General features: G+C 71.3%; 101 protein-coding genes and 5 pseudogenes (2 of these 106 running past the window's edge). 41 read left to right on the top strand and 65 right to left on the bottom strand.

All coding sequences use genetic code 11. The features are described 5' to 3' along the window. Together cydC and A3CQ_RS0108835 are read left to right on the top strand one after the other, a co-directional pair. Positions 1-1,284 carry the 3' portion of a thiol reductant ABC exporter subunit CydC gene (gene cydC, locus A3CQ_RS0108830; RefSeq protein ID WP_020510566.1) on the top strand. Its footprint begins 2,124 nt before the window's first position, so the window shows 1,284 of its 3,408 coding nt (coding positions 2,125-3,408); the start codon falls outside the window, past its left edge; its stop codon occupies positions 1,282-1,284. A 3-nt stretch (positions 1,285-1,287) separates the two neighbouring features. Next, positions 1,288-1,611, top strand: a complete 324-nt coding sequence (locus A3CQ_RS0108835) for a nuclear transport factor 2 family protein (RefSeq protein WP_020510567.1) — start codon at positions 1,288-1,290, stop codon at positions 1,609-1,611. An 18-nt stretch (positions 1,612-1,629) separates the two neighbouring features. On the opposite strand, the gene A3CQ_RS57185 is transcribed toward A3CQ_RS0108835, so the two are convergent. From A3CQ_RS57185 to A3CQ_RS0108855, 4 genes are all read right to left on the bottom strand, one after another. After that, positions 1,630-2,136: a glycosyltransferase gene (locus A3CQ_RS57185; protein WP_020510568.1), complete on the bottom strand. Its 507-nt coding sequence runs from the start codon at positions 2,134-2,136 to the stop codon at positions 1,630-1,632. After that, positions 2,136-2,531 carry a glycosyltransferase gene (locus A3CQ_RS52030; RefSeq protein ID WP_020510569.1) on the bottom strand — a complete coding sequence of 132 codons (396 nt, stop codon included), beginning with the start codon at positions 2,529-2,531 and terminating at the stop codon, positions 2,136-2,138. The genes A3CQ_RS57185 and A3CQ_RS52030 overlap by 1 nt, the downstream gene beginning before the upstream one ends. A gap of 68 nt (positions 2,532-2,599) precedes the next feature. Then, positions 2,600-4,684 carry a prolyl oligopeptidase family serine peptidase gene (locus A3CQ_RS0108850; protein ID WP_020510570.1) on the bottom strand — a complete coding sequence of 695 codons (2,085 nt, stop codon included), beginning with the start codon at positions 4,682-4,684 and terminating at the stop codon, positions 2,600-2,602. Positions 4,685-4,705: 21 nt separating this feature from the next. Then, entirely contained in the window at positions 4,706-5,887 is a 1,182-nt protein-coding gene (locus tag A3CQ_RS0108855; protein WP_020510571.1) for a thiolase family protein, read from the bottom strand. 93 nt (positions 5,888-5,980) lie between these two features. Between A3CQ_RS0108855 and A3CQ_RS0108860 the strand changes: the two genes are divergently transcribed. Beyond that, positions 5,981-6,538, top strand: coding sequence for a TetR/AcrR family transcriptional regulator (locus A3CQ_RS0108860; protein WP_020510572.1), 558 nt, complete (start codon positions 5,981-5,983; stop codon positions 6,536-6,538). Positions 6,539-6,541: 3 nt separating this feature from the next. Here A3CQ_RS0108860 and surE read toward each other — a convergent pair whose 3' ends face one another. The 3 genes from surE to A3CQ_RS0108875 form a co-directional block, all read right to left on the bottom strand. Continuing rightward, the gene (surE, locus tag A3CQ_RS52035; RefSeq protein WP_020510573.1) at positions 6,542-7,303 is read right to left on the bottom strand and encodes a 5'/3'-nucleotidase SurE; all 762 of its coding nucleotides are present in this window, start codon (positions 7,301-7,303) and stop codon (positions 6,542-6,544) included. Beyond that, positions 7,303-8,976, bottom strand: a complete 1,674-nt coding sequence (locus A3CQ_RS0108870) for a putative bifunctional diguanylate cyclase/phosphodiesterase (RefSeq protein WP_157295523.1) — start codon at positions 8,974-8,976, stop codon at positions 7,303-7,305. Before A3CQ_RS0108870 ends, surE begins: the two co-directional genes overlap by 1 nt. 403 nt (positions 8,977-9,379) lie before the next feature. Then, a complete protein-coding gene (locus tag A3CQ_RS0108875; protein ID WP_020510575.1) occupies positions 9,380-9,571 on the bottom strand; it encodes a twin-arginine translocation signal domain-containing protein in 192 nt (63 codons plus the stop codon). A 123-nt stretch (positions 9,572-9,694) separates the two neighbouring features. Here A3CQ_RS0108875 and A3CQ_RS0108880 point away from each other — a divergent pair, with 123 nt between their 5' ends. Then, positions 9,695-10,318 (top strand): CG0192-related protein, encoded by a 624-nt coding sequence (locus A3CQ_RS0108880; protein WP_020510576.1) that lies wholly within the window; start codon positions 9,695-9,697, stop codon positions 10,316-10,318. Between the two features lie 4 nt (positions 10,319-10,322). Here the strand turns inward: A3CQ_RS0108880 and A3CQ_RS0108885 are convergent, their stop codons facing one another. Beyond that, positions 10,323-10,988, bottom strand: coding sequence for an NAD(P)-dependent oxidoreductase (locus tag A3CQ_RS0108885; protein ID WP_020510577.1), 666 nt, complete (start codon positions 10,986-10,988; stop codon positions 10,323-10,325). Between the two features lie 86 nt (positions 10,989-11,074). On the opposite strand from A3CQ_RS0108885, the gene A3CQ_RS0108890 reads away from it, so the two are divergent. After that, positions 11,075-11,524: a MarR family transcriptional regulator gene (locus tag A3CQ_RS0108890; protein WP_020510578.1), complete on the top strand. Its 450-nt coding sequence runs from the start codon at positions 11,075-11,077 to the stop codon at positions 11,522-11,524. A gap of 61 nt (positions 11,525-11,585) precedes the next feature. Further along, positions 11,586-12,428, top strand: a complete 843-nt coding sequence (folP, locus tag A3CQ_RS0108895) for a dihydropteroate synthase (RefSeq protein WP_020510579.1) — start codon at positions 11,586-11,588, stop codon at positions 12,426-12,428. Between the two features lie 80 nt (positions 12,429-12,508). Here folP and A3CQ_RS0108900 read toward each other — a convergent pair whose 3' ends face one another. Beyond that, complete coding sequence (locus tag A3CQ_RS0108900) at positions 12,509-12,721, bottom strand: hypothetical protein (protein WP_020510580.1); 213 nt, start codon at positions 12,719-12,721, stop codon at positions 12,509-12,511. Positions 12,722-12,753: 32 nt separating this feature from the next. Further along, positions 12,754-13,314: a TetR/AcrR family transcriptional regulator gene (locus A3CQ_RS0108905; protein WP_020510581.1), complete on the bottom strand. Its 561-nt coding sequence runs from the start codon at positions 13,312-13,314 to the stop codon at positions 12,754-12,756. Between the two features lie 74 nt (positions 13,315-13,388). On the opposite strand from A3CQ_RS0108905, the gene A3CQ_RS0108910 reads away from it, so the two are divergent. Further along, positions 13,389-14,795 carry a DHA2 family efflux MFS transporter permease subunit gene (locus A3CQ_RS0108910; protein WP_020510582.1) on the top strand — a complete coding sequence of 469 codons (1,407 nt, stop codon included), beginning with the start codon at positions 13,389-13,391 and terminating at the stop codon, positions 14,793-14,795. A 146-nt stretch (positions 14,796-14,941) separates the two neighbouring features. Here the strand turns inward: A3CQ_RS0108910 and A3CQ_RS0108915 are convergent, their stop codons facing one another. Further along, entirely contained in the window at positions 14,942-15,742 is an 801-nt protein-coding gene (locus A3CQ_RS0108915) for a sulfite exporter TauE/SafE family protein (protein ID WP_084698976.1), read from the bottom strand. Positions 15,743-15,912: 170 nt separating this feature from the next. Here A3CQ_RS0108915 and A3CQ_RS52040 point away from each other — a divergent pair, with 170 nt between their 5' ends. From A3CQ_RS52040 to A3CQ_RS52045, 4 genes are read left to right on the top strand one after another with little or no spacing between them, the layout of a single operon-like run. Next, positions 15,913-16,584: a maleylpyruvate isomerase family mycothiol-dependent enzyme gene (locus tag A3CQ_RS52040; protein ID WP_245577126.1), complete on the top strand. Its 672-nt coding sequence runs from the start codon at positions 15,913-15,915 to the stop codon at positions 16,582-16,584. A gap of 9 nt (positions 16,585-16,593) precedes the next feature. Then, on the top strand, positions 16,594-16,902 hold the full coding sequence (locus A3CQ_RS60580) for a hypothetical protein (protein WP_157295526.1): 309 nt from the start codon (positions 16,594-16,596) through the stop codon (positions 16,900-16,902). A 50-nt stretch (positions 16,903-16,952) separates the two neighbouring features. Then, on the top strand, positions 16,953-18,983 hold the full coding sequence (locus A3CQ_RS0108930; RefSeq protein ID WP_040431887.1) for a bifunctional polysaccharide deacetylase/glycosyltransferase family 2 protein: 2,031 nt from the start codon (positions 16,953-16,955) through the stop codon (positions 18,981-18,983). Positions 18,984-18,993: 10 nt separating this feature from the next. Continuing rightward, complete coding sequence (locus A3CQ_RS52045; RefSeq protein WP_040431888.1) at positions 18,994-20,340, top strand: serine/threonine-protein kinase; 1,347 nt, start codon at positions 18,994-18,996, stop codon at positions 20,338-20,340. Between the two features lies 1 nt (position 20,341). Here A3CQ_RS52045 and A3CQ_RS0108940 read toward each other — a convergent pair whose 3' ends face one another. Next, positions 20,342-22,168: a LamG domain-containing protein gene (locus A3CQ_RS0108940; RefSeq protein WP_020510588.1), complete on the bottom strand. Its 1,827-nt coding sequence runs from the start codon at positions 22,166-22,168 to the stop codon at positions 20,342-20,344. A gap of 198 nt (positions 22,169-22,366) precedes the next feature. Between A3CQ_RS0108940 and A3CQ_RS0108945 the strand changes: the two genes are divergently transcribed. Beyond that, positions 22,367-22,813: a hypothetical protein gene (locus A3CQ_RS0108945; RefSeq protein WP_020510589.1), complete on the top strand. Its 447-nt coding sequence runs from the start codon at positions 22,367-22,369 to the stop codon at positions 22,811-22,813. Here A3CQ_RS0108945 and A3CQ_RS0108950 read toward each other — a convergent pair. Beyond that, positions 22,810-23,067, bottom strand: a pseudogene (locus A3CQ_RS0108950) (SDR family NAD(P)-dependent oxidoreductase); the annotation flags it as partial. The gene A3CQ_RS0108945 and the pseudogene A3CQ_RS0108950 sit on opposite strands and share 4 nt — an antisense overlap. Positions 23,068-23,303: 236 nt before the next feature. On the opposite strand from A3CQ_RS0108950, the gene A3CQ_RS0108960 reads away from it, so the two are divergent. Further along, the gene (locus A3CQ_RS0108960) at positions 23,304-23,759 is read left to right on the top strand and encodes a hypothetical protein (protein ID WP_020510591.1); all 456 of its coding nucleotides are present in this window, start codon (positions 23,304-23,306) and stop codon (positions 23,757-23,759) included. Here A3CQ_RS0108960 and A3CQ_RS52050 read toward each other — a convergent pair. After that, a complete protein-coding gene (locus A3CQ_RS52050) occupies positions 23,746-24,645 on the bottom strand; it encodes a DMT family transporter (protein WP_084698979.1) in 900 nt (299 codons plus the stop codon). The two genes, A3CQ_RS0108960 and A3CQ_RS52050, sit on opposite strands and share 14 nt — an antisense overlap. On the opposite strand from A3CQ_RS52050, the pseudogene A3CQ_RS64205 reads away from it, so the two are divergent. Further along, a pseudogene (locus A3CQ_RS64205) lies at positions 24,644-24,784 on the top strand (GntR family transcriptional regulator); the annotation flags it as partial. The gene A3CQ_RS52050 and the pseudogene A3CQ_RS64205 sit on opposite strands and share 2 nt — an antisense overlap. A 259-nt stretch (positions 24,785-25,043) precedes the next feature. Beyond that, positions 25,044-25,952: an aminotransferase-like domain-containing protein gene (locus tag A3CQ_RS52055; protein ID WP_370657606.1), complete on the top strand. Its 909-nt coding sequence runs from the start codon at positions 25,044-25,046 to the stop codon at positions 25,950-25,952. Between the two features lie 7 nt (positions 25,953-25,959). On the opposite strand, the gene A3CQ_RS0108975 is transcribed toward A3CQ_RS52055, so the two are convergent. Together A3CQ_RS0108975 and A3CQ_RS0108980 are read right to left on the bottom strand one after the other, a co-directional pair. Next, positions 25,960-26,460 carry a cupin domain-containing protein gene (locus A3CQ_RS0108975; protein ID WP_040432045.1) on the bottom strand — a complete coding sequence of 167 codons (501 nt, stop codon included), beginning with the start codon at positions 26,458-26,460 and terminating at the stop codon, positions 25,960-25,962. Continuing rightward, positions 26,457-27,341, bottom strand: coding sequence for an NmrA/HSCARG family protein (locus A3CQ_RS0108980; RefSeq protein WP_051115188.1), 885 nt, complete (start codon positions 27,339-27,341; stop codon positions 26,457-26,459). Before A3CQ_RS0108980 ends, A3CQ_RS0108975 begins: the two co-directional genes overlap by 4 nt. Before the next feature lie 82 nt (positions 27,342-27,423). Between A3CQ_RS0108980 and A3CQ_RS58840 the strand changes: the two are divergent. Next, a pseudogene (locus A3CQ_RS58840) lies at positions 27,424-28,218 on the top strand (helix-turn-helix transcriptional regulator); the annotation flags it as partial. A gap of 42 nt (positions 28,219-28,260) precedes the next feature. Here the strand turns inward: A3CQ_RS58840 and A3CQ_RS62615 are convergent. Genes A3CQ_RS62615 through A3CQ_RS0109005 form a run of 3 tightly spaced genes read right to left on the bottom strand, consistent with a single transcriptional unit; the run spans position 28,261 to position 32,247 of the window. Beyond that, positions 28,261-29,742 (bottom strand): GntP family permease, encoded by a 1,482-nt coding sequence (locus A3CQ_RS62615; RefSeq protein ID WP_020510598.1) that lies wholly within the window; start codon positions 29,740-29,742, stop codon positions 28,261-28,263. 29 nt (positions 29,743-29,771) lie between these two features. After that, a complete protein-coding gene (locus A3CQ_RS0109000) occupies positions 29,772-31,541 on the bottom strand; it encodes a hypothetical protein (RefSeq protein ID WP_157295532.1) in 1,770 nt (589 codons plus the stop codon). Positions 31,542-31,575: 34 nt separating this feature from the next. Next, the gene (locus A3CQ_RS0109005; protein ID WP_020510600.1) at positions 31,576-32,247 is read right to left on the bottom strand and encodes an SDR family oxidoreductase; all 672 of its coding nucleotides are present in this window, start codon (positions 32,245-32,247) and stop codon (positions 31,576-31,578) included. Between the two features lie 72 nt (positions 32,248-32,319). On the opposite strand from A3CQ_RS0109005, the gene A3CQ_RS0109010 reads away from it, so the two are divergent. Further along, on the top strand, positions 32,320-32,859 hold the full coding sequence (locus A3CQ_RS0109010) for a TetR/AcrR family transcriptional regulator (protein WP_020510601.1): 540 nt from the start codon (positions 32,320-32,322) through the stop codon (positions 32,857-32,859). Positions 32,860-32,862: 3 nt separating this feature from the next. On the opposite strand, the gene A3CQ_RS0109015 is transcribed toward A3CQ_RS0109010, so the two are convergent. Then, positions 32,863-33,468, bottom strand: coding sequence for a TetR family transcriptional regulator (locus tag A3CQ_RS0109015; RefSeq protein WP_020510602.1), 606 nt, complete (start codon positions 33,466-33,468; stop codon positions 32,863-32,865). After that, positions 33,465-34,976 (bottom strand): MFS transporter, encoded by a 1,512-nt coding sequence (locus tag A3CQ_RS0109020; protein ID WP_020510603.1) that lies wholly within the window; start codon positions 34,974-34,976, stop codon positions 33,465-33,467. The genes A3CQ_RS0109015 and A3CQ_RS0109020 overlap by 4 nt, the downstream gene beginning before the upstream one ends. Before the next feature lie 53 nt (positions 34,977-35,029). Here A3CQ_RS0109020 and A3CQ_RS0109025 point away from each other — a divergent pair, with 53 nt between their 5' ends. The 3 genes from A3CQ_RS0109025 to A3CQ_RS57190 all read left to right on the top strand — a co-directional run bounded on the left by A3CQ_RS0109025 (position 35,030) and on the right by A3CQ_RS57190 (position 37,361). Then, positions 35,030-35,917: an amidohydrolase family protein gene (locus tag A3CQ_RS0109025; protein ID WP_020510604.1), complete on the top strand. Its 888-nt coding sequence runs from the start codon at positions 35,030-35,032 to the stop codon at positions 35,915-35,917. A 74-nt stretch (positions 35,918-35,991) separates the two neighbouring features. Continuing rightward, on the top strand, positions 35,992-36,147 hold the full coding sequence (locus A3CQ_RS61620; protein ID WP_020510605.1) for a hypothetical protein: 156 nt from the start codon (positions 35,992-35,994) through the stop codon (positions 36,145-36,147). Beyond that, positions 36,144-37,361 (top strand): PfkB family carbohydrate kinase, encoded by a 1,218-nt coding sequence (locus A3CQ_RS57190; RefSeq protein ID WP_020510606.1) that lies wholly within the window; start codon positions 36,144-36,146, stop codon positions 37,359-37,361. Before A3CQ_RS61620 ends, A3CQ_RS57190 begins: the two co-directional genes overlap by 4 nt. On the opposite strand, the gene htpG is transcribed toward A3CQ_RS57190, so the two are convergent. Beyond that, positions 37,358-39,211: a molecular chaperone HtpG gene (gene htpG, locus A3CQ_RS0109040; protein WP_026205479.1), complete on the bottom strand. Its 1,854-nt coding sequence runs from the start codon at positions 39,209-39,211 to the stop codon at positions 37,358-37,360. The genes A3CQ_RS57190 and htpG overlap by 4 nt on opposite strands. Before the next feature lie 602 nt (positions 39,212-39,813). Beyond that, positions 39,814-40,758, bottom strand: coding sequence for a helix-turn-helix domain-containing protein (locus tag A3CQ_RS0109045; protein WP_020510608.1), 945 nt, complete (start codon positions 40,756-40,758; stop codon positions 39,814-39,816). A 70-nt stretch (positions 40,759-40,828) separates the two neighbouring features. On the opposite strand from A3CQ_RS0109045, the gene A3CQ_RS52070 reads away from it, so the two are divergent. Then, positions 40,829-42,013 carry a saccharopine dehydrogenase NADP-binding domain-containing protein gene (locus A3CQ_RS52070; RefSeq protein ID WP_026205481.1) on the top strand — a complete coding sequence of 395 codons (1,185 nt, stop codon included), beginning with the start codon at positions 40,829-40,831 and terminating at the stop codon, positions 42,011-42,013. A 46-nt stretch (positions 42,014-42,059) separates the two neighbouring features. Here the strand turns inward: A3CQ_RS52070 and A3CQ_RS0109055 are convergent, their stop codons facing one another. From A3CQ_RS0109055 to A3CQ_RS0109065, 3 genes are all read right to left on the bottom strand, one after another. Continuing rightward, positions 42,060-42,353, bottom strand: coding sequence for a hypothetical protein (locus A3CQ_RS0109055; protein WP_157295534.1), 294 nt, complete (start codon positions 42,351-42,353; stop codon positions 42,060-42,062). 146 nt (positions 42,354-42,499) lie between these two features. Continuing rightward, positions 42,500-43,510, bottom strand: coding sequence for a hypothetical protein (locus tag A3CQ_RS0109060; protein ID WP_020510611.1), 1,011 nt, complete (start codon positions 43,508-43,510; stop codon positions 42,500-42,502). A 107-nt stretch (positions 43,511-43,617) separates the two neighbouring features. Then, positions 43,618-44,523 (bottom strand): RNA polymerase subunit sigma-70, encoded by a 906-nt coding sequence (locus tag A3CQ_RS0109065; RefSeq protein WP_020510612.1) that lies wholly within the window; start codon positions 44,521-44,523, stop codon positions 43,618-43,620. A gap of 90 nt (positions 44,524-44,613) precedes the next feature. Between A3CQ_RS0109065 and A3CQ_RS0109070 the strand changes: the two genes are divergently transcribed. Beyond that, positions 44,614-45,117 (top strand): GNAT family N-acetyltransferase, encoded by a 504-nt coding sequence (locus tag A3CQ_RS0109070; protein WP_020510613.1) that lies wholly within the window; start codon positions 44,614-44,616, stop codon positions 45,115-45,117. Here the strand turns inward: A3CQ_RS0109070 and A3CQ_RS64000 are convergent. The 4 genes and pseudogenes from A3CQ_RS64000 to A3CQ_RS52075 form a co-directional block, all read right to left on the bottom strand. Continuing rightward, positions 45,074-46,307: pseudogene (locus A3CQ_RS64000) on the bottom strand (serine hydrolase domain-containing protein). The gene A3CQ_RS0109070 and the pseudogene A3CQ_RS64000 overlap by 44 nt on opposite strands. 11 nt (positions 46,308-46,318) lie before the next feature. Further along, positions 46,319-47,551, bottom strand: coding sequence for an RNA polymerase sigma factor (locus A3CQ_RS0109085; protein ID WP_020510615.1), 1,233 nt, complete (start codon positions 47,549-47,551; stop codon positions 46,319-46,321). Further along, positions 47,548-47,880 (bottom strand): YciI family protein, encoded by a 333-nt coding sequence (locus A3CQ_RS0109090; protein WP_020510616.1) that lies wholly within the window; start codon positions 47,878-47,880, stop codon positions 47,548-47,550. The genes A3CQ_RS0109085 and A3CQ_RS0109090 overlap by 4 nt, the downstream gene beginning before the upstream one ends. Before the next feature lie 64 nt (positions 47,881-47,944). Then, positions 47,945-48,316 (bottom strand): nuclear transport factor 2 family protein, encoded by a 372-nt coding sequence (locus A3CQ_RS52075; protein ID WP_020510617.1) that lies wholly within the window; start codon positions 48,314-48,316, stop codon positions 47,945-47,947. Between the two features lie 84 nt (positions 48,317-48,400). On the opposite strand from A3CQ_RS52075, the gene A3CQ_RS0109100 reads away from it, so the two are divergent. Further along, a complete protein-coding gene (locus A3CQ_RS0109100; protein WP_020510618.1) occupies positions 48,401-48,958 on the top strand; it encodes a TetR/AcrR family transcriptional regulator in 558 nt (185 codons plus the stop codon). Then, positions 48,955-49,275, top strand: coding sequence for a hypothetical protein (locus A3CQ_RS0109105; protein WP_020510619.1), 321 nt, complete (start codon positions 48,955-48,957; stop codon positions 49,273-49,275). Before A3CQ_RS0109100 ends, A3CQ_RS0109105 begins: the two co-directional genes overlap by 4 nt. Here A3CQ_RS0109105 and A3CQ_RS0109110 read toward each other — a convergent pair. The 9 genes from A3CQ_RS0109110 to A3CQ_RS0109145 form a co-directional block, all read right to left on the bottom strand. After that, the gene (locus A3CQ_RS0109110; RefSeq protein ID WP_020510620.1) at positions 49,272-50,231 is read right to left on the bottom strand and encodes a discoidin domain-containing protein; all 960 of its coding nucleotides are present in this window, start codon (positions 50,229-50,231) and stop codon (positions 49,272-49,274) included. The two genes, A3CQ_RS0109105 and A3CQ_RS0109110, sit on opposite strands and share 4 nt — an antisense overlap. Before the next feature lie 153 nt (positions 50,232-50,384). Beyond that, a complete protein-coding gene (locus A3CQ_RS62620) occupies positions 50,385-50,828 on the bottom strand; it encodes a hypothetical protein (RefSeq protein ID WP_020510621.1) in 444 nt (147 codons plus the stop codon). Next, the gene (locus A3CQ_RS52080; protein WP_084698985.1) at positions 50,777-51,586 is read right to left on the bottom strand and encodes a hypothetical protein; all 810 of its coding nucleotides are present in this window, start codon (positions 51,584-51,586) and stop codon (positions 50,777-50,779) included. The genes A3CQ_RS62620 and A3CQ_RS52080 overlap by 52 nt, the downstream gene beginning before the upstream one ends. Beyond that, entirely contained in the window at positions 51,583-51,918 is a 336-nt protein-coding gene (locus A3CQ_RS52085; RefSeq protein ID WP_020510622.1) for a hypothetical protein, read from the bottom strand. The genes A3CQ_RS52080 and A3CQ_RS52085 overlap by 4 nt, the downstream gene beginning before the upstream one ends. A gap of 32 nt (positions 51,919-51,950) precedes the next feature. Continuing rightward, a complete protein-coding gene (locus tag A3CQ_RS0109125; protein ID WP_020510623.1) occupies positions 51,951-52,847 on the bottom strand; it encodes a hypothetical protein in 897 nt (298 codons plus the stop codon). Next, the gene (locus A3CQ_RS0109130) at positions 52,844-53,950 is read right to left on the bottom strand and encodes a hypothetical protein (protein ID WP_020510624.1); all 1,107 of its coding nucleotides are present in this window, start codon (positions 53,948-53,950) and stop codon (positions 52,844-52,846) included. Before A3CQ_RS0109130 ends, A3CQ_RS0109125 begins: the two co-directional genes overlap by 4 nt. A 71-nt stretch (positions 53,951-54,021) precedes the next feature. After that, entirely contained in the window at positions 54,022-55,758 is a 1,737-nt protein-coding gene (locus A3CQ_RS0109135; protein ID WP_020510625.1) for a DUF2207 family protein, read from the bottom strand. A 2-nt stretch (positions 55,759-55,760) separates the two neighbouring features. Beyond that, positions 55,761-56,336: a LemA family protein gene (locus A3CQ_RS0109140; RefSeq protein ID WP_020510626.1), complete on the bottom strand. Its 576-nt coding sequence runs from the start codon at positions 56,334-56,336 to the stop codon at positions 55,761-55,763. 35 nt (positions 56,337-56,371) lie between these two features. Then, complete coding sequence (locus A3CQ_RS0109145) at positions 56,372-57,424, bottom strand: LacI family DNA-binding transcriptional regulator (protein ID WP_040432060.1); 1,053 nt, start codon at positions 57,422-57,424, stop codon at positions 56,372-56,374. A 294-nt stretch (positions 57,425-57,718) separates the two neighbouring features. Between A3CQ_RS0109145 and A3CQ_RS0109150 the strand changes: the two genes are divergently transcribed. Further along, positions 57,719-59,053: an extracellular solute-binding protein gene (locus tag A3CQ_RS0109150; protein WP_020510628.1), complete on the top strand. Its 1,335-nt coding sequence runs from the start codon at positions 57,719-57,721 to the stop codon at positions 59,051-59,053. Positions 59,054-59,315: 262 nt separating this feature from the next. Then, a complete protein-coding gene (locus tag A3CQ_RS0109155; RefSeq protein WP_020510629.1) occupies positions 59,316-60,260 on the top strand; it encodes a carbohydrate ABC transporter permease in 945 nt (314 codons plus the stop codon). 114 nt (positions 60,261-60,374) lie between these two features. On the opposite strand, the pseudogene A3CQ_RS64005 reads toward A3CQ_RS0109155, so the two are convergent. After that, a pseudogene (locus A3CQ_RS64005) lies at positions 60,375-60,458 on the bottom strand (hypothetical protein); the annotation flags it as partial. A gap of 190 nt (positions 60,459-60,648) precedes the next feature. Between A3CQ_RS64005 and A3CQ_RS0109160 the strand changes: the two are divergent. Both A3CQ_RS0109160 and arfA read left to right on the top strand, forming a co-directional pair. Further along, positions 60,649-61,491 (top strand): carbohydrate ABC transporter permease, encoded by an 843-nt coding sequence (locus A3CQ_RS0109160; protein ID WP_020510630.1) that lies wholly within the window; start codon positions 60,649-60,651, stop codon positions 61,489-61,491. A 94-nt stretch (positions 61,492-61,585) separates the two neighbouring features. Continuing rightward, the gene (arfA, locus tag A3CQ_RS0109165) at positions 61,586-63,097 is read left to right on the top strand and encodes an arabinosylfuranosidase ArfA (protein WP_020510631.1); all 1,512 of its coding nucleotides are present in this window, start codon (positions 61,586-61,588) and stop codon (positions 63,095-63,097) included. 258 nt (positions 63,098-63,355) lie between these two features. On the opposite strand, the gene A3CQ_RS0109170 is transcribed toward arfA, so the two are convergent. Further along, the gene (locus tag A3CQ_RS0109170; protein ID WP_020510632.1) at positions 63,356-64,381 is read right to left on the bottom strand and encodes a DUF2278 family protein; all 1,026 of its coding nucleotides are present in this window, start codon (positions 64,379-64,381) and stop codon (positions 63,356-63,358) included. 393 nt (positions 64,382-64,774) lie between these two features. On the opposite strand from A3CQ_RS0109170, the gene A3CQ_RS0109175 reads away from it, so the two are divergent. Further along, positions 64,775-65,620, top strand: a complete 846-nt coding sequence (locus tag A3CQ_RS0109175; RefSeq protein ID WP_020510633.1) for a hypothetical protein — start codon at positions 64,775-64,777, stop codon at positions 65,618-65,620. 91 nt (positions 65,621-65,711) lie between these two features. Here the strand turns inward: A3CQ_RS0109175 and araA are convergent, their stop codons facing one another. From araA to A3CQ_RS0109195, 4 genes are all read right to left on the bottom strand, one after another. Then, positions 65,712-67,202, bottom strand: a complete 1,491-nt coding sequence (gene araA, locus A3CQ_RS0109180; protein ID WP_020510634.1) for an L-arabinose isomerase — start codon at positions 67,200-67,202, stop codon at positions 65,712-65,714. Next, positions 67,199-67,864: an L-ribulose-5-phosphate 4-epimerase gene (locus A3CQ_RS0109185; protein WP_020510635.1), complete on the bottom strand. Its 666-nt coding sequence runs from the start codon at positions 67,862-67,864 to the stop codon at positions 67,199-67,201. The genes araA and A3CQ_RS0109185 overlap by 4 nt, the downstream gene beginning before the upstream one ends. Next, entirely contained in the window at positions 67,861-69,492 is a 1,632-nt protein-coding gene (araB, locus tag A3CQ_RS0109190) for a ribulokinase (RefSeq protein ID WP_020510636.1), read from the bottom strand. Before araB ends, A3CQ_RS0109185 begins: the two co-directional genes overlap by 4 nt. 511 nt (positions 69,493-70,003) lie before the next feature. Next, positions 70,004-70,582 (bottom strand): TetR/AcrR family transcriptional regulator, encoded by a 579-nt coding sequence (locus tag A3CQ_RS0109195; RefSeq protein ID WP_157295542.1) that lies wholly within the window; start codon positions 70,580-70,582, stop codon positions 70,004-70,006. Between the two features lie 155 nt (positions 70,583-70,737). Between A3CQ_RS0109195 and A3CQ_RS0109200 the strand changes: the two genes are divergently transcribed. Then, positions 70,738-72,912, top strand: coding sequence for an MMPL family transporter (locus A3CQ_RS0109200; RefSeq protein ID WP_020510638.1), 2,175 nt, complete (start codon positions 70,738-70,740; stop codon positions 72,910-72,912). Between the two features lie 91 nt (positions 72,913-73,003). Here the strand turns inward: A3CQ_RS0109200 and A3CQ_RS0109205 are convergent, their stop codons facing one another. From A3CQ_RS0109205 to A3CQ_RS57195, 4 genes are read right to left on the bottom strand one after another with little or no spacing between them, the layout of a single operon-like run. After that, positions 73,004-73,411, bottom strand: a complete 408-nt coding sequence (locus A3CQ_RS0109205) for a nitroreductase family deazaflavin-dependent oxidoreductase (RefSeq protein ID WP_020510639.1) — start codon at positions 73,409-73,411, stop codon at positions 73,004-73,006. After that, a complete protein-coding gene (locus A3CQ_RS0109210) occupies positions 73,395-74,222 on the bottom strand; it encodes a hypothetical protein (RefSeq protein ID WP_020510640.1) in 828 nt (275 codons plus the stop codon). The genes A3CQ_RS0109205 and A3CQ_RS0109210 overlap by 17 nt, the downstream gene beginning before the upstream one ends. 5 nt (positions 74,223-74,227) lie before the next feature. Next, the gene (locus A3CQ_RS0109215; protein WP_020510641.1) at positions 74,228-76,114 is read right to left on the bottom strand and encodes a CotH kinase family protein; all 1,887 of its coding nucleotides are present in this window, start codon (positions 76,112-76,114) and stop codon (positions 74,228-74,230) included. 59 nt (positions 76,115-76,173) lie between these two features. Next, positions 76,174-76,809 carry a TetR/AcrR family transcriptional regulator gene (locus A3CQ_RS57195; protein WP_020510642.1) on the bottom strand — a complete coding sequence of 212 codons (636 nt, stop codon included), beginning with the start codon at positions 76,807-76,809 and terminating at the stop codon, positions 76,174-76,176. Positions 76,810-76,867: 58 nt separating this feature from the next. Between A3CQ_RS57195 and A3CQ_RS52095 the strand changes: the two genes are divergently transcribed. Beyond that, positions 76,868-78,274, top strand: coding sequence for an NAD(P)/FAD-dependent oxidoreductase (locus A3CQ_RS52095; RefSeq protein WP_020510643.1), 1,407 nt, complete (start codon positions 76,868-76,870; stop codon positions 78,272-78,274). On the opposite strand, the gene A3CQ_RS0109230 is transcribed toward A3CQ_RS52095, so the two are convergent. Beyond that, positions 78,233-78,895, bottom strand: a complete 663-nt coding sequence (locus A3CQ_RS0109230) for a TetR/AcrR family transcriptional regulator (protein ID WP_245577128.1) — start codon at positions 78,893-78,895, stop codon at positions 78,233-78,235. The two genes, A3CQ_RS52095 and A3CQ_RS0109230, sit on opposite strands and share 42 nt — an antisense overlap. Positions 78,896-79,004: 109 nt before the next feature. Here A3CQ_RS0109230 and A3CQ_RS52100 point away from each other — a divergent pair, with 109 nt between their 5' ends. Both A3CQ_RS52100 and A3CQ_RS57200 read left to right on the top strand, forming a co-directional pair. Beyond that, positions 79,005-80,444, top strand: a complete 1,440-nt coding sequence (locus A3CQ_RS52100) for an MFS transporter (RefSeq protein WP_040431893.1) — start codon at positions 79,005-79,007, stop codon at positions 80,442-80,444. A 61-nt stretch (positions 80,445-80,505) separates the two neighbouring features. Beyond that, positions 80,506-82,635: a HelD family protein gene (locus A3CQ_RS57200; protein WP_020510646.1), complete on the top strand. Its 2,130-nt coding sequence runs from the start codon at positions 80,506-80,508 to the stop codon at positions 82,633-82,635. On the opposite strand, the gene ptsP is transcribed toward A3CQ_RS57200, so the two are convergent. From ptsP to A3CQ_RS0109300, 11 genes are all read right to left on the bottom strand, one after another. Beyond that, the gene (ptsP, locus tag A3CQ_RS0109245; protein WP_020510647.1) at positions 82,523-84,964 is read right to left on the bottom strand and encodes a phosphoenolpyruvate--protein phosphotransferase; all 2,442 of its coding nucleotides are present in this window, start codon (positions 84,962-84,964) and stop codon (positions 82,523-82,525) included. The two genes, A3CQ_RS57200 and ptsP, sit on opposite strands and share 113 nt — an antisense overlap. Before the next feature lie 5 nt (positions 84,965-84,969). Then, complete coding sequence (gene dhaL / locus A3CQ_RS0109250) at positions 84,970-85,605, bottom strand: dihydroxyacetone kinase subunit DhaL (protein ID WP_157295545.1); 636 nt, start codon at positions 85,603-85,605, stop codon at positions 84,970-84,972. A gap of 5 nt (positions 85,606-85,610) precedes the next feature. After that, positions 85,611-86,600, bottom strand: a complete 990-nt coding sequence (dhaK, locus tag A3CQ_RS0109255) for a dihydroxyacetone kinase subunit DhaK (RefSeq protein WP_020510649.1) — start codon at positions 86,598-86,600, stop codon at positions 85,611-85,613. Then, complete coding sequence (locus A3CQ_RS0109260) at positions 86,597-87,244, bottom strand: DUF2238 domain-containing protein (RefSeq protein WP_020510650.1); 648 nt, start codon at positions 87,242-87,244, stop codon at positions 86,597-86,599. The genes dhaK and A3CQ_RS0109260 overlap by 4 nt, the downstream gene beginning before the upstream one ends. A 59-nt stretch (positions 87,245-87,303) precedes the next feature. Beyond that, positions 87,304-88,416, bottom strand: a complete 1,113-nt coding sequence (locus tag A3CQ_RS52110) for an acyltransferase family protein (protein ID WP_020510651.1) — start codon at positions 88,414-88,416, stop codon at positions 87,304-87,306. After that, positions 88,413-91,274, bottom strand: coding sequence for a stealth family protein (locus tag A3CQ_RS0109270; protein ID WP_020510652.1), 2,862 nt, complete (start codon positions 91,272-91,274; stop codon positions 88,413-88,415). Before A3CQ_RS0109270 ends, A3CQ_RS52110 begins: the two co-directional genes overlap by 4 nt. After that, the gene (locus A3CQ_RS0109275; protein ID WP_020510653.1) at positions 91,271-92,287 is read right to left on the bottom strand and encodes a hypothetical protein; all 1,017 of its coding nucleotides are present in this window, start codon (positions 92,285-92,287) and stop codon (positions 91,271-91,273) included. Before A3CQ_RS0109275 ends, A3CQ_RS0109270 begins: the two co-directional genes overlap by 4 nt. 12 nt (positions 92,288-92,299) lie before the next feature. Then, positions 92,300-94,339, bottom strand: coding sequence for a PIG-L family deacetylase (locus A3CQ_RS61625; protein WP_169516265.1), 2,040 nt, complete (start codon positions 94,337-94,339; stop codon positions 92,300-92,302). 37 nt (positions 94,340-94,376) lie between these two features. Next, positions 94,377-96,170 (bottom strand): stealth family protein, encoded by a 1,794-nt coding sequence (locus tag A3CQ_RS0109285; RefSeq protein ID WP_020510655.1) that lies wholly within the window; start codon positions 96,168-96,170, stop codon positions 94,377-94,379. A 262-nt stretch (positions 96,171-96,432) separates the two neighbouring features. Next, complete coding sequence (locus tag A3CQ_RS57205) at positions 96,433-97,554, bottom strand: restriction endonuclease subunit S (protein ID WP_020510656.1); 1,122 nt, start codon at positions 97,552-97,554, stop codon at positions 96,433-96,435. Further along, entirely contained in the window at positions 97,547-98,905 is a 1,359-nt protein-coding gene (locus A3CQ_RS0109300) for a type I restriction-modification system subunit M (RefSeq protein ID WP_245577130.1), read from the bottom strand. Before A3CQ_RS0109300 ends, A3CQ_RS57205 begins: the two co-directional genes overlap by 8 nt. Before the next feature lie 142 nt (positions 98,906-99,047). Here A3CQ_RS0109300 and A3CQ_RS0109305 point away from each other — a divergent pair, with 142 nt between their 5' ends. Further along, complete coding sequence (locus tag A3CQ_RS0109305; protein ID WP_020510658.1) at positions 99,048-99,530, top strand: flavodoxin family protein; 483 nt, start codon at positions 99,048-99,050, stop codon at positions 99,528-99,530. Between the two features lie 46 nt (positions 99,531-99,576). Here A3CQ_RS0109305 and A3CQ_RS0109310 read toward each other — a convergent pair whose 3' ends face one another. From A3CQ_RS0109310 to A3CQ_RS0109325, 4 genes are all read right to left on the bottom strand, one after another. Beyond that, entirely contained in the window at positions 99,577-100,974 is a 1,398-nt protein-coding gene (locus A3CQ_RS0109310) for a glycoside hydrolase family 6 protein (protein WP_051115190.1), read from the bottom strand. A gap of 70 nt (positions 100,975-101,044) precedes the next feature. Beyond that, positions 101,045-103,444: an Eco57I restriction-modification methylase domain-containing protein gene (locus A3CQ_RS52130; RefSeq protein ID WP_157295548.1), complete on the bottom strand. Its 2,400-nt coding sequence runs from the start codon at positions 103,442-103,444 to the stop codon at positions 101,045-101,047. 66 nt (positions 103,445-103,510) lie between these two features. Then, positions 103,511-103,762 (bottom strand): hypothetical protein, encoded by a 252-nt coding sequence (locus A3CQ_RS0109320; protein WP_026205488.1) that lies wholly within the window; start codon positions 103,760-103,762, stop codon positions 103,511-103,513. Positions 103,763-103,828: 66 nt separating this feature from the next. Next, positions 103,829-104,782 (bottom strand): Acg family FMN-binding oxidoreductase, encoded by a 954-nt coding sequence (locus A3CQ_RS0109325; RefSeq protein WP_020510662.1) that lies wholly within the window; start codon positions 104,780-104,782, stop codon positions 103,829-103,831. 168 nt (positions 104,783-104,950) lie between these two features. Here A3CQ_RS0109325 and A3CQ_RS0109330 point away from each other — a divergent pair, with 168 nt between their 5' ends. The 7 genes from A3CQ_RS0109330 to A3CQ_RS0109360 form a co-directional block, all read left to right on the top strand. After that, positions 104,951-106,243, top strand: coding sequence for an enolase C-terminal domain-like protein (locus tag A3CQ_RS0109330; RefSeq protein WP_020510663.1), 1,293 nt, complete (start codon positions 104,951-104,953; stop codon positions 106,241-106,243). Between the two features lie 92 nt (positions 106,244-106,335). Then, positions 106,336-107,370: a sugar ABC transporter substrate-binding protein gene (locus tag A3CQ_RS0109335; protein ID WP_020510664.1), complete on the top strand. Its 1,035-nt coding sequence runs from the start codon at positions 106,336-106,338 to the stop codon at positions 107,368-107,370. Next, positions 107,367-108,878, top strand: coding sequence for a sugar ABC transporter ATP-binding protein (locus A3CQ_RS52135; protein ID WP_020510665.1), 1,512 nt, complete (start codon positions 107,367-107,369; stop codon positions 108,876-108,878). The genes A3CQ_RS0109335 and A3CQ_RS52135 overlap by 4 nt, the downstream gene beginning before the upstream one ends. After that, the gene (locus A3CQ_RS0109345) at positions 108,875-109,885 is read left to right on the top strand and encodes an ABC transporter permease (RefSeq protein ID WP_020510666.1); all 1,011 of its coding nucleotides are present in this window, start codon (positions 108,875-108,877) and stop codon (positions 109,883-109,885) included. The genes A3CQ_RS52135 and A3CQ_RS0109345 overlap by 4 nt, the downstream gene beginning before the upstream one ends. Position 109,886: 1 nt before the next feature. Continuing rightward, entirely contained in the window at positions 109,887-110,198 is a 312-nt protein-coding gene (locus tag A3CQ_RS0109350) for an L-rhamnose mutarotase (protein WP_020510667.1), read from the top strand. Continuing rightward, positions 110,195-111,172, top strand: a complete 978-nt coding sequence (locus A3CQ_RS52140) for an aldo/keto reductase (protein WP_020510668.1) — start codon at positions 110,195-110,197, stop codon at positions 111,170-111,172. The genes A3CQ_RS0109350 and A3CQ_RS52140 overlap by 4 nt, the downstream gene beginning before the upstream one ends. Further along, a protein-coding gene (locus A3CQ_RS0109360; RefSeq protein ID WP_026205489.1) for an amidohydrolase family protein crosses the window boundary here: on the top strand, positions 111,169-111,906 show its 5' portion. It continues 102 nt past the right edge of the window; 738 of the gene's 840 nt are visible here — the first part of the coding sequence; it begins with the start codon at positions 111,169-111,171; its stop codon lies beyond the right edge, outside the window. Before A3CQ_RS52140 ends, A3CQ_RS0109360 begins: the two co-directional genes overlap by 4 nt.

Genomic DNA, 111,906 nt, shown 5'->3' on the forward strand with positions numbered 1-111,906 from the left:
GCGGCCGTGACCCTAGCCGTGGCGACACCGATCGCCGTGGCGACAGCTCCATCCCTGACGATCCCCCTGGCGGCCGGCCTGCTGGTAGCCGCCGTCATCGCCCCCGCGCTGGCCGCCCGCCAGACCACCCGCGAGGACGAGGCCACCGCCACGGCCCGAGCCCGCCTGCACGACGCGATGGTGGAAACGGTCGACGGCATGGAGGAGCTGACCACCGAGAACCCCGTACCGGAAAAACGCAGCCGAACCCTGGCCCACCTGGAGTCCCGCGCCGCGCGCACGGCCGGCCTCGCCGCCGCGACCGCCCACCTGGGCTGGGGAATCGCCGCAACCGGCGCCGCCTGGGTCCTGACCCAGGCGGCCGCCCTCTCCCCCGAGTGGACCGCCGTCCTCCTCCTGGCCGTGGTAGCCCTGGGCGAAACCGTCCTACCCCTCCCCGACGCCGCCACGGCCCGCCGCCGCGACGCCGGAGCCGCCACCCGCCTCGCCGACCTGACCGCCACCCCACCCTCCGCGACGTTCCCGTCCACCGCCGCCTCCGTGCCGGCAGACCAAAACGACATTTCGCGATTCAAGTCGTGTCGGGCGATCGGTGCGATTGCCGTGCGGGGACTGGCCGCCGGCTGGGACGGCACCCGCCAGCCCGTGCTGCGCGACTTCGACCTCGACCTCAGGCCCGGCGACCGGATCGCGGTGGTCGGTCGCTCCGGCTCCGGCAAGTCCACCCTCGGCGCCGTGCTGGCCCGGCTGCTCGACCCGCGCGCCGGCACGATCACCGCCGACGGCCGCGACCTTCGCGCCCGGCCCGAGTCCGAGATCCGCGGCCGGATAGTCCTGGTCGGCGACGAGACCGGCCACGTCTTCGCGTCCACGGTGCGCGAGAATCTCCGGCTGGCGCACCCCACCGCCACCGACGCCGACCTGATGGCCGCCCTTCACCGGGTCCGCCTCGACGGATGGCTGGCCACCCTGCCCGACGGCCTCGACACCTGGCTGGGCACCGGCGGCACCACCATGTCGGGCGGCCAGGCCCGCCGCCTGGCCACGGCCCGCGCGCTGCTCGCCGACCCCGACCTGCTGATCCTCGACGAACCGACCGAGGGCCTCGACACCGACCTGGCCGAATCCCTGATGGCCGACCTCCTCGACGCGACCACGGGCCGCACCGTCCTGCTCCTCACCCACCGCCCGGAGGGGCTGAACCACGTCGACCGCGTGATCGAGCTGGGAGCGACCCCCGTCCCCGCGTCGGCATCGGCATCCTCGGTGGGCTCTAGCCTGTAGGCCATGACAGAGCCGGCGCGGGCGCACGTCGAGCGGTTCAATGCCGCCGTGCTCAGTGGGGACTGGGACGAGTTCGTCGCGACGCTCGATCCCGGGGCGGTGATGCGGTTCGCCGGGGTGCTCGCCGGGCCCTACATCGGCCGCGAGGCGATCGCCGCGGCCTACGCCGCCGGCCCGCCCACCGACACGATGGCGATTCGCTCGGTCGAGATCGACGGCGGTATCGAGGTCGTCCGGTTCGCGTGGTCGCGCGGCGGGACGGGCACACTCACCATTCGCCGCGGTGCGGGCGGGATCACCGAACTGGCCGTCGCGTTCGACGAGTGAGCGGTCGGTCCGTGCCGATCATGCCGAGGGGCGGCGGCACAGGCGGGCGGCGATTTCGTCGAGGATGGCGATCAGGTCGTCCGCCGGTGCCACCGAGGCCAGCGGGCGCGTCGCCAGCATCGAGGCCGCCACGCCGGTGTGCCCGGCCACCGCGGACGGCAGCCGCTGCACGTCCCAGACCGCGTGCACCCGCCCGGTCCGCTCCTCGAGCCGCAGGTAGTCCTCCTGTTGGGTGGAGTCCGTCTCGCCGAGCCGTCGCTGCCGGGCCACGACGATCGGCACCCCACCGAGCCGCTGCACCAGCCGCACCGTACTTGCGGCGTGGGTGATGACGATGTCGGCTTCGGCCAGTCGCCGCTGCATTTCGTCGTACGGCACATACCGCTCGTGCGGGCACGGCGGAACCACTGACGACGCACCCGTCTGGACGAACACGTCGTGATAGGCGCACAGCGGGGCGACGGCGGTGACCAGCCGGTTGAACGGCCACGGCCCCATCCCGACGGTGACCAGCAGGGTGGCCATCAGTAGAGCTCGCCGACGAACACGCCGGGCCGGGACTGCCGCTGCACCAGCACCTCGCGCGCCAGCCGTGCGACCCGGGCGCGCGGGCCCGTACGGGTGAGCGACTCCACCCAGATGGTCGGCACCCGCAGCAGCCGGGCCGCCAGGAAGAACGGCGTCGCCATCCGCTCGCCGGCCGACACGACCAGGTCGGGCCGCTGGCGGCGTAGCAGGCGAAGTGCACGCCACACCCCGATCGACGACCGCTCCCAGGTCACCGGCAACCCCTGCAGCGCGACGGTCGTGTCCGCGGCCCGCACGGCCACCCACGACGTGTCGTGCCGCTGCCACCAGGGGCGCAGCGCGAGCAGGTCCAGCAGCACACCGCCGCTGCCGGTCACCAGAAGCAACCGCATGAGCGCAGACGCTAGACCGCGCGCGTCACCCTGTGGATCCACTGTGGAGAGGGCAGGGCTCCGGCCGATCAGGCGATGTGCAAAGCGTCCTTGATGAAGATCAGTTCGGGAGTCAGAAGGTCCACGCCCGGTGGCATGTGGCTGCCGCCGGGCAGCGGCAGCACGGTGTGCGGGCGTCCAGCGGCCAGCAGTGCCGCGGACAGCCGCAGCGTGTGGACCGGATAGACGTTGTCGTCGCGCAGCCCGTGGATCAGCATGAGCGGCCGGGACAGGCGCGGCGCGTCCCCGATCAGCGAACCGTTCTCGTAAGGTATGGGATCCGTACGAGGGTCGCCGAGGAACCGCTCCTCCCAGTGAGTGTCGTAGAGCAACAGGTCGGTCACGGGCGCACCGGCGACCGCCGCGTGGAACACATCGGGCCGGCGCAGCACGGCCAGCGCCGCGAGGTAGCCGCCGGCCGACCAGCCCCGGATCGCCACCCGGGTCAGGTCCAGCGCCGGGTGGAGGGCGGCCACCCCGTACAGCGCATCGATCTGGTCTTCGAGCAGGAACGTCGACCGGTCGCCGTGGATCGTGCGCTCCCAGCGCGGCCCACGACCCGGGGTGCCCCGCCCGTCCGCGATGATCACGGCGAACCCCTGGTCGGCGAACCACTGCGACGCGTAGTAGGGGTCCCGATCGGCGACCGCCCGCTGCCCGGCCGGGCCGCCGTAGGGATCCATCAGCACCGGCAGCGACTCACCCTGCCACCCCGTCGGGAAGAGCACGGCCGTCCGCAACGCACGCTCACCGATCTGAAGCAGATTCACCAGGGGTACGACGGGAGAAGTGGCCGACAGATCCTTGACCGTACGACCGCCGGCCGTCACCCCGCCACCCGGGACACCGCCGGCCGTGACACCGTTCACCGTGACCGCGTGCCCGTCCAGCGTCGCACTGTTGATCACCGTGGTCCCGCTCGTACGGATCCCGGAATGTATGCCCGGCGTATCGGTGACCCGGGAGAGGCCGTCGGCGGGCGACCAGGTCCACAGGTGTCGCTCGGTCGGCTCGTCGCTGGCCGCGAACAGCACGGTCTCTCCGTCGACGCCGTGCACCTCGAAGACCTGAAGTCCGGCCGGCGTGACCGGTTTGCCGTCGACGGTCAGGTGCCGCGTGTCTTCGAGGTCGGCCGTGGCGATGAGCGCGCCCGCCGAGGTGCGCACCGGCACGCCCGGGACGATCTGCGTCCAGGCCGGGTCGCGCGTCTCGGCGAGCGTGCTGACCTGCCCGTTCTCCGGATCGACCGCGACCGTCCGCAACACGGTCTGCGGCCGGTTCTGCAGCACGGCCAGCAGCCCGTGCTGGTCCCACACCACGTCGACCAGGTACTCGTAGTCGTCCCAGCCGAAGTCGACCTCCACCCGCTCCCCGCCGACGCCGTATACCCAGAGCGTGACCAGCGCGTTGTCCGTGCCCGCGGCTGGATAGCGGTGGGCGGTCGGCGGTGCCTCCGGCTGAGTCGGGTCGCTGAGGTACCAGGTGCCCACTGGCCCGTTGTCGACCCGCGCCACGGCCAGCCGATCGCCGCCCGGCGACCACCAGTAACCCCGCTGACGCTCCATTGATTCGGCCGCCACATGTTCCGCCAGCCCATAAGTTATGGCGTCCCCCTCCGGCGTGGCGAGCGCCCGATCGCCGCCGCCGTCCGTGCCGATCAGCCGTAGCTCGCCGTCGTGCACATACGCGACGAACGCGCCGTCCGGGCTGATCGAAGCGTCGGTGAGCGGCGTCCGGGCCGGCAGCGGGGTGACCGTCCCGGTCCGCATGCCGACCAGGTGCAACTCCTCCCCCACCGTGCACGCGATGACCCGCACGTCCTGGTCGAAGCCGTAGGCCACGATCCCGGCCCCCTGATCACGCGCCCGCTCCCGCCGAGCCCGCTCCTGAGCCGAGAGGGCGGGCGCGGTGCTTGCCAGCTCGAAGGGGTCGCACAGGAGGCGTTCGGCGCCGGTTTCCAGGTCCAGCTGCCACAGGCAGCGGACCGGGTCCTCCGGTCCGCGGGACCGCAGGAAGAAGACGCGGCGGCCGTCAGGGGTGACGGTCAGGCGCTGGGGGCGGCCCAGGCGGAAGCGCTGGGTGCTGGCCAGCAGGCTCGGATACGAGGCGGACATGCTCGCCAGTCTCTATCAAACTCACCATTTCTCGATGACCGTCGCGTTGGCCGTGCCGCCCGCCTCGCACATGGTTTGGAGTCCGTAACGTCCGCCGGTGCGCTCGAGAACGCCGAGCAGCGTCGTGGCCAGGCGGGCTCCGCTCGCGCCGAGCGGGTGGCCGATCGCGATGGCGCCGCCGTCCACGTTGACCTTCGCGGGGTCGGCGCCGGTCTCGGCCTGCCAGGCGAGCACGACCGACGCGAAGGCCTCGTTGACCTCGAACGCATCGATGTCGCCGAGCGTGAGGCCCGCCCGGGACAGGACCTTGGCGGTGGCCGGGATTATCCCCGTGAGCATGTAGATCGGGTCGTCGCCGACCACGGTCGCGGTGTGGATGCGGGCGCGCGGGCGCCATCCGTGCTTGCGGGCGTTCTCGCTGGTGGTGATCAGCAGCGCGGCCGAGCCGTCGTTGACCGGGCTGGAGTTGCCGGCCGTGACCTTCCAGTCGAGCGGCCCGAAGCGTTGCTCCCAGCGCGGGTCCTCGAACGCCGTCCGCAGTCCGGCCAGGATCTCGGCCGTCGTGCCGGGCCGGATCGTCTCGTCGGTGGCGAGGTCGTTCAGCGGGGTTGTCTGGCCGTCGAAATATCCGTGTTTCCAAGCCTCGGTGGCGCGCTGGTGGCTCGTCGCGGAGAACTCGTCGAGCTGGGAGCGGGAAAGGTTCCACTTGCGGGCGATGAGCTCGGCACTGATCCCCTGCGGGATCAACTCGCCGCCGTAACGTCGCGAGATGGCCGGGCCGCCGACGTCGGCACGGCGGCCGTCGACACGCGCGGACGAGCCGATCGGCACCCGGGACATGGACTCCACGCCAGAGGCGATCACCAGGTCGTACGCGCCGGCGACCACGCCCTGGGCGGCGAAGCTGAGTGCCTGCTGGCTGCTGCCGCACTGCCGGTCGACGGTCACCCCCGGCACCGACTCGGGGAACCCGGCGGCCAGCACGGCCAGCCGCGTCGTGTTGGTGCTCTGCTCACCCACCTGCCCGACCGCGCCGCCGATCACGTCGTCGATCTCGGCCGGGTCGAGGCCCGGGTTGCGCTCGACCAGGGCGCGGAGCACGTGAGCGTGCAGGTCGACGGGGTGGACGTCGTGGTAGGCGCCGTTCGGCTTGCCCTTGGCGATCGGGGTGCGGACCGCGTCGACGATGACGGCGTCTCGCATGGTTTGCCTCCTCGGGTTGGCTGACATTCGGCGGACCGATCGGTCCGATAATATGCGCCTGACGGACCGATCGGTCCGTTAGACTTGTCACTCGTGGCACGAGCGGAAGATCCCGAGGGACGCGAGCGGATCCTGGCGGCGGCGACCGCGCTGTTCTACGTGAACGGCGTGCGGGCGGTCGGCATGGCCGAGGTGATCGCGGCGGCCGAGTGCGGGAAGAACATGCTGTACCGGCATTTCCCCAGCAAGGCGGCCCTGGTCGCGGCCTACCTGCGGCGGGTGAGGGCCGAGCGAGAGAAGGCCACGGCCGGCGCGCTCGCCGCGGCCGGCCGGCAAGAGGGCGGCGTGGACGCGTCTCTGGTCGCGCTGGTCGGCGAGGTCGCGGCCTGGGTGGAGCGCGGCGACTTCCGGGGGTGTGCGTTCCGGAACTACCTCACGGAGTACCCGGGCGGGGACGACGAGCCGGGCCAGGTGGCTCGCGCTTATCTCCGGGACACCCGGCGGCAGGTCGACGACCTCGTTCTCGCCCTCGGGGCGCCGTCGGTTCTCGGGGATCGGGTGTGGCTGCTGATCGACGCGCTCTATGCCGGGACCGGCACGCCACCCCGGGTGGCCGTGGACTGGGCGCGGGAACTCGTGGAGCGCGGCTGACGGTCAGTCGTGGGGAGCGCGGTCGGACGGTGGCCGGCGCTGGTGCGGCACCGCGGCCTCGGACGCCTCCGCCGGCGGGCGCACCGGCGTCAGCGTGGCATATCCCTCGGCGAGCAGGGCCAGGTCGCTGCCGGGAGCCGGTTCTTCCCTGCTCCTCAGGAAGTCGGTGTGCACGAAGTCGTCGCCCGACTCGAGGAGGGCTATCTGGACTCGGCCGAAGGCCGCGAGCGTCGCCGGGCGGACCACAGGCGCCGACGGGCGGTTGGGGACGTTCAGGTTGAGGGCGACGCCGGGTGCGGCGCCGGCCGCCCGGCCGATCAGCGAGACCGCGGTCGCCGCGGCGGTTGCCCAGTGGAAATTCGGGCCGTCGGCGGCCAGGTAGTCCAGCGACACCGCCATCGCCGGGCGGCCGCGGGCCACGGCGGTCAGGGCGGCGCCGACCGTGCCCGAGTGCAGCACCGCCCGGCCCGCGTTCGCCCCCGGGTTGATGCCGGACAGGACCAGATCGGGTACGTCGCCGAAGACGCCCAGCGTCGCCAGCACCACGATGAACGCGGGGGCGGCCGGAACGGCGTACCCGAAAGGGGTTTGTTCTATCAGCACCCGGCCCTCGGTCGTCACCGCCTGCAGGGACGCGCTCATGCCGCTGTACTCGGTCGACGGCGCGGCCACCACCACCTCGTGGCCCGCCTCGCGGACCGCCGTCGCCAGCGCCTCCAGGCCGGGTGAGGCTATGCCGTCGTCGTTGGTGATCAGGATGCGCATCAGGCGGCTCGCCGGACCGTTTCGAAGGAGGGGGCGGGGCGGCCGAAATGGTAGCCCTGCAGGACGTCGAAGCCGGTCTCGCGGAGGATGTCGGCCGTCTGCTGGTCCTCCACGCCCTCGGCGACCAGCGTCAGCCGCAGGCCGCGGGCCATGGCCGCGACCGCCTCGACGATGGCCCGCTCGCGCGGGTCGTGGATGCGGTGCACGAAGGACCGGTCCAGCTTCAGCTCGTCCAGGGGCAGCTGGGTGAGCAGCGCCAGCGACGTGTACCCGGTGCCGAAGTCGTCCATCGCGATGCGGACGCCCAGCTCGCGGATCGCGCGCAGGCGGTCGGCGCTGCGCTCGGGGCGGGTCATCACGGCGCTCTCGGTGATCTCGACCTTGAGCGAGGACGCGGGCAGGTCGTACTCGGCGAGCAGGCCGGCGATGACGCCGACGATGCGGTCCTGGGCCAGGACCGGCGCCGGCAGGTTGACCGCCACCGGCACGCACCAGCCGTCGCGGTGCCAGCGGGCCGCCTGGCGTACGGCGTCGGTGAGGATGCGGTCGGTCAGCGCGGTGATGACCTCGGAGCGCTCGGCCTCGGCCAGGAACGCGGCCGGCGCGAGCAGGCCGTGCCGGGGATGGTTCCAGCGGACCAGGGCCTCGAGCGAGGTGACCTGGCCGGTGACCGCGTCGACCAGCGGCTGGTAGTGCAGGACCAGCTCGCCCTGGTCGATCGCGGCGCGCAGCTCGGCCTGCAGGCGCAGGTCGGTGGTCGTCTCGGCGGCCAGCTCGGGGCGCCACAGCTCGACGGTCGTGCGGTGCCGCTTCGCCGCGTACATCGCCGTGTCGGCGCCGGCCAGCAGCTCGCCGAGGTCGCGGCGGCCGGGACGGGTGCGGGCGACGCCGACCGACGCCTCGACGGTGATCGGCACGCCGGCCACCGTGAACGGGCCCTGGATGTCGTGCAGCAGGCGGCGGCCGAGCTTTTCCAGGTACTCGTCGGAGTCGTCGGCCAGGTCGTCGAGCAGCACCACGAACTCGTCGCCGCCGAAGCGGAAGACCGCCTCCTCGAAGGAACCGGACAGGACCGCGGCGACCTGGCGGAGCAGTTCGTCGCCGCGGCTGTGGCCGAGTTCGTCGTTGATCTCCTTGAACCGGTCGAGGTCGACCAGCAGGAGCGCGACCGGGCGGTCGTCGCGGGCCAGCATCGCGCCGGCGACCTCGGTGAGGCGGCGGCGGTTGCCGAGGCCGGTGAGGATGTCCTGCTGGGCGAGGGTCTCGTAGCTGCGGCTCAGGTGCTCGACGAGCGGGCCGACCGCGGCGATGCCGAGCCGGCCGTCGTCGAAGCTGACCACGACCGGCAGCGATTTCGTGCCGGACGGGCGGTTGAGCACGGCGCGGGCCGCGTCGTCCCAGGCGGTGGCGGCCGGCATGACCAGGGCCGGTCCGCGCAGGATGGCCCGGGCCGGGCGGCGGAACAGCAACGCCCGGCCGTAGCCGAGCCGTCCGGCCAGGACGGTCTCGAGATAAGGGCGATCCAGCACGTACGTCGTGCCGTCCGCGACCGCCACCAGGCCGAGGCACTCGGGGTCGGCCCGGATCAGCGCCTCGATCTCGCCGACGCCGGTCTCCGCGTCGATCACGGTCACCGGGGTGGCGAGGTCGCCCAGCACAGGCGCATGCGGCATCCGCGGCACCACCCTCCCCGTCCGGCAGTCCCAAGTTGATCGGCACAGGTCAGTTGGCCGCCAAGACTACGTCAGGTTCGCGGATGATCTCGACGCGCCGACCAAGAATTCACGTTCCCGCGACCCGCCCGAGAAAGATCGGGTTGGTCAGCGCGACCATGGCGTCCACCCTGCGTACCTCGGCGCGGACGTACCGTGAGTTCCGTGGCGGCCGCCCGATAGCGCCAGTCGATCCAGGTACCGGCCGGCAGCCCCAGCGCGGTGTAGTGACCCGTCGCGGGTGGTGATCCCCTCGCCGTCGATGATGAGCCCCGGTACCAGGCCCGGCCCCGCCCGGCGGCCCGTCGCGGCGCGCGCTTCGGCTGGAACGGCGCGCCATCCGGCCCGAAGGCGAGCGTCACGGTCACCGTCCAGTTGAGGCCCGGTTGACCCCGGACGGGATCTCGAGCGGGATGTACACCCAGTCGGGGGCGCCGTACGCGATGCTCCCGCTGAGCGTGCGGGTCACGGTCTCGCCCGGTGCGGCCTGCGTGAATCCGACCACGCCGACGGCCGCCGAGCCCTTCAGGAATTGGCGTCTATCGAGCTGCGTCATTGGCTTACCCTCGACCAGATCCATGGCGGACAGCTGACCGGCGGGCGACGACCAGGCGAATGTGCGAGGTAACACGGCCGGGCCGCCCCCGGGAGATCGGAACGGATCGCCTAGAGTCCGCCCATGGCGACTATCCACCAGGCCACGCTCACTCCTACGAAGCTCGAACTGCTGGAGGCCTGGCTGCCCGGGCGCCACTGGTACCCCGCCGACTCCGCGAAGGGGCTCGAACGGATCGCGGCCTGCCGGTTCGACGATCCGGCGGGCGAGGTCGGGGTGGAGATGGTGGTGGTGCGCGCGGGGTCGGACGGGCCGCTCGTGCACGTGCCGATGACCTACCGCGGCGCGCCGCTCGACGGCGGGGAGTTGTTCCTGGTGGGCACGCTGTCGCACTCGGTGCTGGGCGAGCGCTGGGTCTACGACGCGGTCGGCGACCCGGTCTTCGTCGAGGCGCTGACGGTGGCGATCCGGACCGGCGGTCGCGAGGCGCCGGAGTTCGTGGAGACGCCGGACGGGCCGAAACAGCGTGACCCGGGGATGACCGTGCGCGGCACCGGCATGGCCGACACGTCGGCGCCGATCGGCCGGCTGGTGCGGGTCGAGGACGGGGACCCGGCCGTGGTGGTGGCCGAGGCCGCCCGTCTCGACGTGCGCCGCGTCCTCCGGCGGGAGCCGTCCGAGGGACGGCTGGCGCTGATCGCGGAGTGGGAGGGTCAGCAGCCGACGGTCCTCGCGGACCTCTACTGAGCTGCTATTTCGCTATCCCCACGGTGTGGCCGATGGTCTCGGGCCGGGTCAGGCAGGCCAGCATGTGGTGCGCCACGTCGGCGCGGGAGACCGAGAAGCCACCGCGTATGTTGCGGTCGAGCGCGGTCCGGTACTGGCCGGTCAGCGGGCCGTCGGTGAGCTTCGGCGGGCGGCTGATCGTCCAGTCGAGACCGCTCGCGAGCACGACGTCCTCCATGCGGGCGAGGTCGTCGTAGTGGGCCCGGAACATGGTCTTCGCGAACGGCGCGCCGAGGTGGCGCATGAAGAAGCCGTCGCCGGGGTCGTGCCGGGGCGGGTGCGGGCGGTCCGGGGACGGGAAGGTGCCCAACGGGGCGGCGCTGACCACGACGAGGCGGGCGGTGTCGGCGGCCTTCGCCGCCTCGACCAGGGCGGCGGTGCCGCGCCCGGCCACGCCGGAGTCGAACTTGGTGCGGGCGCCGAGGCCGGAGAGGATCGCGTCGGAACCCTTGATCGCCTCGGTGAGCTCCCGCAGGTCGGGGCGGGAGAGATCGGCGAAGACGGTCCGGACCGGGTCGGTGATCTTCTCGGGGCTGCGGGCCATGGCGGTGACGTCGTGACCGGCCTCGACGGCCTGTCGCAGCAGCTGGCGCCCGATTCCGCCGGTGGCGGCGACAATGGTGAGCCGCATCTTCGTCCTCCCCTACATCAACCAGATAATATGAGAACCATACCATCTTCTTTTGAGGTTCATAAGATATGAGTTCCATAGCAGGTTTGAAGAGACGGCTCGCGATCCAGATCAAGGAAGCGATGCGCGACGCCTCGCTGCAGCTGGCGCTGCTCAACCACCAGGTCGGCGCCCGGCTCAAGCTGCGCGACGTCGACTTCGACTGCCTCAACCTGGTCAGCCAGCACGGCTCGCTCGGTCCGGGCGCGCTCGCGAAACTGGCCGGCCTGCACCCGGCGACCATGACCGGCGTGCTCGACCGCCTGGAGAAGGCCGGGTGGGTGGCGCGCGAACGGGACCCGGACGACCGCCGGGCCGTGCTGGTGCGGGCGGCGAAGGAGCGCGGCCGCGAGGTGCTCGACCTGTTCGACGACATGAACGGCAAGATGGACGAGATCTGCACCGACTACACCGCCGACGAACTCGCCCTGATCGCGGGCTTCCTGCGGCGTACGGCGGCGGCCGGCCGCGAGGCGACCGCGACGCTCACCGAATGATCACTGGCCGTCCCGTGGGCTGTTACCCTCGCCAACCGTGGGCGAGGAACACGACGTGCGAATGATCGGGAACCGGAAATTCGACTTCGCACGGCAGGTCGCGGTGATGGCGATCGTGAACCGGACGCCCGACTCGTTCCACGACAAGGGCAGCACCTTCGCCCTCGACCATGCCTTGGCCGCCGTCGAGCGGGCCGCCGAGGCCGGCGCCGACTGGATCGACATCGGCGGCGTCCCGTTCGCGCCCGGTCCCGAGGTCAGCGCGGCCGAGGAGATCGAGCGGGTCCTGCCGGTCGTCGAGAAGGCCCGTGACCTGGCCGTCGTCTCGGTCGACACGTTCCGGCCCGAGGTCGCGGCCGAGGTCATCCGGGCCGGCGCCGGCGTCATCAACGACACCTCCGGCCTGCGCGACCCGGCGATGGCCGAGGCGGTCGCCGGGACCGGCGCCCAGCTGGTGATCACGCACAGCCTGGCCCCGCCGCGCACCGCCTGGCCGAGCCCCCGCTACGACGACGTGACCGCGGAGGTCGCGTCGTTCCTGCGCGATCGGGTGAAACTGGCCCTCGACCGTGGCGTCCGGCCCGATCAGATCATCATCGATCCGGGCCACGACCTGAACAAGAACACCCTGCACTCGCTGGAGCTGACCCGCCGCCTCGACGAGATCGCCGAGATCGGCTACCCGCTGCTGGCCGCGGTCAGCAACAAGGACTTCATCGGCGAGACGCTGAACGCGGCTCAGCAGGACCGCCTGGCCGGCACCCTGGCCGCCGTCGTCTTCTGCATCCTGCACGGCGCCCGCATCGTCCGCGTCCACGACGTGGCCGCCACCGTCGGCGCGGTCCGCATGACCGAGGCGATGCTGGGCTGGCGCCCCCCGGCTTACACGCGCCACAACATCTGAGACCCAACCATTCGCCCCCGCCACCGGGTGCGGGCGTTCCGCTGGGAGACGGAGCACGGGCCGCTCTGCCCGGGGCATTTCTACCGGGTCTTGTGGGCGAGGTCCTCTTCGACGTCCTCGCGGTTGGCGTGCAGCTTGTTGATGCCCCGGTTGCTGCTGCCGTTGGCCGGGGTCTTTGACGTGGGCGGCTCGTCAGTGAGGAACGTGCCCTGCTCGCCGGCGCCGGTGATGTGCTGGTCGGTGCTGCCGCCGGCCACGGTCTCCTGGTCGACGGTCTTCTCGTTCGTGGTCATATGAGGGACATACCCTCCGGGGGCCGAACGATTCAGTGGCCGTGGTCGAAGGTTTTGAGCAGGTCGTTCATCCACGGTTCGCGCGCGACCGGGTCGGGGCCGATCACACGCATGGCGCCCAGGCAGGTGAGGAGCATGCCGACCGCGAAGAAGTCGCGGGCCTCCTCCGCGCTGACACCGGTGAGCTCGCGTACCACCTCGTAGAGACGGCCGAAACAGGCTCGCACCGGGACGCCGATCGCCGGGTCGGCGCTGGCCGTGAAGCCGTGCAGCAGGAGCACGATCAGTTCGCGCTCGGCCAGGAGGTCGTCGTACGCCTCGCCGAGGCTGTGCAGCGTCGGCTCCTTCGCCGCGGCGGCGCGGAAACGCTCCTCGATCCGGGCGCCGGACCGATTCACCGCCGCGATGAACAGCTCCTGCTTGGTCCGGAAGATACGAATCACGTACGGCTGGGACACCCCCGCCAGGCGCGCGACCTGGTCGGTGGTGGTGCCGGCGTACCCGCCATGGCTGAACGCGGTGACGGCGGCGGTCACGAGCTGCTCGTGACGCTCCTCGGCGGTGAGGCGGGTACGGGGTGAGACGCGGGTCATGGTTGACAGATTATCAGTCGATAACTAGCGTCGGCGACAGAAGTTATCAGTCGATAACAACTACAGGGGGAGCAATGACCGTCACCGCCACCCGCCCGGCCCAGCCGGCGCCGAAGCGCGCCTCCCGGCCGCTGGCCGCCGTGCTCGCCGCGGTCGGCATACCGACCTTCATGGTCACGCTGGACAACCTGGTCGTGAGCACCGCGCTGCCGGTGATCCGCAACGATCTGCACGCGTCGATCACCGACCTGCAGTGGTTCGTCAACGCCTACACGCTGCCGTTCGCCGCGTTCCTGCTCACCGCCGCGGCGCTCGGCGACCGCATCGGCCGCCGCCGGATGTTCCTGTTCGGCATCACGGTCTTCACGCTCGCGTCGGCTGCCGCCGGGCTGGCCAGCGAGTCCTGGCAGCTCACCGCGGCCCGCGCGATCCAGGGCCTGGGCGGGGCGGCGACCGCGCCGTTGGCATTGACACTGCTCGCCCAAGCGGTCCCCGATCGCCTGCGTACGGCAGCTGTCGGCATTTGGGGTGGTATCGCCGGCCTCGGCGTGGCGGTGGGCCCGGTGGTCGGCGGCGCGGTGGTCGAGGGCCTCGACTGGCACTGGATCTTCTGGCTGAACGTGCCGGTCGGCGTGGTCGCGGTCATCCTCGCCGCCACCGTCCTCGGTGAGTCCCGCGGCGGCGCCCGCAAGCTCGATCCTCTGGGTCTCGTACTTTCCGCGTCCGGAATGCTTCTGCTGATCTGGGGCGTGGTCGACGGCCCCGACCACGGCTGGAGCTCCCCGCGCGTCCTCACCATGCTGATCTCCGGCGCCGTGCTGATCGCCGCGTTCCTCGCCTGGCAGGCCCGCAACAAGTCGCCGATGTTGCCGCTCTCGCTGTTCCGCTCCCGCGGCTTCAGCTTCGTCAACATCGTCACGCTGACCTTCTCGGCCGGCACGTTCGGCGCGGTGTTCCTGCTCGCCCAGTTCTTCCAGGTGGTCCAGGGCCTCAGCCCGCTCGAGTCGGGCCTGCGCACCCTCCCCTGGACGATGGCGCCGATGGTGGTGGCCCCGCTGGCCGGCCTGTTCGGCGACCGCATCGGCCAGCGCAACCTCATCCTGGCCGGCCAGATCCTGCTCTCCGGCGCGATCCTCTGGATGGGCCTGGCCGTCACCGCCACCGTCAACTATTCGGATCTCGTACTGGCCTTCGTCATGGCCGGCGTGGGCATGGGCCTGACCTTCGCCCCGATCAGCACCATGGCCCTGGCCAGCGTCACCGAACAGCAGCGGGGCGTCGCCTCCGGCGCGAACAACACCATCCGCGAGCTGGGAGTAGCGGTCGGCGTGGCGGCCCTGGCCTCCATCTTCAGCTCCTTCGGCAGCTACGCCACACACGACTCCTTCGTCGACGGCCTCCGCCCCGCCGTCCTGGTCGGCTCCGCGATCGTCGCCGCCGGCGCCGTCGTCGCCTTCTGGCTCCCCCGCCGCTCCCAGTAGCGCGGCGGGCCCCCTGACCCCACCACGCCCAACAAAACGGAATCCATATGACTCGCCGACCATATGCTTCGGCGAGTCATATGGATTCCCGACGTTTTGGGCACCGGAAGACGCGTCGGGTCAGCGGGTGGCTTTCCACCATCGGGTCAGCGGGTGGCTTTCCACCACAGGTAGGCGGCCAGGCCCAGCGCGGCCAGGGCTATCGCGGCTCGCAACGGGCGCTCCGGGGTTCGGCGGACCAGGGCTGGGCCTAGCCAGCTGCCCAGCAGGCAACCCAGGCCCAGGAGGGCGGCGGCCGGCCAGTCCACCGGGGCTACCAGGGCGTAGATGATGGCGGCGGTCAGGTTGGCGGCGCCCAGGGCGATGCTTTTGACCGCGTTGGTGACGGCGTGGGCTTCGGTGGCCGCTACCGAGAGCACGGCCAGCATCAGGACGCCGGCGGCCGCGCCGAAGTAGCCGCCGTAGGCGCCGATCAGGAAGACCGTGCCGTTCAGGACGGGAGGCGACAGGGTGCGGTGGCCGGCCCAGTTGCGGATGGGGTCTCTCAGCAGGAGCAGGACGCCGCCCAGGGCGATCAGGGCGGGGACTATCAGCTCGAACGCCTTGGACGGGGTGGCCAGGAGCACGATCGCGCCGGCCAGGCCGCCGGCTGCGGCCACCGCGGAGAGGTGGATCAGGCGGCGGCGGTGTCCTTTCAGCTCCTGGCGGGCGCCCGCGGCGGTGCCGGCGGTGGTGGAGATCAGGGCGACCGTGTTGGTCACGTTGGCGGCTATGGGTGGGATGCCCACGGCCAGGAGAGCGGGGTAGCTGACCAGGGAGGCCAGGCCGGCCATCGAGCCGGTCAGGCCGGCGCCGACGCCGCCCAGCGTCAGGAGGACGGCGTTGCCTGGCTGCACCCGCGCCACGCTACCGGCGGGCTCGGGACCGCCCGGCTCGGTTGTCCGCATCGCGGAACGGTGCGGGGGTGTGCTTGGCCACGTCGCTGAGCGGGAAGGCAAAAATGCCGGCGACGGACCGATGAGAATGAGCGGCGCCGGTCGTAGATCCTCCGTAGCGTGCCGCCGGGCGCGCGCGGGAGGAGCACGCCGTGACAGAGGAACAGACGCTGCGGGCCGCGGTGGTGGCGGAGCGGCGGGAATTGGCCGGGATGCTGGCGGAATTGACGCCGGAGCAATGGGGAGCGCCGTCGTTGTGTGCGGGATGGCGGGTCCGGGAGGTTCTCGCGCACATGACGATGCCGTTCCGGATGTCGGCGGCCCAGTTCGCGCTGGGGATGGCCAAGGCGCGGGGGAATTTCGATCGGATGGCGGATCGGCAGGCCCGGGCGGACACGGCGAAATTGAGCGACGCGGAATTGCTGGCTTCGCTGCGGGACAACGTCGAGCATCCGTGGCGGCCGCCGGGTGGCGGAACCGGGGGCGCGCTGTCGCACGACGTCATTCATGGGCTCGACATATCGGTGGCGCTCGGGCTGGAAAGGCGGCCGCCGGTGGACCGGATCGGTCTCATTCTCGGGTCGATGCGCGACAAGAATGTGCGGTATTTCGGGACCGATCTGTCGGGGGTGCGGCTCGAGGCGAACGATCTGGACTGGAGTCTCGGGGAGGGCGCGCCGCTGCGGGGCAACGCCCAGGACCTGCTGCTGGTGGTGTGCGGGCGGCGGCTGCCGGCGGATCTTCTGGAGGGTGCGGCGGCGGCGCGATTCTCCGGCGGAGAAACCGGCCGAGAGGCCGGCCGCGATGCGGGCCGGGATGCCGGCCGAGATGCGGGCGGCACCGACCTCTCCTAGCGTCGGTGTGTGCCTGACGAGACTCCCCAAGGTCGAACGCGAGGGCGGGCCCGGGTCGGGCGCGCGATCGGTAAATCCAAACTGCCGGAGCACGCCCTCACCGGGATCCTGCGGCAGGACGTGTCGTCGACGGATCCGATCTTCGTGGACCCGAGCGGGTCCCGGCGGCGGTGGCTGCGGATGGTGGCGTACGCGGTCGGGGTGCTGCTGATCCTGGCGCTCGCGGGGGTGTGGGTGAGCCAGCTGGTCGGGCCGGCCACCCCGCCGCCCGCCACCGTGCCGCCGTCCGTGAGGCCGCCGTCCGTGAGCGCGTCATGACCGTTTACGGCGGACCGCAGCCGGCACCGACTCGGAACCGCGGCGGGCGCGTGCTGTTCTCCCTGGTGGCGCTGCTGCTGATCGCGACCGTCGTGATCGTCGAGGTGTACACGGACGCGGGGTTCAGCCCGGACGGCACCAACCCGCGCGAGTCACGGTCCGGCAGCGTGCCGGCGACCGTGCGCGATGGCGGGCCGCTGATCGGGATGACCGGCGGGCGACCCGAGTCGCGGCGGCTGCCGGACCGGACCGTGGCGCTGACCTTCGACGACGGGCCCGATCCGACCTGGACGCCGAAGGTGCTGGACGTGCTGGCCAAGCACCACGTGCCGGCGACCTTCTTCGTGATCGGGTCGCAGGTGGCGCGCAATCCGGGCCTGGCACGCCGGATCGTCGCGGAAGGGCACGAGATCGGGCTGCACACGTTCACCCATCCGGATCTCGCCCGGCTGCCAGCGTGGCGGCGCAACCTGGAGAACTCGCAGGCGCAACAGGCCGTCGCCTACGCCACCGGGCGGGAGACGTCGTTACTACGGCCGCCATATTCTTCGACCGCCGACGCACTCACCGACGACGACTACGCGACCGTGCGGGCGCTGGGCACGGAGGGTTACCTGACCGTGCTCGACGATCTGGACAGCCAGGACTGGAAGCGGCCGGGCGTGAACCGGATCGTGGCCAACGCGACGCCGCGCGGGGATGACGGCGTGGTCGTGCTGTTCCACGACGCGGGCGGCGACCGGGCGCAGACAGTGGCCGCCCTCGACCGGCTGATCCCGTTGCTGCAGCAGCGCGGCTACCGGTTCGCGACGGTGACCGGACAACCCAATCCCGCCGCGGGAGCCCTGGAGATCTGGCGGGGGCGGGCCCTGGCCTGGGGCGTACGGGGGTCGGACGCGATCCTCCGGCTGCTGTGGCTGCTGCTGATCGTGGCCGGCGGGCTGATCGTGGTCCGCACGCTGATCCTGTTCACGTTCGCGGTCGGGCATGCCCGCCGACGGCGGGACCCGGCCTGGTCGTGGGGGCCGGCCGTCGAGGATCCGGTGACGATCGTGGTGCCGGCCTTCAACGAGCGGGAAACCATCGAGCCGGCCGTACGATCGATGACCCGGTCCACGCATCCCGGCGTGTCGGTGCTGGTGATCGACGACGAGTCGACCGACGACACCTCCGACGTCATCCCCCAATCCGGAAATGTCAGAATTGTGCGAGTACCCAGCGGCGGGAAGGCGCGGGCGCTCAACACCGGCATCGCGCTCGCGACCGACGACCTGCTGGTCATGGTGGATGCCGACACCGTCCTGGCGCCCGACGCGGTCCACCAGCTCGTGCAGCCGTTCGCCGACCCGAGCGTCGGCGCGGTCGCCGGCAACGTCAAGGTCGGCAACCGCCGCAGCCTGCTCGGCAAGTGGCAGCACATCGAGTACGTGATCGGCTTCAACCTCGACCGCCGCCTCTACGACACCTTCGGCTGCATCCCGACCATCCCGGGCGCGCTCGGCGCGTTCCGCCGGAAAGCCCTCGAGGACGCGGGCGGCCTGAGCACCGGCACGCTCGCCGAGGACACCGATCTCACCCTCGCCATCCAGCAGGCCGGTTGGCGGGTCGTCTACCAGGAGTCGGCGGTCGCCTACACCGAGGCCCCGGCCACCGCCCGGCAGCTGTGGCGGCAGCGCTACCGCTGGAGCTACGGCACGATGCAGGCGCTGTGGAAACACCGGCAAGGACATTTCGGCCGTACGCGGATCACCTTCATCGCCCTGTTCAGCGTGCTGCTGCCGCTGCTCGCGCCGCTGATCGACCTGATGGCCGTCTACGGAATCTTCTTCCTGGACCGCCGGATCACGCTGCTCGGCTGGCTCGCGATGCTGGTCGTGCAGATCATCACGGCCATTCTCGCGTTCCGCCTCGACAAGGAGAGCCTGCGGCCGCTCTGGACGCTTCCGCTGCAACAGGTCGTCTACCGCCAGGTGATGTACGCCGTCCTGATCGCCTCCGCCCTCGCCGCGCTGACCGGGCGACGGCTGGGCTGGCAGAAGATACAGCGGACGGGAGATTTCAGCGCCGCGCCGAGTGGGTAGAGACCACACCATGGCCCTCCCTGGAGACGTGCTCGGCGACCGTTATCGGCTGGACGACCGGATAGCGGCCGGTGGCATGGGCGAGGTCTGGCGGGCCACCGACACGGTGCTCGGCCGGGACGTCGCGGTGAAGACGCTGCACGCCGGGCGGGCCGGGGACGCGGGCTTCCAGACCCGGTTCAAGCACGAGGCACGGGCCATGGCGGTCCTGCACCACCCGGGGGTCGCGGACGTCTACGACTACGGGCAGAGCGGTCCGGACGCGTACATCGTGATGGCCCGGGTCGAGGGCGAGGCGCTCAACCAGCGGATCGCGGCCCGGGGCCGGCTCACCCCGGCCGAGACCATGTCGATCGTCGCCCAGGCGGGACGGGCGCTGGACGCGGCGCACCGCGAGGGAATCGTGCACCGGGACGTCAAGCCCGGCAACCTGATCATCAAGCCGGACGGGACCGTGGTGCTGGTCGACTTCGGGGTGGCACGGTCGGCGGAGTCGGCCGCGCTGACCGGGGCCAAGGAGGTCGTGGGTACGGCGCTCTACATCGCACCCGAGCAGGTGTCGAAGGAGATCACCGGTCCCCCCGCCGACGTGTACGCGCTGGGTGTCGTCGCCTACCACTGCCTGGCCGGGCATCCGCCGTTCCTCGGGGACAGCCCGATCGCGGTGGCCCTGCAGCACGTGCGGGACGATCCGCCGCCGCTGCCGCCGGACGTGCCGGCGCCGGTGAAGGCCGTGGTCGAGACCGCGATGGCCAAGGATCCCCAGGCACGGTTCTCCTCGGCGGCGGCGATGGCGGCCGCGGCGGAGCTGGCGTCGGCGGGGACGGGGACGACGGCGATCCTGGCCGCGACCGGGGAGACGGCGACGATGATCGCCCGGCCGTCCGCCCCGGTCGGCAGCGGAACCGCCGTACTGCCGGCGGTGGAGCCGCTGGGCGGGCCGCCGGGCGGGCCACCAGGCAACCGGCGCCGCAACATTCTGCTGGGAGCCGCCGCCGCGGTCGTGCTGGGTGCGCTCGGGACGGTGCTGGCCCTGGCGAACCTCGGCGGACACCCCGCCGCGCCCCCGGCCCACGGCACGTCGGTCTCCCCGGCCGCCCCGGCCGGTACCGGCAAGGCAACCAAGAAGAACACCACCAGGCCGGCCGACCAGGGCGCCACGACCACGAAGCCGCCGACCCGGAACACGACGACCCCGACGCCGAGCCGGACCACGACGACCGAGCCGACGACGACAGCCCCGGAGCAGACGGCCACCACGACCGCGCCGGGGCCTGACGTCACGGTCACCGTCACCGTCCCTGCCGGGGACAACAGCGGCCCCGGCGGCGGCAATCAGGGTCCGGGTGGCGGGTAAATCATCCGATATGGATAAAAATATCGTCGAGAGAGCCGTGGAACTGGTCGTTGTCGGCACCGACCCCCTTGCCGCCCACGCTGAACGGCTGGGCGGACGAGATCGACAGATCCGACGGCACCGCCACACTCGACTCCACCTGATCGTCGACCAGGATCGACAGGGTCGGCCCGCTCCGGCGGCACTCCAGCGAATGCCACGCCCCGTCCGCGATCGACTGCCGGCTCCGCGCGATGTGCACCCCCGTCTCCCCCGCGCCGCTCATCCCGCAGCTCGGCTTCCCCGACACCCCGTCCACCTGCAGCTTGTACTGACCACCGCCGGTCGAGTACCCCTTCTGCAGCACGTTCTCCCCGCTCGCCGTCTCGGCCGGCGCGAGCAGCACCGTCGCGCCGTAGCTCAGCGGCTTCGTCCCCGGATTCAGATCGGGCGTGTCGGAGGCCTGCAGCACCAGGCGCGGGCAGGCCACGCCCGTGCACTTGGGCGGGAACATCAGCGCCTGCCCGTTCGCGTGCGGCGTCAGCGTGACCTTCCCGCCGTTGCGCACGACGGCCCGCAGCAGGTGCGTGTGCCCCGACCCGTCGTCGAAGGTCCCGTCCGCGATGGTGGTGTCGAAGTTGTACGAGGCCACGTAGTCGCCCGGGACCAGCGACCGCTCCTCCTGCGGGGTGACGCCGTCGAACTGCGCGTACCGCTTGCGGGCCAGCCCGCCGACCAGCGTGAAGTCGCCGACCGCGCTGACCGACCCGAGCGGCGCGCTGACGGCCAGCTGCCGGGTGCCGGCCACCCCGTTGGCCTGCGGCGACCAGTCGAGCAGGTTGCCCTGGCCGTCGACCGCGGCCAGCTTGCCGCGCGGCACCGATCCGTCCGTGCACACGCCCTTGATGCCGTTGTTGGTCGTGGTGCACGCCCGGTCGAAGTGCCCGCCGACGTAGGTGACGCCGCCGAGCTCGGCGATCGCCTGCGCGTCGCCGTCGAAGACCCGGGTCCATCGGGTGGCGCCGGCACGGGTGTAGGCGACGGCGCGTCCGCCGAGGCCGCCGAGGGCGGCATAGACCCCGGCGTCGTCCGCGCTGAGCGCGAAGACCTGCGACACCGGTTTGGGCAGAAAACCCTTGTCCAGTACGCCGGTGGCGGGGTCGACGGCACTGAGCCGAAGGGTCGAGCTGACCCCGTTGGTCTTGTGGAACCGGCCGCCGAGGTAGACCCGGTCGGTCGTGAAGGCGAGCGCGTTGACCACGTCGTCGGCGGTCGGCGCCCACGCGTCGAGCGCGCCGGTCGCGAGCGTGAAGGCGGCCAGGTTGGTGCGGGGCACGCCGTCGACGGCGGTGATCCGGCCCGCGAGGTAGAGGCGGCCGGCGCCGGTGACCAGCGCGTTGGGCTGACCGAGGACGGTGTGCCGCATGGAGGTGACCAGGCCGCTGGTGGCGCCGATGCCGGCGACCGCGTCCCGGGTCTCGCCGTTGATCGTGTCGAAATCGCCGGCCGCGTAGACGACGTCGCCGTCGACCGCGAGCGCGCGCACGTTCGCGTCGGCGCTCGGGTTCCACGGCAGCAGCGCGCCGGTGCGGGCGTCGAACGCGGCCAGCCGGGTCCGGGCGACGTTCTTGCCGCCGGAGTTCGCGCTGGTGAAGTTGCCGCCGACGTAGACAGTTCCGCCGCCGTAGGCGACCGCGTAGATCGGGCCGTTGAACGACGGCGAGCTCACCGGGTCGGGCGAGACCACCTCGGCGAGGGCGGCGCCGCCGGCCGCGACCAGGACCGTGGCGACCCCGACGATCAGCGCCCGCCGGACGAGCGATTTACCGCTTCTTCGCAAGTTGAGCACATTGCACGTCAACGGACTCCCGCCGGGGAGGATGCGTCGCCGAACGGGTGGCAAATCGGACCGAATGGGCGAACCGGCCACAATCCATCGGGCCGGTTCAATATCTTGGGCGCGCGGTATCTATGCTTACCGGCGGGTAGGACCGGCCGGCGCCGGGGACCTGCCGACGCGTACGCCCGAAGCAGAGGGAGAAACGCCGTGCCGCAACGTCGCCTCGCAGCCCTGCCACTCGCCCTGCTGGCGACGGCGGCGCTCGCCGCCTGCTCGATCGAGATCCCGGTCAGCGGCGACAGCATGCCGGTGCCGTTCAGCATGGCGCCGACGCCGTCGGCCTCGGCCGGCGTCCCCAAGTACGTGTGCACCGCCGCCTACAAGATCCTCACGGACGGGGCGGTGCAGCTCGGGCAGAGCCTGGTGTCCGACAACGCCCGCGCCCGGCAGGGCATGCACGACGCGCTGACCCAGATGGCCACCAAGCTCGACGCCGAGGCGGCCGGGACCAGCGACATCAAGCTGCAGGCGGCGCTGCATGCCGTCGCGGCCGACCTGACCGCCGGCGCCGCCCAGCCCGATCCGAAGACGTACGTGGACGGCGGCTTCCAGGACGTCGGGCAGAAGCTCGACGACGCCTGCGCGGACGTCTAAGGCAGGTCGACCGGATAGTCCTGCGCGAAATCGTCGTACGCGGGCGGGACCTCGTGGATCGTCATCGACGAGCCGGACCAGTCGGTGGCGAAACCACCAGGTTCAACCACCAGCACGCGTACGCCGAACGGCGCGGTCTCGGCGGCGAGAACCCGGCTGAGCCCGTCGACCGCGAACTTGGCCGCCTGGTAGGAGCCGAGGCCGGCCTGTCCGCCGACCCGGCCGCCGACCGAGGAGATCTGCACGATCGTGCCGCCGCCGCGCTCGCGATGACCCGGTCACCGACCGCGAGGGCCGCCTCAGTGATGGCCCGACCGAGGCCGCGCGAGGCGCCGATGGCGCTGATGCTGAGGCTCGCGGGGGTGACCCTGCAGCGGCGGGACCCGTGACCCCGGGGGTCCGCCCGGGCCACGGCCAGGGTGGCCTACCGGCTCGCGGAACGGGGGTGTTCCGGGAATCTGTGATCACCACACACGAAGGAGCATCCCCGATGGCCACCATCCGCATGCACGAGACCACCGCCCTGACCCCCGAGCAGTTCGTCGCCGGGGTCACCGACTTCGGCCCCGGGCGCCAGGAGATCTTCGCGAACAGCGCCGACGGTGAGCTGCGGGTGCACTCCCGGGGGCCGGACCGCGCCGACGTCACCGAGGGCAAGGGCGGGGTCTGGGAGCGGCTCGAGTACGACTGGTCCGACCCGAACCGCATCGTCATGCGGACCGTCGACTCCAACCTGTGGGGCGGCGCGTCCGGTCACACGTACACGATGACCCGGCGGGCCGACGGCACCACGGCGATCGACGCGGTCGTGATCCGCGACGGCAAGAACGTCAAGGGCAAGCTCGTCGGCGCGCTGCTCGGCTCGGTCGCCAAGGGCGGGCTGGTCAAGGCCTTCGCCAACACGGTCAAGGCGATCGAGGCCCGCAACGGGGTCAGCGCCGTCTAGCGCGCTGGGTCAGCACGACGAAGACGAGAACCACCAGCGCGGCGGCGATCGAGGACGGCGGCACGGCCTCGCCGAGCAGCAGAGCCGACCAGGCCAGGGTGAGCAGCGGCTGCGCCAGCTGGATCTGCCCGACCTGGGCGATGCCGCCCCGCGCCAGGCCCGCGTACCAGGCGAAGAAGCCGAGGAACATCGAGATCACGGTGACGTACGCGAACCCGGCCCAGGCTTCGCCGCCCGCGCGAGGCGGGTGGGCGACCGCCGCCGTCAGCGCGACCGGCAGGGTGGCGGGCAGGGCCACCATCAAGGACCAGCAGATGGTACGGGCGCCGCCCAGCTCGCGGGCGAGCGCGCCACCCTCGGCGTACCCGAGTCCGCACAGCACCACGGCGGCCAGCAGGTAGAGGTCGGCGGCGGTGAGAGCGCCGTGCACCGCGCCCGAGGTGACGAGGAACGTCAGGACCGTGAACAGGCCGCCCACGCTCGCCAGCCAGAACAGCAGCGGCGGGCGTTCGCCGGCCCGCAGCACCGCGAGGACGGCGGTGATCGCCGGCAGCACCGTGACCACCACCGCGCCGTGTGCGGCGGTCTGCGTAGTCAGCGCCAGGGACGTGAACAGCGGAAACCCGACCACGACCCCGAGCGCGACGATGACCAGCCTTCGCCACTGGGCGGTGGTCGGGCGCGGGGCGTCGGTGGCCCGCAGGTAGGCCCAGGCCAGCAACGCGGCGCCCACCGCCCGCCCGAAGGCCACGAACCACGGGTCGAGCTCACGCACGGCCACCCGCGTGGCCGGCAGCGACATGCTGAACGCCAGGACGCCCAGCGCGCCGAGGACCAGGCCGGCCGTTATCGTTCTGGGTTGAGTAGCGCTACTCTGTGCTGTCATGGAGAACGGTAACGCAGTCGAGCGCGTTATCCAAGATCTGCGGGCGCAGGCGTCGGGCCTGTCGCCGGGAGCGCAGCTGCCGTCGATGCGCACGCTCTCGGCCCGGCATCGCGCCTCGCCGGTCACCGTGGCCGCGGCCGTCCGTCAGCTGGTCAGCCAGGGTGTGATCGAGGCGCGGCCCGGTCAGGGGACGTTCGTCGCCTCCCGCGTTACTGGCGTTACCCCCGGCCGGGGCGATCCCGCTCTCGGGCGGCTACCTGCACCCCGATCTGCAGCCGACCGCGGCGCTCGGTGCCGCGCTGGCCCGGGCGGCCCGGCAGCCGGCGGCCTGGGAGCGCGGCCCGGTCGAGGGGCGCTCCGACCTGCGGGCCTGGTTCGCCCGGGAGGCGGGCGGCGGGCTGCGCGCCGACGACATGGTGATCTGCCCGGGCGGGCAGGCCGCGCTGTCGTCGACGTTGCGGGCGCTCACGACCCCCGGCGACACGCTCCTGGTCGAGTCGCCGACCTATCTGGGCGCGCTCGCGGCGGCGCGGGCCTGCGGTCTGCGGGTGGCGCCGGTGCCCGCCGACGCCGACGGAGTGCTTCCCGCCCAGCTGGCGGCGGCCTTCGCCCGCACCGGCGCGCGGTTGTTCTACTGCCAGCCGCTGCACCACAACCCGACCGGCGCGAGCTTGTCACCCCACCGCCGGACCGAGGTCTTTTCGGCCGTACGCGACGCCGGCGCCTTCCTGATCGAGGACGACTACGCCCGAGACCTGTCCATCGACGGCGACCCACCGCCCCCGCTGGCCGCCGACGACCCGGACGGCCACGTCATCTACCTGCGCTCGCTCACCAAGTCGGCCGCGCCGGGCCTGCGCATCGCGGCGATCGGCGCCCGCGGCCCGGCCGGCGCGCGCCTGCGGGCCGCCCGCCTGCTCGACGACTTCTTCGTGGCCGGACCATTGCAACAGGCAGCCCTCGAGTTCCTGACCGCCCCGGCCTGGTCACGCCACCTGCGTGCCCTGCGGCGCGCGCTGGACGAACGGCGCGGCGCCCTGCTGACGGCCCTGCGGCGGCACCTGCCGTCGCTGGTTCCGGCCGTGGTGCCACGCGGCGGCCTGCATCTGTGGGCGCCGCTGCCCGCGGGCGCGGACGACGTCGAGGTGACCACCTCCGCCGCCGCGGAAGGAGTGGTGGTCTTCCCGGGCCGGCCCTGGTTCGCGGCCGAGCCTCCGGGCGCCTACCTGCGGCTGACCTACGCGGCGGCCCCGGCCGAGCTGATGGACGAGGCCGTCCGCCGCCTGGCCCGGGCAATTCCCCGCTGAGCGAGCGTCATGCCCGATTGCGGAGCGGGGTGAGCTGGTGAATGTCGTGGCGGAGCCGCAGGGCCTCCACTGCCGCTGGGTCCGGTGGGCCAGAAGACAGCAAGTCGGCCAGCTCGCGCAGGTAGACCTCGTGGCCGGAAGGCGCCACCGCGAACAACATGCGCGCCGCCGTGTCGTGGGGGTTGAAGAAGGCATGCGGGCAGCCGGCGGGCACGAACATAAAGCTGCCCGGTCCCCCGCGGAACACGGCCTGCCCCGAGTGCGACCGCCAGCCGCGCCAGTCGTCGCCGGAGCGGTCGGCGGGAGCGAAGGCAAGCAGGTCGAGCTCGCCGTCGAGGACGTAGAACATCTCCTCGGCCCGCTCGTGCCAGTGCGCGCCCACGTCGAAGCCGGGCGCGACCTCGGCCTCGAAGACCGAGAACGCCCCGGCCCGGTCGGCGCCGGCCTTGAGCGTCATCGCCTGGATCGGGGTGCCGTCGCCCGGTCCCAGCAGGAGCCCGTCGGTCATGGCCGCCACCCGGTGACCCGCAGCCAGGACTCGAGGCCGAGCAGATCCGGGTGGCAGGCCCGCAACGCGGTGAGGTCGGGCGGCGGCGCCGGGTGCTCGTCGAAGAACGCGAACATCAGCGCCAACTGCTCGTCCACGGCACGGATCGCGGCGATCGGCGTGCGCTGGAAACGCGCCGGGACACCGGCGGCGCGGCCGAACGCCTCCGCGATCTGGTCGCCGGTGAGGACGTCGCCGGCGATCGTGAGCGTGCGCCCGAGGAACTCGCCGGGGCGGGCGAACGCGATGCCGGCGAACGCCGCGATGTCACGCACCGCGATCAGCGGCGTCGGCCGATCGGGCCGGACCCCGAGGCTGACCACGAGCTCACCATCCCGTACGGACGGATGGTTGTAGGTGTTGAAGTTGTCCATGAAGGACACCGGCCGCAGGACCGTCGCCGGGACGCCGAGCGCGCGGATGCGTTCCTCGATGGCCGCCTTGCTGTCGTAGTAGGGGATCCCGCTGCCGGCGTCGGCGCCCTGGATCGAGCTGTACACCAGGTGCTCGACGCCGGCGTCGCGGGCCAGCTCCACCACCGACCGGCCCCGCCGCCGCTCCGCCGCCACCCCGTCGGGGGTGATCCGCGGGCCGGTCATCATGGTCAGGGCCAGAAAGACGCCGTGCGTCCCGTCGAGCGCGGCCCGCACGGCAACCGGCTCGTCGAGGTCGGCCACGGCCAGCTCGGCGCCGTCGGCTTGGAGGGACTTCGCCGCGGGCGACGCCGGGTCCCGCACCAGCGCACGAACCTGCCGGCCCGCGCCGAGCAGCTGCCGGGCCACCGCGCCACCCTGCTGGCCGGTCGCGCCGATCACCAGAACCGTTCCCTGTTCCGCTGTCACGACGCGACGGTATCGGGAGTCGGGCGGTGCGGTCCTGGTGGTGAGACTGCTAGCCTGCCGACGTCGACGGGGGTGCGACAGCATGGACCAGTCAGCGCGGCGCGCCGAGTTGGCGGCGTTCCTGCGTACTCACCGGGAACGGCTCCGGCCGGCGGAGGTGGGCCTCCCCGAGGATCCGGTGCCCGGTCGCCGGCGCACGCCCGGCCTGCGACGCGAGGAGGTCGCGCGGCTGTCCGGTGTCGGCGTCACCTGGTACACCTGGCTGGAACAGGGACGGAACATCGGCGCCTCCGAGCAGGTGCTCGACGCGCTGGCCCGGGCCCTGCGGCTCGACGACGACGCGCGGCGGCACCTGCGCGGGCTGGCCGGCCTGACGACGCCCGGGGAGGCGGCCGCCCTCGACGACGCGCGGCCGCGGCTGCAGCGGCTGGTCGACGCGGTGACGCCGAACCCCGCGTCGATCTACGACACCAACCTGGATTTCGTCGTGTGGAACGCGGCGTACGCCCGCTGCCGGCGGGACCCGCTCCGGCTGCCGCCCGGGCGGCGCAACCTGCTCTGGATGATGTTCACCGACGCCCCGGCCCGGGCCATGATGGCGCGCTGGGAACCCGCGGCCCGAGCCGTGCTCAGCCAGTTCCGGGCCCGGGCCGGCCAGCGGCCGGGAGACCCGCGCGACGCGGCGCTCGTGGCCGGCCTGCGCGCCGCGAGCCCGGACTTCCGCCGCTGGTGGAGCCAGTACCCGGTGCGCTCCTTCCGTCCGGCCACGGTCCCGATCGACCACCCGGAGGCCGGGCGCATCCACTTCGAGATGCACCAGCTGCACCCGGTGGAGAACCCCGACCTTCTGATGGTCATACAGGTCCCGGCCACCCCGGACGACCTCCGCCGGGTGGCCTGGTTGCTTGCCGGCGTGCGGTCAAACGATGAGGTTGAGGAGGAAGACGCAGATCACGCCGACGACGGAAATGATGGTCTCCATGATGGACCAGGTTTTTATGGTCTGACCGACAGTCATTCCGAAGTACTCCTTGACCAGCCAGAACCCGGCGTCGTTGACGTGCGAGAAGAACAGTGAGCCGCAGCCGATGGCCAGCGCCAGCAGCGACACCCCAGGCCGGTCGAGGGTGGTGGCCAGCGGCGCGACGATGCCGGCGGCGGTGATCGTGGCGACGGTCGCCGAGCCGGTCGCGACCCGGATGCCGACCGCCACCAGCCAGCCGAGCAGCAGGGCGTTGATGTGAGCGTCCTGGGCCGCGTCGGCCACCACGTTGCCGACGCCGGCGTCGACCAGCACCTGCTTGAAGCCGCCGCCCGCCGCGACGATCAGCAGGATGCCGGCGATGGGCGGCAGCGCCCCGCCGAGCACCGCGTTGCTCTGGCGCAGGTTCATGCCGGACCGGTGGCCGAGTGTCCACATTGCAACGAGTACGCCGAGCAGCAGCGCCACGGGCGGGTTGCCGAGCACGTCGAGCGCGTTACGGAGGTGGTTGCCCTTGTCGAGGGTGAGCTCGCCGATGGCCCGGGTCAGCATCAGCACGATCGGCAGCAGAATGGTCAGCACGGCCGGCCAGAATCCGGGATTCCGCCGCCGTTCGGTGGTCTCCTGGGCCGGCTCGACACCGCCGGCGCTCTCGCCGGGGCCGGAGCCGGCGGCGGCGCCGGCGCCGCGGCCGGTCGTCGTGTAGTCCTCGTCGCCCGGCACCGGTGAGGCCGTCCGGGCCGGCTCCAGCAGCGGCGGCACCTCGAGCGGCACCCGCTTGGCGATCCAGTTGCCGTAGATCGGGCCCGCCACGATCACCGTCGGGACGGCGCAGATCAGCCCGAACAGCAGGGTGAGTCCGAGATCCGCGTTGAGGCTGGAGATCGCGACCAGCGGACCCGGGTGCGGCGGCACGAGACCGTGCAGCACCGAGAGGCCGGCCAGCGCCGGAATGCCGATGCGCAACAAACCGATGTCCGTACGCCGGGCCACCAGCAGCACGATCGGCACCAGCAGCACGACGCCGACCTCGAAGAACAGCGGCAGCCCGACCAGCGCCGCCACCCCGGCCATCGCCCAGGGCAGGGCCGAGCCGGAGACCCGGTCGACGATCCGGTTGACGATGCCGTCGGCGCCGCCCGACTCGGCCAGCAGCGCGCCGATCATCGAGCCGAGCGCGATGAGCAGGCCGACGCTGCCGGTCGTACTCCCCAGCCCCGTGGTGAAGGAGGTGACCGTGGATCCCGGCGAGGCCCCGGCGACCAGCCCGAGCACGCCCGAGCCGATGATCAGGGCGAGGAAGGGGTGGAAGTGCGCCCAGGCGATGAGCACGATGACGGCCGCGATGCCGAGCACCGCGGCGATCACGAGTTGGGTGGTCCCGGCGTCGGTTATGGCCTCCGCGGCGAGGGGAATCATGCGTGCGCGTTACCCCCGGTCGACGGTCTTCAATCCCGGCGGGCCGAAACCGCCCGGCGTACCGCCTCGGCGACCTGGTTGAGCAGGGCCACGAGCGCCACGACCGGCTCGCGCCCGAGAACCCGGACGTCGACCGGCCAGGAGAACGACTGCACTGGTGCGCCCGCCGGGGACTGCCGTCGCAGCTGGATGCGCGAGTCGTCCATCCGGAACGCGAGCTCGGCGAGGTTCACGTACGCGATCCGGAAGTCCTCCCGCCGGACCGTGCGCTGCTCGATCCCGGCCGACACGTGCAGGCACCAGCTGCTGAAGCCGACCACCATGCTGTCCTCGAGCCCGCCCCGCAGGGTCATCAGCCACAGCGGCCACTCCCCCGCCTCGAGGCTGAGCGAACCGGCCCACTCGGTGCGCGGCTCGCCGGCGAGCGTGCCCGGCAGCACCCCGTCCCCAAGCCGCCGGTAGAGCTCGTCGAGCGCCGCCGCCCGCGCGACCTCGACCGGGTCGGCCGACCAGTCGTTCCACAGGGCGGCGCCACGCGGCGACTCGTGCAGCGGCCGGGCGATCGCGAACCGCCGCGCGTGGTCGTACATGTCCCGGCGGACCTCGCCCACCAGCCGCTGGGCCACGGCGGTCGCGCCCTGCTCGTCCAGCTCGTGCACCAGGCGCGCCACTACCTCGCCCGGGTGCCGCCGCAGGAACGCCCGCAGGTAGCGGTCGACCAGGTCCGGACGCCGCCCGCCGGTCCCACCCGGCTCGGGCTCGACGTGCGAGAGCCGCCCGATCCAGCGGACCGCCTCGTCGGGCCGGGCCGCGAGCGCGTCCACGATCGCCGTCACGTGCGCGGCCGCGCCCCCGGTCGCGACCGCCCGGGTCAGCACGGCCGTGACGATGCCCGGCGGCTCGGTCATCAGCCGCACGGCGAGCAGCTTGGGCTCGACCCCGACCGCCAGCAACGCGCCGTGCTCCGGCGACGAGACGACGAGGTCGATGACCATGCGCGCCCGTTCGGACCCCGAGGCGCCGCCGGGCAGGACGATCGGTGCGGTCAGGGTCGCCGCGCAGGCCGTGGCGACGTCCCGGGCGAGCATCCGGCGGTCGGCCCGGATCAGCTCGAGCATCACCGCGAGCACGGACGACGGTGGTCCACCCGCGAGCCGCGCGGTTAGATGACGGGCGACCAGGCTCCGGTCGAGCAGCGCCATCACCTGCCCGGCCCGCATCGGATCGGCGGCCAGCACCGCGTCGGCGACCGGCTCGACCGGGCCGGCGCCGGCATCTTCGAGATAGGCGATCAGCCCCGCGACCTCACCGGCCGGCAACAACGCGGCGACCCCGGCCGGGTCGTTCGCGGCGACTGCCCGCCAGGCGGAGGCAAGCAGGTCGTCGCGACCGAGGCGCGCGAGGATCCCGGCCAGCTCGGCGACCTCGACGGCCGGCCGCCGAGCGGCCGCGCCCAGCACGCGGTCGACGTCCGCGATGCTGACGTCCGCCGTGTCGCTGCCGGCGTCCGCGGCATCGGCTTGGTGAGCAGTGACGGCCTCGACGATTCCGGCGACCTCGTGTGGCGCGCGGCCGGCGCCGATGGCGTCGAGCAGCGCCTCGGCGGCGTGCCGAGCACCGTCGCCGCGCATCTCCGCGACCCGCTTCAGCACGGCGGCCGGGGCCAGCCACGGGCCGCCGGCCCGGGGCCGCGGGAGCGCGGCCCCGGGCCCGGGCAAAGCCGGCGCCCGCGCGGGCGAGAAGGGCGCGTCCTCGGGCAGAGTCGGCGTGGCGTCCGCTAAGCCGGCGGGGTCCCTCATGGACGGATTGAAGCATGTCGGGGCAGGCCCGCTGTCACCCCGCCAGTGCGGCCTTCACGCCCCGGGTCACGTCGTCGGCGAGGATCTCGTCGGTGCCGTCGGCGATACCGTCCAGGGCCGCGGTGGCGACGACGGCCGGGTCGGTCTTCTGGTCGGCGGGGATGTGGGCGGCCATGTCGGTGTCCATGTAGGCCACGTGCAGGGCCGAGACCACGATTCCGCGGGGCGCGAGCTGGTCCCGTACGGCATTGGTCAATGCCCAGCCGGCGGCCTTCGCGGCGCTGTAGGCGCCGATCGAGCCCGGGTGGAACCAGGAGAGCACCGACAGCACGTTGAGGATCGCGCCGCCGCCGTTGGCCTCGATGATCGGGGCGAAGGCCCGCGTCACGGCGAGCGTGCCGAAGTAGTGGGTCTCCATCTCGAGGCGGATCAGGTCGAGGTCGCCGCCGATCAAGGGCTGGCCGGTGCCGGAGCCGGCATTGTTGATGAGCAGCGTGACGTCGGGGGCGGCCTTGGCCGCGCGCTCGATCGACGCCGGGTCGGTGACGTCGAGCTGCAGCGGGATCGCGCCGGGCAGGTCGACCGAGTCGGGGTTGCGGGCGCCGGCATACACCTTGGCGCCGCGCTCGAGCAGCTGGGCGGCGAGGTGGCGGCCGAGGCCGCGGTTGGCGCCGGTGACGAGGGCTACGGAGTTCGTGAGGTCCATGCGACTTAGATTACGGACATCATCTAACGGAGGCAAGGTAATAGATGACACATGCCATCTATAGTTGAGCGCATGGGACGGGTGTCGCAGGCGCAGGCGCAGGAGAACCGGAAGCGGATCGTCGAGACGGCGGCCCGGCTGTTCCGCGAGCGCGGGGTCGCCGGGGTCAGCGTGGCAGATGTCATGGCCGAGGTTGGACTGACCCATGGGGGGTTTTACAAGCAGTTCGCTTCGAAGGACGCACTGGTCGCCGAGGCCGTGGACCAGGCGTTCGGCAAGGCCGGGGAGCTGCTGACAAAAAACAACCGCGACGATTTCGTACGGGGGTACCTCTCACCCGAGCACCGTGCGGCTCGCGGCGACGGCTGCCCGGCGGCCGGGTTCGGCGGCGATCTGTCCCATGAGAACCCGGGTGCGGCCGTCGGGGCGTACGCGCAAGGGGTGGAACTTTATGCCCGCGAGCTGGGGAGTCTCGCCGACGTCGCCACCCTGGTCGGAGCCCTGGTGATCGCGCGCGCGACCGAGGGCACCGAGATCTCGGACCGCGTGCTGGAAGCGGCGCGGCAAGCGCTCCTCGGCGAAGGCGAAGGCGCAGGCAAAGGCGAAGGGTGACGCTCAGCCGCGCCGGAACTGCTGCTCGAGAATCTCCAGCGCTTCCTCGACCTCGGCGAAATCGCTCGGCTGGAAGCCCTCGCCGTCGCGGCCGCCCAGCGGGGCGACGGCCAGGATCACGCCGACGATGGCCCCGGCGATCACCCGATAGGTGACGTCGTCGTGCGGCTTGCCGTCGTGGTCGGCCAGCGCCGCGGCGAGCATGTCGATCGCGGACACGGTCTGGTTCATCACCCGGGCCCGCAGCTCGGGGACCAACTGGTAGATCGCCTGGCGGCGGCGCTCGCTCTCCCACTCCTCGGGGCTGAGGTTGTAGAAGACCGTGCGCATGCCGTTGACCAGGGCCCGCACCGGCGAGATTCCCGGTGGCTGCGCCTTGATCGCCTCGACGATCAGCGGGTCGTAGTCGTCGGTGAGGATGACGTCTTCCTTGGTCGGGAAGTACCGGAAGAACGTGCTCTGCGAGACCTCGGCCGCCTCCGCGATCTGGTCCACGGTGGTCGCCGCGTACCCCTGCTCCTCGAACAGACGCAACGCGTGATCACGGATGGCGGCCCGGGTCTTCGCCTTCTTGCGTTCCCGTAACCCGGCCGGCAGGGACGAGGTCATAGGCCCGATTCTGCCAGTACCAGGGGTTCGGACTCCACCGGCGCGGCCGGGGCACGGGCCGGCAGCAGCACGAACGCGAGGATCGCCCCGGCCGCCGCGATCGCTGCCGCGACCAGAAGCGAAGTGTCCATGCCGTGCGTGAAGGCGTCTTGCACCGCTTGCAGGAGCCCGGGGTCGCCGGCCTTTTCCGCCACTGCAGCGCCGGAGGCCGCGCTCTGCCGGACAGTCTCGTCCACATGTGCGGGCAGATGATCCCGATACGCCCCGCTCAGCACGGTGCCCAGCACGGCGACGCCGATCGCGCCACCGACCTGCCGCATGGCCTGGAGCAGGCCGTTGCCGACGCCGCTGCGCTCGGGGGTGAGCGCGCCGAGCGCGATGTCCATCGACGGCGGCAGCGTGAAGCCGAGCCCGATGCCGGCCACGGTGATCCAGGTGGCGACGAAGCCGTAGCCGCTGCCCGCCCCGGTGAGGCTGCCGACAACCATCGCGGCGGTCATCAGGGCCAGGCCACCGGCGATCACCAGGCGGCCGCCGATCCGGGCCGCGATCTTCTCGGCGGTACGAGCGCCGAGCAGCAGGCCGCCGATGATCGGGAGCAGGCGCAGGCCGGAGCCGAACGCGTCCTGCCCCTCGACCGCCGAGAAGTACTGCGGGAGGGCGAACAGCAGGCCGAGCATGGCGAAGCTGGCGACGGTCGCGAGCACCGCGCCGCCCGTGAACGCTCGCGAGCGGAACAGATCGAGGTCGACCAGCGGTGTGCGGTTGCGGCGCTGCCAGATCACGAAAAGACCGAGCAGAACGATGCCGCCGACCATGGTCGCCAGCGAGCGCCCGTCACCCCAGCCGCGGTCGCCGGCCTCGATGATCCCGTACGTGACCGCGACCAGCCCGGCCGCCGACAGCAGCACGCCGAGCGGGTCGAAGCGGCGGGCGCGGTCACCGTGCGACTCGGGCACCCACAGCGTGACCGCGACCAGCGCGATCGCGACGAGCGGAACGTTGATCAGGAAGACCGAGCCCCACCAGAAATTGTCGAGCAGCCAGCCGCCCAGCAGCGGGCCGAGCGGGATGCCCAGAGCGCTCGCGGTGAGCCAGACGGAGAGCGCCTTCGAGCGGTCCTTGTCATCGAAGAGCACGGTGAGCACCGCGCCGGAGAGCGGCATGAGCACGGCGGCGCCGAGGCCGAGAACCGTGCGGGCGCCGATCAGCTGGCCGGTGCTGGTCGACCAGGCGCAGGCGGCCGAGGCGGCGCCGAAGACGAACAGGGCGCCGAGCAGCAGCTTCTTGCGGCCGAAGCGGTCGCCGAGCATGCCCGCCGGGAGCAGCACGGCGGCAAGGACCAGCAGGTAGGAGTTCGTGAACCACTGCAGGTCGCCGGTGGAGGCGTGCAGGTCCCGGCTGAGGGTCGGCAGGGCGACGCTCAGGATCGTGGTGTCGAGCCCGATGGCCAGGGTGCTCAGGGCGAGCGCGGCCAGCGCGTACCAGCGCGATTTGGAAGTAGCCATGTTTTGACAGTAGCTCTCACTTCATAGCGACTGTCAAGTTCTAGGATGAGAATGTGATCGACGAGGACGTGCCGCAGTTTTGGTCGGGTTTGGGGGTTCCGGGGCTGTTCGATGTGCATACGCACTTCCTGCCGCCGCGGATGGAGCGCCGGGTGTGGTCGCATTTCGACGCCGGCGGGCCGCTGATCGGCCGGCCGTGGCCCATCGCCTACCGGACCGATGTACCGACAAGGGTCAGAACATTGGACGCACTGGGCGTCAAATGGTTCAGTGCTCTGACGTACGCGCACAGGCCCGACATGGCGGCGGACCTGAACCGATGGGCGCTGGATTTCGCCGCGCGGACGCCGGGTTGTCTGCGCAGCGCGACCTTCTTCCCCGAGCCGGATGTGCTGGCTTACACCCGGGAGGCCCTCGACGCGGGCGCGCAGATCTTCAAGCTGCATCTGCAGGTGGGCGGCTTCGATCCGCGCGACCCGGTCCTCGACGAGGTGTGGGGCCTGCTCGCCGAGAGCCGGACGCCGGTCGTCGTCCACGCCGGATCGGGACCGGTCGCCAATGGTTTTACCGGGCCGGTTCCGATAGGAGGTGTTCTCGCCCGGCACCGTTCGCTCGATCTGATCGTCGCGCATGCCGGGGCGCCCGAGTACAACGAGTTCTTCACGCTCGCCGAGCGCTACCCGAACGTGCGGCTCGACACCACCATGGCGTTCACCGACTTCTTCGAGGAGATGGCGCCCTTCCCGCCGGGCCTGCGGCCTCGGCTGCGCGAGCTCGGGCTACGCGGGAAGGTCCTGCTCGGGAGTGACTTTCCCACCATTCCGTACGCGTACGCGCACCAGCTGGACGCCCTGGCGCGACTGGAGCTGGGCGACTCGTGGTTACGGGCGGTGTGCTGGGAGAATGCCTGTGACCTGTTCGGTATGACGCCGCGCGGGTGAAGGTCCGGTAAGAGCGTGCGCGGGCATGCCACGATCATGTAGGCAGTGCGTCCGGGTCGCGGAAGGGGGCCGGCATGAAGAAGGCAATCGGCTGGATCCTGCTCATCCTCGTCATCTTCTACATCGGCACGAGCCCCGGTCCCGCGGCGGACATCGCCCAGAGCATCGGTAACGGGATCGCGGAGGCGTTCCGGGGCATCGGCACGTTCTTCCACGATCTCGCCACATGAGTCACATCCTCTGTGCCGGTCTGATCACGGTGGACCTCGTCTACCGCGTCGACAGGATCCCAGGGGTGGACGAGAAGGCACAGGCCACAGGCGTGACGATCGCGGCCGGCGGTCCCGCGGCCAACGCCGCGGTGACGGCCGCCGCGCTGGGCGCCGAGGTCACGCTGGTCACCGCGGTGGGTTCGCATCCGCTGGGTTCGCTGATCCGGGCCGACCTGGACGCGTACGGGGTACGCCTGATCGACGCGGCGCCGCTGTCGGACGCGCCGCCACCGGTCTCGGCCATCACCGTGCTGGAGGGAACCGGCCAGCGCACGATCGTCAGCCGGAACGCCGGCGAAGCACAGGTAGGCGTACCGGCCGAGGGCCTGCCCGACGCGGACCTGACGCTGGTCGACGGCCATCACCCGCTGCTGGCGCTGGCCGCGGCCCGAAGCGCCCGCCGCCTGCTGGTCGATGCCGGTAGTTGGCGGCCCATATATTACGAGCTATTGCCCTACGCGGAGGTGGTGGCCGCCTCGGCGGTCTTTCGGCATCCATCGGAAACGGCCCCCACCGACGCCGCCTTGGCCGCAGCGGTGGGCGCCCCGCACGTGGTGGTAACGCACGGCCCGGATCCGGTGCGGTGGTTCAGCGGGACCCGGTCGGGATCGGTCGCGGTGCCTCCGGTCGCGGCCGTCGATACGGCCGGGGCCGGGGACGCTTTTCACGGGGCACTGGCCGTGGCCCTGGCCGACGCCGATCTGCCCAGGCCGGCCAGCCTGCCCCCAGCGAGCCTGCCGCCGCCCGGTCCACCGCCGATCGGTCTGTCGCCCGCGAGCCAGCCGCAAACCAGCTTGCGGCCAGCGAGTCGGCCGCCGCCCAGCCTGCCGTCGGCGAGTCAGCCGCAGACCACCCTGCCGCTGGCGGGACGGCCGCCATCCAGCCTGCCGCCCGCGAGTCAGCCCCAGACCACCCTGCCGCCGGCGAGTCAGCCGCAGACCACCCTGCCGCTGGCGGGACGGCCGCCATCCAGCCTGCCGCCCGCGAGTCAGCCTCCGGCAAGTCTGCCTCCGGCGAAGGTTCCGCCGCCCGCGGTCACGCCCGATCCCGCCAGACCGCGGCCCTACACCGACAAATCCGATTTATCGGATTGCATCGCGTTCGCGGTGCGAGTGGCCGGCGTGCGGGTCACGCACGCCGGCCCCCGAGCTTGGCTCGCCGCCCTCCCCTAGACCGTGCGCGCCAGGCGGTCGGCCAGGAGTTTCGCGAAGCGGGCCGGGTCCTCCAGATCCCCGCCCTCGGCCAGCAGCGCCGTCCCGTACAGAAGCTCCGCGGTCTCCGGCAGCGCCGGATCGTCCGCATCCCGCTCGTAGGCCGCGCGCAGCCCACCCACCAGCGGATGGCTTGGGTTGAGTTCGAGGATCCGCTTGACCCGCGGCCCCTCCTGACCCATCGCGCGATACATCTTCTCCAGCGTCGGCGTGATGTCGTCGGTGTCGCTGACCAGGCACGCGGCCGACGTGGTGAGCCGGTGCGAGAGCCGGACCTCCTTGACGCTCGCCTCGAGCCGCTCCTTGAGGAAGGACAGCAGTGGGCCGAAGTCCCCCTCGGGCTCCGGCTCCTCCTTGTCCTTGGGCAGGTCGACCGTGCCGCGGGCGACCGACTGCAGCTTCCTGCCGTCGTAGTCGGGCACCGCCTCGACCCAGATCTCGTCGACCGGGTCGGTGAGGATCAGCACCTCGTAGCCCTGCGCCTGGAACGCCTCCATGTGCGGCGAGTTCTCCACCTGCGACCGGGACTCGCCGGTCAGGTAGTAGATCTCCTCCTGACCCTCCTTCATGCGCTCCACATAGGCGGCCAGCGTGGTGGGTTCCGTACCTTCCGTGGACGAGAAGGTCGACACGTCAAGGATCGCCTTCTGGTTGTCCGGGTCGTTGAGCAGCCCCTCCTTCAGGGCCCGGCCGAACTCACGCCAGAACGTCGCGTACTTCTCGGGGTGGTTGTTGAGCAGGTCCTTGATCGTCGACAGGACTTTCTTCACGAGCCGCCGGCGGATCATCTGGATGTGCCGGTCCTGCTGGAGGATCTCGCGGGAGATGTTCAGCGACAGGTCGGCCGCGTCCACCACGCCCTTGACGAAGCGCAGGTAGTCCGGGATGAGCTCCTTGCTGTCGTCCATGATGAAGACGCGCCGGACGTACAGCTGCAGGCCACGGCGGGCGTCGCGCTGGAACAGGTCGTGCGGAGCGCGCGACGGCAGGAACAGCAGCGCCTCGTACTCGAAGGTGCCCTCCGCCCGCATGTTGATGATCTCGAGCGGGTCGCTCCAGTCGTGGCTGATGTGCCGGTAGAACTGGTGGTACTCCTCGTCCGAGACCTCCGAACGCGGCCGCGCCCAGAGCGCCTTCATCGAGTTGAGCGTCTCGACGTCGTCCCCGGAACCCATACGGATCGGGAAAGATATGAAATCCGAATAATGCTTGACGATCTCTTTGATCTTCCAGGCGTCCGCGTAGTCGAAGAGCGCGTCCTCCTCGTCCTTGGGCCGCAGGTGCACGGTGACGCTGGTGCCGACCGGCACGTCCGGCGCGTCGTCGATCGTGTACGTGCCCTCCCCCGCCGACTCCCACCGCGTGCCGTGCCCCTCGGTGCCGGCCTTGCGGGTGACCAGGGTGACCTTGTCGGCGACCATGAACGTCGAGTAGAAGCCCACGCCGAACTGCCCGATCAGCTCGGCGTCCCGAGCCTCCGTGGCCTCCTTGAGCCTGGTCAGCAGGTCGGCCGTGCCCGACTTGGCGATCGTCCCGATGAGATCGACGACCTCCTCGCGCGTCATCCCGATCCCGTTGTCGCGCACGGTCAGCGTCCGCGCCTCGGTGTCGGCCTCGATCTCGATGTGCAGGTCCGACGTGTCCGCCTCAAGCCCGTCCTGAAGCGTCGCAAGCCGCAACTTGTCCAACGCGTCAGAGGCGTTCGAGATCAGCTCCCGCAGGAAGATGTCCTTGTTCGAATAGATCGAATGGACCATCAGCTGCAGCAACTGCCGAGCCTCGGCCTGAAACTCCAACGTCTCCATTCCCACTCCCGTATCCGGGGACGATATCCATTCCAGATGTTATGACCTCACCGTCACGCTCCGACCACCCTCCCCACCGTTTCAACCTTCCAACCCTCAAACCATCAGGTGGTACGGGGATCGAACAGCCGCCCGGTCCGGCAATCCGGCCCGACCCGACGGTCCACGGTCGAGCGGCACGCCAGCCGTTCCCTCACGGCCGTCCCCGGCTTCCGGGCTGTGCTGCATCCCCGCGCTCCCCCCAAACCCGCTCCCGCCGCCACACGCGCGCGCCGCCGCACACGCGCCGCCCCGCAGCACACGCGCCGCCCCGCCGCGACGCGCCACACACGTGCGTGGTCGTTAGGGGCGCGCCCGAAAGGTGTCGCGAAAGCGGCCGGGGAGACACACGCGCCACTCGCGCTAGACACGCGCCACACCAGCGCGCGGTCGCTCGGAGCGCGCCCGGAAGATGTCGCGGGCGACGGCCGGGGAGGACACACCGCGCCGCTCACGCTAGACACGCGCCACACCAGCGCGCGGTCGCTCGGAGCGCGGCCGGAAGGTGTCGCGGGCGGGGAGACGCACCGCGCCGCTCGCGCTGGACACGCGCCGCACCCGCGCGGTCGCTAGGTGCGCGCTCGGAAGGTGTCTCGGTAGGCGGCTGGGGAGACGCCGACGGTTCGGTGGAAGTGGCGGCGCAGGGTGGTGGCGGTGCCCAGGCCGGTGGCTCGGGCCACGGCGTCGATGCTGTCGTCGGTGGTTTCGAGAAGTTCCTGGGCTCGCCGGATCCGCTGGGTGAGCAACCATTGCAGGGCGGTGGTGCCGGTGGCCGAGCGGAAGTGGCGGCCCAGGTGGCGGGAGCTCATGTTCGCCCGGCGGGCCAGGTCTTCCACGGTCAGTGGCTGGTCGAGCCTCGCGGCCGCCCAGGCGAGCAGGTCGCTGAACGGGCGGTCGCGCACCTCGGGGACCGGCGTGGCGACGAACTGGGCCTGTCCGCCCGCGCGATGCGGCGCGACGACCAGCCTGCGGGCGACCGCGTTGGCGACGGCGGAGCCGTGGTCGCGCCGCACCAGGTGCAGGCACAGGTCCATGGCGGCGGCCTTGCCGGCGGAGGTGAGCACGCTGCCGTTGTCGACGTAGAGCACATCCGGATCGACCTCGACCAGCGGATAGCGGCGGGCGAGCAGATCGGCATAGAGCCAGTGGGTGGTGGCCCGCCGCCCGTCGAGCAGACCGGCGGCCGCGAGCACGAACGCTCCCGTGCACAGCGAGGCCACCCGCGCGCCGGCCTCGTGCGCCGCGCGGACCGCGTCGACCAGGTCGGCCGGCGGATCGGTGCCGATCTCGGCCCAGCCGGGGACGATCACGGTGTCGGCCCGCGCCAGCCGGTCAAGCCCGCCGTCGGGTTCGAGCAGGAAGCGGCCGTCGGCGCGCACCGGCCCCGCCCCGCAGATCGCGAGCTCGTACCAGTCGTCGACCGCCTCCGGCGGCGCCGAGCTGAACAATTCGTAGGCCAGCGCCAGCTCGAACTGCAGGATCCCGTCGGCCACGGCCACCGCGACTGTGCTCATGTCCGAAACTGTACGCACCTCGTCGTTCCCGACACTCCCCGTTGCCGTCCTTGCGGGGCACGATGATCGGGTGAGTCTTTCCCAGGTGACTGTGTACGGCGCATACGGCCACACCGGCCGCTTCGTGGTGGCCGAGCTGCTGACACGCGGATACGTCCCTATCCTGTCCGGCCGCAACCCCGGCAAACTGCGCGACCTGGCAGCATCGGTCGCGACAACTGCGGCCGCGCCGGCAGCGGCCCCGCAGGCAGCGGCCCCGCCGGCAGCGCCATCGGCGTCGTCGGCAACGGCCCCGCCGGCAGCGGCCCCGCCGGCAGCGGCCCGGGCGGCAGCGGCCCGGGCGGCAGCGGCCCGGGCGCTTGAGGTGCGGCCGGCCTCCGTTGACGACCCGGCATCTCTGGACCGCGCCCTGGCCGGCTCGGCGGCTGTGATCAATTGCGCGGGGCCGTTCGCCACGACGGCCGGGCCGGTGATCGAGGCGGCGCTGCGGGCCGGGGTCCCCTACGTCGACGTCGCGGCCGAGATCGAGGCCAACGCCGACACGTTCCGGCGGTTCGGCGAGCGGGCCCGGGCGGCGGGTGCGATCGTGGTGCCGGCGATGGCGTTCTACGGCGGACTCGGGGACCTGCTGGTCACCGCCGCGCTCGGTGACTGGACGGATGCCGATCGGGCCGACGTCGCGTACGGACTGGAAAGCTGGCACCCGACAACCGGGACGCGCGCCGCCGGGCGGGTCTCGTACGAACGTCGCGCCGGGCGGCGGGTCCGCTTCGCGGGCGGAAGGCTGGAATATCACGACGACGAGCCGGTGACCGAGATGTGGCATTTTCCCGAGCCGCTCGGCCGGCGTGAGGTCATCGCGGAATTCTCGATGGCCGACGTGGTGACGGTGCCCAGCCATCTCCCGATACTCACGGTTCGCGACTACATGACCGCCTCGGCCGCGCGCGATCTGTTCTCGCCCGACACGCCGCCGCCGACGCCGGTCGACGCCGCCGGACGGTCCGCCGAGGCGTTCGTCGTCGATGTGGTCGTCCGGCGGGGTTCGCAGGAGCGACGGATCACGGCTCGCGGCACCGACATCTACGCCGTGAGCGCGCCGCTGGCGGTGGAGGCCGTCGACCGCATCCTCACCGGCCGGACCCGGACCAACGGCGTCGCTTCCGCCGGCAAGGTGTTCGACGCCCCGGAATTTCTGAAGGCGCTGGCACCTCACATCGTGGTCGAGACGCAGCCGTCACCCACTTTCGCGTGAGCGGGGTGCGCCGCTCGTCGACGACCGCCGCGGTGACGTGAGCCGGTCAGGCGCCGCGGTATCCGGGGATCTGGCGGCGCTGGGTCGCGCTGGCCGCCCAGTGCGCGATGTCGAGCAGGCCGGCGATCACGACCCAGAACCACTCCCAGCCGGTGAGGCCGACGCCCGGGGTGTAGAGCACGACGTAGATCAGGGTCGCGAACGGCAGGAAGATGATGCCGAGCAGCGGGACGATCCACGAGTCGAAGGCGGTGTTGACCAGCACCGGGCGCGCGATCCAGATGATGAAGAGCGCCAGCCGCGGGAAAACACCCGCGAACAACGCGAACAGACAACCCACGTCGCCACCTCCACCACCGCCGGGTCAACCGGATGACGTGATCGTCGTCCCGACCCCGGCGACGGGCCTCACCCCGCCAGGGTGATTGCCGCGCGCCCGGACCGGAGTTCGGCCCGGGCGTCCTGTTCGGACCGTGGCGGGTTCCCCTACCGGACCGGATCGTCGTACGGGTCCACGAGTGGCAGCGGATCGGCGGCCTGCGGCGCACCGTGTCGAGCCCAGACGCGACGGGCCTCGAAGGCGAGCAGCAGTACCGCCGCCAGGGCGAAGACCACGTGACTGACCACGATCAGGGCGGTGGGGGCCTTGATGACGGGGTGCATCAGGAAGCTGTGCCAGGCGTAGGTCAGCAGCGCCCCCGCGGCCGCGGCGAAGCGGTGGCGGCCGTCCCACCGTGGCTTCCGGGACCACCACAGGATCAGCGTGGTCACGGCGACGAGCAGGACCGCGAGGAGCACCGAACCGGGCACGGCGGGCAACCAATCCGCGACCAGGAAGACACCGCCGGCGGCAAGGACGGCGACCAGGACGACCCACGGCCGCGGCGCCGCCCCGGCTCCCAAGGAGGGCTCTCGGCGCGGAAGGCGGAACGCAATGACGATCAGAGCCGCAGCGATCACGGCGGTCACGGTCAACTGCGTGGGACTCGCCAGGAAGTGGCCGTCGGCGTAGGAGATGGCGAAGGTGAAGACCGCCCCGATCAGGGCCAGCACCCCGGTGACGATCAGGCCGGGCCGGCGGAGCCACGGCACCGTGCGGCGGGTCGTCCACTCCTCGACCAGGGCGATCGGGACGCTGATGCTCCACACGGTGTGCAGGGAGAGCACGAACAGGGTCCACGGGATCGCGATGCCCAGGGCCGGCACGAAGCCGTGGTCGAGGAGGTGGACGTTCAGGTAGTCGGGGTTGAACAGGGACTGGGTCTCCAGGCCCTCCTCGATCACCCCGTAGGCGACGGCCAGCAGGATCATCGTGGGCCAGCCGCGGCCGCTGCGCCGGGTCAGTTCGCGGATGAGAAGAGCCGCGCCGCCGTACGCGGGGGCCAGCGCGACGAGGAACGGAAGCTGGGCCAGCGTGAAGTCACCCAGCAGGAACTCGGCCACCAGCGGTGACAGGAAGAACAGGGCGATCGCGGGAGCCACCCGGCGCATGGACATACTCCGATGGTCGGGCCGCCGCCGGTGGATCATCCGGGCCGGATGTCACGGGTCCCCGATGACATACGGCCGCGCTCCCGGGTGACGACCGTCAGCCGTGACGAGCGTCAGGCCGGCGCGCGGTAGCCCAGGAACGTCGTCACGCTGCTGATCAGTTCCGGGCCGAACTCGAAGACCAGCAGGGCGAACGGCTCGAATTCCCCGTGCGGCCCCGTCGGGCGCTCCTGCCAGAGGGCCAGCCCGCCGTTGGCCTGCTCGAAGACCAGCCGGGCGCCGTGGCAGGAACCGTCGGACGCGGCCATGACCGCGGCGACCGTCGACCGGCCCCGGATCCACCAGGTGAAGGGCGGCATGGAGTTGATGACGTCTTCCTGCAGGAGGGCGACCAGCGCCGCCACGTCGTCGCGGTGGAAGGCGTCGGCGTACCGCTCGAGCAGGGAACGTTTCGCGGCGTCGGACAGCGGGCTCGACGGCGGCAGGTCGGACTTGCGCAGGGTGGCACGGGCTCGCTGGAGGGCGCTGGTCACCGACGGGACCGTGGTCTCGAGCAGGGTGGCGACCTCGTCGGCCGGCCAGCACAGCACGTCGCGCAGGATCAGCACGGCTCGCTGGCGCGGGGGCAGGAGCTGCAGGGCGGCCACGAACGCCAGCCGGATCGTCTCGCGGCGGACGGCGACGTCGGCCGGGTCGGCCAGCGAGCGGTCGAGGATGGGCAGCACCCAGGTCGTCTCGGGCAGCGGGGCGCCGAGGTCGCCGCCGGGGCTCGCGGTCGAGGCGAAGTCGACCGCGCGGGCGCGGCGCTGGGCATGGCGGAGCATGTCGAGGCAGACGTTGGTGGCGATGCGGTAGACCCACGTGCGCACGGAGGCCCGGGCCGGATCGTAGTCGCCGGCGTGCTTCCAGGCGCGCAGCAGAGTCTCCTGGGCGGCGTCCTCGGCCTCGGACGGGGAGCCGAGCATGCGGTACGCATAGCCGACCAGCTCCCCGCGCATCGCCGTGAGCTGTGCCTCCATGTCCGGAAAAGTACCCGTCCGCCACGGCGAATGCATCAGACCAGGGTCGGAGATACGGCCCGGAGGCGCCGGTGGGCATAGCGTCACCTCATGGACCAGGTTGTGATCCGTCCCGCCACCGACGTCGACCATCCGCGGATCGTCGACCTGCTCAGCCGTTCCTGGGGCAGCACCACCGTCGTCGCGCACGGCGTCAAGTACGACGCTTCCACGCTCCCCGCCCTGCTCGCCGTGCGGCGGGGACGCCTTGCCGGGCTGCTGACGTACACCATCGGGGGTGATGCCTTTGAAGTTGTCTCGATCGACGCCGTGGTGGAGCGGGCGGGCGTGGGAACGGCGCTGCTGGAGGCGGCCGTCGAGCGGGCCGAGGCGGCGGGTCTGGCGCGGCTCTGGCTGGTCACGACCAACGACAATCTCGACGCGCTCCGGTTCTACCAGCGGCGCGGAATGCGACTTGTCCAAATAAATCGGGGTGCGGTGGACGAGTCGCGGAAGCTCAAGCCGCGCATCCCGCTGACCGGCGAGTTCGGGATCGAGATCCACGACGAGATCATGCTGGAGATGCGTCTGCCGCGGCGAGAATCGCATCACTGACCGCGCACTGGTGCGGCGACCGCCCCGGGCCCGCGACCAGGCGATTCGTGAGGTACGCGACGACGAGCCGGCGGCCCGGGTCGGCCCAGCCCATGCAGGCGTTCGACCCGTTGTGACCGAAAGCGATCGGGTCGCTCCCCCGCCCGAGGAAGCGCTCCTCGGCCAGCCCGCCCAGCTGGAAACCCTCCGACCAGCGGATCCGCATGCCCGTGACGCGGTCGGTCTCGCCCTCGCTGGTCGGGGTCGTCGCGAGCCGCCAGCTCCCGTCGTCGAGAAGTGACCGGTAGAAACGGGCGAGATCCCGGGCCGTGCCGGCGACCGTCGCCGCCGGGATCACCGCGTCGCGCACCGCACGCCGGTTGAACAGCGCCTGCATCACCGGCGGGCCGCCCCGCAGCGGCACCCGCGACCCGCCGAGCCGCGTGCCGACCATCCCGGCCGGTCCGAAGATCTGCTCCTCGAACACTGCGGGTAACGGTCGCCCGGTCACGCGCCGTATCACCTCACCGAGCAGGAACCCGTGGCTGATCACGTGGTAGGCGGGGACCGCCCCGGGCGGCGTGTGCGGCCGGGCCCTCGCCAGGGCGCGGACCGACCGGTCCCAGTCGGTGGCGAGCAGGGCATCAAGACCGAGCGTTTTCCCGTACGGGAGACCGGAGCGATGCCGGAGAACGTGCCGGATGGTGATCGCGTCCTTGCCGCGCGCCGAACTCCGGCCAGTGCCGGCTGATCGGGTCATCGAGCGCGAACAATCCCTGACCGGCGAGCCGGTGCACGAGCATCGAGGTCAGCGGCTTGCCGGCCGAGAAGAGCACGAGCGGCGTGTCCGGATCGACACCCCAGGCCCCGTCGTACGCCACCTCGCCGTCCCGGATCACGCAGAGCTGGGCGATGGCGCCGCGCCCGGCCACGAGGCGGGTCACCGGAGCAAGGTCCACGCCGAAAAGACTAGCCTTTGCCGGAAATGGCGTCCGGGACGCGAACAAGACAGAACTGTTGCGCAGACGGTTCTTTCGGGGTGTGATATGCCTGGTGCCTTCGTTGTGCGAAGGCGCATCGACCGGCGTGGTCGTGGGCTGGTGACCGCCATCGCTCGCCCACGGCCGCGTCGCCCAGTCACGCGGCCGCGTCACCCCCGTGCGCGGCCGCGTCCCCGGGCGACCGCCCCACGCCGCGCCCCCTCGCCGCACGCGCTAGCAATTCACGATCCCGGGCCGGGCGGTCGCAGAGCATTCGCGCGGCCACGCAGGAAGCGGCGTTCCGCCTCGTTGCCGGCCTGGTCGGCGGCCTCCTCATAAGCCGCGGCCGCCTCCCCGGCACGGCCCAGGCGTCGCAGCAGGTCGGCGCGGACGACATCGCGGACGTGGTAGCCGTCCAGGCCGGGCAGCCCGTCGACGATCTCGAGGGCGGCGGCCGGGCCCTCCACCTCGGCGAGCGCGACCGCGCGGTGCAAGGCGACGACCGGCGTCGGGGTCAGGGCGGCCAATTGGTCGTACAGCAGAAGGATCTGGGGCCAATCGGTGCCGTTAGTCGCGGACGCGTCCGCATGCACCGCATTGATCGCGGCCTGGATCTGGTACGGGCCCGGCCGGTTGCGACGCAGGCACGCCCGCAGCAACGTCCGGCCCTCGTCGATCAGCGGGCCGTTCCACCGACCACAGTCCTGGTCGGCCAGCAGCACGAGGTCGCCCGCGGCGTCGGTGCGGGCCGGGCGGCGGGCCTCGATCAGCAGCATCAGCGCGAGCAGGCCGCGGGCCTCCGGCTCGTCGGGCATCAACGCGACCAGCGTGCGGGCCAGCCGGATCGCCTCGGCCGTGAGATCGGGTCTCGTGAGGGTGTCGCCGGCGCTCGCGGCGTACCCCTCGTTGAAAATCAGGTAGAGGACGGCCAGGACGCCGCTCAGGCGGGCCGGAAGGTCCGCGTCCCGCGGCACGCGATAGGGGATGCCGGCGTCGCGGATCTTGCCTTTGGCCCGCGAGATGCGCTGCGCCATCGTCGCCTCCGGCACCAGGAAGGCCCGCGCGATCTCGCCCGTGGACAGGCCGCCGAGCAGCCGCAGGGTGAGCGCGACCCGAGCGGCGGGCGCGAGCGCCGGATGACAGCAGGTGAAGATCAGCCGCAGCATGTCGTCCTCCCACTCGGCCGCGCTCGTCTCGTCCGGGCCCGACGCCGCCGCCTCCAAGGACGGCCGGGCCGATTCCCGCCGCAGCCGGTCGATCGCGCGGTTCCGGGCCGTCGTGATGATCCAGCCGGCCGGGCTGGGCGGGATGCCCAGCTCCGGCCAGCGCCGCACGGCCGTGACGAACGCGTCCTGCACCGCCTCCTCGGCGACGTCGAGGTCGCCGAAGTGCCGGGTCAGGACCGCGACGGCACGGCCGTACTCCGCGCGGAAGATCCGCTCGATCTCGCTCACGCGACCGGCGATCTCGGTCACACGACCGGCCGGACCTCGATCGAGAGCGGCGGCCGCAGGATCGCCGACATCCGGCGGCCCCAGTCGAGCGCGGCGTCGAGGTCAGGCGCGTTGATCACGGTGAAGCCGCCGAGATGCTCCTTGCCCTCGGTGAACGGCCCGTCCGTCATGACCTGGTCGCGCAGGACCGTGGCCGTGCTCGCCGGGTGCAGCCCGCAGGCGAAGACCCACGCGCCGGCCGCCCGCATCTCCTCGTTGAGCTTCCCCAGCTCCGCCATGATCGGATCGAGGATCTCGGGCGGGGGCGGGTCGCCGTCGGGCTGGTAGACGCTGAGCAGGTACTGCCTCATCGGTTCGGCTCCTCTCGAGTGTTCTCACCTCTACACGAACGGGCCGCCCGCGTTTTCGACAATCTCAGCTCATCACGTCCGCGATCGCCGCGTGGTCGTGGTAGTCGTGCGACTCGACGATCAGGCCGTCGCGCACGCGCAGCAGCTGGATGTTGGCCAGCAGCGCGTCGCCCACGAGGTAGTCGAACTCGGCGATGATCACCTCGGGGTCGCTGGTCTCGTAGACGCGAACGTTCCGCGGCTGAAGGCTGATCTGCCCGTCGAACCGGGCGAAATGCTCCCGCACCTCCTCGCGCCCGTGGATGCTGACCGCCGACGGTCGCATGAACGGGATCGTCACCTCCGCGTCCGGGGCGTACAGCAGATGAAGCTTGGAAAGGTCGCCGCTGCCGATCCCCGCGCTGAGCTGCTCGAATACGTCCGTGGGTGTGCTCATGGCCTCTCCCCTGGTTAAATAGAAGTCATCACTCCGCTTCCGAATATACGGAGTACGCACTCCGTTTACTACCCCGGGACTCACATGACCCTGCGCGCCGACGCCCGCCGCAACCGCGCCCGCATCCTCGATGTCGCCGAGAAGGTGCTGGTCGAGCGGGGCACGACGGTGTCCACCGAGGAGATCGCCCGGGCCGCCGGCGTCGGGATCGGCACGCTCTTCCGCCACTTCCCGACCAAGGAGGAGCTCATTCAGGGCGTCTTCGTGGCGCGGCTGCACCGTCTCGCCGACGACGCGACCCGGGCCGCCGCGAGCCCCGATCCGGGCGCGGCGATCGCCGGTTTCCTGCGCGAGGCGGCCGCCCAGGGCGAGGTCAAGAACGCGCTCGCCGCCATGCTCACCTCGGCCGGCGTCGATCTGCACGAGGCGGCCGGGGAGGCTCAGCAGGAGGTCCGGCGCGCTCTGGGCACGCTGCTGCGCAGCGCTCAGCAGTCCGGCGCGGTGCGCCGCGACCTCGAGGTGGCCGATCTGATCGGTCTGCTTGCGGGCACTTCCAAGGCGATCGAGTACGCGGGACAGGACGCGGCCGCCCGGGAAAGGATCGTCGGCGTCATTCTCGACGGGCTGCGTGCCCCGTCATGAACCCGCACATCCACGTGGAGCGCGACCTGAACCGCCAGGCCGCCGCGCGCCGCATGCTGGCCGCGACGTTCGGCCTGGTCGGCGATGCCCCGGCGACGGTCACCACCGGCTGTGGACTCGTCGTGGCGTACGCGATGACCTCGGCGCGCCCGGAGAGCGTGACCTGCCTCCCCTGCCGCGACCACGCGGCGCGCTGGCACGAGACGGCGGCCGACCAGATGTGGCGGCTCGCGCCGGGCACCGGTTTCACGTCGCGTGACCTGCGGGCCGCCGCCGAGCATCACCGTGAGCAGGCCCGGAAGTTCACGGGCGGTTAGCGCACCTCGAACTCCAGCAGCGAGTAACCGTACTGGCTGTTGCGCTGCGTGCCGTACATGCGGACGTAGCGGGCCGGAGTCGGGTCGAGCGGGATGTCGCGCGGGCCGTCGGTGCCGGTCGTCGTCCGGTAGACGGTCGTCCAGTGCTTGTTGTCGACGGACAGGTCCACCCGATATTTGATCGCGTACGCGTGCTCCCAGTTCAGGCGCACGTCGGTGACGATCCAGACCCCGGCGAGGTCCACCCAGTACCACTGCGGATCGGCGAAGCCACTGCTCCAGCGGGTGGTCGCGTCGCCGTCGACGGCGGCCTTGGCGGAGTAGCCGGGGCCCTCGTCCGAGGAGCTCTGGACCTTGTGGCGCAGGGCCAGGTTGGCGTTGGCCGAGTTGGGCTTGCCGATGGCCGGCGGCACGGAGGGGGACAGAGACGCCGACGGCCCTTCGGACGGGGTTGTCGGCGCGATCGAGGTGGCGGCGAGGTCGGAGGGGGTGGTCCCGGGCTCGGCCGAGGGGACGATCTCGCCGATCGTGGCCGGGGGCGGGGCGGAGGTCGCGTCCTGGTCCTGGTGGATCGTCGCGGTGCGGTCATGCCGGTCGAGCGGGTTCCCGCGGGTCGCCACGAAGGCCGCGCCGCCGGCGATCGCCAGCAGGACGACGAACGCGGGGATCAGCCACAGTCGACGCCGCCGCTTGCTCCGCGCCGGGGCCGGGGCCGGGGCCGGGGCCGGGGCTCCGCCGACCGACCGGGCGCCAGCCGGCGGGTTGCCGGGGCGCGCGCCGACCGGGCGAGCCGACGTCGTTTCGCCCGGTTTGCGGGTTGGCACGTCCGGGGCGTGACCAGGGCGGGGCGAGGACGCGAACACGGCGCGTAACGATGCGGCACGCTCGGCGGCGGCCTTCTCGGAGGCCGTGCGCTGGTTCGGTACGTCAGCCGGATCGGTCGGCGTGCCTTCCACCAAGCTCTCCTCAGCAGCGATTGTATCGGACGGACGGTAGCTTAGCGATCTTCGGACATTGATGTGCCTGCGCGTCCCGCCGGGTCGGGAATCGGTCATAATTGAACCCGATTCCATCACGGACGGTGACCGCCTCTATATCAGACCGGAGCCTCAGCGGACGAACAGCAGGAAGAGTCCGGCCCACGTGCAGGCGATCATGAAGAGCACCACCGGGAGCTCGTCGGCCAGCACGGCCAGCGGCGGGCGGCCCGGCTCGGCGGCGAGGGCCATGTCGTGGGCGGCCAGGACGCCGAGCGCGTGTCCGGTCAGGATCAGCAGCACCTGGATGATCGAGACGACCCGCGGGTCGGGGACCACCGTCCAGCTCGCACCCTCGGCCAGTCCCCACTGCTGGACGAGCAGCAGCACCCCGCGCGGACCCTCCACGAGCAGCAACGTCAGGTAATGGGCGAGGGTGTAACCGACCGCGATCGGGATCAGCGAGTTGGTCACGTCGAGCTTGCCCGGCAGCCTGCGGACGGCGACGAACACCAGCCCGCAGATCAGCAGCAGCCCCGCCGTGGCCCACAGGATCGGGACGCCCGTCCGCTGCACGAACCCGGCCCAGGCCGGCGAGCCCTCGGCGCTGTCGAAGATCGTGGAGCCCACCAGACCGCGAGGAACGCCGCCCGTCCCGCGCCGGCCGGCCAGTCGGCGGCGAGCCCCGAGAGCGGCGGCCGCCATCGCAGCGGGCTGAGCCGCCCGGCGAGATCGGAGTAGACCTCGAACAGGTCCCCGCGTGCGAACCAGCTCCCGCCGTGGCGAACGGCGAATCCCAGCTGGACCAGCGCGTATCCGGCCACGCAGAGCCCGATGACGAGCGGGTCCGCCCGGTCCGGCGCGATCAGCTCCAGCCAGGCGAAGGCGAGCATCGCGGCCGCGGCCGGCCACGGATTGCCGTCGCCCGGCGCCCCGATCCGGACGGGCCGCTTGTCGCGCCCGGCCAGCGAGAGCAGCGTGCGCAGCGGGTTGACCGCCCGCCAGACCGGACCGAACAGGACGCTCAGCGGAATCAGGCCCACCCAGAGCCAGACATAGAGGGCGTACGCCGCCGGGTTCTCGTCGGTGCGCGGCCCCACCAGCGCGTCGGCCGTGAGGTAGAGGCACGCGGCCAGCACGAAGAGCCGGAGCGGGACTCGCCACCAGGTGCTCCGCGGATGGCGCTCGACGCCGCCGGTCAGCCGGGGGCGGCGCCACAGGAAGGCGGAGCCCAGGAACGAGATGACCACCGTGGCCGCGCCCGCCTGCAGCACCAGGTCGAACGGGAGCGGCAGGTCGGTGGACTGGCCGATACCGTGGGCGAGCGGTGTCACCGCACCTCGAGCTGCAGCAGAAGCGTGTCCGGGTGGGCCTCGACGTCGAAGAGCCCGGCGCGACCGGCCACGAACGAGACGCATCCCGGCGTGCCGGGCGCGGCGTCGTACTCGAGGTCGTACCCGTGGATGTGGATCTGGACGACCTTGTCCGAGCTCACCCGCACCTGCACCGTCGAGCCGGCCGCCATGTTCACCCGGTGCGGCGCCGGCACGGCCTGCCCCGTCTCCAGCGCCGACGTGACGACCACCGTTCCCGGCCCGGCCGACGAGCAGTCGGACACCTGCGCCGCCCGCGCGTGGCCGCACCCACCGGCGAGCAGGACGGCCATGACTACAACGGCCGAACGGCGGGGACCGGGGGTCATGCGAGGTCTCCGGCTGGGGTCTGCTGGGCGGCCAGACCGCGCAACACCCCGGCGCCCGCGATCGCGACGCCCGCTCCGCCGCCCAGGGCGAGGGCCACCAGCACCCGCTCCATCACGTCGGGCCCGGCGAACGGGAGCACCGCACGGTGGAACGACGTCACGTCGGGGAGCACGAAGACCGCGGTCAGGGCCGCCCCGGCGCAGACCGCGAGCAGACCGGCCGGCCGTCCCCGGCTCGCCGCGATGACGCCGCCCAGGATCAGCGGCCAGGCCAGCAGGTTGATACCGGCCGCGTTGACGAAGGTGCCCAGCGCCGGAGCGGAGACCACCTCCATGGTGGAGCCGACCACGTGGGCGATCGAGGCGCCCATCGCGACCAGGCCGGCCCCGGCCAGCACCAGGTCGCCCCGGCGGGAGCGGCGGCACAGGATCGGCACCGCCACCGCCAGGCCCAGGGTGGCCGCCCACCACAGGATGAAGGCGGGCGGCTCCGCTCCCACGAGGACACCGGTCACGGTTACCTGAGCGCCGCCCGCGTCCAGGGTGAGCGACCAGGGCCGCGACTGCCCCGCCGCGACCTTCCGGCCCACCGGCGAGGTGCGGGTGTCGGCCCACATCGCCGTCCCACCAGCGGAAACGGTGCCGGGTGCGGCCGGCCCGCCGCCGGGCGAGACGGTCACCGGCAAGGATGTGCCGTTCACCAGGCGGAGCTTGGCGCCGTCCTCGATGGTGGCGATCGACAGGCCGGGAACGGCCGGCGTCACGGACACCACCCGGCTGCGGGCGTCGGTGGCGACCAGTCCCCCGGCGTGAGCGAGCGCCGGCGAGACCCACCCCGCGACCATGACCGCGGCAACCACCACGAGAAAGGCGACCCGGCGCGGCACCGTCACGAAGCGGTGGTCCCGGGAGCCGCAGCATCGGCTGGTGCCGGAGCATCCGCCGGAGCCGCAACGGATGCAGGAGCCGCAGCAGCCGCCGGAGCCGCGACAACCGAAGGCGCCGCCGGCGGCCGCACGTTGCGGGCCACCAGAACCGTCGCCGCGCCCGTCAGCGACACGTACGTCAGCAGGCCCGTGACGATGTGGACGTTCCAGCCCACCCCGATCTCGATGTCGCCGACCAGGAAGAGGGTGCCCCAGATCAGCGGCGGCGCCGTGAGCCCCAGCAGCAGCCACGACACCGACGCCGGCACGTCGACCAGCGGCGCCACCACCCGGATCACCAGCTCGGCGCCTGCGGCCGCCGCGGCGACCGTGAGCGACATCCACCACGGGTCCTCGGAGAGGAACATCAGGTGCATCGCCAGGGCGGGCACGGCCACCAGCACCGTGGGCACGCCGATCGGCACCGGCCACCGCCGCCCGATCAGGATGATCGGCAACAGCAGCAGGATCGTGGTGAAGACGTACGCGTGCATGATCTGGGCATCGGTGGAGAAGATCTCCACCGGGTTCTCGCCCTCGCCCAGGTAGATGGTGCCCAGCACGTTCGCGTGCAGCGAGTAGATGTGCAGCGGCAGCACCGTCAGCAGCGCCGAGACGGTGACCAGCGTGCCGTCGGCGACGCCGAGGCGAGGTGCGGTGGTCATCAGCGCCGGGCCCACGGCGACCAGCACCATGCCCAGGATGATGAACTCGTGGCTCGGGCTCACGAAGATCTCGAGGCCCTGCTCGATGCCGAAGATGTTGTGCCACAGCGTGTCGACACCGCCGCCGACCAGCAGGAACGCCATGCCGAGCAGCGGGACGCGCAGGGCGTTCGGCAGAGCCAGGACGCTTTCGTACGTCGGAACGCGCGGCAGCCGCGAGCGCAGCAGCCACACCAGGGTGAGCCCGGACGCGGCGATGCCCGAGTACAGCACGGCGTGCCACGGCGTCCAGAAGGTCTCCAGCTCGGGCGTGGTCGCGTGCGCGTACGCGTCCAGCTGCAGGCCGGTGACCAGCCAGGCGGCGGCCACCAGCATGACCCAGCGTTCGAGGGTGGAAAACGTCACGGTTCCGCTCCTTCGATGATCGACGAAGCCGCTCAACCGGACAACCTACATTCCCTGGGGTAAATGGATCGTCAACTTCCGGCGCGCTGACCCGCCTGGGCGACAAGCCAGGGCAGGTGGGCTCGCCCGCCGCGCCCCTCCCCCATCAGCGTCACCACGTAGGTCGTCTCGCCGAGCCGGAACGCGGCCCGGTCGCCGTTCACGTAGGCGCCGCCGGGAAGTTGCTGCCCGCGCTGGTTGGCCCGCCACGCGACGCGTCCCGGCAGCCCCGACAGCGACTGGAGCAGCAGCACCGGCTTGCCCGTGCCGGCCGCCGTGAACTGCAGGCCGAGCGGCAGCGGCGACGAGGCGACCGGCCGCCCGACGACCGCGGCGATGTCCTCGTCGGAGAAGAGCGGCGGCGTGGCGGCGGCCGGCATCATCGCGAGCGAGAGCTCCCCGGTCTCCTCCTCGGTCACCGTCTCCGTCATCTCCCGCGACCGGCCCTGACCCACGGTGACGACCTTGACGATCCGCCGGGACCAGGGACGCACGGTAATCGTCACGGTGTCACCGTCGTGGCACTGCGACGCCCACTCGGTCGGCAGTCCCCAGGCGGTGGTGCGGTCGGCCCGCCCGTCGTCGATCGCGAGGTGGTCGAGCCACGGCACGGCCGGGTTGTCCTCGTTCTGCCGCTTGGTCTTCCAGGTCTCCCGCCAGAGCACCTCGCCGGTGATCTCCCGCGCGATCGCCACGTCGAGGATCGTGCGGACCAGCATGTACACGCCGAGCAGCAGCAACGCGATCCCGATCCACCGGCAGTACCAGAGATCGTTCAGGAACTTCAAGATCAAAGACCCGATTCCCGCGTACGCGATTCCGCGCACCAGCAGATGCGGCAGTGTCCGGCCGTACCGGGGCCAGAAGCGCGGGTAGCGGACCCGGACGCGATGCCAGACGCCCCCGAAGGACGACCAGACCAGGCGCTTGTTGCCCATCTCGAGGTCGAGCACCGCGCTGGCCAGCCGGGTCGCGCCGACCGCGGCGCCGTAGGCGAGGTACCGGTCCCAGATCGCGACCGCGGCCGGCGGCAGCTCGGCGAACTGGTCGTGGCCGCGCAGCCAGTCGCGCACGCCCAGCCAGCGGGCGGCCGTGGCCCGGCCGGCCTCGGTGTCACGCTCGCCGAGCGACCGCGCGCCGAGCGCGCTCAGGGCGGCGAAGGTGAAGAACGCGAACGCGAACCACGGCGGCCGGTCGTCCTCGGCCTTGCCGATCCCGAAGTGCCAGGCCGCGTAGCCGACGGCCAGGCCGACCCCGGCCGCGAGCACCGACAGCACGGCCGACATCGTCCTGCTGATCCGCCGCTGGGACAGCCCGAGCTCGCGGGCGTGCGCGATCACCGATTTCCGCAGCCGGTTGTTCCAGCTCGACGACTCGCTCGCGTTCCGGAACGTCAGCGCGGCGATCGGCACGACCCCGCCGACCGCGAGGCCTCGGATCCGGTCCAGCACCTGACGCTCGTACGGGAAGAGATCGTTCGAAGCCGGCGGCGAGGAACTGAGATGGACCGTCGTCTGCATCGGGTCGTTGCCGGGCTGGCGCAGCTCGATGAAGCGGCGCGCGGCCAGGTCCAGCAGCGTCGACTCGGCCGCGTCCTCGGTCAGCGACCAGCGGTTGACCAGCAGGCTGACCACCGCCGGCGACTCGGCCCCGAGATCCATGGTGGCCGGTGCCGGCGACGGTGACGCCGGGCGGGTGAAGATCCGGAACAGGAGGTACGCGAGCAGCCACAACCCGACGGCCGCGGCCGCGAGAAGCACGTCGGCCATGGTCAGAAGCGGACCTGGACGGGGCCACGCTCGTCGCCCGCGGCCTGGTAGTACTCCCGGGTCCGGAAGCCGGTGAGCGCCGCGACGATGTTGGTGGGCAGCGTCTGCACCGCGTTGTTGTAGGACTGCACGGCACTGGTGAAGAACTGCCGCGCGTACGCGATCTTGTCCTCGGTGTTGGCCAGCTCGGCCTGCAGGGCGACGAAGCTGTGGTTGGCCTTGAGGTCGGGGTAGGCCTCGGCGACGGCGAAGAGCCGGCCGAGCGCGGCGGTGAGCTCGCCCTCGGCCTCGGCGCGGCCGGCGAGGTTGGCTCCCTGCGCGGCGGCCATGGCGTTGCCGCGGGCCGCGACCACGGCGTCGAGCGTCCCCCGCTCGTGCGCCGCGTACCCGCGGACGGTCTCGACGAGGTTCGGCACGAGGTCGTACCGGCGCTTGAGCTGCACGTCGATCTGCGACCAGGACGCGTCGGCCTGGTTGCGCAGCCGGACGAGACGGTTGTAGGTGGCCGCCAGCACGGCGACGAAGACGATCAGGAGGGCACAGACGATGCCGCCGGCGACAGCGGTGACCGTTGTCATTTCTCTCCACTGAGTGGGGAGGGATCTTGTCGACCTCAAGGTAAGGGGTGCACGCCAGCCGTGGGACCACCTTTTTGGCCTGTCGTGCTCTCCCTCGCGATCAGCTTGTGGGGGACCTTGAGTTCGACGCCGGCCACCGGCTGTCCGCTTCCGATCCGCATGACCAGACGGTCGACGGCGAGCTGCGCGATCCCCTTCTTGTCCGGCTGGATGGTGCTGATCGTGGGCTGGCTGTAGCGGCCGTCCTCGATGTCGTCGTACCCGATGATCGCGACATCCTCGGGCACTCGCAGGCCCCGGCCGAGGATGGTGTGGATCGCGCCGGAGGCGACCAGGTCGCTGTAGCAGAACACGGCGTCGGGCGGGTCGGCCCGGTCGAGCAGGGCGGCCATCGCGGTGGCCCCGTCGATGCGGTTGAACCGGGCGGTGCCGATGATCAGCGACTCGTCGACCGGCAGGCCGGCCGCCTCGTGCGCCGCCCGGAATCCCTTCGTGCGCAGTTGCGCGGCCTCGCCGGTCGGGTAGGGCTGGTCGCCGATCGCGGCGATGCGGCGCCGTCCGATAGCGATCAGGTGCGACACCGCCTCGGTCGAGGCCGCCACGTCGTCGATACCCACGTGGTCGAACGTCCCGTCGGAACGGCGCTCGCCCAGCACGACCAGCGGCAGGTCGGGATCGCGTACGGAAAGATCCTCCTGGGCGAGACCCAGCGGGCTGATGATCATGCCGTCGAAGAGGAAGCGGCGTGAGCCGCGGCCGATGAGCTCGCCCTCGTGCTCGCGGTCGCCGTCGGTCTGGTCGATGAGCACGTTGTACCCGAGCTTGCGGGCGGCCGGGATGATCGCCTGCAGCAGCTCGGCGAAGTACGGCGTGTCCAGATAGGGCACCACCACGACGATCTGGCCGGAGCGGCCGGTCGCGAGGTTGCGGGCGAGCACGTTGGGCCGGTAGCCGAGCTCGGCGATGGCCCGCTCGACCTTGGCGCGGGTGGCGTCGGTGACCTTGGCGTAGCCGTTGACCACGTTGGAGACCGTGCGTGGCGAGACGCCGGCCAGCTCGGCCACATCACGCAGCGTAGTTTCTCGCAAGGCGCCCTCCCGTAATTTGTTGCCGGCCATGACGAAAGTATTTCCGCGACGTTGCCTCTTGCCAGAGCCGAACGGTCGAGGCATAGTCCTTTGCAGCGCTGCAATCGGAACTTACCTCACACATCACCGGCGAGTGGCGAGCTCCCCCCTCCCCTCGGCATCCACCCAGATAGCGCGCCTCTTCCCGAGCTGGTCGTCACAGCCGGTGATTCTGGCTGCCCTTTTGCCCTTTTCGGCGGCGCGCGTGCTGATTTCAGGAGGCCAGGAATGCGCTTCAGAACCACTCTTTCCCTGATGGCCCCCGTCGTTCTCGCGCTCGGACTGGCCGCCTGCGGCGGCGGGGACGACTCCAGCGGCGGCGGCACGGCGGCCAAGCCCACCAACTGCACCAACAAGATCGTCCACGAGGACGCGAAGCGGGTGCTGGTCTGGGCCTGGTACCCGAACATGGCCAAGGTCGTCGACAACTTCAACAACCAGCACACCGACGTCCAGGTCTGCTGGACCAACGCCGGCCAGGGCCAGCCCGAGTACGCGAAGTTCCAGACCGCGATCTCGGCGAAGAAGGGCGCGCCCGACGTCATCATGCTCGAGGCCGACCAGCTCGTCGGCTTCGAGATCCAGGACGCGCTGGTCGACCTGGCTCCCTACGGCGCCTCTTCCGTCCGCCAAAACTTCAGCGACGGCGCCTGGAAAGACGTCTCGCAGGGGGACAAGGTCTTCGCGGCCCCGGTCGACGGCGGTCCGATGGCGCTGATCTACCGCACCGACGTCTTCGCGAAGTACGGCATCAAGACTCCGCCGAAGACGTGGGACGAGTACGCGGCGGACGCCAAGAAGGTCAAGGACGCCGGCGGCCCGGTCTTCGGCGACTTCGGCAGCAACGTGCCGGCCGTGACCACCGCGCTGATGATCCAGAAGGGCGCGCAGCCGTTCGTCTACGACCTGGCCGACAAGAAGAACATCACGATCAAGCTGGACGACCAGAACACCAAGGACGTCCTCGACTACTGGGGCAACCTGTCGAAGCAGGGCCTGGTCGGCAAGGAGGACCAGTTCACGACCGACTACATCGCGGGCATGGTGGGCGGCAAGTACGCCACGTACGTCTCGGCGGCGTGGGCGCCCGGCTACCTGACCGGCGCGGGCGTCGGCAACGGCAAGGACAAGGGCAAGTTCGCGGTCGCGCCGCTGCCGCAGTGGGACACGAACAGCCCGGTCTCGGTGAACTGGGGCGGCTCGGCGTTCGCGGTCACCTCGCAGACCTCGGACAAGGCCGCGGCGGCGAAGGTCGCGCTCGGCCTGTACGCCGACGACGCGTCGCTGGCCGACGGATGGAAGACGCAGACCATCTTCCCGTTGAACCAGAACGTCCTGAAGTCGGACGAGTTCCTCAACGCGAAGATCGAGTTCTTCAACGGGCAGACCGTGAACAAGGACATCTACGTCCCGGCGGAGAACGCGTACAAGGGCGCCGTCTACAGCCCCTTCACCGTGTACTACTACGCCCAGCTCCAGGCCCAGATCTCGAAGATCAACCAGGGCCAGACGACCGGCTCGCAGGCGGCCACCGACCTGCACAACCAGATCGTCCAGTACGCCAAGACGCAGGGCTTCACGGTCCAGTGATCCACATGCCGGGCGGCCGCTCGCGGTCGCCCGGTCCGCCGCCTTCTCGGCCCGCCCATGTCGAGCCCGCCATCCCGGTCCGCCGCCTTTTCGGCCCGGCCACGTCGGGCCCGCCATCCCGGTCGGCCGCCCTTTCGGCCCGGCCATGTCGGGCCGGCCATCGCGGTCGGCCGCCTCGGATCGGCCCGCCCTTCCGCTTCGGCCGGTCGGCCGGTCGAGCCGGAGCCCGTACAAGACCGTCCCCACTCACCCGGGAGCATTCATGGCAGTCGAGACGCCGGTGACCGCCGGCACGTCGTCGCCACCCGTGCCCCGGCCCGAGCGCCGCGGAGCACGGCGGCGCGGGGCCGCGGGCTGGCTGTTCATTCTTCCGTTCCTGCTGGTCTTCGCGGCGTTCCTGGTGGCGCCGCTGGTCTACGCCGGCTACCTGAGCCTGTGGACCAAGGGGCTGGCGACCGGCACCACGTTCGCCGGGATCGACAACTACACGCGCGCCTTCTCGGACCCGTCGTTCCGCAAGGGCCTGTGGTTCGTGCTGCGGTTCAGCCTCGTGGTGATCCCGCTGCAGATCATCGTGGCGCTCGTGGCGGCGCTGCTGCTCGACGAGATCACCGGCCGGTTGGCGCGCTTCTCGCGGCTGACCATCTTTCTGCCGTACGCGATCCCGGCCGTCCTCGGCGCGCTGATGTGGGGCTTCCTCTACAGCCCGAGCTTCGGCCCGATCGAGCAGATCGCCTCGTTCTTCGACGTCCGCGCGCCGTTCCTGCTGAGTCAGGGCAACGTGTATTACGGACTGTTGAATGTCGTCACCTGGCAATGGTCCGGGTACTACATGATCATCATCTACGCGGCGCTCAAGGGCATCGACTCGTCGATCTACGAGGCCGCCCGGATCGACGGCGCGTCGGCGCGGCAGATCGCGGTGCGGGTCAAGGTGCCGATGGTCGGCTCGGCGCTAGCGCTCATCCTGGTCTTCTCGCTGATCGGCACGCTGCAGTTCTTCAGCGAGCCGCAGATCCTCCGGCCGATCGCGAACGGCTCCATCACGCCCGACTTCACCCCGAACATCTACGCGTACGAGCTGGCCTTCAACTACGCGCAGTTCAACTACGCGTCGGCCATATCGTTCGCCCTCGGCTTCGTGGTGTTCGTGGCCGTGGCGATCTTCATGTTCGTCACCCGCAAGCGAGGGAGCCTCTTCACATGACCGCCTCCCCGCGCCCCAGTTCCCTGCGCCCCAGTTCCCCGCGCCCCAGTTCCCCGCGACCGAGTTCCGCGCGCCTCGGTTCCGCGCGCCCCGGTTCCGCGCGCCTCGGTTCCGCGCGCCCCGGTTCCGCGCGCCTCGGTTCCGCGCGCCCGAGTTCCCAGCACCTTGGTTCCCCGTGCCCCAGTTCCGCGTGCCCCAGTTCCGCGCGCCCCAGCTCCGCGCGCCCCAGCTCCCTGTGCCTCAGTTCCCCGCGCCGCACCTCCCTGCACCGCACCTCCCCGCGCGTCACTTCCCTGCGCAGCCCGAAAGGCCCGCTCTCATGACCGCCTCTCCACCTGCCGCCCCTCCGCGACCGACCGGGGACCGGGCGCCGGCGGCCGGCCGGCGCGTGCCCCGGCATGTCGGGGCGAAGCTCCTGCTGCTGGCCCTGGCCTGCTACTTCCTCGTGCCCGTGTGGTGGTTGCTGGTGGCCAGCACCAAGAACGCCGAAGGTCTGTTCGCCGGCACGGGCGCCCTCTGGTTCCGGGGCTTCCATTTTTTCGACAATCTGCATGACCTTTTTACCTTCAACAACGGCGAATATTTGCGCTGGCTCGGCAACTCGGCGCTGTACGCCTTCGCAGGCGGCATCGGCTGCACGGTCATCTCGGTGCTGGCCGGATACGGTTTCGCGAAGTTCAATTTCCGCGGCCGGAACATCGTCTTCGCCCTGGTTCTCGGCTCGGTGATGGTGCCGCTGACCGCGCTGGTCATCCCGACGTTCGTGATGATGAGCAAGGTCGGCCTGATCGACACCATCTGGGCGGTGATCCTGCCGTCGCTGCTCAGTCCATTTGCCGTCTACCTCATGCGGGTCTACGCGGGCGCCTCGGTCCCGGACGAGCTGCTCGACGCCGCCCGCATCGACGGCGCCGGCGAGCTGCGCACGTTCTGGCGGGTGGCGCTGCCGCTCATGCGCCCGGGCGTGGTCACCGTGCTGCTGTTGTCGATCGTCTCGACCTGGAACAACTTCTTCCTTCCGCTGACCATGCTGTCCAGCTCGAAGCTCTACCCGCTCACGGTCGGCATCGGACTATGGGAACAGCTGGCCAGCTCCAACAACGGCGGCGGCCAGTCCCTCTGGAACCTGATCATCATCGGTTCCCTCGTCTCGATCATCCCCCTGATCGTCGCCTTCCTGACCCTGCAGAAGTACTGGCAGGGCGGCCTTTCCGTCGGAAGCCTCAAATAATCCGGCCGCCATATCTTCTGACCGCCCGATCCGCCCACCGCCCGATCCGCCGGGGCCTCTCCGCTCGCCGGCCTGTTCGCCTCTTGGGAGTCCCGTGCTTTCCGCCTCGTTCCGTCTTGATCCCGCGTTCACCATCGCGCCGGTCTCCCGTCGCACCTTCGGCTCGTTCGTCGAGCACATGGGCCGCTGCGTCTACACCGGCATCTACGAGCCGTCGCACCCGACCGCCGACGAGGACGGGTTCCGGCAGGACGTGCTGGCGCTGACCCGCGAGCTGGGCGTGTCGATAGTGCGCTACCCCGGCGGCAACTTCGTCTCCGGCTACCGCTGGGAGGACGGCATCGGCCCGGTCGCCGATCGCCCGGTGCGGCGCGACCTGGCCTGGCACAGCCTCGAGACCAACGAGGTCGGCATCGACGAGTTCATGCGCTGGGCGGGCAAGGCGGACGTCGAGGTCATGTACGCCATGAACCTCGGCACCCGCGGCGTGCAGGAGGCGCTCGACGTCCAGGAGTACGTGAACCACCCGTCCGGGACCCGCCTGTCCGACCTCCGCCGGACGTTCGGCTCCGACAAACCATATGGGATTCGGATGTTCTGCCTCGGCAACGAGATGGACGGCCCCTGGCAGATCGGACACAAGACCCCCATCGAGTACGGCCGGTTGGCGGTCGAAACGGCGCGCGCGTTGCGGGCCGCCGACGCGGGCCTCGAGCTCATCGCGTGCGGCAGCTCGAACTCGTCGATGCCCACGTTCGCCGCCTGGGAGGCGCAGGTCCTCGAGATCGCCTACGAGGAGGTCGACTACATCTCGGCGCACGCCTACTACGAGCCCGTCGACGGCGACGTGGGCAGCTTCCTGGCCTCGGCCGTCGACATGGACCACTTCGTGAACAGCATTGTCGCCACGGCGGACAGCGTCGGCGCGCGCCTGAAGAGCAGGAAGCGCCTGCAGATCTCGTTCGACGAGTGGAATGTCTGGTACCTGAAACGCTTCGAGGCGACCCGCGAGACGACGGCGTGGCCGATCGCGCCGCGGGTCATCGAGGACTGCTACAACGTGACCGACGCCGTCGTGGTCGGCAGCCTGCTGATCTCCCTGCTCCGGCACAGCGACCGGGTCACCGCCGCCTGCCAGGCCCAGCTGGTCAACGTGATCGCCCCGATCCGCACCGAGCCCGGCGGTCCCGCCTGGCGGCAGACCATCTTCCACCCCTTCGCGCTGACCTCCCGCCTGGCCAAGGGCGACGTGCTCCGGGTGGAGATGCAGGCGCCCACGTACGATACGGCCCGCTTCGGCCCGGTCCCCGTCGTGGACGCCGTGGCCACTCACGACCCCGACGCGGGCGACGTCACGGTCTTCGTCGTGAACCGCGACCAGTCCTCCCCCGCCGATCTCGCCGTTTCCGTGACCGGCTTCGGCCGCGACTTCCGTGTCGCCGAATCCTGGACCCTTGCCGACGACGACCTGACCGCCACAAACACGGAACAGGCCCCCGACCGCGTGGTCCCGCACCCGAACGGGACCGCCTGGGTCGAGGAGGGCGAACTGCACGCCTCCCTCCCACCCGTCTCATGGACGGCAATCCGACTCACCCCGGCCTGACCGTGGCACGCTCACCCTTGCGCGGGCATGCCCATCGGCCGTCGACCCCTTTGTGCGAGCGCGCCCGAAAGCCGTCGGCCCCCTGTGCCGCCGCGCCCGAAAGCCGTCGACCCGCGGGCCACTCACCCCTTGTGCCGACGCGCCCGAAAGCCGTCGACCCGCGGGCCGCTCATGCATCGTGCGAGCGCGGCCGCCGGCCGTCGACCGGCGGGCGCTGCCTGTCCGGGGGCGGGCTCTCCGCCGTACGGGCAAATGGTTTTAGAATTTGATCGTCCAACCCTCCCGGCCGGACTGGTCGGCGGTGTAGGCGACGCCGTCGACCTTGAGGCCGCGCTCGTCGAGCAGAGTTATCGTGCCGCCGCGATTGCCCAATTGGACCGTCGGGGAAAGAGTTACTCGGGTGGTGTCCCCGGCCGCGAGATTTCCCGCGAGCTCGAGGCGGTTTCCGTTGCGGTCGGCTATTTGCCAGCCGGTCAGGTCGATATCGTTCGGCGAAGTATTGAGCAGCGTGACCGTCTCGTGCTCCGGGGCCGGGCCGACCGGATTGGCGAGGGCGGCGATCACGCGTACGAGATGGTCGGGCTCGCCCGGACCAGGGGTCGGACCGGGCCCCGGAACCTCGGGCAACGTGTGGCCGGTGGTGTCGTCGGTGTGGAACGACTGCGACTGGAACGCCAGGAAAATGGCCACCCAGGAATCGGCGGCCGGCGCCTCGCCCGGGAAGTAGAGCAGCAGGCCACCGTCCTGGAAAACGCCGTCGTCATCGGCGAAACGGCCGCTGTTGCCCTGGTTCATGTGCACGTCGTGCACGCCGTTTCCGGGCCGGAAGTGAAAGACCTTGTCCGGCGTGGTCGGCTCGGGCCCCCACGCCTGCCCGAAGACGAAGGCACGGGCGTTCGAGTCCCCCAGCGCCCGCCGTACATAATGGTCGAGGAAGTCACCGAGGTCGTTCTCGGGCCCCGGCTCGGCCGTCGGCACTGGCCGCATGAGGTCCCGCTGAAAAAGGTTCCCCCGGATGTAATCGAGCGCCGCCCCCGACCCGTCACTGCTCAGCTCGGTAAACCCGTCGGCTAGCGCTTTCACCCGATCGAGAATCGGATGTTTGAAATCATCCACCGCCAGATACAACAATTCCGGCGGCCGCTCCTGCGACCGCACGTTGACCGCCGCCCGATAATCCACTCCGGCGGCCCGCAGTTGAATCTGATAATGAGGCGTGTCCGTAGTCTCGATGCGCAGGTCCACGACCGACGCTCGCAAAACCCCGTACCGTTTGATCGGCATGGCCGTGAGTCAACCACCGCGCCCGCCCGCGGTCAGTCAAAAGATCTACATCCGCCCCCACCCGACAGGGTGACCGGACCGGCCGCCATCCGCGGCCAACTCTCAAAGTCGGCGGGGGAAGACCTTCCTGTTGCGCGCGCTCTGCCAAGCGACCGGCGGTTTTCTACTTCGCCGCCGACGAGGCGACCGACCGCGAGTCGCTCAACCGGCTCGGCGCGGTCCTCGCCGAACACCTGGACGCTCGGCCGGTCTCCGCTGATCCAGGGATGTCCGGGTCGACGTTCTCGATCTCCGGCCTCGGGTCAGGTGTCGTCTGTTCTTAACCGGCGGAACCGGAAGCGTTCGGAAAGGTCTCACAAGCTGACCTTCGCACCGAGCGGGGGCAGCGCCAGCATGTATCCATCGAACGACCGGCGGCCGATTACCGGCGACCGGCATCCTGTTCTCTACACCGTCCTTGTCGTCGCCGCGCTGATCCTCGTGGCTTGCCGACTCTCGCCGATGCTCCGCCACTTGTCGTGGTCGGCGCCGGCCACCCCCGCGTCTACAGGCCCGGCGGCGCGGCCGGTCGTGTCGGTCCGGGGCGGGCCGTTCGACAATACGGTGGCCGTACATTATGCGATCGGGAAGGCCGGGATCGTCCTGCCGGCGGCGAAGGCCGTCGACGGATTTTCGGCATCCTATGTGGACGCGGGGCTGAAGAAGGTGCGCGGCGCGCTCATTGCCGGGCGGCTCGACGAGCGGATGCTGGTCCGGCACGACACGAGCGGGTTCGCGGCGCTGCTCGCTCCGTTTCAACGGACGTGGGCTCGGGACATGCGGCTCGGCGCCGTCACCACCTGGATCGACCCCGCCGTGAAGCTCGATCCGAAATACCCGCCGCGGGTCAGCGGCACCGTCACCTATGCGGTCGTCGCCTACGAGGGGCGGCGCCACCTGCAGATCACCACCAACTTCGTCTGGGCGTACGGGTTCCGGACCGGCGAGCCACCGTATGCGGCGGTACACGACACGACCCGTTGGGAGTTCTTCGAGGATCCCCTGCTGCCCCGGGACCAGTGGGGCCTGTTCGTCGCCGACATGGACTACTACCTGTACGCCGTCGACTGCGCCGCTTCGGAGAATGAGCTCCTCAGCCCCGACCAGCACCCGCGCGTGGACACCGTGCACGACCCCGAGCGCCCCGACGCGTATCTGAGCCCGGACCACCCGATGCAGGTCCGCGACGGCTGCCCGTAAACCGGCGCCGCTCCCCGCAGGAAGGAAGCGGCGCCGGGTGCTCACGGCCGGCAGAACAAAACCAGCTCAGAGCGGGCGGAACAACGACGGCCTACAGCGGGCGGGACAGGCGGTAGTACGCCTGGTTCCAGCGGACCCGGTCGGCGAAGTCGTACGGCGTCGTGCGCTCGTCGATGAGCAGCAGCTCGGTGCGCTCCATGTCGGCGAAATCGCGCAGCGTCTCCGAGGTCACGGCCTGGGTCATGACCGTGTGGTGCGGGCCGCCGGCGGTAAGCCAGCACTCGGCCGAGGTCGACAGCGACGGCTGCGGCTTCCAGACGGCCCGGGCCACCGGGAGCGACGGCAGCGGCTCGTCCGGCGGAACCACCTCGATCTCGTTGGCCACCAGCCGGAAACGATCACCCATGTCGGCCAGGCCGATCACCACGCCCGCGCCGGGTGCCGCATCGAAGACCAGGCGTACGGGGTCCTCGCGGTTGCCGATGCCGAGCGGGTGGATCTCGCAGTGCGGGCGCTCGGCGGCGATCGTGGGGCAGACCTCGAGCATGTGCGCACCGAGAATCTTCGGCTCGCCCGGCCCGAAGTGGTACGTGTAGTCCTCCATGAACGACGTGCCCCGACCGGTGCCGGTGCCCATCGCCTTCACGGCGGCGAGCAGGGCGGACGTCTTCCAGTCGCCCTCGCCGCCGAAGCCGTAGCCGTCGGCCATCAGGCGCTGCACCGCCAGGCCGGGCAGCTGGCGCAGGCCGCCGAGGTCCTCGAAGTTGGTCGTGAACGCGCCGAAGCCACCCGCGACGAGGAACTGGCGCAGGCCGGCCTCGATCCGCGCCGCGTACCGGAGGGAGTCGTGGCGGTCGCCGTCCTTGCGCAGCTCGGGCGCGAGGTCGTAGACGTCGGAGTATTCGGCGACCAAAGCATCGACATCGGCGTCCGACACCGCATCTACTACGGCGACCAAATCATTCACACCGTACGTGTTGACGGAGACGCCGAAGCGCAACTCGGCCTCGACCTTGTCGCCCTCGGTGACCGCGACGTCCCGCATGTTGTCGCCGAAGCGGGCCAGGCGCAGCGTCCGCAGGTGGGCGAAGCCCGCCGCGGCCCGGATCCACGCGTCGATCCGCCGCGCGACGTTCGGGTCGGCGGCGTGCCCGGCCACCGTCTTGCGCGACACGCCCAGCCGCGCCTGGATGAACCCGAACTCGCGGTCGCCGTGCGCGGCCTGGTTGAGGTTCATGAAGTCCATGTCGATCGTCGCCCACGGCAGCGACTGGTTGTGCTGGGTGTGCAGGTGCAGCAGCGGCTTGCGGAGCACGTCCAGACCGGTGATCCACATCTTGGCCGGCGAGAAGGTGTGCATCCAGGCGATCACGCCGAGGCAGGCCGGGTCGGCGTTGGCCTCGAGCATGACCTGGCGGATCGCGCCGGAGTCGGTGAGCACCGGCTTGCCGACGATCTCGGCGCTCAGGCCGGCCGCGACCAGCAACTGCTGGATCTCGGCGGACTGGGCGGCGACCTGGTCGATCGTCTCGGGGCCGTAGAGGTGCTGACTGCCGGTCAGGAACCAGATCTGGGGCTTCATGCGGCGGGCTCCTGTCCGTAGACGTTCTGATAGCGGGCGTAGAGGGAGTCGATGTCGGCCTGAGCGATCGGGATCGGCTCGCCGATCTGCCGGGCTATGTGGACGGTGCGCGCGACGTCCTCGCACATGACGGCGGCCTTCACCGCGTCGCGGGCGGAGCGTCCGATCGTGAAGACGCCGTGGTTGCGCATGAGCACGGCCGGCGAGCGGTGGGCACGCAGCGTCTCGACGATGCCGCGGCCGATCGAGTCGTCGCCGATCAGCGCGAACGGCCCGACCGGGATCTCGCCGCCGAACTCGTCAGCAATCATCGTGAGCACGCACGGGATGGCTTCGCCGCGGGCGGCCCACGCGGTCGCGTATGTCGAATGGGTGTGCACGACGCCCTGCACGTGCGGCATGTGCTTGTACACGTAGGCGTGCGCGGCGGTGTCGGACGAGGGCTTGTGCTCGCCCTCGACGAGGTTGCCGTCGAGATCGGTGACGACCATGTTGTCCGCGCTGATCTCGTCGTACGAGATGCCCGAAGGTTTGATAATCAAAAGATCTTCACCGGGTACGCGGGCGGAGACGTTACCGGCGGTCCAGACAACCAGGTCGTTCCGCGGAAGCTCGGCGTGCAGATCCGCGACCAGCTGCTTGATCTCCTTCAGGTCGGTCATGCCGAGGCCTTCCGCTGGATCGCGCGCAGCCTGCGCATGACCTTGTTCGCTCCGCGGCCGAAGTAGTCGTGCAGGGTCGAGTACTCGGCGTAGAGCTCGTCGTAGATCGCGGCTGCTTCGGGATCCGGAAGATATGCGTTCGGGGTGACGCTGCCCATCGCGGCCGCCGCCGTCCGCACGTCCGGGTACGCCCCGGCCGCGGCCGCCGCGTGGATCGCCGAGCCGAGCGCCGGGCCCTGGTCCGAGCCGATCGCCGACAGTGGCATGTTCAGCACGTCCGCATAAATTTGCATCAGCAACGAGTTCTTCAGCAGGCCGCCGGCGGCGATGAACTCGCGCACCGGCACCCCGGCCGCGGTGAAGGTCTCGACGATCTTGCGGGTGCCGAACGCGGTCGCCTCGATCAGCGCCCGGTAGATGTCCTCCGGCTTGGTGGCCAGCGTTTCGCCCACCAGCAACCCGGAAAGCTCATGATCGACCAGAACCGATCGGTTCCCGTTGTGCCAGTCGAGAGCGATCAGCCCGTGCTCGCCCGGACGCTGCCCGGCCGCCAGCTCGGTGAGCCGCTCGTGGGTCCATTCGGCGCCCAGATTGTCGACGTAGTGGCCGAAGATGTCGCCGACACCGCTCTGCCCGGCCTCGTATCCCCAGAGACCGGCCACGATCCCGCCGTCCACGACCCCGCACATGCCCGGGACCTCGTGCAGCTCGTCGCTGTTCATCACGTGGCAGGTGGAGGTGCCCATGATCGCGACCATCTGGCCCGGGTCGAGCGCGGCCGCGGCGGCGCTGGTCACGTGCGCGTCGACGTTGCCGACCGCGACCGCGATGCCCTCGGTCAGACCGGTCCACCGCGCGGCCTCGGCGGTCAGCGTGCCGGCCGCGTCACCGAGCCGGCCGATCGGCTGCTCGAGCTTATCGGCCACAAAATTTACGAAAGCCGGATTGAGTGCGGCCAGGAACTCCCGCGACGGATACGCCCCGTCCTGCAGGATGCCCTTGTAACCGGCGGTGCAGGCGTTGCGTACGTAGGTGCCGGTGAGCTGCCAGATGATCCAGTCGGCCGCCTCGACCCAGCGCGCCGTCGCCGCGTACGCCTCCGGGTCCTCCTCCAGTAGTTGCAGGCCCTTGGCGAACTCCCACTCCGAGGAGATCAGCCCGCCGTAGCGAGCCAGCCAGGGCTCGCCACGCTTCGCGGCGAGCTCATTGATCCGGTCCGCTTGCGGCTGGGCGGCGTGGTGCTTCCAGAGTTTCACGTACGCGTGCGGACGGTTGCTCCACTCGGGGAGCTCGTTGAGCGGCGTCCCGTCGGCGAGCGTGGGCACCATCGTGCAGGCCGTGAAGTCGGTGCCGATGCCGATGACGTGCGCCGGGTCGACGCCGGCGGCCGCGAGTGCGGCGGGCACGGCGGTCTTGAGCACGTCGACGTAGTCGGACGGAACCTGAAGGGCCCAGTCGTGCGCCAGCGGGGTGCCGTCGGGCAGCGACTCGGCGAGGACGGCGTGGGAGTAGTCGTGCACCGCGGAGCCGAGCTCGGCGCCGTCCGCGACACGAACGACGACCGCGCGGCCGCTGAGAGTGCCGTAGTCGACACCGACGACGCAGGCCACGGTGGGGTCAACGGGCATGGGGGGATACCTCCACGTTGAGGGGGCGTTTCAGCATTGTTATCGCTAACAACACAGGTGTCAACGCTGGCGGACGGGAGCAATTGTTATCGCTAACACGGCGCAGGTCAGCGCGCTGCCGCGCCCGTCCCGGCCGACGGCCCTTCCGAGCCCGCGCAACGAACTCACCCGCTCCGCGACATGCGCTCACCGCGACCCACCCGTGCAGCGACCGCCTGGTGGTGATCCGCACGCGCCGGGATCCGCCCGCGTCGCTGGCCGCCCGGGTCGCGGGCCGCAGGCCGTCCGGGTCGCGGGTCGCCCGGGTCGCGGGTCGCCCGGGTCGCGGGCCGCCCGGGTCGCAGGCCACCCAGGTCGCAGGCCACCCAGGTCGCAGGCCACCCGGTCGCACGGGTCGCAGGCCGGCCGATCGCGCGGGTCGCAGGCCGCCCGGGTCGTCGGCCGCCAGGTGCGCGCGTCGCCGGCCGCCGGTGCGCGCGTCGCTGGTCGCCTCAACCCGCGCCGTCCGGCGTCAGGTTCCCCGGCGGCGGATCTGCAGGATTCGGCGGCCGCACTCGATCAGCTGTGCCCGCTGCGTCTCGGGGTCGAGGCCTGCCACCGGCGACTTGGTGAGCGGCGCCGTCATCCCGGTGAGAAAAACGATCAGCGCGGTTGGCGTGATCGCATCCGGCTGCGGACCGATGATCTCGTCGACGATGCGCAGCCACCAGCCGGACAGGTCGTGGTGACTCGCCATGAGCCGGCTGACATATGGATCGCCCACCAGAACGGCAAACCTCGCGTGGTTGTCAACGATCAGACCAACCATGCCGACCACGAACTCGTCGAGCCGCGCCGGCCGCGACCGGTGGGCGGCGGCCCGGTCGAGGATCGCGTCCAGCTCGGCGAACAGCGGCGCCAGCACGCCCAGCACCAGCTCGTCCTTGCTGCGGTAGTGGTAGTACACCGCGGCCTTGGTGACACCCATCTCGTCGGCGATCGCCTGCAGCGACGTGCCCTCGACGCCGTCGCGCGCGAACAGCCGCAGCGCGGTCTCGTGCAGCTGCGCCCGGCCCGCGCCGCGCGGCCGCACCCCGGCACTCTGCGTCACGCTCGTCATCGTATCGACACAGGCCGGAAAAAACTAGCCGACCAGCAAGTGTGACGCTTACCGCTCGGCTAGTTAATTTCTAGCCGATCGGTAAGTCTCAGCTCTACGGTGGCGATGCCGAAACGTAAGGCGAATTTCTCGCTAGGGGAGGCTTTGTGGCAACGCTGCTGTACCGGCTGGGCCGGTTCTCGTTCCGCCGGCGGAAACTCGTCGGCCTGCTGTGGGTGCTGGTGCTCGCGCTGTTCGGAGTGGGCGCGGCCACGCTGTCGGGACCCACCAGCGACGCGTTCTCGATCCCGGGCACCGAGTCCTCGCGCGCAATGAACATCCTCGAGGAGAAGTTCGGCGCGGGCAGCGGCGGCGCCTCGGCCAAGGTCGTCTTCACCGTCACCGGCGATGCCAAGCTCACCGGCGCCGCGCAGAAGGCCGCCATCGAGAAGGCGATCGCCGAGCTCGAGAAGGCCCCGCAGGTCACCTCGGTCGCCGACCCGTTCGAGGCCAAAACCATTTCCCAAGACCTTCAGACGGCGTACGCGACGGTCTCGTACTCGGTCGCCGCACCCGACGTCACCGACGCGGCCCGCACGGCCCTGTTCGCCGCGGGCGACTCCGCGAAGTCGGCCGGCCTCGGCGTCGAGTACTCGGGCGAGATGACCGCCACCAACGGGGGCGGCGGCTCCAGCGAAGCGCTGGGCATCATCATCGCCGCGTTCGTCCTGGTCATCACGTTCGGTGCGCTGGTCGCCGCCGGTCTGCCGCTGCTCACCGCGATCATCGGCGTCGGCCTGGGCATGACCGGCATCCAGATCGCCACGGGCTTCTTCGACCTGTCGTCGTCGACCTCGGCGCTGGCGACCATGCTCGGCCTTGCCGTCGGCATCGACTACGCGCTGTTCATCGTCTCCCGTTTCCGGCACGAGCTGGCCGAGGGCCGCGAGGGCGAGGAAGCCGCGGGCCGCGCCACCGGCACCGCCGGCTCGGCCGTGGTCTTCGCCGGCCTCACGGTGATCATCGCGCTCGCGGCGCTGAGCGTCACCGGCATCCCGTTCCTGTCCGCGATGGGCCTGGCCGCCGCGTTCACCGTGGCGATGGCCGTGCTCATCACGCTTACGCTGACCCCCGCGCTCCTCGGGTTCGCCGGTCGCAAGGTGCTCGCCAAGAAGGACCGCTCCGGCCATCGCGCCTCCACCGGCAAGACCCCGTTCGGCGAGCGCTGGGCTCGGGCCGTACTCAAGAACCGGGTTGTTGCTCTTGTCCTGGCTCTTGGTGTCATCGGCGCCGTCTCGCTCCCGGCGCTCGACCTGCACCTGGCCCTGCCCGACGACAGCACCGCGGCGCCCGACTCGACCCAGCGCAAGGCCTACGACCAGCTCGCCGAGGGCTTCGGCGCCGGCTTCAACGGCCCACTGATCGTGGTCGTCGAGAACGCGAGCAAGACCACCGCCGCGTCCGCGCAGAAGACCATCTCCGGCCTCAAGGACGTCGTCCTGGTCACCCCGCCGACGATGAACAAGGCGGGCGACACCGCGCTGCTGACCGTCATCCCCGGCAGCGGCGCCACCGACGAGGCCACCAAGGATCTGGTCGCGGCCATCCGCGACCTGCCCGACATCGACGGCGCGCCGCTGGCCGTCACCGGCACCACCGCGATCAACATCGACGTCACCGACAAGATCACCAACGCGCTCGTGCCCTACCTGGCGATCGTCGTGGGCCTGGCGTTCATCCTGCTCATGCTGGTGTTCCGCAGCGTGCTGGTGCCGCTCAAGGCCACGCTCGGCTTCCTGCTCTCGGTGGCGGCGACGTTCGGCTCGGTCGTCTTCGTCTTCCAGCAGGGCCACCTGGCCGGTCTGATCGGCGTCGACTCCACCGGCCCGATCATCAGCCTCATGCCGATCTTCCTGATCGGCATCCTGTTCGGCCTGGCCATGGACTACGAGGTCTTCCTGGTGACCCGCACCCGCGAGGAGTACGTGCACGGCGCGTCCCCGAACGGCGCGGTGACCGCCGGCATGCGGCACGGCGCCCGCGTCGTCACGGCGGCCGCCCTCATCATGATGAGCGTCTTCGCCGGCTTCATCCTGGCCGACGACACCATCATCAAGACGCTCGGCTTCGCGCTGGCGTTCGGTGTGGCGGTGGACGCGTTCCTGGTCCGTATGACAATTGTTCCGGCAGTCCTTTCCCTCTTCGGCAAGGCCGCCTGGTGGCTCCCGAAGTGGCTGGACCGGGTCCTGCCCAACGTCGACGTCGAGGGCGAGGGACTGACCAAGCAGCTGGCCGCCGAGCCGGCGAAGGAGGAGCGCGAGCTGGTCGGCACGGCCGCCTGACCCGCTCCGGCCCGCTCCGGCCCGCTCTGACCTTGTCTGATTCGCTCAATGCGGCGCAGCCGTCGTCCCCTTGGACGGCGGCTGCGCTCGGTCATGGGGCCGGTTCGAGCAGGATGACCGGGATCCGGCGGGTGGTCTTGCGCTCGTAGTCGGCGAACCCCGGATTTTCGACCTTCTGCTCCGACCAGATCCGTTCGTGTTCGTCCTCGTTCGCCACACGAGCGATCAGATCGATCGTTTCATCGCCGACCTCGGCCTGGACCCGGGGCTGGGACAGCAAATTGTGATACCAGTCGGGGTTGGTCGGCGCGCCGCCCTTCGAGGCGAAGATTGCGTAGGCGTTTCCCACCGGCTTGTAGACGACGGGGTTCACCCGCGCCTGGCCGGTGCGCCGGCCCACGGTGTGCAGCAGGAGCATCGGCCGCCCCGCGAAGTGACCGCCCACCCGGCCGTGGTTGCCGCGGAACTCGGCGATGATCCGGTCATTCCAGTCGCTCATGAGCTCGATCTTCCCCGTCCGCGGACGCGATGTCGAAGAGATGCAGAGACTCCTCCTCGTCCCGGCAGAGGCGGGGCTGGGAGCCGCGCTTGCTCCGGTCGGAGACCACGACGATCCGGTCCGGCCCGAGCCAGCACACCCCCTCGACGGTGCAGTAACCATACGGAAACGAGAAGATATGGCCGGGCCCGGTAGCGGCCCACTTGTCCGGCGCCAGCTCGCCCACCCACAACTTCTGTGACTGCTGTGAGATCAGCGCCAGCCGATTGCCGGACAGCGAGATCCCGCTGTAGTCGGCCAGTCCCAGATCCGCGGGGAGATCGACCGTCGCGACGTGCTTCCAGTTCCGCGCTCCGGGGGCAAAGACCAAAAGACCACCAGATTCATGCAACCCAAGCAGTCGTACGCCTTCGTCCCGCCGCACGAACTCAAGACCCTCCATCCCCTTGTTCGGGCGCGACAGCGGGTATTCCATCCAACCATTCGTCACCGGTCGCAACCGTTGGTCATACTCTTCGACCATCGCCTGGTGGCCGCCGTTGCGCGGGGTGGACTCCACCAGCAGGAAGAGGTGTCCGGTGATCGGGTCGCGCGCGATGTCCTCGTACCCAGCGGACTTTCCGGAAACCGTAGGAACCAGGTCGTTGGCGGCGACCCGCGAAAGGTCGGCGTCGATCCGGGCAACCGCCCGCAGGTTGTCGAAGATGACCAGATAGCGCCCGTCGACGGCGATCACGCCACTGGCCTCGAGCCGCCCGGGCGACCCGGCCGGCAACAGATCGCGGAGCCGAGCCTCCCGAATCAGCCGCATAACGCTCAGTCCCCCCGCGGCCCAACCGGCGAAGCAGCACCACCGGCCCCACCCACAGCGCCCGCGGCGCCGGTGCCACCCATAGCGGTCGCGCCACCGGCAGCACCGGCGCCGCCCACAGCGGACGCACCACCGGCAGCACCAGCGCCGCCCACAGCGGACGCGCCACCAGCAGCGGACGCGCCACGACCAGAGCCCGCGCCACCGCCAGAGCCCGCGGAGCCGGCAGCACCCGGGGAAACCGCGCCACGCGCCCCACCTGGGGAAACGCCGCCACCCGGGAACAGCGCGCCGCTGGCTCCGGCCGGATATTCGGCGCGGAGAGCGGCCAGCTGCGACCGCGCTCGGTCGCAACGCATGCGGGCGTAGTGGTAGACGCCGAGCACGAACTCGTTGGCGTGGCGCAGTTCCTGCTGCTCGTGGCCGGCGCGCCAGACCTCGTCGTTGGTGAACTGGCGGCCGGTGAACGGCGCCGAGTTGGGGAAGTCGGCCTCGAAGTACGCGGACGGAATGACCCGCTGCCACAGCTCGGCCATCCGTGCCGAGAGCGCGGCCGGCGTGAAGTCCGTGTCCAGCAGGTGCTCGACGTGGTCCAGGTAGTACTGGGCGAAGTCGTGGTTCGCGAGCAGATTTTGTACGAGCGGGATACGAGACTCGCCCTTGCCCTGGTGGTACGCCATCGTGCTGGCCGGCCAGTCCAGCAGATCCGTGTACTGCCACGACGTGCCGAAGTAGTCGATGCCGAGACAGTTGTCGTAGTCCCACGGGATGAACGTGAAGTACGGCTTGTCGAGGAAGTCCTTTGGGGCTCCGACTTTCCCGCCGTTGTAGAGGTAGTAGTTGGCCGGGGTCGCGTAGTAGTTGTCCCAGCTGCCCAGCAGCACATTCAACGCCGCCCAGCGCAAGAACCCCCGTACGTCGAAAAGGTCTTCCACCGAGGACCGGAAATTATCGGAACCGTACGATCCGGAATTGATCACCCGGACGAGATCGGCCAGGTCGTCGTATCCGTTGAGCGCGGGATCGTCCTCGTTGGTCTTGAGCCGGTAGGTCAGGTCCGGGTTGTCGTGCCGGGTGAAGTACTGCCGCCCGCTGTCGTCGCCGTCCGGGCCGACGCGGCGCTCGAGGGTCGCGCAGCCCACGTCGCCGCAGTACGCCTTGTACAGGTTGCCGCGGTTGTTCGCCCCGAAACGCTCCCGAAGGAAGCTCCGGTCGACCTGTTCGATAAGCGAGTAGAGCCCCTGGTAGCCGCCGTTGATCGCGACCCGGGCGTAGGTGTGCCGCGCGGATGGGATGCCGATGCGGCGGAGCAGCGCCCACGCGATCGCCTCGCGCATCTGCGACGGGTCGTTGTACATCGACTTGAGGTTGAGCCGCGACATCCCGACGATCCGGTCGTCGTCGTCACCCGGATCGACGTCGACCTTCCAGGACCGTTTCGGCGCGAACTTGGTCTTGTTTCCGCTGTTCACGAGCGAGAAGGTCGAGCTGGTGAACAGCAGGCCGGCTTCGTCGGGCGGCGGCACCACGCGCTGATCGCCCGGATCGGCGCGCCACAGCCCGACCCGCGCGTCGCCCGAGGACTCGACCGGCTCCTCCGGCCTCATCTCCGCGGGCGGCCAGTCGGTGATCGCGACCTGGTACATCCGCCTCGCGAAAAAGTCCTCTTTCCCCAAAGACGCTTTCTCGTACGCTTCGGCGAGCCGTTCCGCCTCCGGGCCCTGAATCGCGTCGTAGAGCGCGTCGAACTCGGCGCGCGTGCGGAGGGTCGCGTCGCCGAGGCCCGCGGGCCGATTGGCCTTCGCGGCCAGGTCACGGGCGGTCCCGGCCGGCACGTCGGCGACCACGATCGCCCGGTCCTCGAACATCTGGCGGAACTGCTTCTCGTCCATCTCCCGATTCGGCGCCGTCATCGCGCCCGGGACCAGTGCTGAGTCGGGTTCCGGTCACCCTACGTGGCCGCCGGTGCACCATCCGCACGACCGCCGGGGGCCGGCGGTTGCTGGAGACCCACCAGCGTGGCGCCGACCGACTGCCGCCAGACGTTGACCGCCGTCGGGGCATCGCCCAGCACGCCGCGCAGCTCCAGCGAGGCCAGCCCGTGGACCAGCGCGAACAGGTGGCGGCCGACGCTGAACTCGTCCCGCCCGGGAAACACCCCCGCCGCGACGGCCCGCCGCACCACCGTCAACACCCGCTCGAAACTGCGGTACACCAGGGCGAACAACGGGTCCGCCCGGTCGGCCCGAGGACTGACCATCGCAAAGAACAGATCGTATAACTGCGGCTTCTCCCGGGCGGCGGCCCGATAGGCGAGCGCCAGCTCGAGAATCTCGTCGATCGGGTCGTCCATGGACGGCACGGCCTCGTGATGCCGCCGCATGGTCTCGGCGACGTCCATCGAGAGCTCTCGCAGCAGGCCCTCCTTGTCGTCGAAGAGGCTGTACACCGCGCGGGTCGACGTGCCCACGACGGCGGCGACCCGCCGCACCGACACCGCCTGCGCTCCCTCGGCGTGCAAGATCTCGGCCGCGGCGGTGAGCAGAGCGGCCCGGGTTTGCGCTCCGTGCTCTTTCGGACGTCCCACGGTTCCCCACAATACCGGGACACTGTTACGTTACGCCGTATCGAAACGGGAGGTCACCATGGAATTCGATGTCATCGTGGTCGGCGCCCGGGTGGCCGGGTCCGCCACGGCGATGCTGCTGGCCCGGGCCGGACTGCGCGTGCTGGTCGTCGACCGGGCGCGTTTCCCCAGCGACACGCTCTCCACCCACCAGGTGCAACTCCCCGGCGGCGCCCTGCTGCGCCGCTGGGGCATCCTCGACAAACTGATCGAAAGCGGTACGCCGGCCGCCCGCAGCGTCATCTTCGACGCCGGCCCCGCCGTCCTGCGCGGCGATTACATCCCGCACGACGGAGTCGACGCCGTCTACAGCCCGCGTCGCACCCGGCTCGACACCCTGCTCCTCGAGGAGGCCCGCACGTCGGGCGCGACCGTCGAGGAGGGATTCATCGTGAGCGACCTGATCGGGGACGATCGCATCACCGGCATTCGCGGTCGCGCCAAGGGCGGCACGACCGATCGCACCATCACGGCGAGCCTGGTGATCGGCGCCGACGGCAAGAACTCCACGGTCGCCCGGGCCGTGCACGCGCGCACCTACCGGCCCCGGCCGCCGGCCTCGGCCGCCTGCTACGCCTACTTCGCCGATCTGCCCGTGAAGGGCGGCGAGGTCTACGTCCGCCCAGACCGAATGGTCGGACTATGGCCGACCGACAACAATCTGACCATTGTCTATTTGGGCGTGCCCGCGTCCCGATTTTCCGACGTACGCCACGACGCCGGGTTCCGGAGCACCGTCTCCGAGGTCGGCGACCTGGGGGAACGGCTGGCCGCCGCCACCCAGGCCGAACACCTGCGCGCCACCACCGACGTCCCCGGCCTGATCCGTCATCCGTACGGTCCCGGCTGGGCGCTGGCCGGCGACGCGGGCCTGGTCATGGACCCGATCACCGGCCAGGGCATCGGCAACGCCCTGCGCGACGCCGACGCCCTGTCCACGGCGACGATCACCGCCCTCGGCGGCGGCTCCGACCGTCGCTCCGGCACTGTCAGCCGCTCCGATGCCGACGGCCACGAGAGCACCGCCGGCCACGAGGACACCGGCCGCCACGAGGACACCGCCGGCCGCGAGGGCGGAGGCCGCCACGAGGACACCGGCCGCCGCGAGGGCACTGGCCGCCGCGAGGGCACTGGCCGCCGCGAGGGCGCCGACAAGGCGTTCCGCGCCTATCACCGCCGGCGGGACGCCTCGCGCCGGCCGATCTATGACATGACCGCGAGGTTCGCCTCGTTCCGGCCCGACCCGGCGGGAGAGATCCTCTTCCCGGCGGTGGCCGAGGACCCGGCCCAGACCGGCCGCTTCCTGGGTGTTCTGGCCGGCACGGTTCCGGTCGGCGACTTCTTCAACCCGGCCAACCTTCGCCGGATGGTCGGAACTCGGGGCCTACTCCGGATGATGGCCGCCCGCGCCGGCCTGCGCACCTGACGACCCGTCCCCCAGAAGCGCGCCGACGAGGTCCCGCAGCGGCGAGGTCAGCTCCGCGACCCCGGCCGACGACAACGGCTCGATTCCGGTCGAGGTCCGCAGCAAGGTGATCCCGATGGCCGCCGCCAGCACCACCTCGGCCCGCAACAACCGGTCCGGCCCGTCCCCGGCGAGTGCCGCCAGCCGACCGGCCGACGACCGCAACATGTCCAGCCTGATCTGATCGGCCCGCTCGTCCCCGGATGAGCGCAGCAGCAGGGCCAACTGCCCCGCCACGCTTCCCGCCGACGACTCCGCGATGTGCCGCGCGATGGCCTCCGGGATTCCGTCGAGCCCGACCTCGCCCGTGCTGCGCCGCAGTTCCTCCCCCGCCGTCTTCAGGCAGGCCTCGAACAGCCCCTCCTTGGAGGCGAAGTACCGGCTGATCAGCGCGACGTTGACCCCGGCGTCGTCGGCGATGTCCCGCACGGTCGTGGCGGCGTACCCGTCCTCGGCGAACCGCCGCCGCGCCGCGTCCAGCAACAACTGCCGGGTCTTGGCGGCATCGCGGCGACGCGGACCCGAGGCGGGAGACGCCGGCGAGCCGGTCGAGGAGGCGAAGGGTAGCGGCACGGGAGTCACGCCCTGAAGGGTAACCACCCCACCACCTCATGTAAACGACCGTTGACTTATCGGAGATCGACGACTACCGTCGCCAAGTCAGCGGACGTTTACTTAATGGGGGACGCTCATGGCACAAGCGCGCACCGGACGCGTCGTGCTCTTCCTCTCGCTCGGCGGCCTGGCCTTCGCCGTGCTCCAGTCGTTGGTCGCCCCGGCGCTGCCCGTGATCGGGCACGACCTGGGCGCCTCGACCGAGGACATCAGCTGGGTACTGACCGCGTACCTGCTGGCCGCCTCGGTACTCACCCCGATCCTCGGCCGCCTCGGCGACATGGTCGGCAAGCGACGGGTCATGCTCGTCGTCCTGGTCATCCTCGCCGCCGGCACCCTGCTGGCCGCGCTGGCGCCCACCCTGCCGATCCTGATCGCGGCCCGCGCGCTTCAGGGCGCGGCCGGCGCGATCCTGCCGCTCTCGATCGGCATCGTCCGCGACGAGCTCCCTCGCGAGCGGGTCGGCGTCGTGGTCGGCCTGCTCTCCGCGATCTTCGGCATCGGCGCCGGCCTCGGCATCGTCGCGGCCGGCCCGATCGTCGACCACCTGTCCTGGCACTGGCTGTTCTGGCTGCCGCTGGTGCTCATCGCGGTGGCCCTGGTCGGCGTCCTCGTCGGCGTTCCGGAGTCCCCGATCCGTACGCCCGGCCGGCTCGACGTGCTGGGCGCCGCGATCCTCTCGGTCTCCCTGGTCGGCCTCCTGCTGGCGATCAGCAAGGGCCGCGAGTGGGGCTGGTCCGACCCCAAGACCCTCACCCTCCTGATCGTCGGCGCCGTCGCCCTGGTCGTCTTCGTCCTGGTGGAGCTCCGCGTCCGGGAGCCCCTCATCGACATGCAGCTGATGGGCCTGCGCGGCGTCTGGACCACCAACGTCGTCGGCCTGACCTTCGGCTTCGCGATGTTCGGGACCTTCCTGCTGATCCCGACGCTCCTGGAACTGCCCGCCGTCACCGGTTACGGCTTCGGCAAGAGCGTCTCCGAGGCCGGCCTGTTCCTCCTGCCGACCACGTTGATGATGCTGGTCTTCGGTCCTCTTTCCGGCTTGCTTGAGCGACGGTACGGCCCGAAGCTCCCCCTCTTCCTGGGTGCGGTGGCCGTGGTCGCCGCCTTTGCGATCCCCGCGATCGCCCACGACCGTCTGTGGCAGATCCTGCTCTCCGGCTTCCTCACCGGCGCCGGCATCGGCCTGGTCTTCGCGGCCATGTCCAACGCGATCATCGAAACCGTCCCCGCCACCCACACCGGCGAGGCCACCAGCGTCAACGCCATCGTCCGGACCATCGGCGGCAGCGTGGGCAGCGCCGTGGTGGCCGCCATCGTCGCCTCGGACACGACCGCCCAGGGCATCCCCACCGACGACGCCTTCACGACCGGCTTCTGGGCCTGCGCGGGGGTGGCGGTGATCGCCGTCATCGCTTCCCTGGCCCTCCCCTCGGCCCGCAAACGCCACAACGAGGCGGTCGCGGCCGGTGTGGACGACCTCCCGCCGGAACCGGCCGAACTGCACCTCCGCTGACGCCGACCGGCTGACGGCGGGAAGTAAGTCAAGACTTACTTCCCGCCGGAATCTCCTGACAATGGGTGCGGTGGACGAGCAAGCGCTGGTGGCGCGCATGTACGACCGGCTCGACGCCGAGGCGGACGAGATCCGGGCGGAACTCGAGGGCCGACCGGATCCGGAGCGGGCGGCGGCACTTCGCCGACGGCTGGCGGCATTGCGCGGCGCCGAGCACGGGCTCGTGTTCGGGCGGATCGATCGCGTGGACGGGACCTCGCTGCACATCGGGCGGCGGGGCCTGCGGGTGGACGGGGAGCCGCTGCTCGTCGACTGGCGCGCACCCGCCGCGGCGCCGTTCTATGCCGCCACCCCGGCCCACCCGATGGGCGTACGGAGACGGCGGCACCTGCGCCTCGCGGGGCGGAAGGTGGTCTCGGTCGCGGACGAGATCCTCGACGGTTCGGCGCCGGCACCGGACGATGTGGTCGGCGACGGACCGCTGGCCGAGGCCCTGGCGGCGCCGCGGACCGGGCGGATGGGCGACGCGATCGCGACCCTTCAGGCCGAGCAGGATGCGATTGTCCGGTCGCCGTATCAGGGCATCACCGTGGTTCAGGGCGGGCCCGGGACCGGGAAGACGGTCGTCGCGCTGCACCGGGCCGCCTACGTGCTGTTCGCCTTCCCGGCGGCCGCCGCGCGCGGGGTGCTGGTGGTGGGGCCGGATGCGCGCTTTCTCGACTACATCTCGCGGGTGCTGCCGTCGCTGGGCGAGAACGATGTCCGTCTCGCCACCCGCAACGGGGTCACCGCCACCGAGCCGCAGGCGGGACTCCCCGAACATGGCCATCAGCCAGGCGCCGATGCGGCGGCCCGGTCCAAGGGCCGGGCGGAGATGGCCGACCGCCTCGCCGAACTCGTCGCGGGCCGCCGCCCGCACGCCGCAACGATCAGGCTGTCGCTGGGCACCGACACGGTGGAGATCGGCGCGGCGGCAATGTCCGAAGCGATCGCCGCCGCCGACGGGATGCCGCACAATCCGGGCCGGGCCGCGTTCAAGGAGTATCTGGTCGCCGAGCTCGCTCGGATCCGGGCCGAAGCGACCGCCGCGACCCTGGAACGGATCGACGCCGAGACCGTCGAGCTCACCGGCGTCGACCTCGACGCGGCCGTCGCGGCCGACCTGAGGTCCCTCGGCCTCGCCGACGACCGCCCACGCCCCGCGACCAGCCGCCGGGCCGACGAGCGGGCGACCACGCACCCCGGCGACACCGGCGATCGGCCCGATCAGCAGGGCCGGCGCGGCCGGTCGGCACCGTCGCAGCCGGCCAACGACCCCGCGCCATCGCCCCCGGGCAGCGAGCCGGCACCATCGCCCGCGGTTCCGGCGCTCGCCGAGCTTGACGATGTCCGGGCGGCCCGGGCGTCGATCGCGGCGGACCCGCTGGTCGACGAGGCGATCGAGCGGATCTGGCCGCGCCTGGACCCGGCCGACGTGGTGCGGGCGTTGCTGGGCCAGGACGCCGACGTCCCGTGGACCACCGCCGACCTGGCCCTGCTCGACGAGGCGTCGGCGCTGATCGACGGGCCGCCCGAGGAGATTTACGGGCACGTCGTCGTCGACGAGGCGCAGGAGCTCACCGAGATGGACTGGCGGGTGGTTCTACGCCGCTGTCCGTCGCGGTCGGTGACCGTCGTCGGTGACTTCGCGCAGGCGGGGACGGGCTCAACCGTCACCGGCTGGCGGCAGGCCGTCGGGGAGCGGTTCGAGCTGCACACGTTGACGGTCAACTACCGGACCACGGCCGAGATCCTCGAGTACAACCGGGGCCTGCTCGCCGAGATCGCCCCCGAGCAGGAGTTGAGCCGCTCGGTGCGGCACGGCGAGCCGCCCGCGGTCGGGCCGGCGATCCTGGACATCGGCGCCGACGAGCTGGTCGCGGTCATCTGCCCGGACCACCTGGCGGACGAGATCGACGGCGCGATCCCGGTCTCCGCCTGCCGAGGGCTGGAGTTCGACACGGTGCTGGTCGTCGCGCCCGACCAGTTCGCGCGGCGGGACCTCTACGTCGCGCAGACCCGGGCCACCCGGCGGCTGGTCATCGTCCTGTCGCCGGGCGCCCTTCTAGCCCTCGGCGGACGGCCGCCGCATCGGGGAGCTCCAGCATCCACGCCACGGATTCGCCGCCGGCGGCGCGTACCGCCTCCTTGACCGTCGGGACCGCCGACGGCGTGACGCTCAGCTCGCGTACGCCCAAAGCCGTCAGCAGAGGCACGGCCACCTCGTCGGAAGCCAGCTCGCCACAGACCGCCACCGGGACGCCCACCGACCGGCAGACCTGATCGATCAGGCGCAGGACGGCCGGGTCCAGGCCGTCGGCCGGTACCGCCGGGTTCCCGCGCTCGGCGGCCAGCGTGTACTGGGTCAGGTCGTTGGTGCCGAGACTGACGAAATCCACGTGCCGCTGGAACGTTCCCGCCTTGAGTGCCGCGGCCGGGACCTCGACCATGATGCCCACCTCCAGCCCGGCGGGCGGATCGGCCTCGTGCAGGACGCGGCGGGCGGCCAGCAGCTCCTCAAGGCTGGTCACCATCGGGAACATGACGCTGACCGGGGTCTCCCGTGCGACCCGCACGATGGCCTCGAGCTGGTCGCGGAAGAGCGCGGGATGGGCCAGCGAGTGCCGCAGGCCGCGCACTCCCAGGAACGGGTTCCGCTCCGGCGGCCCGGGCGCATAGCGCAGGGGTTTGTCGCCGCCGACGTCCAAGGTGCGCAGTGTGATGCGCCGGCCGCCCATCGCCTCGGCCAGGCGCCGGTAGGTCGCCACCTGCTCGTCGACGCTCGGGGCCCGGTCGCGGTCGAGGAACAGGAACTCGGTCCGGACGAGACCGGCCAGGTCGGCGCCCGCCGCGAACGCCGCTACCGCGTCCTCGACCGAGCTGACGTTGGCCGCCACCGCGATGGCGACGCCGTCCCGGGTCACCGCCGGCTCGTGGGCGTGGGCGACGGCCTGCGACCGGTGTGCCGCGAGGCGTGCCGCCCGCGAGCGGAATTCGTCCACGATGGACTCCGCCGGGCCGGCCACGAACTCCCCGGTGCTGCCGTCGAGAGCGACGGTCACGCCGGCCTCGATCGCGAGGACACCCGCCCCGGCCGAGGCCACCATCGGTATCCCCCGCCCCCGGGCGAGAATGGCCGCGTGCGCCGTCGGACTCCCGCCGGCCAGCAGCACTCCGGTCACCCGGCGAGGGTCGAGCCCGGCAACATCGGCCGGCGTGAGGTCGTCGGCGACGAGCACGCCGTCCCCGTCGAGCCGCGCCGGTCCCAGGCCGAGCAGGTGCCGCACGACCTGCGACCCCACCGCACGCACATCGGCGGCCCGTCCCTTGAGGTAGGGATCGTCGAGCGCCTCGAACTCACCGGCCACGTGCTCGGCGGCCTCCCAGAACGCTCGAGCCGAAGAAACCCCACGACCAATCCGATTCCGTACGTCGTCGAGAAGCGAAGCGTCATCCAGCAGCAGGAGGTGTGCCGCGAAGATCGAAGCCGCGGCCGGCGAAGACGAAAGCTGGAGGCGGGAGATCTCCTGCCGGGTCGCCTCCACGGCCTCTTCAACCGACATACCTGATATGTCGGAAATGCTAGGCGGGACCGGCGGGGAAGCGGAGCGGCCGCTCCAAGCCGGCCCGATACCGACCCCCGCCGAGGCGGCTTGGCCCCGGCCGTGGGGTGACGCGGCCAACGGCGCGGTGGGTGACGCCGCCGAAGGCGCCGCGGGCGGCGCGCCGACCCGAGCGGCCGCGAGGCGAAGCGGCCCGCCGGGATTCGAGCCGGCCTCGCCGAACTGTCCAGCGGCAAGGGCAACGAGCGAGTCGACCGCCGCCCGCGCCTGCGCCCCCGACGCCCGCACCTCGATCTCGTGCCCCCGCAGCACCCCGAGCGTCGCCACCCGCGAAAGACTCCCGGCCGGCACCCACGCCGACCCTAAAGACCGGTTCCGGATCTCCACCGCCGCGTCGAAGCGCCGGGCCTCGGTGACCAGCCGCGCCGCCGGCCGAGCGTGCAGCCCGTGCGGGTTGGCGATCGTGACCGTCCCGCTTTCGAAGGGACCGGCGACGGCGGACGGCTCGACCGTGGGCGACGACACCCCGAGATGCTCCTGCTTCCCCTGCAGCGCGGCGCTCGCCTCGGCCGCGACCTCCTCCCGCGAGGCGCCGGAAGCCGCCGACACCACCGCGGCGACCAGCCCCTCGACCAGCGGCGCCGGGGTGAGCAGGACGTCCGGGGAGCCGAGCATCTCCACCGCCATCTCGGCCGAGAGCACCGCGCTGCCCAGATCCATCAGCACCACGACGCCGTCGCCGCGGTCCGCCCGGCCGATCGCCGCCGAGATGGCCACCGCGTCGGTGCCCAATGTGGACTCGTCCAGGCCCGCGGCGATCTCGACCGGAACCTCGGAGCCGTGCAGCATCTCGGTGGCCAGCTCCACCGCCGCCCGCGCCAGCGCACGACTGTGACTGACGACGACCAGCCCGACCATGAAAATCAGCTCAGCGACGTGGCCGCGGCCGCCAGCAGGAACGTCACCGACGTCGCCCCCGGGTCCTGGTGGCCCGCGCTGCGCTCCCCCAGATAGCTGGCCCGCCCCTTGCGAGCCACCATCGGAATCGTCGCCGCCCGTCCCTCTTCCGCCGCCCGCACCGCCGCGCCCAGTGCCACGGCCAGCGGCTGCCCGTCCTCGATCGCCGATTCCAGGGCCTCGACCGCCGGCGACAGCGCGTCCAGCATCGTCTTGTCCCCCACCGACGCCTTCCCCCGCTGGGCCACGCCGTCCAGCGCCGCCCGCAGCAGCTTCGCGAGGTCGGTCCCGTCCAGCGACTCGGCGTCCCCGGCGATCGCCGACATGCGCAGGAACGCCGTCCCGTACAGCGGCCCGGACGCGCCGCCGACCGTGCTGACCAGCGTCATCCCCGTACGCTTGAATATCTCGGACGGACGGCCCGGACTCTCGCTCTCGAGCGTCGTGACCACCGCGCTCATGCCCCGATGCATGTTGATGCCGTGGTCGGCGTCGCCGATCGCGGCGTCCAGCTCGGTCAGCAGGTCCTTGTGGTCGGCGATGAGCCGGGCGAACTCACGGATCCACCCGTGCAGCGCGGTGATGTCCACAGTGTCCGGCATGGAACTCAGACCCCCCACCGCAGCGCCGGCGTGCGGACCGGCGCGTCCCACAACCGCAGGATCTCGTCGTCGGCCTTCAGCAGCGTCACCGAGCAGCCGGCCATGTCGAGGCTGGTGATGTACGGCCCGACCAGCGACCGGGCGATCGGCACGCCCGCCTTGCCGAGGATCGCCGCGACCTCCTGGTACATCACGTAGAGCTCGATGAGCGGCGTGGCGCCCATCCCGTTGACGAAGCAGATCACGCCGTCGCCGCCGGTGAAGTCGAGGTCGGCGAGGATCGGCGCGAGCAGCATCTCGGCGATCTCGGCCGCGGTGCCGGTCGGCACGCGACGGCGCCCGGGCTCACCGTGGATGCCGATGCCGAGCTCCATCTCCCCGTCCGGCAGGTCGAAGGTGGGTCGCCCGGCGGCCGGGACGGTGCACGAGCTGAGCGCGACGCCCATGCTGCGCCCCTGCGAGTTGACCTTCCGCGCGACGGCGGCCACCGCGTCGAGCGGGCGGCCCTCCTCGGCCGCGGCCCCCGCGATCTTCTCGACCAGCACGGTCACGCCGACCCCGCGCCGGCCGGCCGTGTAGAGGCTGTCCTGCACCGCCACGTCGTCGTCGATGACCACGGCGACCACCTCGGTCTCGGCGAGCTCGGCCGCCATCTCGAAGTTCATCACGTCGCCCGTGTAGTTCTTGACGATGTGCAGCACCCCGGCGCCGCCGTCGACACCGTTGGTCGCCGCCGCCATCTGGTCGGGCACCGGGGACGTGAAGATCTCGCCGGCACAGGCCGCGTCGAGCATGCCCGCACCCACGAATCCGGCGTGCAGCGGCTCGTGCCCGGAGCCGCCACCGGAGACGAGGCCGACCTTCCCGCGCACCGGCGCGTCGCCGCGGAAGACGACGCGCTGCTCATGGTCGACCCGAAGCTCCGGGTGCGCGGCGGCCAGGCCACGCAGGGCGTCCGCGACGACGTTCCCCGGATCGTTGATGAGCTTGTTCATACCGACAACCTACGCCGCCGGGCGAGGTACGCGGCGAGCGTCACGCCGATGACCGCGCCGGTCGTCGCGATCGCCATGTCCTTCTGCGCGTCCCACATGTCGCCCTGCTGACCGTTGTACGCCTCGGCCGCGCCGGGCGCGAGCGTCATGGCTATGCTCCATTCGAACAGCTCGTAGAGCGCGCTCGTGGACAGCACGATGTCGACCGCCAGCATCGGCGCCCATCGGGTCCGGTCGCGGAGAGCACGGAAGATGACCGGGCCGAAACAGAGGCCGTAACTGAGGTGCACGAGCCGGTCGAAGTTGTTGCGCTGCCACCCGAAGACGTCCGAGATCCGGACGCCGAACAGCGCCGACGTCCAGTCGTCGTAGGGCACGAACGAGTAGATCCAGCGCGCCGCCACCGAATGCAGCGCCAGGAAGATCAAAATCAACAGAAACGAGGCGTACGGGAGGGGACGCGCTCGTTGCACGACGAGCAGCGCGACCAGCCCGACCAGCGTGAGCGAATGATGCATGGCCTGTTCCGCCGGGTGGATCGGATGCCACCAGGTCGCCGCGACAACGGCGAAGAAGGCCGCCAACGTCCAGCGGTAGCGAACGTCGACGGCCTCGATCTCGATGGTTCCCCCGCGAACAATCATGCTGGCGAGTCAACCAACGCCGCCCGGCGGGCCGGTCTCGGCACCGGCACGAACCGATATCAGCGCACCCGCTCGAGCTCCGTCCGCAGGACGCGGCGGATCCGGGGGGCGAGGGGTCGCTCGACCACGCGGTGCAGCAGCCACGCCGCGAAAAGCATGCCGGCGGCCAGGCCGGTGACGAGCAGAGCCGGCGGGACGCGGTCGTGCAGCGCGCGGATCACCACCCAGCCGATCTCGGCGTGCAGGAGGTAGAGCGGATAGGTCAGCACGCCGGCCACGGTGAGCCAGCGGGCCTGGACGCGGTCGAAGACGCCCACGGCCACGGCGGCGACCACCGCGAAGCAGGCGGCCAGGATGGCGAGCACCGGCCAGTTCGGCAGGTCGTGGTCGATCCGCTTCTCGATGTTCTCGAAGGTCACCCAGATCTGGTGCTCGGCGAGCAGGAAGGAGATCCCGAAGATGCCCCACAGCAGCGCGCTCTGCCCGAACCGGTACATGAGATAGCAGGCGATGCCGGCCACGAAGTACGCCGAGTACTGCGGGTCGACGACGGTTCGCAGCACGTCGCTGCCGGCGCCCTCGGCGATCACCGAGGCGGCGGTCCAGATCGCACAGAAGAGAACCACGCGGCGGTAGGTGAGGCCCCGCCAGACGACCAGCGCGAAGAGCAGGTAGAACCGCAGCTCCACCCAGAGCGTCCAGTACACGCCGTCGACGTGGCTCACGCCGAGCGGCTCGTTGAGCATGGTGAGGTTGGTGAGCACGTCACCGTGCGACGGCGCCTTGTGCGTCAGCGGCCACAGGGTCAGCACGGTCGCCGAGATCAGCACCGCCGTCCAGTAGGCGGGGTAGAGCCGCGAGACCCGGGAGACGAAGAAGCTGCCCAGCCCGCGGTCCCACGCGCTCATGCAAATGACAAACCCACTGATCAGGAAAAAGAGCTGAACACCCAACCATCCGTACGACGCCGGAAGGTAAAGGTGGGGAAAGACGGCGCGCGACTGCTCGTCCCAGCCGTCGGGCAGCGCCAGGTAGTGGTAGCCGAGCACGCTGAGCGCCGCCAGCAACCGCAGCCCGTCGAGGAAGGCCACCCGCCGAGGCCGGATCGGGCCGCGCGACGACCGCTCGGCAGCGACCGGCGAAGGCGACAGAGCGGAAGCGACCGCGGTCATCGTGCGTCCCCCTGCGCCCGGTTCCGGCCGCTGCCCAGCTCGAACTCGCTGGCGACCGGGAAGTAGTTGTCCAGGAACACCTTCGCGACCTGGGCCCGCTCCGCCTCGGAGACCAGCCCGTGGTGCGTGTCGTTGAGGCAGAACACGTCGTAGCCGCGCGTGGTCAGGATCTGGGTGAGCCGCGGATGCTGCGTCGCGTCCCCGAGATCCACGTACGCGACCCGCATCGAGCCCCGCGCCGACCGCCCGGTGAAATAGCCGTAGTAGTGGTGCAGCGAGGACGGCACCGCGATGTCGGTGGCCGAGCGGAGCTGGCTGCCCGCCGTCCGGCCGACCGCCTCGGCGAACCGCTCCTCGATGTCGCGCAGCGTGCTGACCCGCAGCGGGTGCGGGGTGTGCAGGAACGCGTTGGTCAGGGTGTGCCCGAACGCCTCCCGGATCAGCTCCCGGTTGTTCTTGCCGGCGGCGAAGTTGAAGTCGTCGTCCTCGGTGATCGGGGTGAGCGGGACGGCGGTCGGCGACATGAAGAAGTTCGCCACGCCGTTGGCGCCGAAGAACAGGCTCGGCTGCATCGGCCGGCCGAGGAACACGTCGTCGTTGAAGTAGAGGAAGTGCTCGGCGAGACCCTCGATGTGGTGCAGCTGGGTCTCGATGGCGTGCGAGTTGAAGGTCGGCAGCGCGCCCCGGCCGCCGAAGATCTCCTTGTGGCTGACCACCTCGATCCGCGGATGGCTCGTGTCCAGCCAGCCCGGCGTCTGGTCGTCGGTCACCAGCCAGACCTTGCGCACCCAGGGGGCGAACATGGCGATCGAGCGCAGCGAGTACCGCAGCTCGTCGCGGCTGGCGAACCGGGCGGCGCCGCCGGCGGCGTCCACCGGCGGACGGCCCAGCGTCTCCAGCAGGGCCGACTTCCGGGCCATCCAGGCCGGGTCGTTGCCGTCGACCCAGGTGTAGACCACGTCGATGGGGAACGCGAGGTCGGCCACGAGCGTCTCGGTGAACGCCGCGTACGTCGGGTAGGTGCGGCCGCCCACCTCCAGCGTGCCCGGGACGGCCGCGACGCCGGCCGGGACGGTGTCGCCGATCAGCGTGCGCCGCAGCGGGCGAAGGCTGCCCTCCTCGAGCTCGCCGTCGCGCCAGAACTCCACGTCGCAGCCGTACGCGGGCCCGTAGCGCAGGGTTCGCGAGGACGTGACGACGGGCTGGAAGACGCGCAGACCCCCCGCGTTCTGCCCCTGTTCCGAGGTGCCGGCCAGGGCGGCCAGGGTGACGCCGGAGACGACGCCGGCCGGGCTGACCAGCTCGGTGTACATCGGCTTCTCGGCGAAGTCCACGGCCAGCGCGGCCAGCGTCGCGTCCCGGTCGCGCTCGTGGATCGCCACCCGGATCCGGACGCCGTGGTCGCGGATCACGTGGTAGGTGATGCCGTGCCGGTCGAGCACCTCCGCGACTAGGTGCAGGTTCCGCTCGGCGGCCTCGTTCGGCATCATCTCGTCCGACTGCAGCGACAGCCGGCCCGCCGACCGCACGAGGGTGTCGTCGGCCTCGGCGATGGCCCGCTCCACCTCGCGCGCGCTGCGCTGGAACAGCGGCCGGTCCGGTCGCGGCGCGGCCGGCGCCAGCCCGGACCCGCCGGTCGCCGCCACCCAGGCCGCCAGCCGATCCGCCTTGCGCCGCAGGCGAGCCGGGTCGTCGCGGCCGGCGAGCAGGCTGCCGTAGAGCCGGGCCCACTCCCCCATGATCTTGGGCAGGTCGTACGCGGCGGCGGCCCGCAGGGCGGCCTCGCCGAACCGGTGCCGCAGCGGCTCGTCCTCGATCAGGCGACGGATCGCCTCGCTGAGCCCGTCGACGTCGCCCGGGCCGATGATGTACCCGTTCTCGTCGTGCGTGATGATCTCGGCCGGCCCGGTCTGGATGTCGTAGCTGATCGCGGGGACGCCGGCGGTGAACGCCTCGATCAGCACCAGCGGAAGGGCCTCGCCGTCCCGGGAGGTGAGCAGCGCGATGCTGCTCTTCGACCACTCCTGGGCCATCTGCTGCACGGAGCCCAGGAACTGGACGTTGTCGTTCAGGCCGAGGCTCTCCGCCAGCCGCCGCAGCGCGGGCAGCTGCTGACCGTCGCCGAGGACCCGCAGGATCCAGTCGGGGTGTGCCTCGGCGACCGGGGCGAAGGCCCGGATGGCCTGGTCGACCTGCTTCTCGGCGACGATCCGGCCGGCGATCGTGACCACCCGGGTGGTACGCGTGGACTTCGGCCGGTACCCGGCGGGCAGCGCGTTCCCGATGATCTCCAGCCGGGGCGCCAGCTCGCGCATGCTGTCCTCGAACCACTGCCGGGTCCGCTCGGTCAGCACCACGAGCGCGTCCAGCCGCGGCGCGAACTGGAACAGCGGCTCGCCGGTGCCGCCACGCAGCTGGGAGGGCCGGTGCTCCTGGTGCACCGTCAAGACCTCGGGCCGGGAGTACGTCGTCGTCGCGGCCATCAGCGCGGGCGACGAGGAGACCAGCACGTCGGTCTCCAGCTCGCGCAGGGCGTACTCGATCTCCATCTCGGCGAGCCGGGTCATCGACACCTCCCACCGCTTGGCGATCAGGTGCGGCTCGGCGTTGCTCAGCGCCTGGCAGTCGGCGTCGGTCAGCGCGCTGTCGCGGACCGGGCGCGGCACCGGCCCGACCGTGTCGACCAGGTAGCGCACGGACAGCCGCGGATCGACCTCGAAGAACCGCTCCTTGCTGGTGCGAAAGACGCTGAGGACCTCGACCTGGTGCTCGCGGGCCAGGAACTCGGCCTGGGTGAAGATGGCCCGCTCGGTGCCGCCCATGGCGTCCGCCGTGTTGAGCAGGAAAGTGATCCTCATGCGGCGGCTCCCGGTTCGGCGCTGGTGCAGGCGAGGGCGAGGCTGCCCGCCGGCGTGTAGTAGGGACGGAGGTGGAAGGCCACGCCGTCCGGCATCAAGATCCGGCGCTCGTACGGGCGCAGCACCCGCGCGAGGTTGGTCAGGTCGTGCAGCCACCGCCCGACGCGAAGGCCCGGGCCGCCGGGAATGCGCACGCGGACGTCCCAGATCTCCTTCGTGCCGTCGGCCGGGCTCATCCGGGCCAGCGGCGCGTGGATGCGGAAGATGTCACCGGTCACCGCGACCGGCACCTCGTGGGTGAGCTCGTCGCCGCGCCGGGTGAACTCCGCGTACGCCCCGGACCGGTCGGCCACGCCCACGAACCGCCCGATGATCTCGGTGCCGCCGAGGTCCACGACCAGCCGGGCGACCTCGGCCCGGGGCCGGCCCGGGCGCACGGTGATCTGCCACGCGCCGGCCGCGGTGGTCGACGGCCGGTACCGGGTTCCGGTGTCGGGGCAGGGCGGGACGGCGATGGTGGGTGCGCGCCGGGCCGCGGTGGCCGCCGTCATCCGGCGTACGGTCATCCGCCGGGTCTCCCCCGAGTCCAGCGTGACCAGCAGCCCGAGCTGCCAGACGCCCCGGTTCAGTCGCGTCGCGCCGGCTCGGTCGCCGAGCAGCACGGTCGCCTCCACCAGCCACCGCCCGTCCGCCTCGCGCAGCGTCACCGGGGTCCGCTGCGTGCTGCTCTCGTGGCTGAACAGCAGCTCCGCGGCGACCGGGACGGCACCCTCGACGTCGGGCAGCGTCGCCTGGAGGTTGAGCGTGTGCCCGTCCAGCACGCCCAGGAACGTCGTCTCGGCGATGCTGCGGGAGCTGGTCAGGCGGGCCATCCGCAGCGCGACACCGGTCCACGCCCGGCGCGCCCGCGGCTTCACCGCCCGGCCCACCTCGCGCCGCGCGACCAGCAGCGTCTGCCTGGGTCCGCCGCGCAGGGTGCGGCCGACGCGCGTGGAAAGAGAATCCGTGCTCATCCGGTGCCCCCGCTACTTCCTGCGCGCCGCGGACGGGAACCGCTCGCTGCTCCATTTGCCCGCCACCCAGCGCCGGGCCCGTGGCTGCCCGTCCCGGTCGAGCGCGACGACCACGGGACGCTGCCGGCTGTCGAGAGCGACCGCGGGCGAGTGGAAGACGCCGAGCCCGGCCTTGGCCCAGGCCTTGTCCGCGGTGAACCGCACGCTCACCGTGCCGTGCTTGTTGCGGCTCGCGATCAGCCCTTGCGCGCCCGCGACCGTCCCGAATCCGCCTTCGCTCCGCAGCCGCTGCGGATCGAGATTCCAAACCCCGGAGGAGCTTTCCCCGTACGCCAGGACTTCGGTGCTCGTGCCTTCCCGGACGAGCATGGTCAACCGGCCGCCGGGTCCGGTGAGGACGGTCGGCGGGGCGGCCGGCGGGGTGACCTTCACGGTCTGCCGTCGCCAGGGCCCGGCGGCCGTCTCCTGGAACCAGCGCAGCACGCCGCCGTGGATCGCCGCGTAGACCTCGACGAGCCCGCTCGCGGTCGTGACCACGGACAGGCCGTCCTGGGTGTCCGAGCCGCCGAGATCCGACCAGGGCCGCCACGTGCCGTCCGCGGCCTGGATCCGGCAGCTCAGGCCGGTGCCGCCGTTGCGGACGAACAGGGCCAGGCGCCCGTCGGCGTAGCGGCCCACGGCCGGCATGCCGACCCGGCGCCGGCGGGCGGGGTTGCGCTCGCCGTCGTGCGGGTTGCCCAGGCCGGTCCAGTCGCCGAAGCCGTCGCCGCCCGCCGTCTGGCCGATCGTGACCAGCTCGCGGGCCTGCTTGCCGGGGTCGGCGTCGAGCACCATCCGGACGCCGAAGACCTGCAGGCCGCCGGCGGCGTTGCGGTTGACGGCCAGATGCGGCAGGAGGTCGCCGCCGCCCGGAACATCGGCGGAAGCCCACTTCCCGGCGCCGGGAGTCTCCTCGGCCCAGCGCACCACGCGTCCACCTTGGACCGCGAAGACGTTCAGCCGGCCGTCCTGCGCCGGGTGCACCCAGGTCGCGCTGCTGCCGTACCGGTGGGTGGTGCTCCAGCCGTACTGCCGGGAGGCGGCGCGGTTGCCCAGCTTGAGGTCGCCACAACCGATCGGGTCGGTGCACGGCCGGCCGTCGAGCCCGCCGTAGGTGGCGAGCAGGTCCAGCTTCTGCTTGTACGCGTCCTCGCTGAGGTTCTGCGGCCAGCGCTGGTTGTAGTAGCCGCGATAGCTGTCGGCCACCCCGCCACCGCCGCGCCGCCAGTGCTCCTGCAGCGCGGCCCAGCCGAACAGGCCGGCGGCCGTGTGGTCGGCGTTGTCCGAGTAGTCGCCGGAGTCGGAGTTCTGCGGGTGGTCCGCGTCGTGCACCTGGAAATCCGGGTCCGGGTCCATCAGGCGTACGCAATCGGGCTTGAAGTCTGTGATCAGCTCGACCAGCGTGTCCAGCAACGACTGCCGGCTGTGCGTGTAGCCGGCCTGCATCGGGCTGCCGGCCGGCTGCATCGTGTGCAGCTTTTGCGCCTCGCCCGACCAGAGCAGCCGCACGTTGCTCGCGGCGTAGCCGGGATCCTTGTCGGCCTCGTTCCACAGATCGAGGAAGACCAGCCGGATGCGCGGCTCGGCGATGAGGGTGGCGACCTCCATCGGCGCGCCGGTGCGGGCGGTGACCAGCTCCCGCTTCCACGGGCTGTCCGCGTCCCCCGCCGCCATCCGGGCGTAGGCCGACCGCAGTCCGTGCTGCCGGGCCGCGGCGTACTCGTGGAACCGGACCGGCTGATCCTTGATCCGGGAGTCGCCGCTGGGGAAGTTGCGGCCGTCGGCCTCGCCGGTGGTCAGGCAGATGCTCAGCACCTCCACCCCGGCCTTGATCTCCTGCTGCAGGTCGGGGTTGAAGAAGTAGAGGTCGTCGTCCGGATGCGCGGTGATGTTCAGATGTCGCGGCCGGGCCGGCTCCGCCTTCTTCCCGAGCAGGTGCTGGGCCCCGAAGGCGGCGCCACTGAGCCCGGCGGCCACGAGCCCACCGGCACCGAGAAGTCGTCGTCTGGTCACCACGCGAGGTCCGATCCTGGGGGTTGGCGCTAGCAGGTCAGTAGCGCTGGAGGGTGCCGGCGTCCGGCGTGTACTGGTGCGGGATGACCGCGGTGGCGCCGTTGCGCGCCTGCTTGGCCAGCTCGGTGGCGCTGAACTGGGCGCGCTCGGCGGCCACGTCGTCGGGCAGCTCGAACGGCGAGCGGAACGGGAAGTACTTCGGCAGGAAGTCGGCCATCATCGCCGCCTGCTCGTCCAGCGCGACCGCCGCCGAGTCGGTGTCGTTGAGGCAGAACACGTCGCAGTGCCGGCGGGAGAGCAGGAACGCGAGCTGCACCGGCGTCGACGGGTGGGCGAGATCGGCGTACGTATATTTGATGTTCCCGGGGACCGCACGCTTGGTCAGGTAGGCCCAGTAGTGCTGCAGCGACGACGGGATCGACAGGTCCCGGGGGTGCCGGAACTGGTGCTCGGAGGTGTGCCGCACCTCCTCCGGCAGCCACTCCTCGATCTCCTCCAGCACGCTCTTCTGCAGCGGGTACGGGACGTGCTGCATCTTGCGGGTGATGCGGCGGCCGAACAGCTGCTGGACGTGCTCGCGGTTGTTCTTGCCGGCCGCCGTCACGGGCGCGTCGAAGACGGTCGCCGGTCCCGCCTCGAGCTGCGCGGTCGACTGGAAGAACTTGGCGAGGCCGTTCGCGTGGAAGAACGCGGTCGGCAGCACCGGCCGGCCCAGGAACATGTCGTCGTTGAAGTAGACGAAGTGCTCGGACAGGTCCGGGATGCGGTGCAGCCGGGACTCGATCGCGTGCGAGTTGAACGTCGGCAGCGTGCCGGTGTCGCCGAACAGCTCGGTGTGCCGGATGACGGTGAGCCACGGGTCCTGGTCGTTGAGCCAGGGCGGCAGCTGGTCGTCGGTCACCAGGAAGATGTGCCGCACCCAGGGCGCGAACGAGACGATCGAGCGCAACGAGTACTTCAGCTCGTCCCGGCTGATGAACCGGGACTGGTTGGTGGCGATCGTGTTGATCTGCTCCTGGCCGACCGCCGCCAGCGAGGCGTTCTTGCGCTCGAGCCAGTCGGGGTCGCTGCCGTCGACCCAGGTGTAGACCACGTCGATCGGGAACCGGACGTCCTCGGCGGCCACGCCCGCGAACTCGGCGCGGGTGCGGTAGCGGGGCCGGGTGTCGGTCGGCGGGAGGATCGCGCTCAGGGCGGACGGAGGCGCCTGCACGTACTCGGCCTCCGCCGGCAGCACGGTCGCCACCTCGTTGCGGCGCGGGCCGACGATCATGTCCGGCGCGCCGCCGTCGCCCTTCACGGTCCGCCAGAACTCGATCTCGCAGGCCGAGCCGCTGCCCAGCACGGTCGAGCCGTGCGGGTCGGTCACCGGGAAGAACACCCGCACGCCGGTCCTGCCGAGACGGCTCGGGCGGAACCCGCGGTCGGAGAGCTCGCCGGTCCGGATCAGAGCGCCGTCGAGCTCGGCGTCCCCGCGCAGGGCGGCCAGGGTGCGGTCGCGGTCGCGCTTGTGGACGGCGACGGCGCTGTGCAGCCGGCCGGTGGGGCGCAGGCAGAAGTAGTCGATGCCGGCCCGGTCGAGGACGGCGGTGACCGCGGTGAGGTTGCGGTGCCAGGCCGCGGCGGGCGTCGTGCCGGTCTCGACCCGGGCGCGCAGGGTGCGGCCGGCGTCGCGGGCCTTGATGAGCGAGCCGGCGGCCGCGGGACGGGCGTGGGACCGCTGCCGGGTGAGGCGGCGGACGAGCCAGAGCTGGCGGTGCGGCGGAAGGATCTGGACCAGCCGGAGCCGGTGATCCTTGGGCAACAGGCGGTAGAACCGCAGCGCGATCATGCGTGCGCCTGCCGTTCGGCGTGCGCGCCGTCCCGTCCTCGAGACAGCGTCAGCCCTTGTGTTCGTAACACCCCGTGTTTCCCCGTTCCCCGTTGTCACGCAACCAACAGGCGAGGGTCGTGATACGCCGACCCTCGCGTTGGAGCATGCAGGTTAACTAACCAATGAACGCGAGACAATCTCGGGCTTGCTTTTGGGTGTCGCGGCGTCCGATGGCCGGGTGTTTGCCCGCATTCGCCGTGCGACTCGGCGATCGTCCGCTTCAGAACCGGACCCGGAGGCTTCCCTCGATCAGGCGGGGCAGCAGGTAGTCGCGGAGGCCGGTCAGCGCATCATTCTCGGCGGCGAGCTGATCACGCAGGGTGAACAGCGGGCGGACACGGTCGGTGAAGGCGGCGATCGCTCCGGCGGCCGGCAGGCGCACCGGGAGGGCGAGGGCATGCGACCGGTTGAGACCGGGGACGGCGGAGTCCTGGTTCATCCCGCTCAAACCCAGGGCCAGGAGCAGGTGGTACGCGTACGGGAGGCTGATGTTGTGATCTTTGATGCGCACGAAGTAGGTGGTGTCGATCGGGAAGAACGCCGGTGACGACCAGTGGACGGAGCCGACCGTTCCCTTCCGGCCGACGATCACGCCGGGCCCCTCGACCAGCGGCTCGTCGTGGCGCCCGGAGATGCCGCCGCTGCCGAAGACCGGCACCACGCCCGGCCGGCGCCCCATCGCGGGAAGGGCCTTTCCGTAGGCCAGATCGAGAACGTCGGCAAGGGCGCACGATCGCTCGGGCACGGCCTGCACGCGGTCGAACTCGGCCGCGGCGAGGTCGCCGGCGATCCGCGACGCCCGGTCGTTGACGGCGATCTTCGCGTCCAGGGCGGAGAGCACGTCGGCGATCGCCACCTGCGCGGCCAGCGGCGGGATCACGATCGGCAGGGCGGCGAGGATGCCGAGGTTGATGTGCGGCACGCCGGTGGTGATGGCGCTGCCGCGGATCGCCTCGACCATTCGCGGCGATCGGAACTGGTAGTAGACGAACCGGGGATCGGCCTTGGCCGGGTCGACGCGCAACCGCATCTGGCTCTGCGAGATCACGTACGTGCCGAAGCCGGGCGGCACGATGCCGACCTGACCGAGCGTGCCGCGCTGGGTGAAGACGACGTCGCCGGGGCGGGCGTGGTTGCCCGCGAGCCGGGCGGCCTTGTCCGCGCTGACGAACACGAACGCCGACGAGTCGAAAAGGCCCGCCGATCCGAGGTTGACGCCGCGAATCACCGGCACCCCCGCGGCGACGTAGTCCTTGCCGCCCAGCAGGGATCCGAACGGGCCGCCGGCCAGACCCTTCGGCGCGGCGACGTCCCGCAGCGTGCCGGTCGGCCAGTCAGCCATCGAGCCGTCTCAGCTGGTCGCGCACGGCCGCCTCGAGCCGGGCCGACTCGTCGAACTGGGCGTACAGCTCCCCGGTCAGCCGCGCGATCCGATCGGCGACCGGCTCGGCGTCCTTCTCACCGGCGGCGGCGCCCACATATCGGCCCGGGGTGAGCACGTAGTCCTGGGCCGCGACCTCCGCGGTGGTGGCCGAGTAACAGAAGCCCGGGACGTCGGCGTACCCCGTGCGCCGCCAGGCGTGAAAGGTGTCCGCGACCCGCGCGACGTCGGCCGCGGTGAGAAGCCGCTCGGTCCGGTCGGTCATCGTGCCGAGGCCGCGCGCGTCCACGAAGAGAATCCGGCCGCGCCGATCGCCCTTGTCCCTCGCCAGGAACCACACGCAGGCCGGGATCGCGGTGGTGCGGAACAGATTTCCCGGCAGCGCCACCATGCAGGCGACGAGATCGTCCCGCACGAGCGCCTCCCGGATCGCGCCCTCCCCCGACTGCCGGGACGACATCGACCCGTTCGACAGCACGACTCCCGCGGTCCCGCCGTCGCCGAGTTTCGCCACGATGTGCTGGAGCCAGGCGAAGTTCGCGTTGCTCAGCGGCGGCAGACCGTACTTCCAGCGCGGGTCGCCCGGATCCCGCTGCCAGCCCGCCTGGTTGAACGGGGGGTTGGCCAGGATGAAATCGGCCCGTACGCCCGGGTGCAGGTCCCGCGCGAAGGTATCGGCCCAGGCGATCCCGCCCGGATCCATCCCGTGGATGGCCAGGTTCATCCGCGCCAGCCGCCAGGTGCGCTCGTTGCTCTCCTGCCCGCGGACGGCGATGTCCCGATGCCGCCCCACAAACTTGGCCGCCTGCACGAACATCCCGCCCGACCCGCAGCAGGGGTCGTAGACCGTCCCCCGGAACGGTTCGAGCATCTCGACGAGCAGCCGCACGACGGCGGCCGGGGTGTAGAACTCGCCCGCCCGCTTGCCCTCGGCCCGGGCGAATCGCTCGAGCAGATACTCGTACGCCTCGCCCAGCACGTCCCCGTCCGAGAAGGTGGCATCCCCGATCAGCAGGACAAGCTCCCGCAGCCGCTGCCGATCGACCCGTCCGAACACCGTCGGCAGCACTCCGGCCAGCGCCGGATTGTCCCGGGCGATCGCCTCCAGGGCGGCGTCGAGCCGCTCGGCGTCCGCGTCCGCGAGCTCCGCCCACCGCACGCCCAGCACGCCGCGATCCGAGACGTACTTGAGGAAGACCAGCCCGAGGATGAATTCCTTGTACTCCCCGGCATCCACCGACCCCCGGAGCTTCTCGGCCGCCCGCCAGAGAATGTCCTGTATCTCCCGTGTGGTCGAAGGCCCGCCAGTCACCCGCTCAGGCTCCCACAACGAGGCCCGCGCACCCAGGCACGACGCGCTTGGTCCCGTGGCCGCAGGTCCTTCGGCCCTGACCGGCCCGCCGCGGCGGCGGGAGCCTGGAGGCACGGACAAGCCGGGAAAGGTTCGTGACACCATGAAAGCCCTGATCGTGTACGAGTCGATGTTCGGCAACACGGCGGAGATCGCCCGAGCGGTCGCCGACGGATTGGCCGGGACGTACGAGGTGACGCTCGCGGATGCGGCCTCGGATCCGTCCCCGGACGGTGTCGACCTGCTGGTGGTCGGCGGTCCGACGCACGCGTTCGGCATGAGCCGGCCGTCCAGCCGGGCGGAGGCGGCCAAGCAGGGATCGGCGCACACGGGCGGCGGACTTCGCGAATACCTCGACGCGTCGCCGGCGCTGCGGGGCGTCGCGGCGGCGACCTTCGACACGCGGATCGATACGCGGTACCCGACCGGGTCGGCCGCGCGAAAGGCACAGCGCCGCCTGCGCAAGCTCGGCTGCCGCTTGGTGGCGCCGGCCGAGAGCTTCCGCGTCACCGGCACGGAGGGGCCGCTGCTCGACGGCGAGACCGACCGCGCCCGGAAGTGGGCGACAACTCTCGGGGCCGCATAGTTTCGGCGAGGCCCGGCCTCGACTGTGCGAGACCGGGCCCGGGCCGTCAGCGGGACGTGCAGGTGATGGTGGGCGTGCTGGCCGTGCCGTTGGCGAGGAAGCCGAACTGGGCCGTGGCGTTCGGCGCGAGCGAGCCGTTCCACGACGCGTTGCGGACGGTCACCGTCGGCGAGCCGGAGACGAGCTCGCCGCCCCACAGCTGGGTGATCGACTGGCCCGAGGGGAGCGGCCACGTGACCGTCCAGCCGGCGATCGCGCTGCTGCCGGCCTTGACCGTGACCAGGCCCTGGAAACCGCCCTGCCACGAGCTCGCGGTCTGGTAGGTCGCCGAACAGCCACCGACCGGGACCGTCGTCGGCGGGGTGGTCGGCGGTGTCGTGGGCGAGGTGGTCGGTGGCGTCGTCGGTGGCGTCGTCGGAGTGGTGGTCGGTGGCGTGGTCGGGGTTGTGGTGGGTGGCGTGGTCGGCGGGTTCGGGGCCGAGCTGGCCAGGCTGTAGGCCAGGTCGGGCTGGAACGATCCCGCCGTGTACTTGCAGCCGTCGGCCTCGCCGGGCGGCTTCACCCACAGGTAGGCGTCGACGTTGGCGTCGCCGGTGGCCGTGGTGGGATAGGCGCCGATCCGGCGGTCGGTGTTGTCGTCGCCGCACCAGTCACCCGATGCGCCCCCGTTGCGGCTCGTGTCGATGACCTGGTGTTTGCCGTTGACGCCCCGGCCGGACAACGCCGACAGGATGCTGCGGCCGTACGACGCCTCGGAATTGGTGGGGTTGAAGTTGGAGACGTTGGTGTAGAAGCCGTCGGCGTCGGCCACCCCGGCCGCGACGAGACGGCCGGCCTGGTCGCTCGCGCTGTTCCAGGTGGAATGGCCCGCGTCGAGGTAGACCTTGGCGTTCGCGTTGCCGGCCTTGAGGGTCTGGGTGGCCGTGTGCAGGGCCTGGTCGCGAGCGGAGATGTCGCTCGCGCTCAGGCACGTCTGCAAGGCGATCGAGTCCGGCTCGAGCATGATCAGAACAGTCCGGCCGCCGAGGCCACGCGCGATGTTGCCGATCCACGTCTGGTACTGCGAGAGGTCGGGCGCACCGCCGGCCGAGGCGCCGCCGCAGTCGCGGTTGGGAATGCCGTAGACGGTGAGCTGAGGAATCTGCCCGGCGGCGTTGGCGCCGTTCACGTAGCTGGAGACGTCGGCCTGGACGGTCGAGAGGTTGAAGTTGGACAGCCATCGCGACGCCGGCTGGCTGGCGATCTTGTCGCGGATGACGGCGGTGCGCGAGTCGTTCGGGTTCGCGGCGACCCAACGGGCCACGGCCGTGTTGGGGTCGCGGTAGAGGTTTCCGCTGATCGTTCCGGCGCTGGCGGTGCCGCCGGCCGCGATCCAGACGCCGGCCACGGTGGCGAGGCCGGCCACGGCGGGGGTCAGCCGCCGTACCAAGGGGGATGGGGACACGGGCTTCCTTCCGGAGAGGGGGAGAGACGTCCGTCAATGGGAGCGCTCCCAACGTAACCCTCCGGAAATGTCAGGGCAACAGGTGTTCCACGTCGTGGCGGGCCAGGTTCAGCTCCAGCAGCCGGTCGAGGACCTCGCGCCGCGCCTCGGGCCCGATCGTGTACCGGTTCCCATGGAACCCGTGACCAAGATCCAGATCGTTCCATCCGTACGCCCGGCAGGCGGCCTCGTCGATTTCCCGGTGCACCCGGCGCAGCCCGGCGACGTCCCCGTCCTGGCACGCAGGGTCGGCGACCCGGTTGTAGGTCGCGGTGAGCCCCCAGCCCCGGCCCAGCATCAGCTCGCGCCGCGAACGGTCGAGGCGCTCCCCCAGTTCGCGCAGCCGCACGGTCGGCGCCGGGAGCGGAAACGTCTCGAACGTGTCGGAGGGCGTGTAGCGCAGGGTGGTGCCGAGCGTCGACGCGCGCCCGGCCGCCCACCAGTAGTGCGGGGAGCTGGAGAGCAGCGCGAGCATCGCGGGGTCGTCGGTGGCGAACACGCCGAGCATGTGCGAGAAGACCTGACCGGTCGGGACCATCGCGGGCATGACCGCCTTGCCGACCAAGCTGATCGCGACCACCCGGTCGAGCCCGCCGATCGCGCGGCGCAGGGCGGGCGCGAGCTTCTCGTACTGCCACCATTTCTCGCGGGTGGCCCGCTTCGCGTCGGGCAGGGCGTCGCGGGCCGGCTTGACCAGGCGCTCGATCCGGGCGAGGCAGCGCGGATAGCCGGCCGCCCGGGCCAGCGGCCAGTCCCGGAAGTCGATGATCCACCGGCTCGCGGTCAGGTCGGGGCGGTTGTTGAGGTCCTGCCCGCTCAGATACTCCGAGACCACCTCGGCCGCGCGTGGCTCGTCGGCGATCAGGTCCGCTCTTTCCCGCGGCGACAGGACGAACCCGATCCCGTTGACGAAGTTCCCGATGAAGGCGATGCCCGCGCTCCCCCGCAGTCGTCGCGGAGTGCCGGAGACGCGCGAAGCGGGCTCGAGCGACGAGGTGATCGCCCGCGCCGGTCCGGCGTGCGGGACGCGGCTGGTCCACACGACGCAGTAGTCGAGGGCGGCCGAGCGGGAGGGCCAGCGACGGCTCTTGACCGCCCGGGTGATGGTGACCCCGCCGGCGACCAACTGGTCGAGACCGACCTCGCGGGTGTCGCCCTGGGCGAGCGTGTTCGTGCCGATCAGGCCGGTCTGCCCGGCCGGCCCGAGGAGAGCGTGGGCCCGGAGCAGGAAGTACGCGATGAGGTCGGCGTTCCCCTTAACCCCGTGGCCGACGACCGTCACCAGGTACTCGCGGTAGGCCTTGCCGAGGGCACCGCTGATCCGCTTGCCGCCCAGGAACGGCGGGTTGCCGATCACCGCGTCGAACCCGCCGCGCGCGAAGACCTCGGGGAACGTCAGCGGCCAGTGCAGGGGACGCCGCTCGAAGCCGCCCGGCGGCCGGCCGGTGGCCAGCCAGCGCGCCGCGGACTCCCGGGCGACGTCCGCTCCCCCGGCCTCGACGCGCCGGAGCGTCGCGCGCTTGACGCCGGCCAGGGCGGCCCCGGTGATCAGATCCGCACGGAAACGGTCGGGAACGCTCGTGCCGGCCACACCCAGCAACGAGTCACCGGCGACGAGCCGATGGTCGAGGAACGCGAACGACCGATCGGAATCTCCCGCGATCAGCCACAGCGACAGCCGCGCCATCTCGACGGCCATCGGGTTGAGGTCCACGCCGTAGAGGCAACGCTCGACGACCCGCCGCCGGCACTCGTCCGGCGGCCACTCACTCACGTCGTGCAGGCGATCGCTCAGATAGCGCGCCGCGGCGACCAGAAACGCTCCCGACCCCATGGCGATGTCGGCGACCCTCAGCTCGAGGAGCTCGGCGGCCGGCCGGAGCCGCCACCGCGTGACGTCGGAGGTCTGCACCGGGCCGGGGTGGTGCACGAGCGGGGCCAGCGCGCCCTCGACGATCTCCTCGGCCAGCTCGCGCGGCGTGTAGTGCGTGCCGGTCGCGCGCCGCAGCGCCGACTCGGTCACGAGCAGAGAGCCGGGCGCCGGCCGATGCGCCTCGAAGGAGAGCAGGCTTTCGTACGCGTACCCGATCTCCTCGACGTCCAAGCCGTCCCCGGCCGCCCGCAGCAGGCCCACGACGGTCTCGTCATCCACCTCGGCCGGCAGCCAGGACAGGCCGTCGTCGCCGAAGAGCGACCCGCCGTGCTCGCGGTGCACGGCGTGAAAGAGGGCCATCAGCTGCGACCAGGTGGACACCTCGTCCAGCCGCCGCGGCGCCGCGAGACGCAGGAACACCACGCGCATCAGCACGACGACCGCGCCCCGGTACGCCTCGGCGGCCTCGACCTCGCCGCGCCCGAACGCCCCGACCAGCAGCTCGGCCGCCCGGCGCACCCGCACGCCGGGCGTGGCCTCCCCGGGGCGCCGGCGCACGCTAGCGCCGTCCGGGACCGAACGGACCGGGATCGCGCACGCGGTCAGTCTACGAGCGAACCCCCCTCATCGGGCCCGGCGCCGGGCGCCGGAGGCGAGGCGATCGGCCTCGGCGTCGGCCTCGCCGACCGGAACGCCGTCCGAGTCCCGGTGCACGGGGCCGAGGTCCACCTCGGCGCCCGATGCCGCGGCGTCGGCGGCGGCGTCCGAGGCGCCCACCGTCGGGCCGGCGTCCTCGTCGAGCTCCCACCTCCTGGCGTGGCGGCCCCGGACCAACATGCCGATCGGCAGTCCCTGTGGTGACGATAAAGCGGTCATGGTGAAGCTCCCCCCGTGATGTGAACCCCACGGGCTTACCCTCTCCGCCCCGCATCAATCCCCAGGTCAGGGACTTGCGAGAACCTCCGTGACGGGACGCCGGGGCGTGTGGCCGGCGAGGCTGCCGTAGCCGAGCCGGAGCACCATCTGGACGGCGAGGCCCGCGGACGGGTCGAGCAGCAGGCGGCGGACGGCGGGGACCTCGACCGGCTGGCCGATCGGGGTGGTGGCCAGGCCGCGCCAGGTGGCGGTGAGCAGCACCCGCTGCAGGGCCTGGCCGGCGCGCACCCAGTCGGCGCGGGCGTCGCCCGCCGTGGCCAGAACCAGGATCGTCGGGTACGGCTCGAAGGCCGCGCGCCGCCGGGGCGCGTCGGAGAGCTCGGCGAAGTCGCGGATCGGCACCGTCTCGAGCGCGTCCCACGGACCGGCCGCCCAGACCGGGACGCCGTCGTGGCGGGTGTCGCCGGTCCAGCGGCCCAGCTCGGCGCGGTAGCCGGGCCGGGCACGCAGCATCCGGTCGGCGTCGCCGGCGAGGCGGAGGATCGCCTCGCGTCCGGCCGGGGTGGCCACCGCGAGCGTGGCGCCCTCGGCGCGGGCCGCGTCCCGGAGCAAGTCAAGATCTTCCTCGGGTACGGCCAGGTGGGCGAAGGGCAGCCGGTTGGTGTGCCGGTGCGGTACCGCCTCGGCCAGCGCGGCGATCTCGTCGCTCGCCGCGGCCGGGTGGGTGACCGTCACCCGCGCGACCACGCCGGGCTCGGGGAACAGCTGAAGATCGGACCGGTACCCGGCGGCGCGGATCGCGAGTCGCAGCGTGAACAGGGCGGCACCGACGCTGATAAGTTGCTCGCGGCCATCGGGGTCGAGCACCGGCAACCGGCGGGCCGGATCGGCGTACACGTCGATCCTTCTCGCCCGGATGCGGAACCGCCACGGCTGGCTGTTGTGCAGGGACGGCGCGGCCGTCGCGCTGCGTACGCAGTCCACGAGCACGCGCCGTGACGGCGGGATGACGACGTCCATGACATTCACCTCCACCACCACTGTCGCGCCGGCCGACCGGGCGGGGCAGAGGCTTTGGTCCTCTTCCCTCCCGGCCGCCCGGCTGGTAGACATCCGATGTATGAACCTGTTCGTGTGCCGAAGCGCCACTCCGAAGCTGCTGGACGAAGCAATCATCGGATCACCGGCATGAGTAGGGCGCGGATCACGGCGGTCGAGACGCACGACATCCGATTCCCGACCTCGCTGCAGCTCGACGGGTCGGACGCGATGAACCCCGATCCGGACTATTCGGCCGCCTACCTCGTGCTGCGCACCGACGAGCCGGGCGGGCCCAGCGGGCACGGGTTCGCGTTCACGATCGGTCGCGGGAACGACGTGCAGACCGCGGCGATCACGGCGCTCACCCCGTACCTGATCGGGAAGCCGGTCGACACCGACCTCGGCGATCTCTGGCGGGAGCTCGTGCACGACTCGCAGTTGCGCTGGCTCGGGCCCGAGAAGGGCGTCATGCACATGGCCATCGGCGCCGTGATCAACGCCTTCTGGGACCTCGCGGCGAAGCGGGCCGGGCTGCCGCTGTGGCAGTTGCTCGCCCGCATGTCAGCCGAGGAGATCGTCCACCTCGTCGACTTCCGCTATCTCACGGACGCGCTGACCCCATCGGAAGCGCTCACGATATTGCGCGAACGCACACGAGGGAAACCCGCGCGCGAGGCCGAGATCCTCGCGACCGGCTACCCCGCGTACACCACGTCGCCCGGGTGGCTCGGTTACGACGACGACAAGCTGCGGCGGCTCTGCAAGGAGGCGGTCCAGCAGGGCTTCCGGCAGATCAAGCTGAAGGTCGGCGCCGATCTCGACGACGACCGGCGGCGGCTGCGCATCGCCCGGGAGACCTGCGGGCCCGACATCAGGATCGCGGTCGACGCCAACCAGCGCTGGGACGTGCCGATCGCGATCGACTGGATCCGGGCGCTGGCGCCGTACGACCCGTGGTGGATCGAGGAACCGACCAGCCCGGACGACATCCTCGGCCACGCCGCCATCGCCCGCGCGATCGCTCCGATCAAGGTCGCGACGGGCGAGCACGTGCAGAACCGGATCGTCTTCAAGCAGATGCTCCAGGCCGGGAGCCTCGACTACCTGCAGCTGGACGCGGCCCGGGTCGCCGGGGTCAACGAGAACATCGCGATCCTGCTGCTCGCCGCGAAGTTCGGGGTACCGGTCTGCCCGCACGCCGGCGGCGTCGGCCTGTGCGAGCTGGTGCAACACCTGTCCATGTTCGACTATGTCGCCGTCTCCGGCTCGATGGACGACCGCATCATCGAGTACGTCGACCACCTCCACGAGCACTTCGTGAATCCGGTGGTCGTCCGCGACGGCCGTTACCAGGCGCCCACGGCTCCGGGCTTCAGCTCGGAGATGCGGGCCGAGAGCCTCGCAATACATCGGATGGATAGTGCGAGAACTCGGGCCTAAGCCTTGATTTTGTCCGGTCCGGACTGGTAAACATCCGATCTATTGCCAGCATGTTACCGATCAGCCTCTGTTCACGTGAATCGAGGACCACGATGAGGTACAAATTCCGATCGGCGCTCGCCGCCGTCCTGATCCTTTCGACCGCCGCCGCGTGCGGTGACAGCTCGACCGGCAGCGCCGCCGGCGGGAACAGCAAGCCCCCGATCGGCGTCGACCTTCCCCGGGCCGACTCCGACTTCTGGAACTCCTACGCGAAGTACGTTCCCCAGTTCGCCGGGGAGCTCGGCATCAACATGATGCCGCCGACCAACTCGCAGAACGACGTCGCGAAGCTGGTCGCCAACACCCAGGCCCTGGTCAGCCAGGGCGCCAAGGCCATCGTGATGGCGCCGCAGGACACCGGCGCGATCGCCTCCACACTCACCACCCTCGAGTCCAAGAAGATCCCGGTGGTCACCGTGGACACCCGCCCCGACAAGGGCAAGGTGTTCATGGTGGTGCGCGCCGACAACCGCGCCTACGGCCAGAAGGCCTGCGAGTTCCTCGGCGACAAGCTCGGCGGCAAGGGCAAGGTCATCGAGTTCCAGGGCTCGCTGTCGTCGATCAACGGCCGGGACCGCTCGGAGGCGTTCGCCGACTGCATGAAGTCGAAGTTCCCGGGCATCACCGTCTTCGCCGAGCCGACCGAGTGGGAGGGCGCCAAGGCGGCGGCCGCCCTGCAGACCCGGCTCGCCCAGCACCCCGACATCAAGGGCATCTACATGCAGGCCGGCGGCGTCTTCCTGGCGCCGACGCTGCAGGTGCTCAAGTCGAAGGGCCTGCTGGTGCCGCCGACCGACCCGAAGCACATCTTCGCGGTCTCCAACGACGGCATCCCGCAGGAGTACGAGTCGATCCGCAAGGGCGAGATCGACGCGACCGTCTCCCAGCCCGCCGACCTGTACGCCAAGTACGCGCTCTTCTACGCGAAGGCCGCGCTCGACGGCAAGACGTTCCAGCCGGGCCCGACCGATCACGACTCCACGATCGTGGACGTCGGCAACGGCAACCTCGAGGACCAGCTCGCCGCTCCCCTGGTCACCAAGGACAACGTGGACGACAAAACCCTGTGGGGCAACCAGATATGACGGCGGTGACCGCGGAGAACATCACCAAGCGGTACGGCGCGACCACCGCCCTCGATCACGCGGGCATCGCGCTGACCACCGGTGAGACTCACGCGCTCGTGGGACGCAACGGCGCCGGCAAGTCGACGCTCGTGTCCATCCTGACCGGCCTGCAACGGGCCGACACCGGGGTGGTCACGTTCGACGGCGAGCCGGCGCCACCCCTCGCCGACCGGGACGGCTGGCGGCAGCGGGTGGCCTGCGTCTACCAGAAGTCGACGATCATCCCGACGCTCACGGTCGGCGAGAACCTGTTCCTCAACCGCCAGCAGAGCCGCCGCGGCCTCATCGACTGGCGGGGCCTGCGGCGGCGGGCCGGCGAGCTGCTGGACCGGTACGGCGTGGCGATCGACCCGGCCACCGTCGCCGGGGACCTCACGGTCGAGCAGGGTCAGCTGGTCGAGATCGCTCGTGCTCTCTCGTTCGGCGCACGATTCATCATTCTCGACGAGCCGACCGCGCGGCTCGACGCCGCGGCGATCGAGCGGCTCTTCGAGCGGATGCGCGACCTCCGGGCCTCCGGGGTCACGTTCCTGTTCATCTCGCATCACCTCCAGGAGGTGTACGAGGTCTGCCAGCGCGTGACCGTGTTCCGCGACGCGCGGCACGTGCTGACCGCGCCGGTGGACGAGCTGCCGCACGACGACCTCGTGCGCGCGATGACCGGTGACGCGCCGGTCGTCGCCTCGGCCGCGCGCGGCCACGCGAACGACGGGCCGGTCGTTCTCGACGTGCGGGGGCTGACCCTGGCCGATCGGTACGAGGACGTCAGCCTCGAGGTGCGGGCCGGCGAGATGGTCGGCCTGATCGGATCGGGTTCGAGCGGGAAGAACGCGCTCGCTCAGACGATCGCCGGTCTGCTGCGGGCCGACGGCGGAACGGTGACCATCGCCGGGACGACCCCCCGGCCGGGCAGCGTGCCGGGGGCGCTCGACGCCGGGCTCGGCTACCTGCCGCAGGACCGGCACAGGGAGGGCCTGGTCCCGCTGCTGTCGGTCGGCGAGAACGCCACCATGACCATCACCAAGCGGCTCGGCCCGATCGGGATCGCGCTGCCGGCCCGCCGCCGGGAAGCCGCCACCACCATGATCGACGAGTACGACATCCGCACCAGCGGCCCCGATCAGCCGGTCAGCGGGCTCTCGGGCGGGAACGCGCAGAAGGTGGTGCTGGCCCGCGCGCTGGCCAGCGACCCGAAGGCGCTGGTGCTGGTCAGCCCGACCGCCGGGGTCGACGTGCGGTCCAAGCAGTCGTTGCTGGCCGCGGTCGCGAAGGCCGCCGCGGCCGGGACCGGAGTGCTTATCGTGTCGGATGAGCTCGACGATGTGCGAGATTGCGATCGGGTGCTCGTCATGTTCCACGGCCGGATCGTTCAGGCGGCGCCGAAAGGCTGGGACGACGCCTCCTTGATCGGTGCGGTCGAAGGCGTACGGGCTGAGTCTTCTCATGAGGAGGGTTTGAAAGAGTGACCGGAACGCCCACCGTGGCCACCGCCCCCGCGAAGCCGCGCCCGCGGCTGCGGCTCGCCCGCTTCCGAGACCTGGCGCTCGTGCCCGCCATCGTGGTCCTGCTGGTGGTCGGCGCGATCATCGATCCGGTCTTCCTCTCCAAGGCCAACCTGGTGAACGTGCTGCAGCAGCAGACCGAGCTGTCGCTGCTCGTGCTGGCCGAGGCGATCATCCTGATCGCCGGCAAGTTCGACCTGTCGCTCGAGTCGACGATCGGCCTGGCGCCGGCGCTCGCGCTCGGCCTGGTCATCCCGAGCGCCAGCCACGGGCTCGGCACCGAGTGGCCGACCGCGCTCGCCATCCCGCTGTGCCTGCTGACCGGCGCGGTGATCGGCGCCTTCAACGGCCTGCTGATCCTGCGGTTCCGGCTGTCCGCGTTCATCGTCACGCTCGGCATGCTGATCGTCCTGCGTGGACTGCAGATCGGCCTGACCGGCGGGCAGAACCTCTTCGACATCCCGCCCTCGGTGCTCTACCTGGGCAACGCGACCTGGCTCGGGCTGCCGGCGTCGATCTGGATCTGCGCGATCCTGTTCGCGGCCGGGATCCTGGCGCTGAGCTTCCTGCGGGCCGGGCGGGCGGTCTACGCGATCGGCGGGAACGTGGACGCGGCCCGCGCGGCCGGTATCCGTACCGATCGGGTCGTCTGGATCGTGCTGATCATCGGTGGCCTGCTCGCCGCGCTGGCCGGACTGCTGATGACCGGGCGGCTCGGATCGGTCGCGGCCGCCCAGGGGCAGGGCATGATCTTCACGGTCTTCGCGGCCGCGGTCATCGGCGGGGTCAGCCTCGACGGCGGCAAGGGCACGCTGTTCGGCGCCCTCTGCGGCGTGCTGGTGCTCGGCCTGATCAACAACATCCTCACGCTGGGCGGCGTCTCGGCCCAGTGGATCCAGGCCATCTACGGCGCGATCATCCTGGCCGCGCTGATCCTGGCCCGGCTGACCTCGGGCAAGGCGCAGGACTGAGATGGACCGCATCGCGCTGCACACCCGGCTGAGGCCGGGCATGGAGGAGACGTACGAGGAAGTGCACGCGCAGATCCCCGGCGAGCTGGACGGGGCGCTGCGCGAGGCGGGCGTGCGGTCGTGGGAGATCTGGCGGGACGGGCTCGACCTGTTCCACGTGGTCGAGGTGCTCGATTACGGCCGGATGCGAGCGTTCCTGCGCGACCACCCGGCGAACGTGCCCTGGCAGAAGAGGATGGCCGAGCTGCTCGAGGTCGAGGACGACTACTCCGGCAAGGACACCGGCCTGCGGCTCGTGTGGGAGCTGCCGTGATCGGGCGGCTCGGGCTGGGATGCGCACAGCTCGGCAACCTCTACACGGCGATCGACGACGAGACGGCCTCGGCGACGGTCGCGGCCGCGTGGGACGCCGGGGTCCGGTACTTCGACACCGCGCCGCACTACGGGCTCGGGCTTTCCGAGCGACGGCTGGGTGCGGCACTGCGCGGGCGGCCCCGGGACTCGTACGCGGTCAGCACCAAGGTCGGGCGGCTGCTCGTGCCGTCGCCGTCGACGGCGGGGGAACGGGACCCGGACGGGTTCGTCGTGCCCGCGTCGGAGCGGCGGGTGTGGGACTTCAGCGCCGACGGAGTCATGCGATCGCTGACGGCCAGCCTCGATCGGCTGGGGCTCCACCGGATCGATCTCGTGCTGATCCACGACCCGGAGGATCACGCGCGGCCCGCTCTGGAGGAGGCGTACCCGGCGCTGCACGCGCTGCGGGCCGAGGGCGTCGTGCGAGCGATCGGGGTCGGATCGACCCGGACGGAGATTCTCGATCGGTTCGTCGCGGAGACCGACATCGACGTGGTGCTTCTCGCCGGGCGCTACACGCTGCTGGAGCAGCCGGCGCTCGACTCGCTGCTGCCGGCGTGCGTGAAGCGCGGGGTGTCGGTGTTCAACGCCGGGGTGTTCAACAGCGGCCTGCTCGCCGTGGACGATCCGCATGCGGGACTGCCCTACGACTACGAGGACGCGCCGGACTCGATCGTCACGCGGGCGAAGGCGATCGCGAAAGTCTGCGCCGGGCACGGGGTTTCGCTGCCGAGGGCGGCGCTGGCCTTCGCGGCGGGTCACCCGGCCGTCCGGTCGCTCGTGATCGGGTCGCAGACCGCGGAGCAGGCCCGGCGCAACTTCACTCTGGCCGCCGCGCCGCCCCCGCCGGCCGAGATGTGGTCGGAACTGATCGCCGACGGACTCCTTCGCTCCGACGCCCCGATTCCCGCCGATCCACCGGATGCATCATGATCATTGACGCTCATCATCACCTGTGGCGGATGGGTCAGGGGTACTCCTGGCTCGACGAACCCGGCCTCGAGCCGATCCGGCGGACCTTCTCCCCCGCCGAGCTCCGGGCCGCCCTGGCCGCGAGCGGCGTGGACCGGACGGTTCTGGTCGAGGGCGGTCGCTGCGACGTCGACGAGGCGCGACTACTCTTCGGCTATGCCGTCGACATTCCCGAAATATCGGGTGTGGTGGCCTGGGCCGATCCCTGCTCTCCCGATCTCGGAGACATCCTGAGCGGGTACCGGAAGCTGCCGGGCGGTGAGCGGCTCGTCGGGATCCGCGAGCAGATTCAGGGCATCGGCGACCCCGGCTATCTCGACCGGGACGAGCTGCGGCGGGGGCTGAAGACCATCGCCGGCGCCGGGCTCGCCTTCGACCTGGTCATCCGGGCCGATCAGCTCGCGGGCGCGGCGGGACTGGCCCGGGAGCTGCCGGACGTGCGGTTCGTGCTCGACCATCTGGGCAAGCCGCCGATCCGGGACGGCCGGTTCGACGCGTGGGCGGCCGGAATCGCGGAGCTGGCCGCCTGCCCGAACGTGACCGCCAAGCTGTCGGGACTGGTGACCGAGGCGTCCTGGGATTCGTGGACCGTGGACGACCTGCGGCCGTACGTCGAGGAGGCGCTGCGGCTGTTCGGGGCGGATCGCCTCATGTTCGGGTCGGACTGGCCCGTCAGCACACTCGCGACGACGTAC

This window comes from Paractinoplanes globisporus DSM 43857, from assembly GCF_000379645.1.
GTDB lineage: Bacteria > Actinomycetota > Actinomycetes > Mycobacteriales > Micromonosporaceae > Actinoplanes > Actinoplanes globisporus.

Excerpts from the sequence above, each read along its gene's own strand:
- A3CQ_RS0108835 (WP_020510567.1), top strand. The coding sequence starts at position 1,288 with ATGACAGAGCCGGCGCGGGCGCACGTCGAGCGGTTCAATGCCGCCGTG.
- A3CQ_RS57185 (WP_020510568.1), bottom strand. The coding sequence starts at position 2,136 with ATGGCCACCCTGCTGGTCACCGTCGGGATGGGGCCGTGGCCGTTCAAC.
- A3CQ_RS52030 (WP_020510569.1), bottom strand. The coding sequence starts at position 2,531 with ATGCGGTTGCTTCTGGTGACCGGCAGCGGCGGTGTGCTGCTGGACCTG.
- A3CQ_RS0108850 (WP_020510570.1), bottom strand. The coding sequence starts at position 4,684 with ATGTCCGCCTCGTATCCGAGCCTGCTGGCCAGCACCCAGCGCTTCCGC.
- A3CQ_RS0108855 (WP_020510571.1), bottom strand. The coding sequence starts at position 5,887 with ATGCGAGACGCCGTCATCGTCGACGCGGTCCGCACCCCGATCGCCAAG.
- surE (WP_020510573.1), bottom strand. The coding sequence starts at position 7,303 with ATGCGCATCCTGATCACCAACGACGACGGCATAGCCTCACCCGGCCTG.
- A3CQ_RS0108870 (WP_157295523.1), bottom strand. The coding sequence starts at position 8,976 with ATGCCGCATGCGCCTGTGCTGGGCGACCTCGCCACCCCGGTGACCGTG.
- A3CQ_RS0108875 (WP_020510575.1), bottom strand. The coding sequence starts at position 9,571 with ATGACGCAGCTCGATAGACGCCAATTCCTGAAGGGCTCGGCGGCCGTC.
- A3CQ_RS0108880 (WP_020510576.1), top strand. The coding sequence starts at position 9,695 with ATGGCGACTATCCACCAGGCCACGCTCACTCCTACGAAGCTCGAACTG.
- A3CQ_RS0108885 (WP_020510577.1), bottom strand. The coding sequence starts at position 10,988 with ATGCGGCTCACCATTGTCGCCGCCACCGGCGGAATCGGGCGCCAGCTG.
- folP (WP_020510579.1), top strand. The coding sequence starts at position 11,586 with ATGATCGGGAACCGGAAATTCGACTTCGCACGGCAGGTCGCGGTGATG.
- A3CQ_RS0108900 (WP_020510580.1), bottom strand. The coding sequence starts at position 12,721 with ATGACCACGAACGAGAAGACCGTCGACCAGGAGACCGTGGCCGGCGGC.
- A3CQ_RS0108905 (WP_020510581.1), bottom strand. The coding sequence starts at position 13,314 with ATGACCCGCGTCTCACCCCGTACCCGCCTCACCGCCGAGGAGCGTCAC.
- A3CQ_RS0108910 (WP_020510582.1), top strand. The coding sequence starts at position 13,389 with ATGACCGTCACCGCCACCCGCCCGGCCCAGCCGGCGCCGAAGCGCGCC.
- A3CQ_RS0108915 (WP_084698976.1), bottom strand. The coding sequence starts at position 15,742 with ATGCGGACAACCGAGCCGGGCGGTCCCGAGCCCGCCGGTAGCGTGGCG.
- A3CQ_RS52045 (WP_040431888.1), top strand. The coding sequence starts at position 18,994 with ATGGCCCTCCCTGGAGACGTGCTCGGCGACCGTTATCGGCTGGACGAC.
- A3CQ_RS0108960 (WP_020510591.1), top strand. The coding sequence starts at position 23,304 with ATGGCCACCATCCGCATGCACGAGACCACCGCCCTGACCCCCGAGCAG.
- A3CQ_RS52050 (WP_084698979.1), bottom strand. The coding sequence starts at position 24,645 with ATGACAGCACAGAGTAGCGCTACTCAACCCAGAACGATAACGGCCGGC.
- A3CQ_RS0108975 (WP_040432045.1), bottom strand. The coding sequence starts at position 26,460 with ATGACCGACGGGCTCCTGCTGGGACCGGGCGACGGCACCCCGATCCAG.
- A3CQ_RS62615 (WP_020510598.1), bottom strand. The coding sequence starts at position 29,742 with ATGATTCCCCTCGCCGCGGAGGCCATAACCGACGCCGGGACCACCCAA.
- A3CQ_RS0109000 (WP_157295532.1), bottom strand. The coding sequence starts at position 31,541 with ATGAGGGACCCCGCCGGCTTAGCGGACGCCACGCCGACTCTGCCCGAG.
- A3CQ_RS0109005 (WP_020510600.1), bottom strand. The coding sequence starts at position 32,247 with ATGGACCTCACGAACTCCGTAGCCCTCGTCACCGGCGCCAACCGCGGC.
- A3CQ_RS0109010 (WP_020510601.1), top strand. The coding sequence starts at position 32,320 with ATGGGACGGGTGTCGCAGGCGCAGGCGCAGGAGAACCGGAAGCGGATC.
- A3CQ_RS0109015 (WP_020510602.1), bottom strand. The coding sequence starts at position 33,468 with ATGACCTCGTCCCTGCCGGCCGGGTTACGGGAACGCAAGAAGGCGAAG.
- A3CQ_RS0109020 (WP_020510603.1), bottom strand. The coding sequence starts at position 34,976 with ATGGCTACTTCCAAATCGCGCTGGTACGCGCTGGCCGCGCTCGCCCTG.
- A3CQ_RS61620 (WP_020510605.1), top strand. The coding sequence starts at position 35,992 with ATGAAGAAGGCAATCGGCTGGATCCTGCTCATCCTCGTCATCTTCTAC.
- A3CQ_RS57190 (WP_020510606.1), top strand. The coding sequence starts at position 36,144 with ATGAGTCACATCCTCTGTGCCGGTCTGATCACGGTGGACCTCGTCTAC.
- A3CQ_RS0109045 (WP_020510608.1), bottom strand. The coding sequence starts at position 40,758 with ATGAGCACAGTCGCGGTGGCCGTGGCCGACGGGATCCTGCAGTTCGAG.
- A3CQ_RS0109060 (WP_020510611.1), bottom strand. The coding sequence starts at position 43,510 with ATGTCCATGCGCCGGGTGGCTCCCGCGATCGCCCTGTTCTTCCTGTCA.
- A3CQ_RS0109065 (WP_020510612.1), bottom strand. The coding sequence starts at position 44,523 with ATGGAGGCACAGCTCACGGCGATGCGCGGGGAGCTGGTCGGCTATGCG.
- A3CQ_RS0109070 (WP_020510613.1), top strand. The coding sequence starts at position 44,614 with ATGGACCAGGTTGTGATCCGTCCCGCCACCGACGTCGACCATCCGCGG.
- A3CQ_RS0109090 (WP_020510616.1), bottom strand. The coding sequence starts at position 47,880 with ATGAGGCAGTACCTGCTCAGCGTCTACCAGCCCGACGGCGACCCGCCC.
- A3CQ_RS52075 (WP_020510617.1), bottom strand. The coding sequence starts at position 48,316 with ATGAGCACACCCACGGACGTATTCGAGCAGCTCAGCGCGGGGATCGGC.
- A3CQ_RS0109100 (WP_020510618.1), top strand. The coding sequence starts at position 48,401 with ATGACCCTGCGCGCCGACGCCCGCCGCAACCGCGCCCGCATCCTCGAT.
- A3CQ_RS0109105 (WP_020510619.1), top strand. The coding sequence starts at position 48,955 with ATGAACCCGCACATCCACGTGGAGCGCGACCTGAACCGCCAGGCCGCC.
- A3CQ_RS52085 (WP_020510622.1), bottom strand. The coding sequence starts at position 51,918 with ATGGCCGTCCTGCTCGCCGGTGGGTGCGGCCACGCGCGGGCGGCGCAG.
- A3CQ_RS0109135 (WP_020510625.1), bottom strand. The coding sequence starts at position 55,758 with ATGGCCGACGTGCTTCTCGCGGCCGCGGCCGTCGGGTTGTGGCTGCTC.
- A3CQ_RS0109140 (WP_020510626.1), bottom strand. The coding sequence starts at position 56,336 with ATGACAACGGTCACCGCTGTCGCCGGCGGCATCGTCTGTGCCCTCCTG.
- A3CQ_RS0109150 (WP_020510628.1), top strand. The coding sequence starts at position 57,719 with ATGGCCCCCGTCGTTCTCGCGCTCGGACTGGCCGCCTGCGGCGGCGGG.
- A3CQ_RS0109155 (WP_020510629.1), top strand. The coding sequence starts at position 59,316 with ATGGCAGTCGAGACGCCGGTGACCGCCGGCACGTCGTCGCCACCCGTG.
- A3CQ_RS0109170 (WP_020510632.1), bottom strand. The coding sequence starts at position 64,381 with ATGCCGATCAAACGGTACGGGGTTTTGCGAGCGTCGGTCGTGGACCTG.
- A3CQ_RS0109175 (WP_020510633.1), top strand. The coding sequence starts at position 64,775 with ATGTATCCATCGAACGACCGGCGGCCGATTACCGGCGACCGGCATCCT.
- araA (WP_020510634.1), bottom strand. The coding sequence starts at position 67,202 with ATGAAGCCCCAGATCTGGTTCCTGACCGGCAGTCAGCACCTCTACGGC.
- A3CQ_RS0109185 (WP_020510635.1), bottom strand. The coding sequence starts at position 67,864 with ATGACCGACCTGAAGGAGATCAAGCAGCTGGTCGCGGATCTGCACGCC.
- araB (WP_020510636.1), bottom strand. The coding sequence starts at position 69,492 with ATGCCCGTTGACCCCACCGTGGCCTGCGTCGTCGGTGTCGACTACGGC.
- A3CQ_RS0109205 (WP_020510639.1), bottom strand. The coding sequence starts at position 73,411 with ATGAGCGACTGGAATGACCGGATCATCGCCGAGTTCCGCGGCAACCAC.
- A3CQ_RS0109210 (WP_020510640.1), bottom strand. The coding sequence starts at position 74,222 with ATGCGGCTGATTCGGGAGGCTCGGCTCCGCGATCTGTTGCCGGCCGGG.
- A3CQ_RS0109215 (WP_020510641.1), bottom strand. The coding sequence starts at position 76,114 with ATGGACGAGAAGCAGTTCCGCCAGATGTTCGAGGACCGGGCGATCGTG.
- A3CQ_RS52095 (WP_020510643.1), top strand. The coding sequence starts at position 76,868 with ATGGAATTCGATGTCATCGTGGTCGGCGCCCGGGTGGCCGGGTCCGCC.
- A3CQ_RS52100 (WP_040431893.1), top strand. The coding sequence starts at position 79,005 with ATGGCACAAGCGCGCACCGGACGCGTCGTGCTCTTCCTCTCGCTCGGC.
- A3CQ_RS57200 (WP_020510646.1), top strand. The coding sequence starts at position 80,506 with ATGGGTGCGGTGGACGAGCAAGCGCTGGTGGCGCGCATGTACGACCGG.
- ptsP (WP_020510647.1), bottom strand. The coding sequence starts at position 84,964 with ATGGTCGGGCTGGTCGTCGTCAGTCACAGTCGTGCGCTGGCGCGGGCG.
- dhaL (WP_157295545.1), bottom strand. The coding sequence starts at position 85,605 with ATGCCGGACACTGTGGACATCACCGCGCTGCACGGGTGGATCCGTGAG.
- dhaK (WP_020510649.1), bottom strand. The coding sequence starts at position 86,600 with ATGAACAAGCTCATCAACGATCCGGGGAACGTCGTCGCGGACGCCCTG.
- A3CQ_RS0109260 (WP_020510650.1), bottom strand. The coding sequence starts at position 87,244 with ATGATTGTTCGCGGGGGAACCATCGAGATCGAGGCCGTCGACGTTCGC.
- A3CQ_RS52110 (WP_020510651.1), bottom strand. The coding sequence starts at position 88,416 with ATGACCGCGGTCGCTTCCGCTCTGTCGCCTTCGCCGGTCGCTGCCGAG.
- A3CQ_RS0109270 (WP_020510652.1), bottom strand. The coding sequence starts at position 91,274 with ATGAGGATCACTTTCCTGCTCAACACGGCGGACGCCATGGGCGGCACC.
- A3CQ_RS0109275 (WP_020510653.1), bottom strand. The coding sequence starts at position 92,287 with ATGAGCACGGATTCTCTTTCCACGCGCGTCGGCCGCACCCTGCGCGGC.
- A3CQ_RS0109285 (WP_020510655.1), bottom strand. The coding sequence starts at position 96,170 with ATGATCGCGCTGCGGTTCTACCGCCTGTTGCCCAAGGATCACCGGCTC.
- A3CQ_RS57205 (WP_020510656.1), bottom strand. The coding sequence starts at position 97,554 with ATGGCTGACTGGCCGACCGGCACGCTGCGGGACGTCGCCGCGCCGAAG.
- A3CQ_RS0109305 (WP_020510658.1), top strand. The coding sequence starts at position 99,048 with ATGAAAGCCCTGATCGTGTACGAGTCGATGTTCGGCAACACGGCGGAG.
- A3CQ_RS0109320 (WP_026205488.1), bottom strand. The coding sequence starts at position 103,762 with ATGACCGCTTTATCGTCACCACAGGGACTGCCGATCGGCATGTTGGTC.
- A3CQ_RS0109325 (WP_020510662.1), bottom strand. The coding sequence starts at position 104,782 with ATGGACGTCGTCATCCCGCCGTCACGGCGCGTGCTCGTGGACTGCGTA.
- A3CQ_RS0109330 (WP_020510663.1), top strand. The coding sequence starts at position 104,951 with ATGAGTAGGGCGCGGATCACGGCGGTCGAGACGCACGACATCCGATTC.
- A3CQ_RS0109335 (WP_020510664.1), top strand. The coding sequence starts at position 106,336 with ATGAGGTACAAATTCCGATCGGCGCTCGCCGCCGTCCTGATCCTTTCG.
- A3CQ_RS52135 (WP_020510665.1), top strand. The coding sequence starts at position 107,367 with ATGACGGCGGTGACCGCGGAGAACATCACCAAGCGGTACGGCGCGACC.
- A3CQ_RS0109350 (WP_020510667.1), top strand. The coding sequence starts at position 109,887 with ATGGACCGCATCGCGCTGCACACCCGGCTGAGGCCGGGCATGGAGGAG.